We start from the raw sequence: 111,689 nt of genomic DNA on the forward strand, positions 1-111,689 counted from the left end.
GCTGGCAGTGCGTCGCGATCAGCTGGGGCTAGGTTCAGCCGCCGGCGCGCGTGGTGTGGCCCGAGGCCCCGCCCGGGGCACCGTGGCAGCGCTTGAACTTCTGACCGGATCCGCACGGGCACAGCGAGTTGCGACCGATGCCGGCGAACTCGTCGTCCTCGGCCGACGGAGCCGGGTGGACCTCGGCCTCACCGTCCTCCGAGGGCGCGCTGTAGGACAGGTTCTGCGGGCGGTTGGGCTTGTCGAGGCCCTTGGCGCGGATCGTGGGCGCGTGGGACTGGGCCTGAGCGAAGTCGATCTGAGGCGTGGCGGCGGACACCTGCGGCGCGGCCTGCGGTGCAGCCGCGAGGACCGCCTCGCCGGACGTGCCGTCGTCCTCGTCCTCGACCTCCACCTGGAGGTTGAAGAGGAAGCCGACCGACTCCTCCTTGATGCCGTCCATCATCGCGGCGAACATGTCGAAGCCCTCGCGCTGGTACTCCACGAGCGGGTCGCGCTGGGCGTAGGCACGCAGGGAGATGCCCTCGCGGAGGTAGTCCATCTCGTAGAGGTGCTCGCGCCACTTGCGGTCGAGCACGGAGAGGATGACGCGACGCTCCAGCTCGCGCTGGACCTCCTCGCCGATCTCGTCCTCGCGACGGTCGTAGGCCTCCTGCACGTCCTTCTGCAGGTCCTCGATCAGCTTCTCGCGGTTGAGCCCCTCGACACCGCCGGCCTCCTTGACCAGGCCCTCCTTGGTCAGGCCGACCGGGTAGAGCTGGTTGAGGGCGGTGAACAGGCCGTCGAGGTCCCAGTCCTCGGCGTAGCCCTCGGTCGCACCGCGGACGTAGCCCGCGACCACGTCGTCGAGGAAGCCGCGGATCTGCTCGCCGAGGTCGGCACCCTCGAGCACCCGGCGGCGCTCGGCGTAGATGACCTCGCGCTGGCGGCTCATCACGTCGTCGTACTTGAGCACGTTCTTGCGCGACTCGAAGTTCTGCGACTCGATGTTGGCCTGGGCGCCGGCGATCGCGTTGCTGACGCGCTTGGCGTCGATCGGCACGTCGTCGGGCACCTTGAGGACGGTGAGGATCCGGTCGACCCACTCCGACTTGAACAGCCGCATCATCTCGTCCTGGAGCGACAGGTAGAACCGGGACTCACCCGGGTCGCCCTGACGGCCGGAACGACCGCGGAGCTGGTTGTCGATGCGGCGCGACTCGTGGCGCTCGGTGCCGACGACGTAGAGGCCGCCGAGCTCGCGGACCTCGTCGTGCTCGGCGGAGACCTGCGCCTTGATCCGCTCGACCATCGCGGGCCAGGCCGCGTCGTAGTCCTCCGGCGACTCGACCGGGTCAAGGCCCTGCTTGCGCAGCTCCTGGTCGGCGAGGAAGTCGACGGACCCGCCGAGCATGATGTCGGTGCCTCGACCGGCCATGTTGGTGGCGACGGTGACGGCGCCCTTGTGACCGGCGAGCGCGACGACCTTGGCCTCGTCGGCGTGCTGCTTGGCGTTGAGGACGGTGTGCGGGATGCCGCGCTTCTTGAGCAGGTTGGAGAGATACTCCGACTTCTCGACCGACACGGTGCCGATGAGGATCGGCTGGCCCTTGTCGTGGCGCTCGGCGATGTCGTCGGCGACGGCCTCGTACTTCGCCTCCTCGGTGCGGTAGACGAGGTCGACGTTGTCCTTGCGCTGCATCGGGCGGTTGGTCGGGATCGGGACCACGCCGAGCTTGTAGATCTTGTCGAACTCGGACGCCTCGGTCATGGCCGTACCGGTCATCCCGGAGAGCTTGTCGTAGAGGCGGAAGTAGTTCTGCAGGGTGATCGTGGCGAGGGTCTGGTACTCCTCGCGGACGGTCACGCCCTCCTTGGCCTCGATGGCCTGGTGCAGGCCGTCGTTGTAGCGACGACCGGCCAGGATGCGGCCGGTGTGCTCGTCGACGATGAGGACCTCGCCGTCCATGACGACGTACTCCTTGTCGTTGCGGAACAGCTCCTTGGCCTTGATGGAGTTGTTCAGGAACGAGATGAGCGGGGTGTTGACCGAGTCGTAGAGGTTGTCGATGCCGAGGTGGTCCTCGACCTTGGTGATGCCCGGCTCGAGCACCGAGATGGTGCGCTTCTTCTCGTCGACCTCGTAGTCGACGTCCTTGACGAGGGTGCGCGTGATCTTGGAGAACTCGGCGTACCACTTCACCTCGTCCTGGGTCGGTCCGCTGATGATGAGCGGGGTGCGGGCCTCATCGATGAGGATCGAGTCGACCTCGTCCACGATGGCGAAGTTGTGGCCGCGCTGGACGCACTCCGCGACCGAGTCCGCCATGTTGTCGCGGAGGTAGTCGAAGCCGAGCTCGTTGTTGGTGCCGTAGGTGATGTCGCAGGCGTAGGCCTCGCGGCGCTCGGCCGGGCGCATCGACGGGAGGATCACGCCGGTGGTCAGGCCGAGGAAGTGGTGCACGCGGCCCATCTGCTCGGACTGGAACTTGGCGAGGTAGTCGTTGACCGTGACGACGTGGACGCCCTTGCCCTCGAGGGCGTTGAGGTAGGACGGCAGCACCGCGACGAGGGTCTTGCCCTCACCGGTCTTCATCTCGGCGATGTTGCCGAGGTGGAGGGCGGCCGCACCCATCACCTGCACGTCGAAGGGGCGCATGCCGAGCACGCGCTTGCTCGCCTCGCGGACGGTGGCGAACGCCTCCGGCATGACGTCGTCGAGGGTCTCGCCGTTGGCGAGCCGCTCGCGGAACTCGTCGGTCATCCCGCGGAGCTCGTCGTCGGTCATCTTGACGAAGTCGTCCTCGATGGCGTTGACGGCCTTGGACACGGCTTCGAGCTCACGGAGGATCTTGCCCTCGCCGATGCGGAGCAGCTTGTCGATGATGGCAGGCACGAGTGGTAACTGTACCTACCTCGCCAACGCTGCTCCCAATGCGTGCGCCAGGTCACCCCGGCCTCCGACCACCACGTCGTCGAGCCCGAGCCAGCCCGCGAGCCGCCACAGCTCGGCGGCCAGCTCGTCGGCGGTCCCCGCCGGGGCACCCGGCTCCGCGAAGGCGCCCGGGACGAGCAGGCGCCCGGTGGCCCGGTCGGCCTTGAGGTCCACCCGCGCGACCAGCCGGTCACCGAGGAGGAACGGCAGGACGTAGTAGCCGTGCACGCGCTTGTCGGCCGGGACGTAGATCTCGATGCGGTAGAAGAACCCGAAGAGCGCCTCGGCCCGGGCGCGTTGCCACACCACCGGGTCGAACGGGCTGAGCAGGGTGCGGGCGGCCACGCGCCTCGGCACCCGGGCGTCGCGGTGCAGGTAGGTCGGCCGTCCCCAGCCCTGCACGGCCACGGGCACGAGCTCACCGGCCTCGACGAGCTCGTCGATCGCCACCTTCACGCTCGCCCTGCCGGGCGCGGGCTGCAGGCGCAGCCGGTAGTAGTCGGCGAGGCAGGCCCCGCTGGCGACGCCGTACGAGCGGGCCGCCCGGCGGACGAGCTCGGTGACCGCCTCCTGCGGCGTGGGCGTCGGCGCGGCGAGGACGTCGGCGGGAAGGACCCGCTCGGGCACGTCGTAGAGCACCTCGAACTGGCTGTTGCGCCCGGCGATGGCGGCCTCGCCCACGAGGTAGAGGTAGTCGAGGACCTTGCGGGCCTCCGACCAGTTCCAGCCCCAGTGCTCCTTCGTGCGCGGACCGGTGCTGAGCTCGTCCTCGAGGTCGCGCGCCGTGACCGGCCCGCGGTCGCGCACGGCGTCGAGCACCCGCGGCTCGAGCGTGGCGTCGGCGGTGAAGCCCCACTTGCCGCGATCGGCGCGGTAGGACTCCATCCGGTGCCGCATCAGCGGCCACAGCTCGACCGGCATCAGCGCCTGGACGTGCGCCCAGTACTCCACGAGCCGACGGGGCCGGCGCGCGGTGCCCTGCTGCGCGCGACGCAGCAGCTCCACGTCGTAGGGGCCCATCCGCGAGTAGAGCGGCATGAAGTGGGCACGCTGGAGCACGTTGACCGAGTCGACCTGCAGCAGCCCGGTGCGCGCGAGCGTGCGGTCGAGCGTCGCCATGGTGGGCGTGGCGTGGGTGCGGTCCGTGAATCCCTGGGCCGCCAGCGCGACACGGCGCGCCTGGAGCTGGGTCAGCTGGTCCAAGGTCAGGGCAGGTCGAGCAGCTTCTCGCGCATGGCGTACATGACGGCCTCCATGCGGGAGTGGAGCTGCAGCTTCTCCAGGATGTTGCGGACGTGGTTCTTGACGGTGTTCTCGGAGATGAAGAGCTCCTTGGCGACCTCACGGTTGTTGAGGCCCTTGGCCACCAGGCGCAGCACCTCGAGCTCGCGCTCGGTGAGGCGCAGGGCGGGGCCCTGCTCGCGCTCGGGCTTCGACATCTGCTTGAACTCGTCGATGAGCTTGACGGCCATCGACGGGCTGATCAGCGACTGGCCCTCGTTGACCACGCGGACCGCCTGGGCGACCTCCTCGATCGAAGAGTCCTTGAGCAGGTAGCCGGCGGCGCCGTTCTTGACCGACTCGTAGAGGTCGGCCTCCTCGTCGGAGACGGTGAGCATGATGATCTTGGTGGCCGGCACGGCCTCCTTGATCGCGCGGCACGCCTCGACACCGGTGCGGCGCGGCATCCGGACGTCGAGCAGGATCACGTCGGGCGCGGTGGTGATCGCCAGCTCGGTCGCGGTGATGCCGTCGGCGGCCTCGCCGACGACCTCGATGTCGATGTCACCGCCCAGCAGCATGATGAGGCCACGGCGGAAGAGCTCTTGGTCGTCGACGACCAGGACACGAACGGGTTCGTTCCCAGCGGATGTTGCCTCGGTCACGCGCGCATCATGTCATGCGCGCGTGACCGGTGGCAGGGGTCGCCTCGGTGTCGGTTCAGTCGACCTCGAGGGAGATGACTCCGTAGTCGTAGCCGCGCCGGCGGTAGACCACCGCCGGCCGCTCGCTCTCCTTGTCGACGTAGAGGTAGAAGTCGTGGCCGACGAGCTCCATCTCGTAGAGGGCCTGGTCGAGCGTCATCGGGACCGCGGCGTGGGACTTCTCCCGCACCACGAGCGGGCCGTCGCCGGTCACGGTGATCGGTCCGACCTTGCGCTCGACGACGTCGTCGTCCTCGGTGGCGGTGTCCTCGGGCTCCGGCAGGGCGGCGAGGGCCTCGGCCACCGAGAGGTGGTCGTTGCGGCCCTTGTGCACGCGGCGCCGGTCGGCGGCGCGGCGCATCTGGGACTGCATCTTGTCGAGGGCGAGATCGAGGGCGCCCATCTTGTCCTCGGCAGCGGCCTCCGCCCGGATCACCGGCCCCTTGGAGAAGGCGGTGAGCTCGACCTTGGTGGACCGGTCGTGCTGGCGGGGGTTCTTCTCGAGCTCGACCTCCACCTGGACGCGCATGATGCGGTGATCGTGCTTCTCCAGACGGGTGAGCTTCTCGGACACGTGCTCGCGGAACCGGTCGGACACCTCGCAGTGCCGTCCCGTGACCACAACCTCCATGTGAACCTCCTCAACTAGCGAACGGTCCGCACCCCTCCATTTCGCCGCGGCGGCACACCCGCCGGGGCAGGGTGGGATGGAGCCCGCCCGGCCGACCTGGTCTTCGACCCCACAACCGCCTGCTGAAGCGTTCGCAACTTCTCCGTCACTACTGGCCTTCTCCCGGCATCCGGCACATCTGGTGCCGGAGACGGGGCAGGACTTACTTCTAAGCCGCACCGTGATCGTCCGACGGACAGCACGCTGCAGGACAGCGCAGCGCCCGGGGACTTACGTGGACCGTTTCGCCTGCGACTGGCATCGGCTTGCCTCGGGTCTGGTCTGGCGCCGCACCTCACGGTGCTGCGCGCAGCCCTCTCCGTGACGCAACCACGGACCCGGGCGGACTCCATGACAAGACGCTAGCCCCTCCGCGGCCCCGGGCCAACCGCGGGGTCACCTGTCGGTCGGGGGGACCGATCCGCGCCGCCGTGTGGCGGCCACGGCAGCGACCGCGACAGGCGGCAGACCGACCGCCTCGAGCGCCCGCTGCGCCTCCCGCGCGGTCGACCCGGTGGTCAGCACGTCGTCGCAGACCACGACGTGGGCCTCCCGGAACCGGCGCCCGACGCGGGCGAGGGAGGTGGACGGGCAGCGCATCGACCCGGCCATGTTGGCGGCCCGGCCGCCGGCGTCGAGACCGGCCTGGTCAGCGGCTCCGCGCGACACGAGCAGCGGCACGACCACCGCGGGACGGTCCCTGCGCAGGCGCGAGGCGGCGACGCGGGTCAGCGCCGCCGTGGCCTCGTAGCCCCGCCGCCGCCCCGCGCCCGGTCGCGACGGCACCGGGACCAGCAGCAGGGGCACGCCCCGGTCGAGGTCAGCGGCGGCCCCGTGGACGGCCCGGGCGAGCAGGTCGCCGAGCACCCGCCGGTGCCCCCACTGGCCACGGTCCTTGTGGCCCACCACCAGCGCCCGCACCGCGCCGTCGTACGCCTCGACGACCCACGGGGTCACCAGCCCGTCGGGGACGGGTGTCGGCCAGGCCACGCGCGGGGTGCGGGAGAGGCAGCCGCGGCAGGTCGGGCACAGCATCCGGCCGGGCAGGTCGCACCCCACGCACCGGCTGCCGAGGAACAGGTCGAGGGCCTCGTCGAGCACGCGCCCATGCCAGCAGGAGGCGTCGTACGACGGCAACCGCCGGCACGCGGCCTGTGGATCAGCCGACGTAGGTGAGCGAGGTCAGGCCCGGCGCCAGGTCGGGCACCGCGCGCTCGGGCCGGGTCAGGCTGAAGACCGAACGACCCGCCACGGCGTAGACCTCGACGAGGTCGACGGGGGTGGACACGAGCGCGCGGATCCGCCCGCGCAGGCTCGTCGCACCGCCGGTGGAGATCTCACCCGGTGCCCCGTCGACTGAGACCGTGCGCACCTGCGCGAGGTCGTCGGTGATGATGTCGCGCAGCACCGACACGGTCGTGGGCGAGCGCCAGGCGACGTCGCGGATGCGAGCGGTGTCCTCGGCAGGCAACGAGAGGGGCTGCGGCCGGGTGAAGCCGATGACCGCTCCCGCGGCGTCGTGCCGGATCCGGACGGCGACGACCTGGTCGGTCGAGCCCCGGCGCACGACGGCCACCAGGCGGCTGCCGTCGCGCGAGACGATCAGCTCGCTCAGGCGCCGGCCGGTGAGGCCCGGCACCTCCAGCTCGCCGGCCACCCCGTCGACGACCTGGATCACCCGGGCCCGCCCACCGTTGCGGTCGAGCACCCAGATCCGGTCGCGGTAGTCCCAGTGCGGAGCGGCGAGGTCCACGGCGCCGACGACGACGGTCGCGACCTCTCCCGTCGCCGCCTCGGTGGGGGCGACCACCAGCTCGGTGCCCGCTGCGGTGACGCCGGCCACCCGGGCACCGGCGAGGTTGACGCCGATCGAGCGCAGGTCGACCGCCGAGTCCTCCTGGCCGAGCGGGCCGAGGGTGGGGGCGAGCTCCCCCAGCTGGCCGGCGACGACGCGGCCCCGGTCGAGGGCGAAGAGGTCGGTGCTGGCCGGTACGCCGTTGGGGTCGTAGGCGCTGCCGAACTGGAGGCTGACCTGGGGGGAACCGCTGGGGCCGACGATGGTCCGGCCGCCGATGCTGAGCTGCACGGCACCGATCCGCGGCTCCTGCCGCAGGGTCCACACCAGCTGGGCCAGCATCCGCTCCGTCGTCAGCTCGTCCACCGCGTCGGGGTCGCCGGACAGGGAGACCTCGGCGACGCCGGAGACGATCGGTACCGACAGGCCGTGGGTGGTGCCGGGTGGGAAGTAGCTATGGGCGACGTCCTGCAGGTCGGCCGAGGTGGTGGTGAGCAGCCCGCGCACCAAGGAGGAGGCGAGCTGCTCGCCGCGCGGCACGAACACCGGCTCGGGGATGAGCACCTCGGTCGTGGGGTCGAAGTAGTAGAGCGAGGCCCGCTCGTACCAGTCGTCGAACCACGACTCCGGGACGATGAGGGCGTCGGGCACCTCGTCGATGCGCCACTCGCCGTCCTCCTTGACCAGGCCGATCGACAAGCTGGCGCCGGAGCGGGTGCGCTGCCAGGCGCCGCGGGCGTCGTAGAGGTTGACATCGGTCAGCGGCACCCGGACCGACGTGCCGGCCGTGGCGTCGCCGAGCTCGGAGTAGGTGATGATCTGCTGCTCCGGGACCCACGCCTCGGCGGCCTCGCGGGACAGGAACTGGCGAGCCACGCGGGCGCTGACCGGGGTGGCCGTCATCGCCTCGAAGAAGCCGTCGACGATCTCGGAGGTCGCCTGGCCCTTCTGCGGGGGGCGCGGGTCGAACGAGATGCCGGGCACGTCCTCGGTGACGCCGGTGCCCTCCGACTCCTCGACCGGGCCGGACGTCGGCATCTGCACGCAGCCGGCGAGCAGGGACGCCGCCAGGACCGCACCCGCGGTGCGCAGCGCCCGCGCTGCCGACCGGCGGTTCACGCCGTCTCCCGGGCGTCGACCGGCACCAGGGGCAGCGGCGAGTGGCGCAGCTGGGTGCCGAGCTGGCGGGGCAGGGTCAGCCGGAACTGGGCGCCCTCACCGGGACGACCCCACGCCTGGAGCCACCCGCCGTGCAGGTGGGTGTCCTCCAGCGAGATGGACAGGCCGAGGCCGGTGCCGCCACTGGTGCGGGCGCGCGCCGGATCCGCGCGCCAGAACCGGTTGAAGACCATCGCCGACTCCCCCGGCCCGAGTCCCACGCCGTGGTCGCGCACCGCGATCGCGGCCGACTGGAGGTCGGCACCGACGAAGATCTCGACGTCGCGGCTCTCGGCGTGGTCGATGGCGTTGGTGACGAGGTTGCGCACGATCCGCTCCACGCGGCGTACGTCGGCCTCCGCGACGCACGGCGTACCGGGGTCGTGCAGCACCACGCGGGTGTCGCGCTGGGCGGCCAGCGCGGAGGTCATGTCGACGACGCGGCGTGCCACGTCGACGAGGTCCACGTCCTCGGTCTCGAGCACCGCGGCGCCGGCGTCGAAGCGGCTGATCTCGAGCAGGTCGGCCAGCAGCGTCTCGAAGCGGTCGAGCTCCTTCTGCAGCAGCTCGGCGGCGCGACCGGTCACCGGGTCGAGGAACGGCTTGGCGTCGTGGATGACGTCGCTGGCCATCCGTACGGTGGTGATCGGGGTGCGCAGCTCGTGGGAGACGTCGGAGACGAAGCGCCGCTGCAGCCGGCTGAGCTCCTCGAGCTGGCGGATCTGCTTCTGGAGGTTGGAGGCCATCTGGTTGAACGACGTGGCCAGGCGCGCGAGGTCGTCCTCGCCGGTCACCCGGAGCCGCTCCTGCAGCTGCCCGGCGGCGAGGCGCTCGGCGACACGACGAGCCATCCGGATCGGGGTCACCACCTGCCTGGTCACCAGCCAGGTGAGGCCGGCCACGAGCAGCAGCAGCGGCACCCCGGCGATGAGCATCGCGCGCGAGACCAGGGCGAGCGTCTCCTGCTGCTCGGCCAGCGGGTAGAGGTAGTAGAGGGTGTAGGTGTTGTCGTCGGCAGGCAGCCGGACCTGGCTGCCGACCACGATGCCGGGCCCCTCGGGCAGTCCCTGGATCGGTCGGGTGGTCTGGATGTCGGTGTAGGTCCACGCCGTCGGTGAGAGCGAGTCGAAGCGCGCCTCCATCGACTCCGGCACGCTGGAGAGGTCGAGGCCCTCGGTGAACTTCGCACCACCGTCGGCCAGGCGCAGCCCCTCGCCGATCGGCGGGGACAGCACGACCGCGAAGCCGGCCGTCGCCCCGCGCGCCTGGAGAGGCTCGACGAGGGCCTGCTGCTGGGCCGACTCGTCGACATCGACGCCGAACGCGGCGGCCAGTGCCGCGCGGGCCGCCTCGGTCTCGCTCTCGGCCTCCTGCACGACGGCCTCGACCCGGTGGTCGAGCAACCCCTCGCGGGTCTGCTGGATGAGGAACCAGCCCACGATGCCGACGACGGCTGCGGAGAGCAGGACCGTGCTCACCACGACGCGTGCCTGCACCGAGCGCCGCCAGAAGGCGGGCCCGTGCCAGAGCACCGGTGGGAGCCGGTCGCGGATGCTCACCCGTGGGCCCCTAGGACTTGCCGGCCTTGTAGCCCACGCCGCGCACCGTCACCACGACCTCCGGGTTCTCCGGGTCGTGCTCCACCTTGGAGCGCAGGCGCTGGACATGGACGTTGACCAGCCGGGTGTCGGCGCTGTGCCGGTAGCCCCACACCTGCTCGAGCAGCACCTCGCGGGTGAAGACCTGCCACGGCTTGCGGGCCAGGCAGACGAGCAGGTCGAACTCGAGCGGGGTCAGGTTGATCGGCTGGTCGCCGCGCGTGACGGAGTGGCCGGCGACGTCGATCGACACGTCGCCGATGGTCAGGCCCTCGTCGGGCGTGACGTCATTGCGGCGTACGCGCGCGCGGACGCGGGCGATGAGCTCCTTGGGCTTGAACGGCTTGACGATGTAGTCGTCGGCACCGGACTCGAGGCCGACGACCACGTCGACGGTGTCGCCCTTGGCGGTGAGCATCACGATCGGCACGCCGGACTCGGCGCGGATCTCCTTGCAGACGTCGATGCCGTCCTTGCCGGGGAGCATCAGGTCGAGCAGGACCAGGTCGGGCCGGTAGTCACGGAACGCGTCGAGGGCGACGTCACCGCGGCCCACGATGCGGCTGTCGAACCCCTCCTGGCGAAGCACGATGGAGAGCATCTCCGCCAAGGAGGCGTCGTCGTCGACGACGAGCACGCTTCCGCGTGCGGGTTCGGCGAGGTCGGTCATGGCGCCAGTCTATTGGGGCGCCATGACGACCTCAGCCGAACGCCGGTGCCGCTCAGTAGCGGTAGTGGTCGGACTTGAACGGGCCCTCGACCGGGACGCCGAGGTAGGCGGCCTGCTCCTTGGTCAGCTCGGTCAGCTCGACACCGAGGGCGTCGAGGTGCAGCCGGGCGACCTCCTCGTCCAGGTGCTTGGGCAGCACGTGCACGCCGAGCTCGTAGTCGTCGGCCTTCGCGAAGAGCTCGATCTGCGCCAGCACCTGGTTGGTGAAGGAGTTGGACATCACGAACGACGGGTGGCCGGTGGCGTTGCCCAGGTTGAGCAGGCGGCCCTCGGACAGCACGATGACCTTCTTGCCGGGCTTGCCGTCCTCGGACGGGAAGATCCACTGGTGGACCTGCGGCTTGATCTCGTCCTTGACGATGCCGGGGATCCTGGCCAGGCCGGCCATGTTGATCTCGTTGTCGAAGTGGCCGATGTTGCCGACGATCGCCTGGTGCTTCATCTTGTGGAAGTGCTCGACCGTGATGATGTCGAAGTTGCCGGTCGTGGTGATGAAGATGTCGGCGGTCTCGACGACCGACTCGAGGCGCTTGACCTCGTAGCCGTCCATCGCGGCCTGGAGCGCGCAGATCGGGTCGATCTCGGTGACGATGACGCGGGCGCCCTGGCCGCGCAGGGACTCCGCGGAACCCTTGCCGACGTCGCCGTAGCCGCAGACGACCGCGACCTTGCCGCCGATCATCACGTCGGTGGCGCGGTTGATGCCGTCGACGAGCGAGTGGCGGCAGCCGTACTTGTTGTCGAACTTGGACTTGGTGACCGAGTCGTTGACGTTGATCGCCGGGAAGAGGAGCGTGCCCTCCTTGAAGCGCTCGTAGAGGCGCAGCACACCGGTGGTGGTCTCCTCGGAGACGCCCTTGACGAGCGGCGCGCGCCTGGTCCAGCGCTGCGGGTCGGACTCGAGCGAGCGGGCCAGGACGCGCAGCACCTCCTTGAACTCCTCGTTGTCGGTGGAGTCCTGAGAGGGGACGGCGCCGGCCTTCTCGTACTCGACGCCGAGGTGCAGCAGCATCGTGATGTCGCCGCCGTCGTCGAGCAGCATGTTGGGGCCGCCCACCTCGCCGTCCGTGGCCGGGAAGTCGAAGACCTTCTCGGCCTCGTCCCAGTACTCGGCGAGGCTCTCGCCCTTCCACGCGAAGACCGGGACGCCCTGCGGGTCCTCGGGCGTGCCGCCCTTCGACGGGGGGCCGACGACGACCGCGGCGGCGGCGTGGTCCTGGGTGGAGAAGATGTTGCAGGTGGCCCAGCGGATGTCAGCGCCGAGGGCCGCGAGCGTCTCGATCAGCACGGCGGTCTGGATCGTCATGTGCAGCGAGCCGGCGATGCGCGCGCCCTTGAGCGGCTGCTCCTTGCCGTAGCGCTCGCGCATGGCCATCAGGCCCGGCATCTCGTGCTCGGCGAGCTCGATCTCCTTGCGGCCGTAGGCAGCGAGGTTGAGGTCGGCGACGTTGAAGTCCATCGGTTGTCTCCTGGAGTGGTGGAGCCGTCTGCGCCGCACATCTGTGCGTCGTCGGGATCTCCCGCGCGGACCAGAAGAGGGTAGGACGGCCCTCAGCGATTCGGGGAATCCTCGGCAGGCGGGTCGACACGGCCAGTGGCGTGGTCGTCAGCGTGCTCGTCGGGCTGCTTGTCGGGGTGCTCGTCCTCCTGCTCGTCGCCCTGCTCGTCGCCGTGGCCTGAGCCTTGCCCGCCACCGATCCCGAAGGCGTGCAGGAGGACCAGGACGATCCCACCGACCACCAGGCCGACCAGGCCCGACAGGACCGTGTTGAGGAGCCAGCCGAGGAGGGAGCCGAGGGCCCCGCCCACGGCGTCGTTCACCTCTTCCTCCCAGTGGTGGATGAGGTCGTACGGCGCGTGCAGCACGTCACCGACCGTCGTACCCTCCAGCAGCCCGTCGGGGCCGCCGATCTCGTAGAGGCTGACCAGGAAGATGTGGCCGCCGACCCACAGCATGGCGAGCGTGCCGATCAACGAGATCGCGGTGAGCAGGCGCGGCATCGCCGAGACCAGCGCGAGTCCGACCCGCTGGGACGCCTTCGAGGGCTTCTCCGCCAGGTGGAGACCGACGTCGTCCATCTTCACGATCAGTGCGACGACGCCGTAGACGAGGACCGTGATCAGCACGGCGACCGCGGCCAGGACGATCGCACGCATCCAGATGCTGGCGTCGGGGTCGGACCCGACCACCTCCTTGAGCGCGATCACCATGATCTCGGCGCTGAGGATGAAGTCGGTGCGGATGGCCCCGGCAACCGTCTTCGCCTCGTGCTCGGGGCTCAGCTCACCGGAGCTGGTGAGCTGGTCCTCCGCCTCCTCGGACACCGGCTCGTGGCCGCGGACCTTCTCCCAGACCTTGTGTGCTCCTTCGTAGGCGAGGAAACCACCGCCGAAGATGAGGATCACCGGCAGCAGCTGCGGGAGGAACTGCCCCAGCAGCACGGCGGCGGGCAGGATGAAGAGGAGCTTGTTGCGGAGCGACCCGATCGCGATCTTCCTGATGATCGGCAGCTCGCGGGCGGCGGGCGACCCGTGCAGGTACTGCGGGGTCACGGCAGTGTCGTCGACCACCACGCCCGCGGCCTTCATGCTGGCCCGACCTGCGGCAGCGCCGACGTCGTCCACGCTGGCTGCTGCGATGCGCGCGAGCGCGGCGACGTCGTCGAGGAGGGCGAACAGTCCGCCGGCCATGGTGATCCTTCGGGGCAGTGGGTGTGGTGACGCGCGGTGCGTCGTGCGGTGGGTCGTGCCGTCCCGCAGCCTATCGGCGGACTGCGCGCAGCTCGTAGGTGAGGAGCTCGGCGTGGGGTGGCATCGGGCCGCGGCTCCGCTCGCCGGTGTCGGTCCACCCGAGCTTCTCCCAGAAGGCGCGACCGCGCGGGTTCGCCGCGTAGACCCGGAGGAACGGACGCGTGGCGCCGGCGCTCCGCATCACCTCGAGGAGCTCGTCGTGGGCGGACCTCGCCAGGCCGCTCCCCCACTCCCCCACCGACACCCCGAAGTGCTTCACCTCGTCGCCGGCCACCGCGGCGAACCCGGCGACCTCGTGTCCGCGCAGGATCACGAAGCACTCGATGCCGGGGTCTGCGATCTCCTCGCGCCACCGGTCCGCGAGCACCTCGCGGGGGAAGGGGTGGCGGTCCTGCGGGAACACCTCGGCGAGCCCGGCGATCGACGCGGGCTCCTGGACGGCCATCACGGCAGGGACGTCCGCGACGCGCATCTCGCGGAGCACGGGCGGTGGCATGCCTGGACAGTAGCCTCGGCCGATGGTCCCGCCCTCCTCGCGGTGCGCGAGGTCGACACACTGCTCGTGACGGGCACCCTTCACGTCGTCCACGGCTCCTACGGCGACGTACGCCCTACCGACGGGGTGCTCGCCCTGATGGCCGCTGGGAAGGGCTGACGCCTCCGGAGCCCTGCCGCCCCCGCTGGTCGAGGAGGGACGAAGTCCCGTCACGAGACCCCGGATCCTCCTGCCGGTCGCGTCGTCCACAGGCTCCTGTCGCGCAGGTGCGAGTGTCGGACCCCGCGTCTACAATCGAACACATGAGCGAAGCGCTGGCGGACCGGGTGGCAGGTGGGGTGGACGACCTCACCGCCTCCGGCCTGCTCGCTTCGATCCGCTCGGCGCGGTCGGCCGAGAACCAGGCCGCAGCCGACCAGCTGATCCTTGCCGCGCAGTGGGCGGAGCTGCATCCGCCGGAGTCGATCCACGACGCCGCCACCTTCTCCGTACCGTCTGCCGGTCAGGAGCACGAGGAGCCCATCGCCGGTGAGGGGTGCCCGTTGGTGGCGGAGTTCTGCATCGCGGAGCTCGGCGGCGTCCTCGGAGTCTCCACGACCGCGGCGAAGAAGCTGATCGGGCAGGCCCTCGAGCTGCGGCACCGGCTGCCGCGGTTGTGGGCACAGGTCCACGCCGGCCGGGTGCCGGCGTGGAAGGCCCGCGCGGTCGCGGAGACCACCATCCACTCCTCCCCGTCGCTGACGAAGGAGGCGGCCGGGTTCGTCGACGCGCAGGTCGCTGCGGTGGCCGGAAAGGTCGGCCCCGCGCAGCTCGACCGCCTCGTCGCGGAGGCGATCAAGCGGTTCGACCTCGCCACCCCCGACCCGGCCACCGACCCCGAGGACGGCTGGCTGCACGTCGACCCGCGCCACGTCACCATCGACACTCAAGAGGTCCACTTCGCCGGCACCATGCGCCTCGAGGCCGAGATCGACATGGCCGATGCGATCGACCTCGACCGGGTCCTGGCCCGTGGGCCGCGACCCAGGCCGCCCTCGGGTCGACCGAGTCGCTCAACGTGCGTCGCGCGAAGGCCCTCGGCGACCTCGCCCGCACCCAGACCGCCCTCGACCTCCACACCACAGGCACAGGCACTACCGCGAGGAGCGAGGACGCCGACGGGCTCCCCGTCGCACGCGAAGTCGTCCTCCACGCCCACCTCGACGCCAGCCTGGCCGGTGACACCACCGTCTTCGGGCCCACCGGCCGGCTCGAAGAACGCCAGCGGCTCGTGCTGCTCGACCAGGTAAGAGCCTGGTGCTCCGACTCCCGGACCAAGGTCACCATCAAGCCGGTCATCGACCTCAACACCCAGCTGGCCACCGACGCCTACGCAGTGCCCGACCGGATCCGCGAGCAGGTCGTCCTCCGAGACAAGACCTGCGTGTTCCCGTGGTGCACCCGACCCGCACGCAGGTGCGACGTCGACCACGTCATCCCCCACGACCCCGACGCCGAAGCCGAGGGCAGACCCCAGCCCGGGCCCACACAGACCGACAACCTCGCCGCCCTGTGCCGGTTCCACCACCGGCTCAAGACACATTCCGCCTGGCGTTACGAGATGGTCGCACCCGGCATCTACGAGTGGACGTCCCCGCACGGCTACCGCTACCGCCGCGACCGGGACGGCACCACCGCGATCGACGACGCCCGACCACCAGATCGACCGGACGTCGTGCGCATTCCGCGACCCCGCCGACGATGACCCCGCCCCGCACCCCGCCACCCACCAGGTGACGGGGCCACAGGCGCGTCCCGGTCGGCGCGCGTCCCGCTCTGGAAGGGTGACGGTCATGTCCACCGAGCCGAGCTACCAGGGCACCGACTTCTACTGCGACGTGGCGATCCCCCGAGCCGTCCCGCTGGACGTCGTGCACGAGGACGACCGGGTGCTCGCCTACCACCACACCCGGCCGTTCTGGCAGGTCCACGTCGTGGCCGTGCCGAAGCGGCACATCGCGTCGCTCACTGCCGTCGGCCCAGCCGACGAGGCCGACGTCCGAGCACTCCTCGTCGTCGTCCAGCGGCTCGCGCACGAGGTCGAGCAGGCGCACGGCGCGGCCGCGGTGCTGACCAACCTCGGCACCTACCAGGACTCCAAGCACCTCCACGTCCACGTGCACTCCGGTCCGCAGGTGCGCGCCTGAGGCGATGTCGCCCCCGACGGGCACACTCGAGGCATGGACGCAGCCGCACTCCTCACCCGCCTCGTCGACATCATCGACGCCCACGACTGGGGGGCGCTGCCCGGCGTGCTGCACCCCGACTTCACCTGTCGCCTCGTGCACACGGTCGAGGTGTTCGACCGCGACGGCTGGGTCCGGTTCAACGCCGACTACCCCGGCTTCGAGCGCATGAACGCCGAGGACCTGATGGCTGACGGAGAGCGCGGGGTGCTGCGGGCGCGGGTCACCGGCCCGGGGCGGCGCGGGAGAGGAGCTGGAGTTCGCCGTGGCCAGCTTCGCGACCGTCCGCGACGGCCTCCTCGCCGAGCTCGTCGAGGTCTGGGCCGACGTCGACACGCAGCCACCGGCCGGCACCCGGCCGGAGTAGAGCCGGCCGACCCAGCCGGGGGTGTTCCTGAGGACGACGGGACCCGCGTCACCTACTCCTCGACGAGCCCGACGCGAAGGTACTCGGTGGCATAGGTGCCGGTCAGCAGCAGCGACGCGTAGCGCGCGACCTCGGCGTCGGCGTCGGTCTCGAGGACCTCCACCCGTACGCCGTGGCGCGCGGCGGCGGCCTTCAGCGCGCCCGTCCGCTCGCGCACGACCGGGTCGTCGGAGTGGTCGTCGAGGATGAGCAGCAGCGGTCGGAGGTCACCGGGCTCGTCGGCGAACGGGTCGGCGAAGAGGTCGTGGGGCCGGGTGGCCTCGATGACCGGGAGCAGGTGCTCGGCGTCGCCCGCGATCGCCGAGCGGCCACTCGTACGTCGCAGTGACTCGGCCAGCCTGCGGGCCGCCCGGGCGGCCAGGACGGAGCCACCCCAGACGAGCGGGTTGGTGTCGGCCATCGCGATCGCCAGCATCTTGGCGGGGTTGACGGCGAGGTCGCGGTGGGGCGAGCAGTCCTCGGCGACCCGGTCGAGCGACGCGGCGACCGACTCGGCGTCGGCCTGCGGGCCGAGGTGGACGTGGGCGAGGTAGTCGAGCACGACGACGGCCGTCGCGAGCTGGTCACCCGTCACCGTCGGCAGCACCGTCACGTGCCGCCCCGCGGCGTGCTCGCCGACGAGCGAGCGCTCGGGACACGCGACCACCACCTGCGCTCCGCGGCGTACGGCCTCGGCGACGGCGGACGCCGACTCGTGGTCGTTGCCCTCGGGCGCCAGCATGACGACGAGGTCGAGCGACCCCGCCCAGCCGGGGAGCCCGGGGTTGGGCCACGCCACGAACGGCACCGGGCACCACGGCTCCAGGACGGCGCGGAGCAGGCGCGAGTCGGGTCCCGCGGCGATCACTGCTCGCGGACGGGCCTCGTCACGACCGCGCGCGATGGCCTCGGCGGTCGCGGCGGCCGCCTCGTTGGCCTCCCGGCGCACCCGGGCACCGCTCTCGGCGAGCGTGCGCAGCCGGAGGTCGATCGTCTCCAGCACCCCGGCGTCGTCCATCCGGGCCTCGTCGAACCAGGTGGCCACGGCCAGCTCCTCAGTCTCGTCGGGCGGGAGTCTCGTCAGGCGGGCTTGCGGGCCTCGTCGACCAGCAGCACCGGGATGTCGTCGCGGACCGGGTAGGCGTTGCCGCACCCCTGGCACACGAGCTCCTCGGCACCGCCGGACGCCGCGGGCGACAGCTCGCCGTGGCAGGCCGGGCAGACGATGATGCTCAGCAGCTGCTGGTCGATGTTCACGCCGATGATCCTAGGGGGTGCCGGGCACCGTCAGTCAGTGGGCGTGAGGACCCGCAGGTGGCCGCGCTTGGCCCCACGGGTCGCGTCGTCGGTGGAGTGCAGCGGCACCGGCGTCGGGGCAGGGCGGGCCGCCTCGCGGACCGCGTCGGCCAGCGCCAGCAGGTCGTCGCTGCTCGGGCCCTGCGCCTTCGGGTCCGGAGCCAGCCGGAGGACCTCCCAGCCGCGGGGGGCCGACAACCGCTCGCTGTGCACCTCGCAGAGGTCGTAGGCGTGCGGCTCGGCGTACGTCGCCAACGGACCCAGGACAGCGGTCTGGTCGGCGTAGACGTAGGTCAGCGTGTTGACCGCAGGACGGCCACACGCCGTCCGCGAACAACGACGGGCAAGGCTCACGGCGCCGACGCTACCCGGCGCACACACGCCGGGCGCTTAGGCTCGCGGCGTGGACATCGGGGCAGGCGACGAGTCGGGCACGCAAGCGGGCGACGCGCCCGGCCGGTCGAGGCACCGCACCCGCGACCGCCGGGGTCGCGGCATGCGCGGACCGGGAGTGCTGCCCGAGCGACCCGGCACCCCGGCGCTGCGGACCACGCGACAGCGCTTCGACCAGCTGGTGCTCGACGTGGTGACGCCGCTGGACGAGCGCTGGCAGCGCCACCTCGGGCTGGTGGAGTACGCCGTCGAGGACGCGCCGATGCTCCCCGACGACTGGCCCGACGAGACCGTGCCGCTGTCGTCGCTGGTGCGCGGCAAGGGACAGGAACCGACCCGGCTGGTGATCTTCCGCCGCCCGATCGAGCACCGCGCGACCTCGCGCGACGAGCTCGAGGCCATGGTGCACACCGTCGTCGTCGAGCAGCTGGCCGAGCTGCTCAACCTCACGCCGGGCCAGGTCGACGAGAGGTACGCCGACTAGTTCTGGCTAGCGCTGGGCGGGACGCACGTCCGCGACCTCGCTGGTTGTCCCCAGCTGCGCGAGCGGCAGGACCGACAGCCCGCGGTCGCTGACCTCGACCGACACGACCGCTCCGGTGCGCTCCACGCGCACGCGTGCGAGCGCCGCCTCGTCGGGCACCCGCAGGCGCGCCGCGGTGGCCGGGTCGACCTCCACCCGGCGCTCGCGGACCACCGCCTCGCCATCGGCGTCCCAGGCCTGCAACGTCACCACACCGGGTGTGGTCGCGCCCGTGACGACGACGCGCTTGGCCCCGGCGGGCAGGGCGACGGCGGCGTCACCCTCGATCATCGACCCGGCCGACGTCAGCGCGAGGTCGGTCGCGGTCCGGGTACGGAGCGTGGCGGTGACCGGGCCGGTCGCCTCGAGCCGGAGCGCCTGCACGCCCTGGAGGTTGCGCCCGCGCAGCACGCCACTGAGGTCGACCTCGGTGACCGACGCCGGGTCGATGCTCACCTCCTCGACGCCCGACGGCGCGAACTCGCTCTCCTCGCTGACCAACTCCAGCGCGACCCGCACCTCGCTGTCGCCGGGGTTGGCCACGGTGAGGACGCGGTCGGCTGCCGACGTGCCGATCCCGGAGACGTACGACGTCGAGGCGGGCGCGGCCTGCGCGGGGAGCCACTCGCGGACCGGGCGGTCGCGTCCGACCGGGTCGACCACGTCGACCACGCTGGAGGCGAGGCGCCCCCGCGAGACGCTGACCCGCAGGGCGAGGGCGTCGCGGCTGGGGACGACCTCGGAGAGGTCGAAGGAGGTGGAGCGGCCGCCGGGCACGCGCACGCCGCGGAGCGCGGGGACGTCGACGAGCCCGCTGCCGTCCCACACGGAGACGTCGGCGACCGCGGGTCCGCGGTCGGGGTTGATCAGGGTGAGCGTGGAGGTGTGCTCGGCGGACGCGCCGACGCCGGTGAACCACCGCTCGGGGGTGGGCTGGTCGCAGCCGGTCGCGGAGCCGCCGCCGGAGCGCGAGGCGACGAGCCCGGGCGCGAGCTCACCGCTGCCGTTGACCACGACGTACTGCCGCTCGGTGCGGGACGCGACACCACCGGACAGCTCCTGCGTGTCCTCCCGGCGGCCCACGCGCAGCGCCAGCTCGCCCGAGGCGAGCGAGGTGGTGCCCATCCGGACCTCGTCGGCGCCGGGCAGGCGGGCCGGGCAGACCGCGGTCACCCGGTCGAGGGGCGCCTCGGTGGGGGCGACGGACGACGGCGCCTGCTCGACCGGACGCACCAGGGCGAGGGCCGCGACGGTGAGCAGCGGGATGAGGACGGCGAGGACCGTCACCGGCGACGGGCGCGTGCGGGTGGTCTCGGCCGCACGGCGGCGGCCGCCGGCTGTGGGCTCAGACATCGCGGGCCCCTTCCCTGCGCTGCCGGACGGTCGGGGCCGCCAGGACGAGCGCGAGCACGATCGCGAGGCCCTGCACGACGAGGAGAGCGGTGCGCCACCACGGGCTGGGGCCGTCGAGGGACGCCGGGTCGAGCGGACGGTCGACGCGCCAGGCGCGGGTGGTGCGGTCCTCGGCGCTCGCCTGCTCGAGCCCCGCGGTCGCGTCGAGCAACGAGGAGATCCGGCCGTCGGCGGGCGAGGCGAGGACGACGTACTCGACACCCCGTGCGCCCAGGTCGGCCACCACGGTGGGCGTCGGCGCGGACACCAGGTCACGCACGTCGCTGGTGAGGCCGGCGTCCTCCTCGGCCAGGGTGAGGATCTCGTCCTCCCCCACGGTCGTGCCGTCGTCGCGGCGGATCCGGTAGGTGACGCCCTCGTCCACGGACCCGGACACCACCAGCACGCCGTGCTCCTGGCCGAGCAGCGAGCTCTGCTGCATGTAGACCGGGACGGACTGCTCGACGTCGCGGGCCACGACGTCGCCCTCCTCGGCGGTCAGCCACCAGGCGAGGCCGCCGAGGGGCACGGCCGCCGCTACCACGGCGAGCGTGACGGCGACACCGCGCTGCCACCACGGGTGGTGGTCGGCGAGTCGCCGGAGGTAGGCGTCGGCGCCGAGCACGACCGCCACCACCCAGGTGCCCTGCAGGATGACCACGAACAGCCCCAGGCTGGGCCGGGTGACCACCGACGGCAGGTCCAGGGTCACGTGCGACAGCACGCCGGAGACGACGGCGGCCGCCAGTGCGACCAGCCAGCAGATGAGCACCGGCACCCGCGTGCTCCGCGGGATGAGGGCCGCGACGGCCAGCAGGCCCAGCACCACGCCGAGCCACCACGGCGCGCCGAGGTCGTTGAGGCGGCCGGTCACCAGGCCACCGAAGGTCACCTGGTCGACCGTGAGGCGCCCCGCCTCGAGCAACAGGCCCGACGCGGAGCCGGTGGTGAGCAGCGGCAGCAGCCAGGGCGCGAGGAGCACGGGCGTCGCGGCCACGGCGACCACCGGCGGGCCCCAGCTGTCGCGCTCGCGCAGCAGGCGCGGCGCGATGACGGCCGCCGACCCGAGCACGACCGCGGTGGCCAGCAGCGCGAACAGCCACAGGCCGGGCACGAACGCGGCACCCAGGGCCAGGAGCAGGGCCGTGCGCCAGGCGGCACGCCAGCGCCGGTCGCGGTCGGGGTCGACGAAGCCGAGCGCGGCGTGCGCGATCCACGGCAGCAGGGCGGCGACCGCGACCGTCCCGAAGCGGCCCTCGGTCCAGGCACCGGAAGTCACCGGGACGAGGGCGTAGGTCAGCGCACCCCACACCACCAGCCAGCGCGGCAGTCCCAGGGGGTCGACGAGCCGCCCGACGACCTTGAGCAGCCGCCACGCTCCCCATGCCGCCACGGGGACCGCGAGCAGCATGAGTCCGGACACGACGGCACCGGGGTGGCCGAGCAGGAGGGAGGCGGCGAGCGCGAACGGCAGCACGTAGGCCGGGGCCGGCACGTCCGTGCCGGTGCCGAGCGGGTGCCAGCTCGACACGTGCAGCCGCCACCAGTCCGCGGCCGCGTCGGGCACGGGCGACAGGGCGCCGCCGGTGATCGTCCCGAAGGCCTCGCGCGCGGCGAGCAGCGACAGCACCCCGAAGAGCGCCAGCACCACGGCCACCGGGTTGGTGAAGAAGCGGGCGACGAAGCCGGTGTCGGTGAGGTAGGCGTCCTCGTCGTCGTCCGACGCGCCGGCACCGCGCCGCCCGTCACGAGCGGCCGCACCGCCCCCGGGACCGGACTCGGCCCGGGCGAGGCGGCGCCGTTCGGCGACGTCGGACGCCTGGTTGGTCGCGGCGGAGACGAGGTCGGTGACGAAGTCGAGCCCGTGGCGGTAGGGCAGCCACGTCGGCGCCAGCAGGCGGCGTACGTCGGCGGGGTCGCCCTCACGCAGCCGCGCCCGCTCGCGTCGCGCGGCCAGCAGCTGGCGCGGTCGCCCGTGCACGGACAGCGCGGCTGCGAGCTCGTCCAGTGCCTCCCCGACCGAGCGCACGGCGAGGAAGCCGACGACCCGCAGCAGGGAGCCGAGGAAGAGCCGGACGTACTGCCAGGCGAACCCGCGGGAGGAGACGTTGGCCAGTGACGTGAGGAGGGCCGCGCGTCGCTCCTGGTAGTGCGTGTGGCGACCGGTGAGCGGCGTACGCCGGACGCCACGGTGCGCGGCCTCGGCGTGGAAGACCACGGCCTGCGGCACGACGAGGGTGCGGTGACCGGCCAGCGCGGCGCGCCAGCCGAAGTCGATGTCGTTGCCGAAGATCGGCAGGTCCTCGTCGAGCCCGCCCAGCGACTCCAGCACCGACCGGCGCACGAGCATGCCGGCGGTGTTGACGGCGAGCACCTCGCGCACCGCGTCGTGCTGGCCCTGGTCGTACTCACCCCGCTCGAGACCGGTCTCGCGGTGGCCCGTGCCGGTGATGGTCAGGCCGACCTCGAGGAGGCGGCGCAGCGAGGGCCACTCGCGCAGCTTGGGTCCGAGGATCGCGACCGAGGGGTGCTCGCGGGCGGCGGCGACCAGCTCGGCGAGCGCGGTCGGCGCGGGGTTGCTGTCGTCGTGGAGCAGCCAGATCCACTCGTCGTCGCCGGCCTCGGCCGGAGCGGGCGGGGCGAGGTCCAGGCCGTGGCGCACGGCGGCGGGATAGCTGGTCGAGCCGGGCACCACGTCGACGACGACCCGCTCACCGAGGGCCTCACGGACGAGCGCGACGCTGTCGTCGCGGCTCGTGGTGTCGACGGCCACGACGCGGTCCACCGGGAGGGTCTGCCCGTCCAGACCGGTCAGGACTGCGGGGAGCCATCGCGCCCCGTCGTGACTGACGAGAAGCGCTGTGACGGTCACCGGAGCACCCTAGCGAGGGGCTCCACGGTCGATGAAACCGCCGAAGTGCCGGCGGAGCCGGGCCGGACACGCCGGCCCGGGGCTCAGCCCGCGGCGCTCTTCTTCAGCTTGCGGCGCTCGCGCTCGGACAGACCGCCCCAGATCCCGAAGCGCTCGTCGTTCATCAGCGCGGACTCCAGGCAGTCGTCGCGGACCTCGCACGTCAGGCAGACCTTCTTGGCCTCCCGGGTGGAGCCGCCCTTCTCGGGGAAGAACGCCTCCGGGTCCGTCTGCGCGCACAAGGCGCGGTCCTGCCAACCGAACTCCTCGCCCTCGGGCTCGAGAAGAAACAGTTCTGCTCTCATGGCTGACGCCCTTTCGACCCTGTTTTCAGAACTGGACGAGACACGTGCAAACAACATAACGACACTGTGGGAATTACATGCCTGTCGTACCCCGCAAGTCAAGCCCGGATCTGATATGGCCATTCCTCTTCCGGCAGGCTGTTCCTATGCCATCATCCGCATCCACGCTCCGCCGTATCACCGTCCTCTCCGGCGGCGTCGGCGGGGCCCGCTTCCTCCAGGGACTCCTCCACGGCCTGCGCTCCGGCGTCGTCGCGGGCGGGTCCGCCGACACCGAGGTCACCGTCGTGGCCAACACCGCCGACGACTGGTGGATCCACGGGCTCAAGGTGTGCCCCGACCTCGACACCGTCATGTACACCCTCGGTGACGGCATCGACGTCGAGCGCGGGTGGGGCCGGCGCGACGAGACGTGGAGCGCGCGCACCGAGCTCGAGGCGTACGGCGTCGAGCCGACGTGGTTCGGGCTCGGCGACCGCGACATCGCGACCCACCTGGTCCGCACCCAGATGCTCGAGGCCGGCTACACGTTGTCGCAGGTCACCGAGGCGCTCTGCCGCCGCTGGCTCACGCCCGTGCACGGCGAGACGGTGCGGCTCCTCCCGATGACGGACGACCGGGTCGAGACGCACGTCGCCGTGGCCGACGCCGACAGCCCCAGCGGGCGGCGGGTCGTCCACTTCCAGGAGTACTGGGTGCGGCTGCGGGCAGCAGTCGCTGCCGAGGCGGTGCTCGCGGTCGGCCAGGACGCGGCGACCCCGGCCCCCGGCGTGCTCGAGGCCATCGGCGATACCGACCTGGTGGTCCTGCCCCCGTCCAACCCGGTGGTCTCGGTGGGCACCATCCTCGGTGTGCCCGGCGTGCGCGAGGCGATCCGCGCGACGGCCGCACCGGTCGTGGGCCTCTCCCCCATCGTCGGCTCCTCCCACGTGCACGGCATGGCGGCCCAGATGCTCACCAGCATCGGGGTCGAGGTCAGCGCCGGCGCGGTGGGCGCCCACTACGGCGCCCGGAGCGGGGGCGGGGTCCTCGACGGCTGGCTGGTCGACGAGCGCGACGCCGCCCAGGTGCCCGCCCTGGAGGAGGCCGGGATCCGCGCGGCGGCCGTGCCGCTCATGATGTCGGACCACGACGCCACCGCGGCGATGGCCGCGGCCGCCGTCTCGCTCGTCACCTCCGCCCCCGCATGAGCCCCCGCCTCGAGGTGTGGGCCCCCGAGGGGATGCCCGAGGTCACGGCCGGGGACGACCTGGCCGGCCTCGTGCTGACCGCCCTCCGCGACGGGGCCGACCTGGTCGACGGCGACGTGGTCTGCGTGACCAGCAAGGTCGTCAGCAAGGCCGAGGGGCGCACCCGGGTGGGCGATCGCGAGGCCGCGGTCGAGGAGGAGACGGTACGCCTCGTGGCGCGTCGCGGGGTCGTCCGCATCGTGCGGAACCGGCTCGGGCTCACCATGGCCGCGGCCGGTGTCGACGCGTCCAACGTGCCCGTCGGCTCGGTCGTGCTGCTCCCCCTCGACCCCGACCGCTCCGCGCGGACGCTGCGCAACGAGGTCCACCGGCGCACCGGGACCAACGTAGGTGTCGTGGTCACCGACACGTCGGGTCGCGCGTGGCGCGAGGGACAGACCGACATCGCCATCGGTGCCGCCGGCCTGCTCGTCGCCGAGGACTTCGCCGGCCGCACCGATCCCCACGGCAACCCCCTCGCCGTCACCCTGCCGGCCGTGGCCGACGAGATCGCGGGCGCGGCCGAGCTCGCCCAGGGCAAGCTGGCCGGCCGTCCGGTCGCCGTCGTGCGCGGGCGCGGTGACCTGGTGCTGCCGCCAGGGGAGGCCGGCCCCGGCGCGGCGTCGCTCGTGCGCCCCGACGGCGGGGACCTCTTCGGCTGGGGCGCCCGCGAGGCCGTCGTACGCGCCCTGGCCGGGGACGAGGCCGACCGGGCCCCGTTCGGGGCGCCCGCTGCGCCCGACGAGCTGGAGGCGGCGATCAGCCGCGTCGTCGGCACCGGCGCGACGTCGACGTCGACGCTCCTGCTGACCTTCGACGACCACCCCGCCGACCACCCGGGCCGCGTCGTCCTGCACCTGCCCGGCGACGCCGACCGGGTCGCGGTCGCCGCGGTGTGCTTCGCCCACGGCTGGCGGATCACGGGCTGGACGCGCGCCGGAACAGACGTCGTGTGCGACGTGTCACCCGTGACTACGTAGACTCTGCCAGCGCGGACGCATCCGCCGCGCCCAGCAGCACCCCTCCCGCAGTCGACCGAGAGACACCGAGCACCGTGGCCAAGCAGGCAAAGACCGACCGTCAGGCGGTCATCGACTCCATCCGCTCCCAGCAGTCCAAGCGCGAGAACAAGCGCGGGCTGGCAATCGTGGGCGTGTGCGTCCTCGTCGCCGTGGTGATCGTGGGCGCCGCGGCGTACAAGCCGATCAAGGACTGGTGGGACCTGCGGGCCTACGCCTCCGACTCGCTCGGCGAGATCGGCGCGAAGGCCTCGGCCTGCCAGGACGTCACCACCAAGTCGGCCGAGGGCAACCAGGACCACGTCGACGTCGGCACGCCGATAAGCTACCCCGACGCCCCGCCGGCCTTCGGCCAGCACTGGAGCAAGTGGGACGGCATGGAGCGCAAGCTCTACACCGCCTCCGACCGGCCCGACAAGGGCGAGCTGGTGCACAACCTCGAGCACGGCTTCACGATCCTCTGGTACGACGAGACCATCGCCGACGACCCCGAGCAGATGGACGTCCTGCGCGGGATCGCCTCCAAGCTGCAGGGCACCGACAACCTGCGCGACAAGTTCAAGGCCGTGCCCTGGACGTCCGAGGACGGCAAGGACTTCCCGAAGGGCCAGCACGTCGCGATGACCCACTGGTCGGTCGGCGGCGCAGGCGAGACCGACCCGGCCAAGCAGGTCGGTGTGTGGCAGTACTGCTCCGAGGTGAGCGGTGACGCGCTGGACACCTTCATGCAGGACTACCCCTACATGGACTCCCCGGAGCCCAACGCCGTCTGAGGCCCGACCCGATGCCGACGACCTTCACCGAGGTGCTCGCGGCCCAGCTGCGACGCGACCCCGGACGCCCGCTGCTGACGTTCTACGACCACGCGAGCGACGAGCGCGTCGAGCTGTCGGTGACGACGTACGCCAACTGGGTGGCCAAGGCCTCCGGTCTGCTGAGCGAGGTCGCCGACCTCGAGCGCGGCATGACGCTGCGCATCGACCTCCCGCCCCACTGGCTCTCGCCGGTGTTCCTCGGCGCGGCGTGGACGCTCGGCCTGAGGGTCACCACCTCCGACCAGCCGGACGCCGTGGTGTGCGGCCCCGGGGGGCTCGACGCCTGGGCGCCCCGAGCCGGGGTCCTCCCGGTGCTGGCGTGCAGCCTGCGCCCGCTGGGCGTGCGGTTCGCCGAGGCGCTCCCGGCGGGCGTGCTCGACGTGGGCGTCGAGATCTGGTCGCAGCCCGACGGCTTCACGGCGTGGGACCCGCCGACCGGCGCCGACCTCGCCACCGACACCCTGACCCAGCAGCAGCTCTTCGGGCCGCCCTCCGCCCGCCCGCACGACCTGACGGCCGCCGTCGGGAGTGATCTCACCGACGGCGGCCGTCTTCTGTCGGTGGCCGACCCGGCTTCCCCACCAGGAATGGCCACCTTCACCGAGCCCCTCGGAAGAGGAGGCTCGCTGGTCCTTGTCCGCAACCCCGACCCGGCTCGTCTCGACGACGTCCACGACGCCGAACGGGCGACTGCCCGGGCCTGATCGCGCTGCTCTCTCCTCGCCGCCTCACCCGGCCAGGTCGAAGGCCCCCAGTCCCTCGCCCAGCACACGCGGGCGGGAGACGCCCGACTTGCGGCCGGGATAGACGTACGCCACGCCGCTCGTGCGGTCCCGGACGATGTAGTCGGCCGAGCCCTTGAGCGTCATCGCCTGCACGCCCAGCACCCAGTCGAAGCCGGAGAGGTCGGCCGGCAGGCCGGCAGGAGAGGGGACCACGCCGCCCTTGACCTGGACGGGTGTGCCGAACCCTGCGCCGTTGCCCGGCCAGACCATCAGCGCGCCTCCGGCGGGGGTGCCGATGACGTCGGGGAGCCCGTCGCCCGTCACGTCGCCGACGGCGCGCAAGCCCTGCACCGGGCCCCACCCCTGGCCGAGGACGGTGCCCGCCGCGAGGGCACCGGTGCCGGTGCCGGCGAAGAACCACATCTGGCCCGAGCCGTCGCGGGTGAGCACGTCGCCGAGGCCGTCGCGGTTGACGTCGCCGGCGTTGAGGATGGTGTCCATCCCGGCGAAGGAGACGCCGGTGTCGACCGGCGAGCCGAGCTCGAAGGTGTCGCGGTTGGCGACGACCACGAGCTGCTTGCCCGCGACGCCGATCAGGTCCGCCCCGGCACCGCCGACCAGGTTCGCGCCGGTGATCCAGCGCATCGTCTTGAGGTTGGTCGCCGGCCCCAGCGCGGCGCCGAAGGTGCCGTCACCGCGGCCGGGCATCAGCATCATCTTGCCCTTGGACGAGCGGGCCACCAGGTCGGAGCGCCCGTCGCCGTTGAAGTCGCCGGCGACGACCCGGTTGTAGCCGCTCCAGGCCCCGGCGACGCGCTTGGGCGACGCGAACCGGCCGGTGCCGTAGCCCGTCTGCAGGAAGAGGCGGTTCTTGGTGCGCAGCAGCAGGTCGACGCGACCGTCACCGTTGGTGTCACCGGCACCGATGAGCTGCCGGTAGTTGCCGTAGCCCTTGCGGGTGACCTTGCGGGAGAAGCCGCCCTTCTCGGTCCCCAGCAGCGTGACGAGACGACCCTTGAAGCGGGCCACGAGGTCGTTGCGGCCGTCGCCGTTGATGTCACCGGCTGCGGTGATCAGCGAGTAGCCGCGCAGGCGCAGCTTGCGGGTGGTCTTGCCGAACTTGCCGTTGCCCTTGCCGGCGCGCACCCGGACGCCGCCGGACTTGTCGGCCGTGACCAGGTCGGGCAGGCCGTCACCGGTCAGGTCGGGCGAGACGACGACGTCGGCGCGCTTGTTCCAGCCCTTCTTGCCCACCACGGTGCGCTTCTGGAAGGACGTGAGGCCACCGGTCGGCAGCACCAGGCCACGGCCGTCGGACGCCCGGCGCACGACGAGGTCCGGGTAGGGCGAGCCGTCGAGGTTGTTCTGCGGAGCGGGCTCGGAGATCGGGACCTCCTGCGGCTGCACCGGCGCCGGTGCCGGTGCCGTCTGCGCGGCGTACGTCCGGATCAGCGGCAGCTGGGCGTAGAGGTACTTGCCGGGGCAGGCCGTGGAGCCGGCGTCACGGTGCCCGTTGATCGCCTGGAACGTGCCGCGCCCGATCTTCTGCGACGTCGACGCGGGGTTGACCCCGTGCAGCGAGAGCTTCCACGCGAACAGCGCGCCGTAGGCACGCAGCATGGCGTCGGGCGGCTGGACGGTGTCGAAGTTGCCGATGGCCGACATCGCGAACGAGTAGTCGTTGTAGTTGAGCGTGTGGGCGCCCACGACGGGACGGTCGATGCCGCCGTAGCGGCCCTCCCAGATCCGGCCGAACCGGTCGACGAGGAAGTTGTAGCCGATGTCGCTCCAGCCGCGCGACTTCACGTGGTAGGCGTAGATGCTGCGCAGGAGCGCCGGCACCTGGGCCTCGGTGTAGTTGTTGGCGTTCACCGTGTGGTGGACGAAGCCGCCGCTGATCGAGCCGTAGCGCAGGGAGCTCTTGTTGCGGATGCTCTCGTCGGCGCCCCACTGGGCCCGGGAGAAGATGGTCGGCTGCGCGACGGCCTGCTTGCGCGCGGCCTGGAGCGTGATGCCCTCGGAGGCGGCGTCCGTGCCGTCCTGCTGCGCGAACTCGTCGTCGTACGACGTGCCGGGGTCTGCGCCGGCGGAGTCGGCGGGCGCCTCGGTCTCGGTCCTCGTGGCGGACCCCGGGTCCACCACGGCGAGGGAGAGGTCGTCGGGCAGGGCGACGCCGTCGGTGCGGGCCTCGACCTGGACGTCGTCCACGTCGCCCACGAAGGTCGGCTCGGTGCCGGGACGGGCCGACGCCCCCTCGGCGCTGCCCGGGTCGGGCCCGTGCTCGTCGTGGTACTCCAGGTCCTCCCAGGCGCTCCACTCGTCGCCGTCACGGGTGCGGACCCGGAGGGTGATCTGGTCCTCCTCGAGCTCCTCGCCGCCGGCCCAGGTGACCCCGACCGCGCCGAACGCGTCCACCGGCTGCGGCGTGCTGACCACGCGCGCGTCGGTGGCACCGCCGGCGACGGTGCGACCGCGCAGTCCGGCGAACCCGCCGGACGCCCCGGTCAGCGGCACCTCGGTGACGGTCGGCGTGACCGCCGCGGTGGGGACGGTCGCCGACATGAGCGCCGCGGGGGCGGTCGTGGCGGCGGGGGCGCCGGGTGCCTCCCCCACGATGTCGAGGGACACGACACCGGAGGCGGGGGTGAGCACGACGAGCACGACACCGAGCGCCAGCACCTGCTGGCAGAAGGTGACGAGACGGGCCTGAAGAGGACGCATGACAAGACTCCTGCTGTGTGGGGGAAGGTCACACAAGGCAGGAGTTTCACACCAGTCACATCAGTCACGGAAGGGTTTCTGAGTAACTACAACGCTGTAATTTCCACTCGACACGCCGTTACACCGGTGTCATTCTCACCGATCCGCCCCCGGAAATGCCGCAAGCGGTGCGTGGGACACGTTCCTCGTTCGAGAAACGTGTTCCACGCACCGCTCGGCAGGCGGGCTGCGGGCACCTCAGATGTCGGCGCCGAGGCCGTCGTCCTCGCCGGAGTCGTCGTCGCCCTCGTCGTAGTGCAGGTAGCGGATGCCCTCCTCGACGTCGCCGTCGAAGTTGAGACGCCCGTTCTCCATGACCAGGACGCGGTCGCAGAGGTTGCGGACCGAGCCGGGGGCGTGCGAGACGTAGAACATCGTCACGCCCGACTTCACGATCTGGTCCATGCGCCGCTTGCACTTGCGCTTGAACGGCCGGTCCCCCACGGCCAGGGCCTCGTCGGCGATGAAGATGTCGGCGTCGACGTTGACCGCGACCGAGAAGCCGAGGCGCGCCTTCATGCCGGAGCTGTAGTAGGCCACCTCGGTGTCGAGGAACTTCCCGAGGTCGGCGAAGTCGACGATCTCGTCGAACTTGCGGTCGGTCTCGGCCCGCGACATCCCGAGGATGGCCGCGTTGAGGTAGAGGTTCTCCCGACCGCTCAGGTTGTTGTCGAAGCCGGTGCCGGTGGCGATCAGCCCCGCGATGCGGCCCCGCGTGAGCACCGAGCCGGAGTCGGGGCGCATGACACCGCTGATGAGCTTGAGGAGCGTCGACTTGCCGGAGCCGTTGAGGCCCATCAGGCCCACCGACTCCCCCTCGCGCACGGTGAAGCTGACGTCGTCGACGGCGTTGAAGCTGTCGTGGGTCTTGCGACCGCGGGCCTTGGCCAGCACGGTCTGCTTGAGCGAGCGCTGGTAGGACAGCGTGAAGGACTTGGTGGCGTTCTCCACCTGGATCATGGTCGTCATCAGAGGCGCTCCGGGACCCGGGCCTCGAGACGGGCGAAGATCCGCTGCGCCAGCACCAGCAGCACGAACGCGATGGCCGTCATCACCAGGCCGCGGGTGAACAGGTGGTCGGGCAGGTGCACCGCGGCGGTCGCGTCGGGGTCGCTGGTGGTGCCCGTCCAGAAGCCGCGCTGGATCAGGAGCACGGCCTCGGCCATCGGGTTGAGCAGGTAGTAGCTCGCGATCGGCTCGCCGAAGCGCTCCTGCACCAGGGTGTAGGGATACATCATCGGCACGCTGAAGGTGACGAACTGGGTGAGGGTCTGCGCGACCTTGCCGATGTCGCGCATGAAGACGTTGCCGACGCTGAAGAGCAGCCCCAGGGCCAGCCCGAGCGCGGCTGTGAGCGTGAACCCCAGCAGCGCCGCCGCCATCCCGACCGGATCGGGGCGCCAGCCGAGGAAGAGGCACGGCACGACGAGGATCACCAGCATCGGAATGGTGTGCCAGCCGGCGACGAGCATCCGGGCCACCGGGAACATCTCGCGCGGCACCGGCAGCTTGGTGATCAGCGACCGGTTCTGCACCAGCGACTGGGTGCCGCCGTTGAAGGTCTCGGTGAAGAAGTGCACGATCACCATGCCGGCGAACAGGTGGATGGCGAAGTTCTCCATCCCGGCGCCGCGACCGATCATCACCTGGAACAGGAAGTAGAACATGCAGAACCGGATCGCCGGCTGCAGGTAGCTCCACACCCAGCCCAGCACCGTGCCCTGGTAGCGCGACTTGATCGTGTTGCGCACGAGCATGCTGAGCAGGTAGCGACGGCGTACGACCTCGCTGAGGCCCGTGGCCGCGGGCGGTGCCAGCGGCAGGGCCTCCAGCTCGGCCGTCGTGCGCCTGGCCGGGCCGGGGGCTGTCGTGCTCACGGGCGGCTCACTCGGGCGTGCCCGCAGGACGGTCGGTGTCGTCGGCCCACGGGGCGAAGGTCTTCTCCCATGCCTCGGGCGAGGTGATCTCACCGAGGGCGTCGCGGTACTGCTGGGCCAGGGCCGGCCACTCGCGGTGGAATCGCGCGTGGATCTCGACCGTGCGCTTCATCAGGTCGCGGAACTTGTCCGGGTCGCGCTCGTAGAGCGCCGCGGACGTGCCGTCGGGCATGGAGACCACGGCCGAGTCGTAGCGGGCGATGCGGTACCACTTCGCGTCCATGGCCGGGATCTCCGCCTCGGGGTGGCTCCGCGAGGTGGGACGCACCGGCTTGAGCTGGCGCAGCGGCATCGTGGCGGCCCGCACCAGCAGCGAGACCCGGCCCGGCACGCCCGAGTCGTCCTTGCCCTTGCGCGGCGGCTTGTGCCGCCGCACGGCGGGGAAGGTGTCGGGGTCGACCTGCAGCTGCGCGTCGGTGAACTGCTTGCGGAACGCATTGACCTCCGCGAGCTTGCCCGGGAGCATCTCGTGCAGCTCGCGCGGACCCGCGAGCACGTCCTCCATCGCCTTCAGCCGCAGCTCGACCGTGGAGTACTGCATCGAGACCAGGTGGGCGATCTGGTGGTTGAGGCTCTCGCGCACCATCCGGCCCCCGCGCTCGTAGGCCGAGTGCAGCAGCGCGGCGACGAAGCGGTTGCGCTGGTGGAAGTAGGCCTGCCAGTCGAGCGCGTCGTTCTTGTCGGTCCACGGGATGTGCCACACCGCGGCGCCGGGCAACGAGACCGTCGGGTAGCCGGCCTCCTTGGCCCGCAACCCGAACTCCGAGTCGTCCCACTTGAGGAACAGGGGCAGGCTGAGCCCGATCGTCTCGAGCACCTCGCGCGGGATCAGGCACATGAACCAGCCGTTGAAGTCCACGTCGACGCGCTTGTGCAGCCACCGGGTGGAGCGCAGGTTGCGCGCGCCGAAGTCCCAGTCCTGGAAGACGCCCGGCGCCGAGAGCCACCAGAAGCGCCACGGGGTGATGATCTCGCCGAAGCTGTGCAGCCGGGTGCGCGCGTAGATCGAGAACATGTGGCCGCCGACGATCGTCGGGCGGCGGGCCAGGTCGCCGAAGGTGACGGAGCGGATGATGCCCTCGGGCTCGCAGATGACGTCGTCGTCCATCATCATCGCGTAGGTCGCGGTGCCCTTGCGCACGGACTCGAGCTGGCCGCGGGCGTAGCCGCCGGACCCGCCGAGGTTCCCCTGCTCGATCACCCGCAGCTTGTCGCCGAGGGCCTCGGCGGCGGCCGGGAAGAACTCGGAGTCCCGCATCTTCTGCGTTCCCTGCTCCATCACCATGACCTCGTCGAGGTAGGCGTGCAGCTCCGGTGCGTCGCCGAGCTGGCCGAGCAGCTTGGCGACGAAGTCGGGGCGGTTCATCGTGGTGATGCAGAGGTCGACCGTGCCGTGCTGCGAGCGGTCCTCCGGCACCTCCGCCGTCCACTGGGCCGAGCGGACCACGACGTCGTGGTCGCCCGCGACGACGTCGTACCAGTACCAGCCGCCGTCGACGAACGGCTTCAGCGGCAGCTCGAAGGTGAAGGTCGACGTCGACTCCTCCCCCGTGGCGACGGTCTCGACGCGCTGCGAGCGACCGTTGGCCATCGAGCGGTAGACGGTCAGGGTCGCACCCGCGCCCTCGACGGTCACGGTGAGCGTGACGTCGGTGACGACGGTGTGACGCCGCCAGTAGGACGCCGGGAAGGCGTTGAAGTAGGAGCCGAAGGAGATGCGCTGCTCCGCCTGCAGCGCGAGCGCCTCGCGGTCGAGGATCTGGTCGGGGTGGATGGTGGCGCCCGAGGACACCGACTGGCGCATCTGCGCGCTGTTGAGGTTCTGCGCCGCCCGGCTGGAACCGACCTCGTACTTGTCGGCGTCGAGCACGGCCGGCTCGGGGTCGACGTAGAGCCGGAACACGTCGGTGTCACGGTCCAGCGGCAGGATCTGTCGCTGCAGCAGTCGCGTGACCGTGCCCGTGGACGTGGGTGCGTCGGTGGTGGGTGCGTCGGTGGTGGTGCTCATGCGTCGATGCCTCCGCTCGTGAGCTCGGCGCCCTCGGTGAAGTGCGGCTTGAGCTTGTTGTCGTACATCGACAGGGCGGCCCCGATGGCCATGTGCATGTCGAGGTACTTGTAGGTGCCCAGGCGGCCGCCGAACAGCACCATCGGCTCGGCCTTGGCCAGCTCGCGGTACTTCAGCAGCTTGGCGCGGTCGTCGGCGGTGTTCACCGGGTAGTAGGGCTCGTCGCCCTCCTCGGCGAAACGGCTGTACTCGTGGACGATCACGCTCTTGCCGGGCAGGTGGGTCTTCTCCCGCTCGGGGTGGAAGTGCTTGAACTCGATGATGCGCGTGTAGGGCACGTCCTGGTCGTTGTAGTTGACCACGCCGGTGCCCTGGAAGTCGTCGGTGTCGACGACGCTCTCCTCGAGGTCGACGGTGCGCCACGAGAGGCGCCCCTCGGAGTTGCCGAAGTACTCGTCGACCGGGCCGGTGTAGACGATCGGGACCTTGCCCTTGAACTCGTCCGCAACGGCGAAGAAGTCGGTCTCGAGGCGTACCTCGATGTTGGGGTGGTCGGCCATCCGGGTCAGCCACGCGGTGTAGCCGTCGACGGGCAGGCCCTCGTAGGTGTCGCTGAACCACCCGTTCTGGAAGGTGTAGCGCACCGGGAGGCGCGTGATGATGTCGGCGCTCAGCTCGGTGGGGTCGGTCTGCCACTGCTTGGCGGTGTAGCCCTTGATGAACGCCTCGTAGAGCGGGCGGCCGATCAGGCTGATCGCCTTCTCCTCGAGGTTCGAGGCGTCCTCGGTGGCGACCTCGCTCGACTGCTCCGCGATCAGCGCGCGGGCCTCGTCGGGGGTGTGCGACTTGCCGAAGAACTGGTTGATCAGCGCCAGGTTCAGCGGCAGGGAGTAGACCTGCCCCTGGTACTTGCCGAAGACGCGGTGACGGTAGTCGGTGAACGACGTGAACCGGTTGGCGTACTCCCACACCCGCTCGTTGGAGGTGTGGAACAGGTGCGCGCCGTACTTGTGCACCTCCACGTTGGTCTCGGGGTCACGCTCGGAGTAGGCGTTGCCGCCGAGGTGGTGGCGGCGCTCGAGGATGAGCACACGGAGACCGAGCTCCTCGGCGCACCGCTCGGCGATCGTGAGACCGAACAGTCCGGCGCCGACGATGACGAGGTCGGGCAGCTGGTCGCTGTCGGTGGTGAGGCCCTGGGACAAGGGATGAACTCCTTGGGTGAGAAACGCTGGGTGAGTCTACCGAGGGGGGCGGGCGGAAGCCGTCAGGCGGCGCATGCCCCGCGCGGACGCCATGGCACGGATCACGTTGCGGGCCTCGGCCCGGCCGCCGCGCACCGGGCTGAGCAGCACCACGACGACGGTGATCAGCCACGGCTTCAGGCGCACCAGCACGTTCTCCCCGTGGCGCAGGTGCACCACGAAGAGGTTGCGGTACATGTAGAAGCCCTTCCAGCCCGACAGGTCGTGCTGCTGGTTGAAGTCGAGCTGGCGGACCAGGACGGCGTCGCGCACGGCCCAGATCCGGCGACCGGCCCGGCGGGCGCGTACGGCGTACTCCGCATCGTCGTAGAAGATGAAGAAGGACGGGTCGGGGAAGCCGATCTCCTCGATCACGCCGCGACGGACCATGAAGCCCTCGAAGGCGACGTTGTGGACCTCGGCCAGCTCAGGCATGGAGGCGCGGTCGGCGTAGGTGCTGTCGATCGAGGCGCGCTTGGGCTTGATGGCGAGCGGGTTGCGGAGGTCGAAGTCGACGGCCGCCTTCTCGACCAGCGCGCCGGAGAGGTCCTCGCGCACGGCGATGAGGCAGTCCTGGTCGACCGCCATGAGCGCCTCGAGGCACCCGGGCGCGGGGACCACGTCGTCGTCCATCAGCCACACGCGGTCCCACCCGGCGTCGTACGCCGCTCGTACGCCGAGGTGGAAGCCGCCCGCGCCGCCCAGGTTGTCCGGGCTGTGGGTGACGTGGAGCGGCAGGTCGGTCCGCGCCTCGAGCACCGCACGGGTGTGGTCGGTGCTGGCGTTGTCGACGACGATGACCGCGTCGGGCCGGCGCGTCTGGGCGGCGAGCCCGTCGAGCATCCCGGCGAGCAGGTCGGCGCGGTTGAAGGTGACCACGACGACCGCCACCGTCTCCGTCCCAGGCGCGGCCGGGGCGGTCACGACAGGAACCTCCGGTGACCGTCGAAGTCACCGGCGATGCCGGCACGCATGGCGCCGGCGCTGAGCCGCAGCCGCGAGAGGCTGGGGCGGGTGAAGGCGTAGAACCACGCGGTCTTCACGACGAAGGCCAGCGCGTGCAGCGGGCCGCGGTAGTCGCGCAGGTTGACCAGGTTGTTGCGGGCCATGCAGTAGTGCTTGAGGTCGCTCGGGGAGTCGTTGTACGTCGTGCGGCCGAACATCATCGGCGTGCCGAGGTTGCCGACGCTGGGGTGGCGCACCGCGGCGGTGACCACTGTGGCGACGCGGGCGCCGGCCTCCTCCGCGCGGAGCCGGTACTCGTGGTCGTCGCCCCAGATGAAGAACTCCTCGCGCGGCAGCCCGATCCGGTCGACGAGCTCCTTGGTGACCAGGACGCCGTTGAAGGGGATGACGATCCCGTCGATGCGGTCCTGCTTCGCCGCCCGGCGTACGTCGTCGACGGCGTGCACGACGCGGGTGCGCCCGGGCAGGCGGATGGGGAACACCAGCCGGTCGGGGTCGGCCTCGTCGATCACCAGCGGACCCCAGAAGTCGAGGTTGTCGGTCTCCAGCAGCAGCCGGTCGAGGCAGTCGAGGTCCGGCAGCCCGTCGTCGTCCATCAGCCAGACCAGGTCGGCACCGCGGTCGATCGCCCAGGCGAGGCCGTCGTGGAAGCCGCCGGCACCGCCGCGGTTGGTCCTGAGCGTGCGTCCGCTCAGCGGGACCTCGCCGGTGGTCGGGTTGGCGGCGAGCCACTTCCCCGTGCCGTCCGACGAGGCGTTGTCGACGACCAGGACCTCGGCCACGCCGCCGACCTGCCCGAGTCGCGCCACCAGCTTCTGGAGCAGCGGGAGGCGGTTGAAGGTGACCACGACCGCGACGATGCGGGGCTGGGGTCCGGTGGTCACGGCGTACACACTAGGGGCGCGGCAGGCACGCTCAGCAAACCGCGCCCAGGTCCTCCGACTGGTTGGCGGCGTAGCCCGTGGACAGCGAGCCGAGCGATCCGCCCGTGACGGCCGGAGGCGTGCTCGGCGTCGCCGGGGCGGCCGGCGTCGAGGCCGTGCCCTGCTCCGGTGCCGGGGACTCGGCCGCCGGGGCGGGGGTCTCGGCTGTCTCGTCGTCGGTCTCGGCCGGTGCGGCCTCGGCGGTCTCGGCCGGCTGCTCGGGCGCGCGGCCCTCCGCCTTGGCGATGGCCGCCGCGACCTTGGCGTGGACCAGGTCGATGTCGGGGTTCGCCGTGTTGACCATCGGCGGCACGAGGGACAGCGTGGCGATCTTCTGGCTCTTGGCCTTGAGCGCGAGGTCGACGAAGCGGTCCACCTCGCCGCGCGGGACGTTGGTGGAGACCATCGCCGAGCTGGCGCTGGCGATCTTGTCGAAGTTGCGCAGGGCGACCTGCGGGCTGACCTGCTGCAGCATCGCGCCCATCACGCACTTCTGGCGCGCCATGCGCGAGTAGTCGTCGGAGTCGTGCCGCGCCCGCGCGAACCAGAGGGTGTCCATGCCGTCGAGGGTGCGCGTGCCGGGCTCGATGTAGCGGAAGAAGGAGTCGCTCGGCAGGCCGACGGGGATGCGCTGGCGGACGTTGAGCTCCACGCCGCCGACGGCGTCCACGAGGTCCTTGAAGCCCTCGAGGTTCACCATCGCCCAGTAGTTCATCTTCAGGCCGGTGATGCCCTCGACGCCCTCGATGGTCGCGTCGACGCCGGGGTTCTTCGAGCCCTTGAACAGCGCCGCGTGGTCGAGCGCCCAGGTGGCCAGGCCGTTGAGGTACATCCCCTCCTCGTTGAAGCCGTCGGGGAACTGCTCACCCATCACCGAGCCCTCGGGGAAGGGGAAGTTCTGCATGTTGCGCGGCAGCGAGATGAGCAGCGCCTTGCCCGTCTCGGCGTCGATGCTCGCCACGGTCATCGAGTCGGGGCGCAGGCCCCAGCGGCCGGCACCGGCGTCGCCACCCATGAGCAGCACGTTGTAGCGCCCCTGGTGGGCGCCGACGGCCTTGCCGTCGCCGAACATCGAGAGCATGAAGTCGCGCTGCACGCCGACGACGTGGGCGCCGAAGAGCAGCGCGCCCGCGACGCTGAAGCACAGGAAGCCGTTGACCCCGACGACCGCGAGCCGGTGCTGGCGCTGCAGGGTCAGGGGCTGGCCGAGCCGCCAGGCGTCGACGAAGAGGTAGGCCCAGCCGACGGCGAGGCCCATCATGCCGAGGCGGAGCACCTGGAGCAGCACCGTGCTGGTGCCGGCCCAGAAGGCGAGCCCGGGCCAGAAGTACGACGTCACGACCGCCAGGAGGCCGACGACGAGCAGCGTGAGCCAGGTCCACAGCGCGATGCGGCCCACCCGGCGGTTGCCGGACACCAGCTGCGCCGATCCCGGGAGGAACAGGGTCATCAGCATCAGGGTCACGGCACGGCGGAATCGGACGCGCTGGGCGCGGTCCATCGTGGTGAACCGCTGCTGGTGCGACCCGGAGGGCGGGACGGACGGCATCGGAGGGCCTCTCTCTGCTGGGGGAAGTCAGCCCGCCCAGTATCACCAGTCACACCCGTCCCACCGGGGCGCGACGCGCCGGAGCACGCCGGTCAGCCGGGGAGCCCGCTCACCCCTCGCGACCCCGGTCGATCTCGGTCTTGCGCGCCAGCCGGTGCGCCCGGCGGATCTCCGCCTCGCGCTGTCGTCGTACGTCGCCGGGGGTCTCGGTCTCCAGCGGCGGGACGGGCCGCGGGTGCCCGTCCTCGTCGATGGCGACGAAGACGAAGTAGGCGCTGGCGACGTGCACCGGCTCGTCGCCGGCGTTGCCCCAGGGCTGGGCCTCGACGCGCACGCCGATCTCCATCGAGGAGGTGCCCGCCCAGTTGACCTGGGCGTAGGTCTTGATGATGTCGCCGACGTGGACCGGTGCGAGGAAGGTCATCTCGTCCATCGCCGCGGTGACCGCCGGCCCGCCGCTGTGCCGGTGCGCGACGGCGCCAGCCGTGGAGTCGGCGAGCTTCATGATCTCGCCGCCGTGCACGTTGCCCAGCAGGTTGGCCTCGCTCGAGTGCGCCATGATCCCGAGGCTCACCCGGCTGTACGACGTGGGGCGCGGACTGCTCACGCATCGCACGGTAGCGTCTTTGCCCATGGCTGATCGTCCGCAGGGCTCCGGGGTGCCCGAGAAGGGAACACCCGAGTACGACTGGCTCTACGGGAGCCAGTCGAAGAACCCGCCGAGCGACGCCACGCAGCGCGTCGAGGCCCAGCAGGCGGGCGGCTCCCGAGCCGACGCGACCCGGGTCATGCCGGTGGCGCGCCGCGAGTCGCGCGGGTCGGGCGGGCAGCCGCCGGGCCCCACGCGTACGCCGGCCCCGACGCCGCCGCCGCGGCCGAAGAAGAAGCGCCGGCGACTGGGCCTCGGCCTGATCCCCCTCGTGCTGGCCCTGCTGCTGGTCTACCTCCTGGGCGTCCCGCTCTACCACTGGACGACGATCGACAAGGTCGACGCCGCGCCCTCGGGCGACCGGCCCGGCGACCAGCCCGGCACCAACTACCTCATCGTCGGGTCCGACAAGGCCGACGACCTGACCGACGAGCAGCGCGAGGTGCTCGACACCCCCGAGCGCGGCGGCACCAACACCGACACGATCATCGTCCTCCACACCGGCTCCGGCGGGCGCACGATGATGTCGATCCCCCGCGACACCCTCGTCGAGGTCCCCGACGGCGGCACGCAGATGATCAACGCCGCCTTCGCGAGCGGCGGGGCGCCCCTGCTGGTCCAGCGGGTGGAGGCGCTGACCGGCATCCGCATCGACCACTACGTCGAGCTCGGCTTCGGCAGCGTCATCAACACCGTCGACGCCTTCGGCGGCGTGGAGATCTGCCCCAAGCAGGACATGAAGGACCCCCGTGCCCGGCTCGACATCGAGAAGGGCTGCCAGCAGGTCGACGGGCTCACCGCCCTCGGCTACTCGCGCTCGCGCTACGTCACCGCGCTCAGCGACCTCGACCGGGTGGCGCGGCAGCGCGAGGTGATCAGCGCCCTCGGCGACGAGGCGATGACGCCGTGGACCTTCCTCAACCCCGTGCGCTACTGGCGGATCAACGACGCCGCCTCCGGCGCCATCCGGGTCGACGAGGAGATGAACCCCGTCGACATGGGCCGCTTCGCCCTCGCGATGACCGGTGACAGCAAGACGTGCACGATGCCCAACCTGCCGGCTCCGAGCGACCCCAACCGGCTCGTCGCCGATCCCGACCGGGCCCCCGCGCTGTTCAACGCGATCATCGACGACTCCCCGGTCCCCGGGAAGGCGTGCACGCCGACGGGGCGCGCGCGCCAGTAGCCCCACTCGTTCCCCGACCGCCAGCGGTGGTCCAGCCACAGTCCGTACGCCAGGAGTGTGGGTGGACCACCGCTCGGGCGTTCCCCCACCTGCCCCTTGAACGTCCGTGAGCCGGGTCGTACGCTGGCGATATATCGCGATACGTCACCGATAGATCACGACGTACCGCTCACCCGACGATGAGGAGCGCGACATGGGACACCAATGGCCCGGGGCCGACTGGCCCGAGAGCAACGACAACAACAGCCACGACAACAACAGCCACGACGCCGGCAGCGACGCCCCCGGCGAGCGTGACTACCGCCGACCGCGCGGGACGTCCGACTGGAGCGGCTGGGGCCAGGCGTTCTCCGGCGGTGGCCGCGGCCACCGCGCCGGCGGTCCCCCGCCGTGGCTCGGCGAGATCTTCGGCTTCGCCAACGCTTCGCAGCGCCCCCAGCAGCGCGGCCCGCGGGTGCGCCGCGGCGACGTCCGCACCGCGATCATCGATGTGCTGCACCGGGCGAGGAAGGCCGACGAGCCGATCAACGGCTACCAGGTCATCCAGGAGATCGCCGAGCTGAGCAACGGCGAGTGGCGCCCCTCCCCCGGCTCGGTCTACCCGACCATCCAGCAGCTCCAGGACGAGGGCCTCGTGGAGTCCGACGACGAGCGTGGTCGCCGCACCATCCGGCTCACCGACTCGGGTGTCGCCTGGGCCGAGGACAACGGTGCCGACCTCGCCGCCGTGTGGGCGCCCTTCACCCGCACCGAGGAGACCTCCTCGGACCAGCCGTCCGGCCACGCCGACATCAAGAGCGAGATCGGGCAGGTCGTCAGCGCGGTCTGGCAGCTGGCCACGCAGGGCTCGGAGCAGCAGAAGAAGGCCGCCCTCGACGTGCTCGTCGACACCCGTCGTCGGCTCTACGGCGTCCTCGCGGACGGACGGGACGGCGAGCGATGACCGTGCCGGACCCGCGCCTGCGCATCGCCGACAGCGACCGCGAGCGGGCGATGGCCGACCTCGCGATGCACTACGCCGACGGGCGCCTCGACCACGAGGAGTACGACGAGCGGCTCGACGCCATCTGGACGGCGCGCACCCGCGCCGACCTGGCGGCCCTGTTCAGCGATCTGCCGCGCCCCCAGGCGCAGCCGGTCCGCACGCCGGCACGAGCCCCCGAGCGCCCCGGTTCACGGCGCCGGTTCCCGCTGCTGCCGGTGCTGGCCGTGCTCATCGTCCTCAGCGTGATCGCCGAGGCGCCGCTGTTCCTGCTCGTCTTCCCGCTGATGTGGTTCATGCACCGGCGTCGTGGTCCGTTCGCGCCGCCCCCGCCCGGGCGCGCCGACTACCGGCGCCACGGGCACCCGCACGGCTGGTAGACCGCGCCGCAGCCTGAGCATCCCGTCTGCGCAGATGAGCCCCTGACGCGGGGCCGGGGGGGTGCGGGCGCACCCTGCGAGGCTAGCCCGGGCGCACCACGGCGACCGGGCACTCCGCGCGCTGCAGCACGGCCTGGCTCACCGACCCGAGCAGCAGGCCTCCGAAGAAGCCGAGACCGTGCGAGCCGACGACGAGGAGGGAAGCGTTGTGGGACGCGTCGACCAGGCACCGCACCGGTGCCACCGGGACGGTCTCCTGCTCGAGGACGACGTCCGGGTGGTCGGCCACGAGTCCGGCGACGCTCTCGGCCAGCAGGACCTGGCGGTGGGCCAGTCCCTCGAGCGCCCGGGGCTCGCTGTTCCACACGTCGGTCGACGGTGCGCGGGTGCGCCAGGCGTGGAGCGCGACCACCGTCTCGCCGGTCCGCTCGGCACGTCGGCACGCATAGTCCAGCGCCGCCGAGCTGGTCGCCGAGCCGTCGACGCCGACCACGATGCGGCGGGCGGCGCCCTCCCGGGTGGGACGTACGACGACCACGGGGCAGGGCGCGTGCCGGGCCAGGTGCTGGCTCACGGAGCCGACGAGCAGGTCCTCGGTGCGACCGTGCCCACGGCTCCCGACGACCACCATCTCGGCGGACGCCGCCGCACCCAGCAGCTCGCCGGTCACGTGGCCGACGCGGGTCTCGGCAACGACGTCGAGGTCGCCCAGCGTCTCCTCGATGCCGGCCAGCGCCTCCTCGCCGCGGTGGACCGCCTCCGCGCCCCACGGCGAGGTGACGACGTCGTCCACGGCGACGACGTGGAGGCCACGACCGGTGCCGCGCGCCTCCTCCGACGCCCAGCGCAGGGCGAGCTCGGCCTCCGGGGAGCCGTCGTAGGCGACCAGGATCCGTCGGGTGGGCGTGTGCGTGGTGTCCATGCTCCCAGCGTGTGCCGTGCGCGCGTGGCGCGACAGGTGAGGACGGCCCATCCCGGTGGGGTCCAAGGACCCTGCCGACGCCGCGCGAGTCGCCGTACCGTCAGTGCATGGACGAGCCGATCACCCGCCTGGGCACCGAGGAGTGCTGGGACTTCCTGCGCCACCACGAGTTCGGCAGGCTGGCCCACCACCTCGCCGACGAGGTGCACATCGCACCCGTCAACTACGCCGTGGACCACGACCCGGCGACCGGTCGCCGGTCGCTGCTGTTCCGGACCGCCGAGGGGTCGAAGCTGCTCGGGGTCGTGATGAACCCCGACGTCGCCTTCGAGGTCGACGAGATCGTCGGCGAGCACGCCACCAGCATCGTGCTGCGCGGCCGAGCCCGCCGCCTCGAGGAGGACGAGGAGCACCGCGCCGACAACCTCCCACTCCGTCCGTGGGTCTCCACGTCGAAGTACAACGTCGTCGAGGTCGACGTCACCGAGATCAGCGGGCGCCACTTCGAGCTGTCGCGTCCCTGGCGACACATGACGCCCGACTGACTGCCTCGCCCGGCGTCAGCCCAGCACCGCGACGGCTGCGGCGTACGCCCCGGCGCACACGCCGAGCCCGACCGCGAGACTCGCGACGGAGTTGACCAACGCGATCGACCACGACCCCTCCTCGATGAGCCGGATCGTCTCGAAGCCGAAGGTCGAGAAGGTCGTGAACGCACCGCAGAGTCCCGTGCCGACCAGCGCCAGGACCCACGACGGGGGCGACAGCGCCACCACGCTGCCGGCGGCGACGCCCAGCACGAGCGACCCGAGGACGTTGACCGTGAACGTGCCCCACGGGAACACGCTGTCGTGGCGGGCCTGCACGAGGAGGTCGGTCAGGTAGCGCAGCGGAGCGCCCACCGCTCCCCCGACGAGGACCATCAGGACCGTCACGGACGACCGCCCGGATCCCGGCGCTCGTCGCGACCGGCGTAGCGGACGACCTCCACCGGCTCGATCATCACGAGTCCCTCGATGGCCAGGTCCTCGAGGCCGGGGAGGAAGGCCCGTACCTTGTCCTCGGCGTCGACCACGACGACGAGCACGGGAAGGTCCTCGCTCAGCGACAGCAAGCGGGTGGTGTGGACGTGGTGGGACCTGCCGAAGCCCTCGATGCCCCGGAAGACGCTGGCACCGGCGAGCCCGGCGCGATGGGCGCGGTGCACGACCTCGGTGTAGACGGGACGACCGTGGAACTGGTCGGACTCGCCGACCATGATCGTGAGCCGGACGGCAGGGGCGTCGATCTCCATCACTGGTCCTCCTGGTCGGTCGACAGGGTGTCGGCATGCTCGGCGGTGGCAGAGCGACGACGTCGTCGCACGCCCGCCACCGTCGCGCGGGCAGAGACGATGCCGGTCCAGACGGCGGCGAGCCCGACGAGCAGGGTGGCGGCGAGATAGGTGAAGGCAGTGCCCTCGTGACCGGCGGCGAGCAGGTCGCGCGCGTCGAGCATGTAGGTCGAGAACGTGGTGTAGCCCCCGAGGACACCCACGCCGAGGAACGGGCGGAGGTAGCGGCGCGGGGGCCAGACGTCGAGGACGAACACCATCAGCGCACCCAGGGCGAACGCACCCGTGCAGTTCTCGACGAAGGTCGACCACGGGAACCCGTTCGGGCCGGCCGGGAGCGCCTCCCCCACGGCCCACCGCCCCAGGCTGCCCAACGCGCCGCCGGCAGCGATCACCACCAGCACGTCGGCGTGGGAGCGGACCAGACCGGGCCCACCCCCGGTCCGGGAGGGCGGGGCGACGTCCTCCGGGCCGACGTCGGGGTCGACCGGAAGACCGGCGATCGTGGAGTCTTCGACGGACTCGTGCTCGGGCATGGATCTCCTACCTCGTCAGGTAGGGACTGTTGGTGGCGGTCGCCACGGTTGTCGGCGAGCCCCACCGCCTTCGTGTCGGCACCATGCTACCCAGTCGGGTCCGTGGCGGTCCCGCAGGACCGCGGGTCAGAGCTCCGACTGCACCCCGGCGAGCAGCTGACGGGCCATCACGATCCGCTGGACCTGGTTGGTGCCCTCGTAGATCTGGGTGATCTTGGCGTCGCGCATCATCCGCTCGACCGGGTAGTCGCGGGTGAAGCCGTAGCCGCCGAGGACCTGGACGGCGTTGACCGTGACCTCCATCGCGACGTCGGAGGCGAAGCACTTCGCCGCCGCGCCGAAGAAGGTGAGGTCGTCGTCGCCGCGCTCGGAGCGGCCGGCGGCGGCGTACGTCATCTGGCGGGCCGCCTCGACCTTCATGCCCATGTCGGCGAGCATGAACTGCATGCCCTGGAAGTCGGCGATCGACTTCCCGAACTGCTGGCGCTCCTTCGCGTAGTCGAGCGCGTAGTCGAGCGCCCCCTGCGCGACGCCCACCGCCTGCGCGGCAATCGTCACGCGGGTGTGGTCGAGGGTCTTCATCGCGGTCGTGAAGCCGGTCCCCTCCTCCCCGATCATCCGCGAGGCCGGGATGCGCACCTTGTCGAGGTAGACCTCGCGCGTCGGGCTGCCCTTGATGCCCAGCTTCTTCTCCGGGGCACCGAAGGAGACGCCCGCATCGGACTTCTCCACGACGAAGGCGGAGATGCCGCCACGGGTCTTCTTCTCGGGGTCGGTGACGGCCATGACGGTGTAGAACTCCGACTCGCCGGCGTTGGTGATCCAGCGCTTCACGCCGTCGAGCACCCACTCGTCGCCGTCGCGGACCGCGCGGGTCTTCATCCCGCCCGCGTCCGAGCCGGCGTCAGGCTCGGACAGGCAGTAGGAGAACCCGCCCTCACCCCGGGCCAGCGCCCCGAGGTACTTCTGCTTGAGCTCCTCCGAGCCGGCGATCTGCACCGGGAGCGAGCCGAGCTTGTTGACCGCCGGGATCAGCGACGACGACACGCACGCACGCGCGACCTCCTCGATGACCAGCACGGTGGCCAGCGCGTCCGCGCCGGCACCGCCGTACGCCTCCGGCACGTGCGGGGCGTGGAAGTCCGAGGCCAGCAGCGCCTCAGCAGCCTCGTGGGGATAGCGGGCCTCCTCGTCGACGGCTGCGGCGTGGGGCGCGATCTTGGCGTCGGCGACCGCACGGACTGCCTCGCGGATGGCCTGGTGCTCCTCGGAGAGGGCGTAGAGGGGGAACTCGCTCATGGGTCCTGATCCTAGGACGTCCATGCTTTCCGCAGGAGGTGTCTCGGGTGTGGCGATGGCCACCTCGCGCGCGGACGGCCCGCCGAACGCCGAACGCCCGGCCGGTGCCGAAGCACCGACCGGGCGTGGACGTCGTGCGGACCGGGTCAGCGGACCTTGATCACGACCTTCTTGTCCTTGGACTTCTCGGTGTAGTCGTCCCCGAGGTACGTGACCTTGACCTTGGTCTTGCCCGCGGGCAGCGCCTTCTTGAGGGTGACCTTGACCTTGCCCTTGGCGTTGAGGGTGCCCTTGCCGAGGACCTTCTTGCCCTTCATCACCTTGACCTTGCCGGTGGGGACCTCGTTGCTGGCCTCCACGACGACCTTGAGCTTGGTCTTCTGGCCGAGCGGCGTGACCTTCTTGGCCGGCGTCGCCTTGGTGGTCGACTCGTTCGCAGCCAGGATGATCGTGCCCAGGCTCGAAGGCGCCCCGGCCTTGATGGCGCACGGCACGTCGGCCAGCATCGTCACGTCGCCCTGCTTGGTGGCGGTGAACTTGAAGGCCGACGGGACGGCGATGTTGTAGGTGCCGGCGCCCGGCAGGTTGACCGGCACCGTGGACGCCGGCGTCACGCCCGGGGTGGCGAGCGGGTTGGGCGTGTTGAGCGTCAGCGGCGTGTTGGCGGTCGTCGGCACCGCGGTCTGCGGGAAGCGGGCGTTCTGCAACGGCAGGTCAGCGGCGTCCGACGAGGACAGCTCGTCCAACGTCGCGACCATGTCGTTGGAGAAGCCCCCGATCGTGGTTGCCTGGAACAGGCCCTTCGCGGCGTCGACCACGTCACCCGGAAGCGTCACGCTCAGCAGCACCGGGATGGCCGGGGCGTCGAGGCCGGCGTTGGCCGCAGCGGGAAGGGTGGCGGTGATGGACACCGGGATGTCTCTCGCGCCGAGGCTCGGGAAGGTGCAGGTGTAGGTGGTCGCCGCGGTGGCGGCGGTGGCGGCGGGCGCCGCGATGGTGACCAGCGCGCCGGCGCTCAGCGCGCTGGCGACCGCGACGGCGCCGAGGCGCCGGGCTGCAGTGTGGAGCATGTGGGACTTCCCCTCGTGATGGTGGTGTGACGGCGCTCATCCCACCACATCACCACCGCGGGGGAGGCCAGACACGACGGGCTCCTACCAACCGGTAATCGAGGGCCTCCCGGCGAATGCGTCAGGCGCCGGGGCGCTCCGCCAGCTCGGCGGCCTCGGCCTCGCGCATCGCGGCCTGAACGTCGAGGCCACGGAGCGCAGTGACGAGCTCCCCGAACGCTGCGGCCGGGAGGGCGCCGGGCTGGGAGAAGACCAGCACGCCGTCCTTGAAGGCCATCAGCGTGGGGATCGAGGTGATCTGGGCCGCGGCGGCGAGCGCCTGCTCGGCCTCGGTGTCGACCTTGCCGAAGACGATGTCGGGGTGCTGCTCCGAGGCAGCCTCGAAGACGGGGGCGAACTGGCGGCACGGGCCGCACCAGGAGGCCCAGAAGTCGACGATGACCATCTCGTTGTCGGCGATGGTGGACTGGAAGTCGGTGGCAGTGAGCGCGGTAGTAGTCATGACCGGTTCAACCGTCATACCCCCAGGGGTATTCCCCGACCGGCCGCTGGGGCCGCTGTCTACGGTGGACGCATGACCACCTCGCAGGCCGGATCCGTGAGCAGCGACTGGCAGGACCCCACGACGATCGACCGGATGCTCGACGACGCGCAGACCTGGGCCGTCGTCGGACTGTCGGGCGACCCCGGCCGTACGGCGTACTCCATCGCCGCGCTGCTCCAGGAGCGCGGCAAGCGCATCATCCCGGTGCACCCGGTCTTCGCCGACCCGGGCGCCCCCGCGGTGCTGGGTGAGCAGGGCTACGCCACGCTCGCCGACGTGCCCGGACCGATCGACGTCGTCGACGTCTTCCGCCGCTCGGACGCCGCCGGCGAGTTCGCCGACCAGGCCGTCGCGGTCGGCGCGGGCGGCGTGTGGTTCCAGCTCGGGGTCATCGACCAGGACGCCTTCGACCGGACGACCGCCGCCGGCGTGCCGATGGTGATGGACACCTGCCCCGCGATCGAGTGGCGCAGGCGCGGTCGCTGACCCCGGCGGACCCGGCTACAGCTCGACGGGCGCCTCGGCCATCGTGATGCCGAGCTGGCCGAGGGCCTCCTCGAGCACCCACATCACGTCGAGGGTGTCCTGCAGCGGCATCAGCGGGCTCTCGGTGAGCCCGGCGGACAGGCAGCGCTGCACCTCCTCGGCCTGGTGGACGTAGCCGCGCCCGGTGGGCAGCCGCTCGACCTCCTCGACCTCCGCGCCGTTGCGACGTACGACGAGCGCGCTCGGGTGGTAGAACGGCGGGACCAGCTCGATGGAGCCCTTCGTCCCCACGACGATCGCCCGGCCCGGCGTCTGGCTGGCCAGCGTGCAGGTCAGCGCCGCGGCCCGCCCGTCGTCGTACGACAGCTGGATGGCGGCCGACCGGTCGGCGCCGTTGGAGTAGGTGGTGCCGGTGGTGGTCACGCGGTCGGGGCGGCCGAGGAGGTGCTGGGCCAGCGACACCGGGTAGACGCCGAGGTCGAGGATCGAGCCGCCGCCGAGCGCGAGGTCGAAGAGCCGGCTGGCCGGGTCGAAGTCGCGCTGCGCCCCGAAGTCGGCCTGCACCAGCAGCACCTCACCGATCTCACCGGCGGCGACGAGGTCACGCACGTGGGCGACGGCCGGCTGGAAGCGGGTCCACATCGCCTCCATGCAGAACACCTCGGCGGCGCGGGCCGCGGCGACCACCTCCTCGGCCCCGGCCAGCGTGGCGGTGAACGCCTTCTCGACCAGCAGCGGCGTGCGCGCCTCGATCGCGGCGAGGGCCAGGTCGTGGTGCTGCGGGTGCGGGGTCGCGAGGTAGAGCACGTCGACGTCACCGCGCCGGCCCGCCTCGACGAGGTCGCGGTAGGTGCCCGACCCGGGCGCTCCGAAGCGCTCGGCGAAGGCGGCGGCCGAGGACGGCGCGCGGCTGCCGACGAAGGCGATCTCGGCGTCGTCGGTGAGGGCGATGTCGGAGGCGAAGGCGGCGGCCATGCCGCCCGTCGCGGCGATTCCCCAGCGTGTCGTCATGGGAGGACCCTAGACACCACGTGGGCAGCGATCGCCAGGCTGGAGGTCGCTCCCGGCGAGGGCGCGTTGCGTACGCAGGTGACGCCATCGGCGCGGGTGATGCGGAAGTCGTCGACCAGGCTGCCGTCGCGGTCGACCGCCTGCGCACGTACGCCGCTGCCGGCGCGGGTCACGTCGGCGACGCCGATGTCGGGGACGTAGCGCGAGGCCGACCGCATGAAGGCCCGCTTGGACGCCGAGCCGATCACCTCGTCGACCCCGGTGCGCCAGTGCTCGCGCGCCAGGCGCCAGAAGCCGGGCCACGCCAGCACGTCGCGCAGGTCGGTGGCCGAGACGTCCCGGCGCCGGTAGCCCTCGCGCCGCGTCGCCAGCACCGCGTTGGGCCCGACCTCCAGGGACCCGTCGACCCGCCTCGTGAAGTGGACGCCGAGGAAGGGGTAGCGCGGGTCGGGCACGGGGTAGACCATGCCGCGCACGAGGTCCTGCTTGGCGGCGGCGACGCCGAGGTACTCCCCGCGGAAGGGCAGGATCGCCGGGCTGCGCTCGCCGTCGACGAGTGCGGAGACGCGGTCGGCCTGCAGGCCCGCCGCGACCACCACGTGGTCGAAGCGCAGCGGCGCCGGGTCCCCCTCCACCCGCACCAGCACCCCGTCACCCTGCCGACGTATCCCGACGACCCGGGCCCTCAGGCGCACGCCGCCGCCCGCTGCGAAGACCTCGTCGGCGAGCGCCGCGGTGATCGCCGGGTAGTCGGTGATCGCGGTCTCCGGGGAGTGGAGCGCGGCCAGGCCGCGCGCGTGGGGCTCGACGTCGGTGATCTCCCCGGCCGCCAGCCTGCGCAGCCCCGGTACGCCGTTGGCGCGAGCCGTCTGCTCGAGGGCGTCGAAGCGCCCCATCTCGTCGGGGTCCACCGCGACGACGAGCTTGCCGCAGGCGTCGTACGCGATCGCGTGCTCCGCGCAGAAGTCACGGAGCAGGTCGCGCCCCCGGGCGCAGAGCTCGGCCTTGAGGCTGCCCGGCTTGTAGTAGATGCCGGCGTGCACGACGCCGGAGTTGTGGCCGGTCTGGTGCGCGGCGAGCCGGTCCTCCTTCTCCAGCACCACGACCTCGGTGCCGGGACGCCGGCGGACGACCTCGCGCGCGATCGCCACGCCGAGGATGCCTCCACCCACGACACCGACCCTCTGCTCCCCCACGGGCCAGACGCTGGTGCCTCGACCGGTCGCCGTCAAGCACCTTCCGCCTTCATCCCACAATGGGGGGATGCGCGACCTCCACGTCCCTCCCGGTCCGGGCCTGCCCGAGGGCCTGGTCGTGCCTGCAGCCGAGCTGGTCGAACGCTTCTCGAAGTCGCCCGGTCCCGGCGGCCAGTCGGTCAACACGACCGACTCCCGGGTGGAGCTCGAGCTCGACGTCGCGTCCTCGACGGTCCTCACCGACGCCCAGCGGGCCCGGGCCCTGCGGCGGTGGCCGTCCGGGCGGGTCACCGTCGCGGCGTCCGAGCACCGCTCGCAGCACCGCAACCGGGTCGCGGCGCGCGAGCGCCTCGCCGACCTGCTTCGCCGGGCGCTGGCCCCGCCGCCGCCGGCCCGCCGGGCCACGCGACCGAGCCGCGGCGCGAAGGAGCGGCGCCTCAAGGCGAAGAAGGAGCGGGGCTCGACCAAGGCCCTCCGCGGGCGGGTGCGCGACCGGGACTGACCCCCGCCTCAGAAGCCGACGCGGCGGGTGCTGCCGGCCGCCGCCTGGCGGACGACCTCGCCCTTCGCGTGGGCGGTCTCGGCGAGCTCCGCCTGGTAGTCGACGAGGCGCTGCTGGAGCTCGGCGTCGCTGGTCGCGAGGATGCGGGCGGCGAGGATGCCGGCGTTCTTGGCGTTGCCGATCGCGACGGTGGCGACCGGGATGCCGCCGGGCATCTGCACGATCGAGAGCAGCGAGTCCATGCCGTCGAGGTACTTGAGCGGCACCGGCACCCCGATGACCGGGAGCGGGGTGACCGAGGCGAGCATCCCCGGCAGGTGGGCCGCTCCCCCGGCGCCGGCGATGACCACCGACAGCCCGCGGGTGTGGGCCTGCCGGCCCCACTCGATCATCTCGGTGGGCATCCGGTGGGCCGAGACGACGTCGGCCTCCCACGCCACGCCGAGCTCGGTGAGGATCTCGCCGGCGGCCTGCATGACCGGCCAGTCGGAGTCCGAGCCCATCACGATGCCGACCCTGACCTGCTGCGTCTCGCCCATGCTGCTGCCTTCCTTCCCCATCCGATGTCGCTAGTCGCTCTCGTTGCCCAGGTCGCCGCGGAACCACGCGGCGGCGTGCCGCGCGCGCTCGAGGCAGTCGTCGAGGTCGTCGCCGTAGGCGTTGACGTGCCCGACCTTGCGGCCCGGACGCAGGTCCTTGCCGTAGAAGTGCACCCGCAGGTGCGGGTCGCGGGCCATGGCGTGCGGCAGGCCGTCGTAGAGGTGGCCGCTGTCGGTGGGCCCGCCGAGGATGTTGACCATCACGGTCCAGCGCTCACGTGGGGCCGGCGAACCCAGCGGGAGGTCCATGACGGCGCGGAGGTGATTCTCGAACTGGGACGTCACGGCGCCGTCTTGGGTCCAGTGGCCGGTGTTGTGCGGACGCATCGCCAGCTCGTTGACCAGGATCCGGCCGTCGGTCGTCTCGAAGAGCTCGACGGCGAGGATGCCCGTGACGTCGAGCGCACCGGCGACCCGCAGGGCGATCTCCTGCGCCTGACCGGCGAGAGCGGGCGCGAGGTCAGGTGCGGGGGCGATGACCTCGTGGCAGATGCCGTCGAGCTGGGTGGAGGTGACGACGGGGTACGCCGCGGCCTGGCCGTTGGGGGCGCGGGCGACGAGGGCGGAGAGCTCGCGCCGGAAGTCGACCAGCTCCTCGGCCAGCACCTCGACACCGGCGGCCGCAGCGGTGTCGAAGGCGACCTGCGCCTCGGCCGGCGCCCGCACGACCCACACGCCCTTGCCGTCGTAGCCACCGCGGGTGGTCTTCAGCACGCACGGCAGGCCGAAGGCCTCCACGTCGGCGAGGGAGGTGACGACGGCGTTGCGCGGGCACGGGACGTCGAGCTCGGCGAGGCGGCGACGCATCACCGCCTTGTCCTGGGCGTGCACGAGCGCCTCCGGGCCGGGGCGCACGGCGAGACCGTCGCCAGCCAGCGCGTGCAGGTGGGCCGTCGGGACGTGCTCGTGGTCGAAGGTGACCACGGCGGCGCCGTCGGTGACCTTCCGCAGCGTGGGCAGGTCGGTGTAGTCACCGACCAGGTGGTCGGGGATGACCTGGGCGGCCGAGACTCCCTCGGCCTCGGCGAGCAGGCGCAGCGGGAGGCCGAGCGCGATGGCGGGCTGGGCCATCATCCGGGCGAGCTGGCCGCCCCCGATGACGGCGAGCGTGGGAGCGCGGTGCGAGCCGGTCGAGGACACGACCGGAGCCTATGCGACCCGGTGCGCGGCCCCCGCCGCGGTCTCGCGGGACCTCAGCCGACGACCCTGTCCGCGGTCGGTTCGAACCGCAGGCCGCGACCGCGGTGGGTGGTGATCAGCGTGGGCCGGCGGGGGTCGTCGCCGAGCTTGCGGCGCAGCCAGCCCAGGTGCACGTCGATGGTCTTGGAGTTGGTGTAGAACGACGTCTGCCACACCTCGGCCATCAGCTCGCTGCGGGTGACGATGTCGCCCGGGCGCGCCATCAGGGCGTGCAGGAGCTGGAACTCCTTGCGGGAGAGCCTGATCTCGCGGTCGCCACGCCACACCTGTCGCGAGGTGGGGTCGAGTCGTACGTCCTGCACAGCCAACACGCGCTGAAACGTAGGGACCGCTCGACGCCGGGGTGGTCCTTATGGGTGAATTGTGGACGACTGGTCTGGTCCACCTGACCGGCCCGCGCAGGGCAGGCTCAGCGGCGGCGTACGGCCACCGGCTCCACGAGCCCGAAGCCGCGCACCGGGCGGGCCGGCAGCCGGCGGTCCTCCCACTCCTCGTCCGGGAGCAGGTCGGCGGTGTTCTGGTCGACGATGAGCCGGTTGCGTCGCGCGACCTGGGTCAGGCGGGCAGCCATGTTGACCGGCGGTCCGAAGATGTCGCCGAGACGCTGGACCACGGGGCCGCTGGCCAGGCCGAGCCGGACGTCGGGCATCTTCGGGTCGCGGCCGATGACGTTGATGATGCCCTCGGCCACCCCGACCGCCTCCTCGGCGGTGTTGGTGACGAAGAGGACGGAGTCGCCGAGGCTCTTGATGATGCGGCCGCCGTAGCGGGCGACGACGTCCTGGCACCGGCTCTCGAAGACCTCGACGAGGTCGCCGATCTCGTCGCGGTCGAGGGTGTTGGAGAGCGCGGTGAAGGAGACCAGGTCGGCGAACCCGACGGTCACCTCGATGGTGTGGAGGTCCTCGTCCTTGGCCCCCATCGCCTCGATCCGACCGACGGCGGCGGCGAGGTGGCGCCGCCAGGCGTAGACCAGGAGCCGCTCGAAGGGCGGGTTGACCTCGTCGATGAGCCGCAGCGCCGACCCGATGCGCGAGCCGGTGGCCTCGTCCCCGGCCTCCATCTCCTCCACCCGGCTGACCAGCGTGGAGACCTCCCAGTCGGCGAGGCGGGCCATCGTCTGGCCGACGCCGCGGGTGAGGTTGACGGCCGTGTCGAAGTCGACGGCCCCGGAGTCGACGAAGCCCATGAGGGTGCCGACGGCCTCGATGTCGGCGGCCGTGTAGGCCTTCTCGCCGCTGAACTCGGGGAAGCCGAGCGCACGCCACAGGCGCCGGGTCTGCTCGATCGTCACACCGGTCTCGGCAGCCACCTCGAGGGCGTTGAAGGCCGGCTCGCTGCGCAGGATGGCGTGGTCGAGCTGCTCCCCCGGCGGGTCCTGGGGGCCCTTGTCCCGAGGGCCGCCGCGCCGCTTGCGGTCAGGCGCCATCGTCGCGGCGGTCGCCACTCGAGAGCCGGTGGAGCTGCTCGGCGACCTGCAGCTGCACCTGCTCGACGTCGGGGATGTCGCGGAGCATCACGCTCCCGGCGGTGCTCGCGTCGGAGACGACCAGGGTGCCGCAGCCGAAGATGCGGTCGACCAGGCCGATCTCGAAGTCCACGCCGCTGATCCGGTTGAGCGGGATCGTGCGGCCCTCCTTGGCGATGAAGCCGGAGCGCTTGATGAAGCGGCGGTTGGTGAAGGTGTAGGTGGTCGTGAGCCAGCGCAGGAGGGGACCGAGCACGAACGCCACGAGTCCCACCGCGAAGATCACCCAGACGGCCACCGTGCCGGTGGTCCCCTCGATCAGCCCGTTCGCGACGAACGCCAGGACCAGCGCCACGACCAGCGCGAGGCCCGGCAGGACCAGTGCCTTGGGGTGCGTCCGGGTGGAGACGACGACGTGCTCACCGGGGTTGAGGAGCTTGCTGGGGAACGCCACCCGCCGATCATGTCACCCGGGGTGCGTGCCTGCTAGGCGGGACGCACGTGCACGACGTCGCCCGCGGCGACCGTGAACGCCCCGTCGTCGGTGCCGACCACGAGCGCCCCGCTCGCGTCGATGTCGAGCGCCTCGCCGCGGCGTACGTCGCCCCCCGGCAGGTGGACGTCGACGGTCCGGCCCAGCGTCACGCACACGTCGGCGTAGGCCCGGCGCAGCGACTCCACGTCGTCGAGCAGGCCCTGCAGGCCGTGCAGCGACCCGAGCACCTGGTTGAGGAGGCCCGTGCGCTCCACCGGCTCCCCGGTCTCGAGCGAGATCGACGTGGCGAGCGCGACCGGGAGCTCGTCGAGCGTCTGGTCGACGTTGATGCCGACGCCCACGACCGCCACCGGACCGGCAGCGGTCTCGACCCGCTCGACGAGGATCCCGCACACCTTGCGACCGGTGCCGGAACCGTCGTCGACGAGGACGTCGTTGGGCCACTTGAGCGCGGCGTCGGGCAGCCGGTCGGCCAGCGCGGCCTGGACGGCGTACCCGGTCAGCAGCGGCAGCCACGACCACGACGCCGGCGGCACCTCGGGGCGCAGCAGCACCGAGAAGGTCAACGAGGAGCGGGCCGGGGTCTCCCACGACCGGTCGAGCCGACCGCGCCCCGCAGTCTGGTGCTCGGTGACCAGCACCAGGCCCGGCTCCTCGCCGGCGCGGGCCCGTTCCGAGACCACCGCGTTGGTCGACGGAGCGGCCTCGACCACCTCCACGCGCCAGCCGATGGGCGCCGTGAGCCGGTCGAGGTCGAGGGGTGGGCGAGGTGCCGGGCTGGGCGTCATGGGGTCTAGATTGCCCCACATGAGCGCACAGCCGGGTGAAGCCACCGACGTCCCCTCAGAGTCGGAGATCGACCTCCACACGACCGCGGGCAAGCTCGCGGACCTCGAGCGGCGCCTCGACGAGGCGGTGCACGCCGGGTCGGCCAAGGCGATCGAGAAGCAGCACGCCAAGGGCCGCCGCACCGCCCGCGAGCGCATCGAGATGCTCTTCGACGAGGGCACCTTCGTGGAGCTCGACGAGCTGGCGCGGCACCGCTCGACGGCGTTCGGGCTGGAGAAGAACCGCCCCTACGGCGACGGCGTGGTGACCGGTTACGGCGAGGTCAACGGTCGCATGGTGTGCGTCTTCAGCCAGGACTTCACCGTCTTCGGCGGCTCGCTGGGCGAGGTCTACGGCGAGAAGATCACCAAGGTCATGGACCTGGCGATGAAGACCGGCTGCCCGATCATCGGCATCAACGAGGGCGCCGGTGCCCGCATCCAGGAGGGCGTGGTCTCCCTCGGCCTCTACGGCGAGATCTTCCGCCGCAACGTGCACGCCTCCGGCGTGATCCCGCAGATCAGCATGATCATGGGCAACTGCGCCGGCGGCCACGTCTACTCCCCCGCGGTCACCGACTTCACGGTCATGGTCGACCAGACCTCCGCGATGTTCATCACCGGTCCCGACGTGATCAAGACCGTCACCGGCGAGGACGTCACGATGGAGGACCTCGGCGGTGCGCGCACGCACAACACCAAGTCGGGCAACGCCCACTACATGGCCTCCGACGAGGAGGACGCCATCGAGTACGTCAAGGCGATGCTGTCCTACCTCCCGCAGAACAACCTCGACCCGGCCCCGGTCTTCGACGAGGCGCCCGACATGGAGGTCACCGACCTCGACCGGTCGCTGGACACGATCATCCCCGACGGCGCGAACCAGCCCTACGACATGCACGACGTGATCACCGCCGTCGTGGACGACGAGGACTTCCTCGAGGTCCAGGAGCTGTTCGCCCCCAACATCCTCATCGGGTTCGGCCGTGTCGAGGGCCAGTCGGTCGGCGTCGTGGCCAACCAGCCGATGCAGTTCGCCGGCACCCTCGACATCGACGCCTCCGAGAAGGCCGCGCGCTTCGTGCGCTTCTGCGACGCGTTCAACATCCCGGTCCTGACGTTCGTCGACGTGCCCGGCTTCCTGCCCGGCACCGACCAGGAGTGGGACGGCATCATCCGCCGCGGCGCCAAGCTCATCTACGCCTACGCCGAGGCCACCGTCCCGCTGATCACGGTCATCACCCGAAAGGCCTACGGCGGCGCCTACGACGTGATGGGATCCAAGCACCTCGGCGCCGACATCAACGTCGCCTGGCCCACCGCCCAGATCGCCGTGATGGGCGCCCAGGGTGCCGCCAACATCCTGCACCGCAAGACGCTGAAGAAGGTCGCCGACGAGGGCGGTGACGTCGAGGCCCGGCGCGCCCAGCTCATCGACGAGTACGAGACCACGCTCGCCAACCCCTACATCGCCGCCGAGCGGGGCTACATCGACGCCGTGATCGCGCCTCACGAGACTCGCATCGAGGTCGTCCGCGCCCTCCGACTGCTGCGCACCAAGCGCGAGAGCCTGCCGCCCAAGAAGCACGGGAACATCCCGCTGTGACCGACGAGCAGGAGACCCCGATCCTCCGGGTCGTCAACGCCGACGCCACGGCCGAGGAGATCGCCGCGCTGGTCGCCGTGTTCTCCGCGCTGGGCTCGGCCGGGGGCGAGGCGCCCGAACGACCCCGCTCGACGTGGAGCCACCCCGCGCGGGGCGTACGACGTACGCACCGCCACGGCCCCGGCGCCTGGCGCGCCAGCGGCCTGCCCGGCTGAACGTCGCCGCGCTCCACTGTCGGGCGGAGGCTAGGGTCACCGGCGTGACCGAACCCCTTCTGGACGAGCGCAGGGTCGACGCCCTCTGCGACGCCTACGTCGAGGACTACTGCGCCCTCGACCCGCTGGCCGACTTCTCGCCGGCCGGCGACAACGCCCGCGCGGCGCTCGACCTGGGCTCGCTCGGGCTCGACCCGCTGCGCGCGGCGCTGGGGCGCCTGTGACGGCCGCGCGCGTCCCGCTGGTCCTGGCGTCCGCCTCCCCCGCCCGGCTGGCCACCCTGCGGTCCGCGGGCATCGAGCCGGTCGTGATCATCAGCGGGGTCGACGAGGACCAGGTGAGCGGCCTGCCGCCGGCCGAGCTGGCGCTCCAGCTCGCCGAGCTCAAGTGCGCCGCCGTCGCGGTGCGGGACGACGTACCTCCCGACGCCCTCGTCCTCGGCTGTGACTCGGTGCTGGAACTGCAACCGGCACCCGGCGCGGGCGGGCACGGCGAGGCGCTCGGCAAGCCGCACGACGCCGACGAGGCACGGGAGCGGTGGCGGTCGATGCGTGGGCGCACCGCGGTCCTGCACAGCGGCCACAGCCTGCGTGAGGTCGCCACCGGCCGGGTGGCCGCGGCGACCGGCTCGACCCTCGTGCACTTCGCCGACGTGGGTGACGACGAGATCGAGGCGTACGTCGCCACCGGCGAGCCGCTGCACGTCGCCGGGGCCTTCACGATCGACGGCTTCGGCGGCGCCTTCGTGCGTGGCATCGAGGGCGACCACCACAACGTGGTGGGCGTGAGCCTGCCGCTGCTGCGCGAGCTGGTCCTCGAGCTCGGCCACGCGTGGACCGACCTGTGGACCTGACCCGATAGCATCCCGGGCGTGGGGAGCGGGGTGGAGGGAGAGGTGCCGGCACGTCCGGTGGCCGACCCGGAGGACCGTTACGGCGTCCGCGAGGAGCGCCTGCTGACCGGCGCCACCGTGATCACCGCGGTCCGCACGGTCGCGTCGGTCGTGCTCGCGGCGATGGCAGCGCACCAGCAGAGCCTGACGCTGCTCGTCGTCGCCCTCGGCGTCTACTGGGTCGGCGACATGCTCGACGGCTTCTACGCCCGGGTGCGCGACTGCGAGACCCGCATCGGGGCCGTGCTCGACGTCATCTGCGACCGGTTCAACGCCGCCGCGTTCTACATCGGTCTCGCCTGGCTGCAGCCCGACCTGTCGCCGGCGATCTTCGTCTACCTCGCCGAGTTCATGGTCGTCGACTTCTTCCTGTCGATCGCGTTCCTCGCCTGGCCGATCCGCAGCCCCAACTACTTCTTCGTCGTCGACCGGCCGATCTGGCTGTGGAACTGGTCCAAGCCCGCCAAGGCCGTCAACAGCGCGCTCTTCGCCGTGCTGCTCCTCGTCACCGGCTGGATGTGGGTCGGGCTGGCGATCGCCTCGGCGCTCCTGGTCCTCAAGTGCGTGTCGCTGCGCCGTCTCGTGCAGATCGGCCTGCCGGTCCCGGGAGCCGCGGGCTGATGCTGTTCTGGAGCGTCATGGGCGCCTCGATCGCCTCCGCCCTCGTGCCGCTCATCAACATCGAGGCCATCCTGGTGGTCTCGGTCAGCCAGGCTCCCGGCCAGCTGTGGGGCCTGCTGGTGGCCGCCACGATCGGGCAGATGCTCGGCAAGATCCTCTGGTACTGGGGCGGCATGCACGTCGACCGCGCCCCTTGGGTCCACCGCCAGCTCGAGAAGCCCAAGGCGCGGGCCTCGTTGGACAGGTGGCACGAGCGCGCGGAGGGCCGGCCGTGGTTCACGGCCGGCCTGCTCTTCGTCTCCGCGAGCACCGGCATCCCGCCGTACGCCGTCACCGCGGTGCTCGCCGGGACGCTGCGGGTGCCGTTCTGGATCTTCATGGTGACCGGTCTGCTCGGGCGCGGTCTGCGGTTCTGGGCGGTGGTGACGGGGACCTCGTCGCTGGTGCACCTCTTCTGAGGTCCCCGCCGTCCGATCAGGTCGGTGCCGTCACTCGGCCGCGGCCCACGCCTGCCGGAGGCTGACCCGCCCGCCGGTCTGCAGCAGCGCCCGACGGTAGAGGCGCTCCCCGATCCAGACCGTGACCGCGGCGAACGCGGCCAGCAGGCCCAGCGCCAGCAGCGGCTCCCACCACTCGACGCCACCGGCCAGGATGCGCTTGGGCATCACCACCGCCGAGACGGGCGGCACGAACGACGCGATCACCTGTCCCCTGCCGTCGAGCGAGAGCCCGCCGAAGAACATCACGAGCATCAGCATCGTCAGCGGCGTCGAGGTCGCCTGGAGGTCCTCGGTGCGCGAGGCGAGCGACCCGGCGACCGCCCAGAGGCAGGCCAGGGCCACGAAGCCGGCGAAGAAGAACCCGATGAACCACGCTGTCGGACCGGACAGCGCCGGGACGTAGGACGAGAAGGACGTGAACGACAGCCCCACCAGGCCGACCGCGAGGTAGACCAGCAGCTGGATCATCGCCAGGGCGGTGTTGCCGAGCACCTTGCCGGCGAGCAGGTGTCGCAGCGGGATGGCGGCCGCGATGATCTCCACGATCCGGCTCTGCTTCTCCTCGATCACCGACGAGGCCAGCTGCATGCCGAAGACGAGGGCGGCGAAGTAGAAGAGGAAGACGAACACGAAGCCGACCGCCTCGGCCACGCCGGCCCTCTCGGCGTCCCCGCGCAGGAAGTCGGTGCTGACCGCGCTCCCGGCCTGCAGGGCCTCCACCGTGGTGCCGACCTCGGCGGCGTTGTCGGCGAGCACCTGCTGGCGTACGACCGCCTCCACGACGCTGGTCAACGAGCCCTGCTCGCTCGACTCCGAGGTCAGCTGCCACCCGTCGTCGGCCGGGTGCAGCCAGGCGTCTGCCTCGTCGTCGAGGAGGGCCGCCTCGGCCGCGCCACGGTCGTCGACCTCGACAACGGTGACCTCGACGTCGTCGTCGACCTGCGGCGCGCCGTCGGCGACCGTCGTGGCCATCGCGACCGAGTCGGGGGTGGCGGCCAGCGTGACCTGGTCGGTCCGCTCCTCCTGCCAGGCGTTGAAGCCGATGAAGCCCGCGATGAGCACGACCATGAACGCCGTTCCGAAGAGGAAGGACTTGTCGGTGATCCGCGAGACGACCTCCCGACGGGTGACGAGCAGCCAGGCGGGCTCGGTGCTCCGGTCGTCGTCCTCGTTGCCCATCTCGTTGGACGTGGCGGTGTTCATGCGGTGGCCTCCCGGTAGATCTCGCTGAGGGCCGGGCGGACCCGGACGAACTCGTGGACGTCGCCGCGGCCGGTGGCCTCGGCGACGAGGTGCTGCTCGGCGCCGTCCTGGCGGACCTCCACCAGCGCGGTCGACCCGTCGAGGTCGAGGACCTCCAGCCCGCGCAGGTCACGGACCCAACCGGCGTCGCCGCCGAGGACGAGGCGGAAGCGCGGCACCCCCGCGTCGCGCAGCTCCGCAACCGTCCCGGCGGCGACCCGGCGTCCTTGGGACAGCACGACCAGCCGGTCGCACAGTCGCTCGACGAGGTCGAGCTGGTGGCTGGAGAAGAGGACCGGCACGCCGTCGCGGGTGTACTCACGCAGCAGGTCGACCATCGAGTCGACGGCCTTCGGGTCGAGACCCGAGAAGGGCTCGTCGAGGACGAGCGCGGCCGGCCGGGGCAGCACCGAGGCGATGATCTGCACCCGCTGCTGGTTGCCCAGCGACAGCTTCTCCAGGTGGTCCTTGGTCCGCTCCCCCAGCCCGAACCGCTCCAGCAGCTCGGTCACCTGGGTGCGGGCGGCGACCCGCTCCATGCCCTTGAGCTGGGCGATGTAGACGAGCTGGTCGAGGATCGGCTGCTTGGGATAGAGACCGCGCTCCTCGGGCATGTAACCGATCCGACGGCGGTCCAGCCGGGTGATGGGTCGGCCCTGCCACAGCACCTCACCCTCGTCGATGCCGAGCACGCCCATCACCATCCGCATGGTCGTGGTCTTGCCCGCACCGTTGCCGCCGACGAAACCCGTCATCAGCCCGGCTGGCACCTCGAACGACACGTGGTCCACGGCGGTGTTGTCACCGAACCGCCTGGTCAGCTCCCTGATCTCCAACATGACCACGACGCTAGTGACCGCTGGGGTCCGTGTGATCCACCGTGCGACGGAACCTCCCGGCGGACTCCGTGCCTGCTCCGCTCACTCCTCCGTCGGGAGGATGAGGCCGGCCTCGTAGGCGTAGATGACCGCCTGCACCCGGCCGCGCAGGTGCAGCTTGGCCAGCACGTTGGACACGTGGGTCTTCACCGTCGCCTCGCCCAGCACGAGCGTGCCGGCGATCTCACCGTTGGACAGGCCACGCCCGAGCAGCACCAGCACCTCCCGCTCGCGGGCGGTGAGCAGCGCCAGCTCCCGCGGCTCGGCCCGGTCGGGGGCCTCGGGGACCGCGTCGGGCGCCGCCGCCCCTCCGGCCATCTTGCCGATGACGCGGCGGGTCACCTCCGGCGCAAGCAGTGCGTGCCCACGGCCTGCGGCGCGTACGGCGTCGAGGAGCTGCTCCGGTCCGGCGTTCTTCAGCAGGAAGCCACTCGCCCCTGCCTGCAGGGCGTCGAAGAGGTAGTCGTCGCGGTCGAAGGTCGTCACGATGACGACGTGCCCGAGGTCGTCGGCGACGAGGTGGCGGGTGGCCTCGATCCCGTCCATCCGCGGCATCTGGACGTCCATCAGCACCACGTCGGGGCGGGTAGCCCGGGCGCGCTCGATCGCCTCCAACCCGTCGGCGGCCTCACCGACGACCTCGATGTCGTCCTCGACGGACAGGACCATCGCGAAGCCGGACCGGACCATCGCGTGGTCGTCGACCAGCAGGACCGTCAGCGGGCGCTCCGTCACGACGCCACCAGCGGGTAGCGCACGCGGACCCGGTAGCCGCCCGTCACGCGCGGTCCGATGTCGACCTGGCCGTCGTGGGTGGCGGCGCGCTCACGGATGCCGAGCTGGCCGAGACCGCTGCCGGACGTGCCGTGGCGCGGTCGGCCGTTGTCGACCACCTCGACCTCCGCGTAGGCGGCGGCCTCGTGCACCCGGACCACGACCGAGACGGTGTCGGCGGTGCTGTGGCGACGGACGTTGGTCAGCGCCTCCTGGACCGTGCGGTAGACCGCGAGCCCGATGCCGCGCGGGAGCCGGCTCGTCGCGCACGGCTGGTCCTCGACGACGTCGAGGCGGACGGCGAGCCCCTCCCGGTTCGCCTGCGCGACGAGGTCGGGCAGGGCGTCGACGCCGGCCTCCGACGTACGCATCCCGCTCGCGGTGTCCGCGCCGTCGGTGCCGTCGTCCCAGCTGTCCGCCGGTCCCTCGCGCAGGGTCCCGAGCAGGCGGCGCATCTGCGTCAACGCGTCGCGGGAGGCCTCCTCGACGTGCGAGAGGGCCGTACGCGCTGCGTCGGGGTCGCGGTCGAGGACCCGTCGTGCCGCTCCCGCCTGGATGCCCATCGCGGAGACGCCGTGGGCGACGACGTCGTGCAGCTCGCGGGCGATGCGCAGACGCTCGTCGACGACGGCCTGCTCGCGCAGCCGGCCGGCCTGCGCGGAGATGGTGGCGGCCTGCTCCTGCAGGCGGATGCGCTGCCGGGCGGCCCGCCAGGACACGCCGCCACCGACGATGGCGCCGCCGAAGTAGATGACGTTGACCAGCAGCGTGATCGCCACCGCGGCGGGGATCGCGCCGAACAGCCCGATCCGCTCGCCGTCCCGGGCCTCGTCGATCATGTCCTGGGCAGCCGAGCCAACGGCGAACTGCCAGGTGATCCACGCGAACATGAACAGCACGATCGTGCCGATGACGACGACCATCGCGCGACGGTCCCGGGCGTAGGCGACGCCCGAGAGCAGGGCGACGAAGTAGACGATCTGCAACGACACCTGCCCCATCACCTGCGGCATCGTCACGCCGGCGACGAACATGTGCAGTGCGGCGAGGCTCGCGACCACCAGCGGCCACCGCCGCCGGCCCAGGAGGAGCGCGGCCCCGGTCGACACGGCGAGCCACTGCGTCCACACCGGGACGTCGGTGTGGTCGAGCCCGCCTGCGCTGCGCACGAGCTCGAGCGCCAGCAGGCTGACGGCCTCCACGCTGGCCGCGAGTACGACGTCCTGACGCCCGACCGGCGGCCTCGGCCGCTCCCACTCGTCGTCCACGCCGAACCACGTGAGGGCGCGCTGGCTCGTGCTGGGCATGGGGCGAGGGTAGATCGGGCCCCGCGCCACCGGATCCGTCGGGAGGAGGAGATCAGATCTACGAGCGGTTGCGCACACTCGGCCCGGCGGACGGGTTCACTGGTCCCGGCGTCGTGCAACCTGTGAGGCGTCCGGGGCGTGTTGGGTGTCTGAGGGCGTCCGACGAGCGTCGGGACAGGTCGCTGAGGGGGACGCGGGTAGCGCCAGCCATCAGTGACTGTGAGGGACCACCACCCGGCCCTCGCTGGCCTGGACGACGACGAACCCTTGACCGCTGAACCCGAGCTGGAAGGCCTCGCCTGAGCCACGCCCGATGAGTGCACCGGCGCCGGCGGTGCGTCGTACGGTTGTGGTGAGCGACGACGACCAGGCGATCGCCGCCTGGATGTCGGCGTACGTCGGCGCGTCGACGTCGAGGACGACCGGCGTGCCGTGCGAGGTGATGGCGACGGTGCCTGTGCCGGTGAACGTGGTGTTGAAGACGCCGCCGGCCATCATCGAAGCCCCCTCGACCTTCTTGATGTCCCACGAGAGGGTCGAGTCGAAGGCCAGCACGTTGCTGCCGTTGACGGTCAGGGAGTCGTTCTCGAGGTTGACGAGGTGGATCTCCATCGCGTCGTCGGCGAAGAAGACGTCACCGCGTCCCGAGACCTTCATCAGCGGCATGCCCTCGCCGGTGAAGGTCTTCTTCAGGAACTTCCCCATGCCGCCCGCGCTCTGGTAGGCGAAGTCGACCTGGCCCTGGTAGGCGACCATCGCGCCTTGTCGTCCCATCACGTCCCCGTCGAGCGCGACCCGGAGCATCTTCGGGTTCTGCAACGCGAACCGATCGGTGCCGGAGGACTCGAGGTTCGTGCCGAAAAGTTCGCTGCGCATGGGTCTCTCCTCTGAGTTGGCGCTGGGTCTGACGGTCGGCGACTCTACGCCGGCGTCGTCGTCGGCTCGGGCTGGGCAACTGCTCCGCCTCGCACCCGCGCCACGTCGGCGCGGGACGCGACGACGTCGGCGGTGCTCGCTCCGTTGGCATCGGCCAGGTCGGTGCACAGGTCGAGGGCTGCCGCGAGGACGTGCTTGCGGCGGCGCCGCTCGCGTCGGTCGGCGGATGCCTTGAGGTAGGCGCGTCGTTGCTTGTGCCCGGCGAAGGCCTCGACCTCCTCGGCGGTGAGGACTCCGTCAGCGACCTCGGGAGCGAGGATGTCGCGGGCGAGCTCGCGTTCGCGACCGTCGGTGAGGCGGAAGGCGTACCAGAGGACGCCGAGGCTGACGGCGATCTCGACGATGAAGATGAACAAGCTGGAGATCCCGGTGTCGGCACCGAGGGCGAGCACCGAGTCGAGGACGAGGTGGAAGCCAACTCCTGCTGCGACCAGGAGCAAGCCCCGGCCGGCTCGCCGCGGTTGGGCTGGGGTGCCGATGAGGTAGACGAGGCCTGCGCACACGAGCGCGGAGAACATGGGGTGCGAGACGACGTCGGAGAGGATGCGGGTCCCGATGCCGTTGGTCACGAGTCCGACCTGGTCGGAGCCGAAGCTGCCGGTCGCGCCGCCGATAGCGTAGAGGAAGTCCTCGAACGTCTGGAACCCCAGTCCGATGAAAGCCCCGAGGAACAGGCCGTCGGCAGGGGTGCGGACCAGGCGCCGCGCCATCCCGAGCAGGAGGATGAACCCGGCTGCCTTGGCGCTTTCCTCGACGAAGGGGGCGCTGAGTCCGGCCTGCCAGTCGGCACTCCACGCGGCGCCGAAGAGCTTGGCGTACAGGGAGCCCAGGGCACCGTTCGCCGAGGTGGCGATCCCGAAGGTCGCGCCGAGTCCACCCCACAGGAAGCACGCCAGCACCACGTTGAAGGGCTGTCGCTCGAACCGGTCGAGGTGGTGGAACCACCAGCCCCAGCCCAGGGTGCTGATGACGGCGATGGCGGCCCCGGCGGTGAAGGCGGGAGCGTAGTAGCCCGCCAGCGGGGTGAACATGTGGACCATGTTGAACAGCCCGGTCACCACCAGCGCCACGAACACCCATGTACAGGCGTTGCGCGGCTGCCAGAAGCGGAACGGCTCGCCCCAGCCGGACACCTCGATCGCGTCCTGGCGTCGGCGCACGAGCTCAGTCCTCGAGTCGGTCGTGGACCCGGTCGTCGAGCCGTCCTCCGGCTCATAGGCGGGGCTAGGGTCGGCGTGTGTGGGGGTGCTCATGACGCCTCCTGCTGGTCGGCGTCGGAGGTGTCCCACGGGCCGATGCTGTGGATCAGGTGGGCGATGTGGCGGGCGGCGGCAGTCTCCTGGTCGGGCTGACCCGACGCGCTGACCTCGATGCCGGTGCCGTCGCTCACGAAGGCGGCGACGGTGCCCTCGACGCCCCGTCCGGTGAAGGTCTCGGCGACTCCGGTGAGGCCGGAGTCGGTGGTGACGGTCGACCGGCCGTCGGTGACGGTGAACCCGTCGACGGCTCCGGTGGCCGAGGTGACCTTGTCGATCTGTTCGAGCAGCTCGCTCGCGGTGCCGTCGTAGGTGTCGGTGGTGACGATGATGGTCACGGTGCCGTTGGTGAACGCTGCTCGGGCGCCCGCGCCGCCTGCCGGGATGTCCGTGGTGCGGAATCCGTCGATGACGTCCCATCCAGGGGGCGGTGTGACGGCGAGGTCGTCGCTGATGGCGAACCGTTCTCCGGCGACGACGGGGTCGTCGTGGTCGACGGCTGCGTCGAGGTGCGGCACAGCCACGACCCACAGGAACCAGATGCCGACGACGACCAGTGCCGGCACGATCGAGCGTCGCTCCAACCCGGCCAGCCGCTCCTCGACCGGGACCCTTCGACGGCGACGCTCACCGGCTGTGGGTGCGGTCGCTTCGTGCGCCATGTGCGTGGTCACGTCGTCTGGGTTCGTAGTCGGGCGATCTCGGCGCGGGAGTGCTCCACGGCCGGGGTGTCATGGCCGCGGCTGTCGACGAGGTCGTGGGCGAGGTCGATGGCTCCGGCGAGGACGTGCTTCTCGCGGCGCTTGCTCATGCCTTCGTCGCGGCCCGTGACGGCGGCTTTGCGGTCCTTGCGTCGGTTGCGGCGGTCCCCGGTCAGCGCGGTCAGCTCGAGCTCGGTGATGGTGCCGTTGGCGACCTCGGGGGCGAGGACGTCGCGCATCCAGCCGCGCTCACGGTAGGACCCCCAGCGCAGGGCGACGAACAGCGCGTAGATGAGGAGGGCGGTGATGCCGAGGAGGAACCCGAGGGAGAGGAAGGGGTTGCTGTCGGCGAGAGCGACCTGTGCGTCCCACACGCCGTGCAGGATCATCGAGGCGGCCATGAGCGCCAGGCCGCGCCCGACGCGGCGGGGCTGTGCCGCAGTGCCGAGCAGGTAGATGATGCCGGCGCAGAACACGGCCGTGTACATGGCGTGAGACGCCACCCCGCTCCCCGCGCGGATCAGGAACGTCTGCATGACCGCGCCGATCTGGTCGACGCCGAAGTGGCTGTAGGCGGCGTTCTGCCCGTAGAGCATGTCCTCGAGGACCTGGAACCCGAGCCCGACGTAGGCGCCGACGATGAGGCCGTCGTAGACGGTGCGGATGACGAACGGTGCCAGCCCCAGGAGAAGCACGAAGATGATGGCCTTGGCGCTCTCCTCGACGAACGGCGCGGTCAGCCCGGCCTCCCAGTCCGTGGCCCAGGCTTGGCCGAAGTTCTTGGCGTACAGGTCCATCATCGCGGCGTTGCCGGGCAGCGCCATCGCCCACGGCGCTGCCAGGCCACCGCCTATGAAGGCGGCGATGGCCAGGCGTGCGGGGGTGCGCTCGTAGCGGTCGGCGTGGTGCAGGAACCACAGGAACGCCAGGCAGAACAGGCCGGCGGACGCCACGGCGGCGAGGTTGGCCTCCTCGAACACGCCGACCGTGGGGGCGGCCAGGTGGTAGAGCTGGCGGGTCCCGAGGATCACCGCCAGCAGGTAGACCCACAGGCAGGCGTTGCGCGGCTGGAAGAACCGGAACTCCGAGCCCCACCCGGACTCCTCGATGGCCGCGCGGCGGCGCTCCTCGAGCATCTGCTCCTGCCCGGCCGGGTCCCGAGGGGCCTGGGTGTCGGCAACCGTGCTCACGGGGTCTCCTCAGTGTCGGTCGCGATGGAGTCGATCATGTCCGCGACCTCTGGGGCCGTGGCGGTCATCTGGGTCTGTGGCCCGACGACCTGGATCTCGATGCCGGTGTCGTCGATCACGAAGGCGGTCAGGGCGCCGACGCTGTGGGCCGTGTTGAAGTTCTGCGTCACGCCGCGGAGACCGGACGCGGTCGCCTCGGGAGTGACCTCGCCCTTGATGTCGTAGCCATCGTCGCTGTTGGCAGCGTTGATGACCTCGGCCTGCTCGAGCAGCTCGGCCGGTGTGCCGGTGAAGGGCCCCTGGAGGATGGAGAACACCACGCCGTTCTTCACGAGGATGCTCTGCTGCAACGCCGAGTCGGGGCTGCGGACCTCGTCGGTGGTCCGCAGTCCGGACACCACTCCCCACCCCGGACCCGCAGTCATGCTCACCCCCTCGGCCACCTCGATGGCCTCACCGGGCTTGATGGGGTCGTCCCAGGCCACCTGGTCGTTGACCCACGGCAGGACCCACGCCCACAGTGCGAGCACCACGAGCGGCACCACGGCGTACGGAATGGAACGCCGCTCCAGGCCCAACCAGCGCTGGTCCACCGGGACCCTGTGTGCACTGACATCCGACAACGACACGTCGCCCCGCTCTCAGCGCCGCGTTTCCCGAGCGCAGTCGTGGTGCCCCCCGAAGATGGGACGAACCTTGTCCAGAACGTAGACATCGCCGCCTGCGCCGGTCCAGGCGCTCGCGGGCCAGCCCTGTGACGATCACGTGAATTCGCCGGGGCGTCCACCCGACCACACCCCTTTGGTGGGTGCTTGCGTTCCCGGCTCCAAGTTCGAGGTCCGGGCGCCGTCGGTCGGGATACACATTGGCCTCTCGACGGTGTTGCTCGTGTCAGCGATGACCCATCGGTCGATCTCAGATCGCTTGGCATGTCCCGCAATGCACCGCCTTCGACGTCAGGGGCTACCAGCTGGCCAGCGACGGTCTCGTCCAGCTGGGAAACGCACTCATCTGCCGCGACGAGTGCGGCGTGCACCCGAAGTGGACGTGTTCTCGAACGCCTTCGCCAACCGGGACAGCGCTCAGGCGGCCGTGGGCGACCTCGACGCGCCAGGCATACCGAAGGGGCGGAGCACTGGCTGCTTGCGTCCCACCGGCACGACGGACTCGACGTCGTACTTCCCAGGTCCCGGCCAACATGGACACATCCAGCAAGACCACGGCCGGGACGGTTTGGCTGACTCTCTGGCCAGCTTTCGTCCACAGGACGGCCCCTTCGCCGCCTGTCCACAGGCGCCCGCACGGGTGTCGGTGGGCGCCGGTTGAGTGGCTCCATGCCCACCTCCCAGCCCCCACTCACCGCAGCCGCGATCGCGGCGACGCGGCGCGAGATGCAGGCCGCGCTCGATGGCCCGAGCGGGCTGGACGACGCCGGTCGGGTCGATGCGATCCGGGCGTTGGAGGAGCTGGCCTGCACGGTGAGCGCGGCGCAGGCCGCCCTGGCAGCCGATCTGGCCGACTCGGTCGAGGCCGACCACGAGGCGATGGGCGTCCCGTCCGCCAGGCGCGGCCAGGGCGTCGCGTCGCAGGTCGCCTTCGCTCGGCGGGAGTCGCCCCACCGCGGCCAGCGCCATGTCGGGCTGGCGCGGATCGTCCGTAGCGAGCTGCCGCACACATGGGCCGCCTGGCGCGCCGGCCGGATCACCGAGTGGCGCGCCACGCTGATCGCACGCGAGACCGCATGCCTCTCCCTCGAACACCGCCTCGCCGTCGACGAGGCGTTGGCCGCCGACCGCGACGCGCTCGAGGCGATGAGCGACCGTCAGGTCATCGCCTCTGCCCAGGCCCAGGGCACGCGTCTCGACGCCGCCGCGCAGGTGGCCCGGCGCCGCAAGGCCGAGTCCGAACGACGCGTCTCGATCCGACCCGCTCCCGACAGCATGGTCTGGCTGACGGCCCTGCTGCCGGTCAAGGACGGCGTCGTCACCTTCGCGACGCTTGCTGCCGGTCAAGGACGGCGTCGTCACCTTCGCGACGCTCAGCAGGGAAGCGGACCGCGCGCGAGCCCAAGGTGACCCCCGGACCCGCGGCCAGGCGATGGCCGACTCCCTCGTTCAGTCAGTTCTCGTCGGCACCATCGAGCGGACCGACGATGGTGGAGCCGATGGCGGCACCCGCGACGATCCGCACACGCCCGGCGCCGCGGATGGGGCCACGCGTGGGAGCGTCCCTGTGGCGCTCGGCATCGTGATGACCGACGCCGGGCTCTTCGGTGGCGCCGACGACGCGGCGCACCTCGAGGGCTTCGGCCCGATCCCCGCCGAGCTGGCGCGGGAGATCATCTGCGGCGCTGTCAGCGCGGAGGAGCAGGTGAGCATCCGCCGGCTGTACACCTCGCCCGAGACGGGCGAGCTCCTCGCGATGGACGCCCGCACCCGCACCTTCCGCGGCAACCTCGCGCGATTCATCCGGCTGCGCGACCGCACCTGCCGTACTCCGTGGTGCGACGCCCCGATCCGCCACATCGACCACGTTCAGCCACACGACGCCGCCGGGCCCACCTCGGTCAGCAACGGGCAAGGTCTCTGCGAGGCCTGCAACTACGCCAAGCGAGCGCCCCGATGGCGGGCCAGACCCGAGCCGGACGGCAGCGTGACGACCACCCTCCCGACCGGCCACACCCACTCCACCCGCCCGCCACCGCTGGCGACTGTCAGACGGCGGGACCTGCGCCCGCTCACGATCGACTACGTGCTCGCCGGCTGACGCGCCCGTCGGGAGGAGGAGACAAGCCGTGCTGACAGACTCCCGCCATGACCGTCGTCGCGTCGCTCGCCCTCTTCGCCCTGGCCGCGATCGCGGAGATCGGTGGCGCGTGGCTGGTCTGGCAGGGCATCCGTGAGGACCGGGGCTGGGTCTGGGTGGGCGCCGGCTTCATCGCCCTCGGCCTCTACGGCCTGGTCGCCACCCTGCAGCCGGACGCCCACTTCGGGCGGATCCTGGCGGCGTACGGCGGCGTGTTCGTCGCCGGCTCGCTGGCGTGGGGGATGGTCGCGGACGGCTTCCGTCCCGACCGCTACGACATCGGTGGCGCGCTGATCTGCCTGGTCGGCGTCGCAGTGATCATGTACGCCCCGCGGTCCGCCTGAGCGGAGCGGCGGGGCGCGGCGCTCACTCGACCGGCAGACCGAGACCGCGGGCGATCAGCATCCGCTGGACCTCCGAGGTGCCCTCGCCGATCTCGAGGACCTTGGCGTCGCGGTAGAACCGGACGACCGGGTACTCCTCCATGAAGCCGTAGCCGCCGAATACCTGGGTCGCGATGCGGGTCGCGGTGACCGCCGACTCGGTGGCGTAGAGCTTCGCCACGGCGGCCGCCTGCTTGAACGACGCCGTGGTGACCGACGAGGATCCGGCGTCCATCGCGTCCTTCATCGCCGCCGCCTTGTAGGTCAGCAGCCGCGAGGCGTCCAGCATCACCTGCAGGTCGGAGACCTGGAAGGCGAGACCCTGCTTGCGCCCGATCGGGCCGCCGAAGGTCTGCCGCTCACCGGCGTACTGCACCGACATGTCGAGGCACGCCTGGATGCACCCGACCGCCAGCGCGGCGATCGCGACCCGGCCGTCGTCGAGCGTGGCGAGGAACTGCGCGTAGCCGCGACCGCGCTCCCCGAGGAGGTTGGCCTCGGGAACCCGGGCGTCGGAGAAGGACAGCGGGTGGGTGTCGGAGGCGTGCCAGCCGAGCTTGTCGTACGCCTTCTCCGCGGTGAAGCCGGGAGTGTCGGACGGGACCATGATCGTCGAGATCTCCGGCCGCCCGTCGGCCCGCTCCCCCGTGCGCGCCGTCACGGTCACCAGCGAGGTGATCGACGACCCGGAGTTGGTGATGAACTGCTTGGCGCCGTTGACGACCCACTCGCCGCCGTCGAGCACGGCCTTGGTCTTCGTCGCCCCGGCGTCGGAGCCCGCGCCGGGCTCGGTCAGCCCGAAGCCCGCGATCTTCTCGCCGGAGACGAGGTCGGGCAGCCAGGTCTTCTTCTGGTCGTCCGTGCCGTAGGTCAGGATCGGGTTGATCCCCAGCCCGACCGCCGCCTCGAGCGTGATGCCCATCGACTGGTCGACGCGACCGATCTCCTCGATCGCCAGGCACAGCGAGGTGAACCCGCCGTCCTCGCCGGCCATCCCCGCGCCGCCGAACTCCTCCGGGGCGGTGAGCCCCATCAGGCCCAGCGCGCCCATCTTCTGGACCACGTCGGTCGGGAAGTGGTGGCCGCGGTCCCACTGCGCGGCGTGCGGCGCGATCTCGGCCTCGGCGAAGTCGCGGACGCTGCGGCGGAACTGCTCGTGCTCGGGGGACAGCTCGAAGGTCATGCCTCGCAGACTAGCGCCGCAGGTTAGCGATCGCTAACCCCCGGGCGAGCGCCAGGCGGTGTGACGGACGCAATTCCTCGGGACACGTCGTCCGGGTCTAGAGTTAGGCGAGCCTAAGCAAAGTAAGGACGCCCCCGTGACGACTTCCCCGCACCGCGCGACCACGCGCGCCACTGTGGCCCTGGCCGCCACCCTCCTGACCGCCTCCACCCTGTCGGGGTGCGGCGTCTTCAGGTCCCCCGACCTCGTCATCTACAACGCCCAGCACGAGCAGCTGCTCGACGAGCTCGTCCCGCTCTTCGAGGAGGAGTCCGGCCTCGACGTCGAGCTGCGCAGCGGCAAGGACCTCGAGATGGCCAACCAGATCGTCGAGGAGGGTGACGACTCCCCGGCCGACGTGTTCCTCACCGAGAACTCCCCCGCGATGAGCATCGTCGACAACGCCGGCCTGTTCGCCGAGCTGCCCGAGTCGGCCACCGCGACGATCCCGGAGCAGTACGTCCCGGCCGACCGCACGTGGACCGGCTTCCTCGCCCGCTCCACCGTCGCGATGTACAACACCGACACGATGACCGAGGCCGACATGCCCGCCTCGATCCTCGACTTCGCCGACCCGGAGTGGCAGGGCCGCGTCGCCTTCTCCCCCACCGGCGCCGACTTCCAGGCGATCGTGTCCGCCGTCCTCGAGCTCGAGGGCGAGGAGGCCACGGCCGAGTGGCTCGCCGGCCTCAAGGCCAACGGCGTGATCGTGCAGAACAACCTCGTGGTGATGCAGTCCGTGGACTCCGGCGAGGTCGACGCCGGCATCGCCTACCACTACTACTGGTACCGCGACCGCCAGGAGAACGGCGAGGACTCCGACTCCTCGGCGCTGCACTTCTTCGGCGACCAGGACCCCGGCGCGTTCCTCAGCATCTCCGGCGCCGGCATCCTCGCCAGCAGCGAGAACCAGGACGCCGCGGAGGAGTTCATCACCTGGCTGACCGGCACCGAGGCGCAGCAGGCGATGGCGGAGTCCTACGCCCTGGAGTACCCGCTCAACCCCGACGCGAGCCTCGCCCCCGAGGTCAAGCCCTTCGACGAGCTCGAGCCGCCCGCGGTCGACGTGGCCGCCCTCAACGGCCCGCAGGTGACCGAGCTGATGACCGCGGCAGGCCTCCTCTGACCACGTCCCCTGCCCGGTCCGGGCGTCGTACGCCGCTCCCGCTGCTCGTCGCGGGCGCGGCGGTGGCGCTCCTGGCGCTGGTGCCGTTGTTCTACGTGGCCACCTACGTGGTCATCATCGGACCGGTCGACCTCTGGCACCTCCTGGCCCGCCCGCGCATCGCCGAGCTGCTGCGCAACACCGTCACCCTCGCGACCGCCTGCATGGCCGCCACCGCCGTGCTCGGCGTCGCGCTGGCCGTCCTCGTGGAGCGCACGGACCTGCCGGGGCGCCGCCTGTGGCACGGCCTCCTCGTCGCCCCTCTCGCCGTCCCGGCCTTCGTCAACGGCTACGCGTGGGTCTCGCTCGACCGCAGCGTCCACGGGTTCTCCGGTGCCTTCACCGTCGTCACGCTGTCCTACTACCCGCTCGTCTACCTCCCGGTCGTCGCGATGCTCCGCCGCCTCGACCCCGCGCTCGAGGAGTCGTCGTGGTCGCTCGGCCACTCGCGCGCCCGCACCTTCCGCACCGTCGTGCTGCCGCAGCTGCGCCCGGCCGTGCTCGGCGGTGCGCTGCTCGTCGGCCTGCACCTGCTCGCCGAGTTCGGCGCGCTGTCGCTGCTGCGCTTCCCGACGTTCACGACCGCCATCTACGACCAGTACGGCTCGACCTTCAACGGTGCCGCCGCCACCGCGATGGCCGGCGTGCTCGTCCTGCTCTGCCTCGTCCTGCTGCTCGCCGAGCTGCGCCTGCGCGGCAACCGCAGGTACGCCCGGCTGGGCCGCGGCGCCGCCCGGCACGCCGTACCCCTCACGCTCGGCCCCTGGCGCTGGCCGGCCCTCGCCGCCGCCGGCACCGTCGTGGCCCTCGCCATCGGCGTCCCCGCCTACTCCCTCGTGCGCTGGCTCCTCGTCGGCACGTCGACCGAGTTCCCGCTGGCCGAGCTGGCCGAGGCGCTCGGCGCGACGGTCGTGCTCGCCCTCGCCGGCGCGGTCGTCACGACGCTCGCGGCGATCCCGGTCGTCTGGCTGGCCGTCCGCCACCGCGGGTGGGCAAGCACTGTGATCGAGCGCAGCACCTACATCGCCAACGCCCTGCCCGGCATCGTCGTCGGGCTCGCGCTGGTCGTCGCCTCGCTGCGCCTGGTGCCCGGCGTCTACCAGACCGCCGCGCTGCTCGTGGCGGCGTACGTCATCCTCTTCCTGCCGCGAGCCGTGGTCACCGTCCGCGCCGGGCTCGAGCAGGCACCGACCGTGCTCGACGACGTCGCGCACAGCCTCGGCACCGGCCCGCTCGCCACCGCCCGCAGGGTCACCCTGCCGCTGATCGCGCCCAGCCTCGGGGCCGGAGCGGCGCTGGTCTTCCTCGCGATCTCCACCGAGCTCACCGCGACCCTGATGCTCTCCCCCATCGGCACCAGCACGCTCGCCACCGAGTTCTGGTCGGCGTCCTCCGAGCTCCGCTACGGCGCCGCCGCTCCCTACGCGCTGCTGCTGGTGCTCGTCTCCATCCCCGCCACCGTGCTGCTGATGCGCACCGACTCACCGGCCAACCAGACGGAAAGGATCCCGGCATGACCTCCGTCTCCATCACCGGGGTGACCAAGTCGTTCGGCGCGACCCGCGCCGTCGACGACGTCACCCTCCACGTGCCCCACGGCTCCTTCACGACGGTCCTCGGGCCGTCGGGCTGCGGCAAGACGACGTTGCTGCGGCTCATCGCCGGCTTCCTCCTCCCCGAGTCGGGCAACATCGCCTTCGGCGACACGACGGTCGCCGGCGACGGCGTACGCCCGGTGGCCCCGCAGGCGCGGCGGGTCGGCTACGTGCCCCAGGAGGGCGCACTCTTCCCCCACCTCGACGTGGCTGCCAACATCGCGTTCGGCCTGCCACGCGAGGCACGCGGCGGTGGCAGGGGGCGCGACCGCGTGGCCGAGATGCTCGACCTCGTCGAGCTGCCCGCCGACTTCCGCGACCGCCGCCCCGACGAGCTGTCCGGCGGCCAGCAGCAGCGCGTCGCGCTGGCCCGGTCGCTGGCGCCGCAGCCCGCCGTCGTGCTCCTCGACGAGCCGTTCTCCTCCCTCGACGCCAGCCTGCGCGGCAGCACCGCGCGGGCCGTGCGGCGCGCGCTCGAGGCGACCAACACCACCGCCCTGCTCGTCACCCACGACCAGAACGAGGCGCTCTCGCTCGCCGACCAGGTCGCCGTGATGCGGGCCGGCCGGCTGGTGCAGTCGGCCCCGCCGAGCGAGGTCTACCTCTCCCCGACCGACCCGCAGGTCGCCGAGTTCGTCGGCCGCGCCGTGGTGCTGCCGGGCACCGCCACCGACGCCCGCGCCACGTGCGCGCTGGGCGAGGTCGTGCTGACCGAGCCGACCACCGGGCCGGTCGCGCTGATGATCCGCCCGGAGCAGGTCTTCGTCGACCTCGCCCACGACGAGGGCGTCCGCGGCACGGTCGAGGAGGTCAGCTACTACGGCCACGACTGCGCCGTGCAGGTCCGCCTCGACGAGGGCACCTCGGTGCTCGCGCGGATGGCGGGCGTGCGGCACCCGGGCCCCGGCGACGTCGTCCATCTGCGCGTGACCGGGCTGGTCCGTGCCTACCACCCGGCAGGCGCGGAGTGACCCTCACGTCGCCCCAGCCCGCGCTCGACCGGTCCACGAGGGTCGGACCGGTCCTCGACCACGCGCGCTTCGGCACCGCTCCCGCGGTGGTCGCCGGCGACGAGGTCCTCACCCACGCCGACATCGCCCGACGCGTGGCGGACCGCGCGGCCACGTGGGGTCCGGCCCGCCGGCTGGTGCTGGTCGAGGGCACCAACGACCTCGACTCGCTCGTCGCCTACCTCGCGGCGCTCCAGCACGGTCACGTCGCCCTCGTCGTCCCCGACGGCCGCCCCGCCGAGCGCGACGCGACAGTCGCTGCCTACGACCCCGACATCATCTGCACGAGCGGCGCGCGCGACGACGTACGACGCACCGCCGGCGCGCACGACCTGCACCCCGACCTCGCGCTCCTGCTGAGCACCTCGGGCACCACCGGATCGCCCAAGCTCGTGCGGCTCTCGCGCGACAACGTCGCGAGCAACGCCGCCGCGATCGCCGACTACCTCGGCCTCACCTCCACCGACCGCGCCGCCACGACGCTGCCGCTGCACTACTGCTACGGCCTGTCGGTCCTGCACTCCCACCTCGTCGTGGGCGCGAGCGTCGTGCTGACCGACCTGAGCGTCGTCGACGAGTGCTTCTGGGACCTCGCCGCGCGCACAGGTGTGACCGGCCTCGCCGGCGTGCCGCACACCTTCGACCTGCTGGGAGCCAGCGGCTTCGAGGACCGCGACCTCCCCACCCTGCGCCGGGTGACCCAGGCCGGCGGCCGGCTCGCGCCGGACGACGTACGCCGCTGGAGCCGGTTCGGCCGCAGCCGCGGGTGGGACCTCGTGGTGATGTACGGCGCCACCGAGGCCACCGCGCGGATGGCGTGGCTGCCCCCCGACCTCGCCGAGGAGCACCCGGGCAGCATCGGCGTCGCGATCCCCGGCGGGCACCTCCGTCTCGACGAGTCGGTCGACGACCGCCCGGGCGTCGGCGAGCTCGTCTACTCCGGCCCCAACGTGATGCTCGGCTACGCCGAGGAGCCTGCCGACCTGGCCCTCCCGCGCGTCACGACGGAGCTGCGCACCGGCGACCTCGCCCGCGAGCGGGACGGCCTCTTCGAGGTGGTGGGGCGACGCAACCGCTGGGGCAAGGTCTTCGGGCTGCGCATCGACCTCGACGCCGTCGAGCGCACCCTCCGGGCCGACGTCGACCGGCACGCCCGGGTCGTCGCCACCGGGCGGGCCGTCCACGCCTTCGTGACCAACGGTCGCCGCCGTGCCGCCGCCCGGTCGCTCGTCGCCGACCGGTGCGGCGTCCCCCCGCACGCCGTGCAGGTCTCCGTCGTGCCGCAGGTGCCGCACACGAGCAGCGGCAAGCCCGACTACGCCGCCCTGCTCGACCTGGCCACGCACGTCGAGCAGGAGGACGGCGCCCCGGACGCGTCCGCCGGGGCTGGCCGCACCGTGCGCGCCGACGTCGTCCGGGTGCTCGGCCGCCCCGACGCCACCGACGCCGACTCCTTCGTCTCCCTCGGTGGCGACTCGCTCTCCTACGTCGAGCTCGCGACCCGTCTCGCCCACCACTTCCCCGGCGGACCGCCTGCCGGGTGGCACGCGCGGACCATCGGCGAGCTCGAGCAGCTGGCGGGCGACGATCGCCGGCGCCCGCGCACCCACATCGACACCTCCGTCGCGCTGCGGGCGCTCGCGATCGTGATGATCGTGGCCAGCCACGTCGACCTCGTCGGCCTCGAGGGCGGCGCCCACCTGCTCCTCGCGCTCGCCGGGTTCAACTTCGCGCGCTTCCAGCTCTCCGCACCCGGCGGCGCCCGCGACCGGTTGCGCCACGGCCTCTCCGGCCTGGCCCAGCTCGTCGTCCCGGCGGTGCTGTGGGTGGGCGGCGTCGCGCTCGTGCTCGGCAGCTACGACCTCACCACCGTCCTGTTCGTCCGCGAGGTGGTCAACGGCTCGGAGTGGGACGACCAGTGGCAGCTGTGGTTCCTCGAGTCGCTCGTGTGGCTCACCGCCGCCGCCCTGGCCGCGACCACGCTGCCCGTGCTGCACCGGCTTGAGCGTCGTACGCCGTTCCGGTTCGCGCTCGCGGTCCTCGCCGTCGCGACCGCGGCGCGGATCGCCGAGGTCGGCCTGCGGGCCGGCCCCACCGAGCGCTACACCACGCTCGTCGTCGCGTTCTTCTTCGCGCTCGGGTGGGCGGGCGCGCGGGCGGAGACGACCCGCCAGCGTGCGCTCGTCTCCGCGCTGGCGCTCGTCCTGGTCACCGGCTTCTTCGGCGAGGTGCACCGCGAGGTCATCGTGCTCGGCGGCTTCCTCCTCGTGCTGTGGCGTCCGCAGCTGCCGGTCACGCCCCTGGTCGCCCGGGCCGCAGGCGTGCTCGCCGGCGCCAGCCTCTTCATCTACCTCACCCACTGGCAGGTCTACCCAGCGCTCGAGGACGCCGGTCACCAGTGGCTCGCGCTTGTGGCGTCGCTCACAGTCGGGATCGCCTACGCGCGCGTCGTACGGCCCGTGCACCAAGCAGTCGGTCGCGCGGTGCTCGGAGCGCGGTAGCCTGCCGAGCGGTACGCCCCTCCGGCCACCGCGGCCGCCGACCCAGTGTCCCCGTCAGGAGTCCTCGCGTGAGCTTGAAGAAGGTCCTCATCGCCAACCGCGGCGAGATCGCCGTCCGCGTCATCCGCGCCTGCAAGGACGCCGGCATCGGCTCCGTCGCCGTGTACGCCGACCCGGACCGCGACGCCCTCTTCGTGCGGCTCGCCGACGAGGCGCACTCCCTCGGCGGGGCGACGCCGGCCGAGTCGTACCTCGACATCGCCAAGATCATCGCGATCGCCGAGAAGTCCGGCGCGGACAGCATCCACCCCGGCTACGGCTTCCTCGCCGAGAACGCCGAGTTCGCCCAGGCCGTCATCGACGCCGGGCTGATCTGGATCGGTCCCCCGCCGGCCGCGATCGAGGCGCTGGGCGACAAGGCCCGGGCCAAGCACATCGCCGACAAGGCGAGGGCCCCGCTCGCGCCGGGCACCAAGGACCCGGTCAAGGATGCCGACGAGGTCGTCGAGTTCGCCAAGGCCAACGGCCTGCCGGTCGCGATCAAGGCCGTCTTCGGCGGTGGCGGACGTGGCCTCAAGGTCGCCCGCACGCTCGAGGAGATCCCCGACGCCTACGAGTCCGCGGTCCGCGAGGCCGTCACCGCCTTCGGTCGCGGCGAGTGCCTGGTCGAGAAGTTCCTCGACAAGCCCCGCCACGTCGAGACCCAGTGCCTGGCCGACCAGCACGGCAACGTCGTCGTGGTCTCGACCCGCGACTGCTCGCTGCAGCGACGCAACCAGAAGCTCGTCGAGGAGGCCCCCGCGCCGTTCCTCACCGACGAGCAGATGACCGAGCTCTACGCCTCGTCCAAGCGCATCCTCACCGAGGCCGGCTACCACGGCGCCGGCACGTGCGAGTTCCTCGTCGCCCAGGACGGCACCATCTCCTTCCTCGAGGTCAACACCCGCCTCCAGGTCGAGCACTGCGTCTCCGAGGAGGTCACCGGCATCGACCTCGTGCGCGAGATGTTCCGCATCGCCGCCGGCGAGGAGCTCGGCTACGACGACCCCGAGATCCGCGGCCACTCCATCGAGTTCCGCATCAACGCCGAGGACGGCGGCCGCAACTTCATGCCCGCCCCCGGCACGCTGACCCGCTGGCACGCACCGGCCGGACCCGGCGTACGTCTCGACGGCGGCTACGACCAGGGCGAGACCATCCCCGGCTCGTTCGACTCCCTGATCGCCAAGCTCATCGTCACCGGCCGCGACCGCACCCAGGCCCTCGAGCGTTCGCGCCGCGCGCTGGACGAGTTCGTCGTCGACGGCATGCCCACCGTCATCCCGTTCCACCGCGCAGTCGTCCGCGACCCGGCCTACGTCGGCGCCTCCACGCCCACCGGCGAGGGCGAGTTCACCGTCTACACGCAGTGGATCGAGTCCGAGTTCGACAACCAGATCGAGCCGTACGCCGGTGACGCGGGCGAGGCCGACGAGCAGGGCGAGCGGCAGAAGGTCACCGTCGAGGTCGGCGGCCGTCGGCTCGAGGTCGTCCTGCCCGCCGGGCTCGGCGGGCTCTCCCTCTCCGGGGGAGCCGGCGCGGCGAACGGTGCGAAGAAGGCCGGCAAGCGGTCGACCAAGAAGGCCGGCGCCGCTGCCTCCGGCGACTCCGTCACCTCGCCCATGCAGGGCACCATCGTCAAGGTCGCCGTGGAGGAGGGCCAGGAGGTCGCCGAGGGCGACGTGGTCGTCGTCATGGAGGCGATGAAGATGGAGCAGCCGCTCAAGGCCCACAAGGCCGGCACCGTCGCCGGGCTCCAGGCCGAGGTCGGCGCCACCGTCACCAACGGCGCCGTCATCTGCGAGATCAAGGACTGATCCACCCGGGACGTCATGGGAATCGGTGGCTCGGACCTCGCTGTCCCATGACGTCCTGTCTCGCTTCCGAAGATAGATAGCAAGCGCTCACTTTCTATGTGAGACTGACGCCGTGACCACGACCCGCGAACGGCGTACGCAGGCCCAGCGCCGCGAGGGCACCATCGGCGCGCTGCTCGAGGCGACCGTGACGTGCCTGACCGAGCGGGGGTACGCCGCCACCTCGACCGCCGCGGTCTGCGCGGAGGCCGGCGTCAGCCAGGGGGCGCTCTTCCGTCACTTCCCGACCCGGCAGGCGCTGCTGGTCGCGACCGCGGAGCACGTGGCGATCCGCAACGTCGAGGCGTTCCGCGCCACGACCGAGGGCGCGACGGTCGACACCGTCGACGACGTGGCGGACGTGCTGGCCCACCTGCGGGCCGCCGTGCTCTCCCCCACCAACCAGACCTGGCGCGAGCTGCTCGTCGCCGCGCGCGCCGACGCCGACCTGCGCGACGCGCTGCTGCCCGCGCGCGAGCTGCTACAGGCGCAGATCCTCGCCGTCGCCGCCGACCTGTGGGGCGACCGGCTCTCCGCCGACGACCTCCCCGCCGTCCTCAGCATCGTCATCAACATGCTCGACGGCCTGGCGTTCTCGGCCCTCGACCCCGACCCCGCCGCCGCACCCGGCCGCACCGTCGAGCGGGCGCTGCGCCTGCTCGCCGAGATGATCGTCAGCCACTACCCCGAGGAACCGTCATGACCCCCGACTTCACCCCCGACGTCATCGTCGTCGGCGCCGGCCTCGCCGGGCTGGTCGCCACCCACGAGCTCGCCCTCGCCGGCAAGCGCGTGCTGGTGCTCGACCAGGAGAACCGCGACAACCTCGGCGGCCAGGCCTGGTGGTCGCTCGGCGGGCTCCTCTTCGTCGACAGCCCCGAGCAGCGCCGGATGGGGATCTCCGACTCGCCCGAGCTGGCCTGGCAGGACTGGCAGGGCTCGGCGCAGTTCGACCGCCTCGGCGACGGCACCGACGGCCCGGGCCGCGGCGAGGACTTCTGGCCGCAGCAGTGGGCGAGGGCGTACGTCGACTTCGCCCACCGCGAGAAGCGCGACTACCTCCGCGCCCTGGGCCTCCGCTCGCTGCCCTTCGTCGGCTGGGCCGAGCGCGGCGACGGGCGCGCGACCGGCCACGGCAACTCGGTCCCCCGCTTCCACCTCACCTGGGGCACCGGGCCCGAGGTCGTCCGCATCTTCGCCGAGCCGGTCCAGCAGGCCGAGACGACCGGGCTCGTACGCCTCGCCTTCCGCCACCAGGTCGGCGAGCTCGTCGTCGAGGACGGCGCGGTCGTCGGCGTGCGCGGGACCGTGCTCGCCGACGACGACGCCCCCCGCGGCGTGAGGTCCGACCGCGACGCCGTGGGCGAGTTCGAGCACCGCGCACCGGCCGTCGTCGTCACCTCCGGCGGCATCGGCCACAACCACGAGCTCATGCGGCGCAGCTGGCCCACCCAGCGGGTCGGCGCCGCACCCACCCACCTGATCTCCGGCGTCCCCGCGCACGTCGACGGCCGCATGCAGGGCATCGCCGAGACCGCGGGCGCGACGATGGTCAACCGGGACCGGATGTGGGCCTACGTCGAGGGCATCCACAACTGGGACCCGGTCTGGCCCGACCACGCGATCCGGATCCTGCCCGGCCCGTCGTCGATGTGGTTCGACGCGAACGGCAAGCGGCTCGAGGGCATGTCCGGCGTCCCCGGGGCGGACTCGATCGGCGCGATGAAGCAGATCCTGACCACCGGGCACGACTACTCGTGGTTCGTGCTCACGCAGTCGATCATCGAGAAGGAGTTCGCGCTCTCCGGCTCCGAGCAGAACCCCGACATCACCGGCAAGGACCTGAAGTTCCTGGCGCAGAGCCGGCTGGCGAAGGGCGCCCCCGGCCCGGTCGAGGCGTTCAAGGAGCACGGCGTCGACTTCGTCGTCGCCGACACCCTGGCCGAGCTGGTGACCGGGATGAACGAGATCGCCCGGGGCCCCGAGCTGGACCTCGACGACCTCGAGCGGCACGTCGTCGCGCGCGACCGACAGGTCGACAACGCCTTCACCAAGGACGTCCAGGTCATGGCGATCCACAACGCCCGCCGCAGCCGTACGGACAAGCTGATCCGGGTCGCCAGGCCCCACCGGATCCTCGACCCGGCGCACGGCCCGCTGATCGCCGTCCGCCTCAACATCCTCTCGCGCAAGACGCTCGGCGGGCTCGAGACCGACCTCGACGGCCAGTGCGTGGCGGCCGACGGCAGCCGGGTCCCGGGCCTGTACGCCGCCGGCGAGGTCGCCGGTTTCGGCGGTGGCGGCGTCCACGGCTACAACGCGCTCGAGGGCACCTTCCTCGGTGGGTGCATCTTCTCCGGCCGAGCCGTCGGCCGGGCACTCGCGCGCTGATCGAGGGTTCGCCGCGCGGGTGACACGGATCGCGGCTGACGTGTGCGATTGCCGGTGAAACTACGTCTGATCTGGGGTTCCCGTGGGGGGCGCCGGCCGGGGATCCCGCTCACAGTGGGTGGGTGAGCAACCACCCCTCCACCAACCGCGGCACGGCTGTCGACGCGACCGCCACGCTCGGCGTCCTGGTGGTCGGGGCCTGGGTGCTGGCGATGATCGCACCGCTGGTCTCCGCGGTCGCGGTGCTGCTGACCGTCGGGCTCTACGTCCCGGTGCGTCTTCGCGCGTCTCACAGGCCGGGCAGCTCTCGCGTGCGGACGATGTCCTCGGCGATCACGTAGACCTTCTGGTTGCGCTGGCTCGACATCCGCTTGAGGTAGTCGAATGCTTGGCCGGCGTCGATCCCGAGTCGCTCCATCAGCACGCCCTGCGCCTGGCCGATGACCAGGCGGCGACCGAGTGCGACCCGTAGGTGGTCGATCTCCACCCCCGCCGCTTCGAGCGCACGAACGAGCCGATCGTTGTCCTCGATCTCGTCTGCGGTCACGCTCGGCCTCACCGCCGCGGACCGATCGGTGCCAGCGACCTCAACGCCTCGTTGATCAGCGTCGTGACCGGCTCGGCGGAGTCGAGCTCCTCCTCGATCCGCCTGTGGTCGAGCCCGTCGAACCAGGCCAGCTGCACGGCGTGGGACTGAGCATGGGTGAGGCCGGCGGCCAGCAGGACCGAGTCGTCGATGTAGGCAGCCGGCGCAGGCTGCCCCACCGGGCGCGGCGAGAGGCGACGGGCTCGTACGGCCATCCGGTGGGCGATGACGAGCATCCAGGCCGCGGCGCTCGAGTGGGACGGGTCGTAGGTCGGCGCGCGGCGCCACGCCTCGATGAACGCTTCGCGGGTGATGTTCTCCGAGGCGTCCTCATCCCGGAGCAGGCACGTGACCATGCCGAAAACGCGTGGAGCGAGGCGGTCGTAGAGCTCGGCGAACGCCTCCGCGTCACCGCTGCCGGACCTCGCGAGGAGCAGTTCCAGCGGTCCTGCGCGACCGGCCCCTGCTTCCGGCATCGCTCGTGTAGCCACAGGTGCCCTCCCAGACCCCGACTGCGGCATGGTGCCTCGTGCACGAACCACTTGTGCACAAGATACATGCGTAGGGCAGAATGGCGCGACATGGGGACGATCAAGGCACCGCCGCTGGACGAGCAGCTGTGTTTCGACCTGTACGCCGCGTCACGGGCCGTGACCGCGGCCTACCGCCCGGTCCTCACCCGGCTCGGCATCACCTACCCGCAGTACCTCGTGCTGATCGTCCTGTGGGAGCACGAGAGCTGCACCGTCCGCGACCTCGCCGCCCAGCTCCGCCTGGACCACGGGACGCTGACCCCGCTGCTCAAGCGGATGGAGGCGGGAGGCCTCGTCGAACGCCGTCGCGACAACGCGGACGAGCGCTTCGTCGTCGTGTCGCTGGCCGGCAAGGGCGAGTCCCTGCGGCGGCACGCGGAGGCGATCCACTGCGACATGGTGGATCAGCTCGGCCTCGGGAAACAGGAGTTCGCGGAGCTGCAGGAGACCCTGCGGGTCCTCACCGCGAGGGTCTCGCCCCCCGCGTGACGAGCCGGCGCGTTGCGCGGGCGACCGCCTGACGCGGATCGTGCGGTTGCCTGCTCGAGCTACGCCAGACCCACGGCCTCGACGAGCGCCGCCACGTGGTGCTCGAAGAGGTCGCCGGGCTCACTGAAGGTGTCGGCGCCGTACTGCCCGAACACCTCGAACGACACGCACCCGAAGAGCGCCGCCCAGGCGAAGAGTCCGCGGGCGACGAGCCGGTCGGGGGCGGTCAGACCCATCTGCTTGCGGATGCGCGCCAGGTCGCGGGACAGGCGTCGCGGGGTGAGCGGCGCGTCGTCGAGCGAGATCGCCCCCGCCTGCCACGCGTCCTCCCAGACCTCGACGAGCCGACCGACGACGCGCGTGCCGGGGCCGGTGGTCTGCTCGGCGGGTGCCTCGTAGCCGGGCACCGGGCTGCCGAAGAGGAGGGCGTACGTCGCCGGCTCGACCAGCGCCCAGGCGCGGGTCGCGCGGGCGATCGCGACGATCCGGCCCGCGTGGTCGTCGCTCTCGACCGCCTCGAGGGCGGCGTCCACGGCGTCGCCGAGCTCGTCGTAGCCGTCGACCACGAGCAGGGTCAGCAGCTCGTCGCGGCTGGCGACGTAGCGGTAGATCGCTGATGACACCAGGCCCAGGTCGCGCGCCACGGCCCGCAGCGACAGCGCCGCGGCCCCCTCGGTCGCCAGGTGCTCACGGCCGATGCGGACGATGTCGCGCATCGTCTGCTCGCGAGCCCTGCTGCGAGGCGTCGATGTCGTGTCGTCCATGGGTCGATGGTGCCACATCCGTGAGCGCCTGTGACACACGCGAGCACTGCTCTTGCTTTCCCGATGCTCCAGGTGCATGCTGGCCGAAACGAGAGCACTGCTCTCTCTTTCCGAGGAGAACCCATGAGCACGATCCACGTCGTCACCGGAGCCGGCCCCGTCGGCTCGACCGTCGCCCGGCAGCTCGCCGACGCCGGCGAGCAGGTCCGTCTGCTGACCCGGTCGGGCAGCGGACCGGACCACCCCTCCATCGAGCGGCGGAAGATCGACGTCTCCCGACCCGACGCCCTGGCCGGGGCCTTCGAGGGAGCGGTCGCGGTGCACCACTGCATCCACGGGTCGGCGTACGACGCCCGCGTCTGGCGCGCCGAGCTGCCGCAGGCCGAGCGGGCCGTCCTCGAGGCGGCCGGACGCGTCGGCGCGGTCGTGGTGTTCCCGGAGAGCCTCTACTCGTACGGCCCGGTCGACGGCACCCTCACCGAGGCGACGCCCCGCACCGCGACGACCGGCAAGCTGGGCGTGCGCACCGAGCTGCTGGCCCAGCGCGAGGCCTCGCCGACCCCGACGGTCAGCGTCGCCGCGTCCGACTTCTACGGCCCCCTGGTCCGCAACGCCCACGCCGGGGAGCGCCTGGTGCCGACGGTCCTGGCCGGTCGCACGATGCGCGTGCTCGGCAGCCCCGACCAGCCGCACTCCTTCACCTACGTGCCCGACCTGGCGGCCGCGATGATCACCGCGGCCGCGCGATCGGAGCTCTGGGACTCGTTCCTCCACGCGCCGACGGCGGGGCCGGTCACCCAGCGCCGCCTCGTCGAGCTGGTCGCCGAGGCGGGCGGCGTACGCGCCCCGAAGGTCGCCTCGATCCCGGTGTCCCTCCTCGGCGCCGCGGGCGTCGTGTCACGCAGCGTGCGCGAGATGGCCGAGACCGGCTACATGTTCGACCGGCCGTTCGTCATGGACTCCACCGCCAGCGAGACCCGCCTCGGGCTCTCCCCCACCCCGCTGGCCGACGGGCTCGCGCAGACGGTGGCGTGGTGGCGGACGCAGCAGCGAGCGGCCGCCTGAGCCCGACCGGGGTACGGACGGGTAACCCGCGTCACACCCGTCACTCGATAGCGTGCGGCCCATGTTCTCCAAGGTGCTCGTCGCCAACCGTGGCGAGATCGCAGTCCGGGCCTTCCGTGCAGCGCGCGAGATCGGTGCGCGCACGGTGGCCGTCTTCCCCCACGAGGACCGCGGGTCCGAGCACCGGATGAAGGCCGAGGAGGCCTACCAGATCGGCGAGGAGGGCCACCCGGTCCGCGCCTACCTCGACCCGCAGGCGATCGTGGACGTCGCGGTGCAGTGCGGCGCCGACGCCGTCTACCCCGGCTACGGCTTCCTGTCGGAGAACCCTGCCCTCGCCGAGGCGTGCGCCGCCGCGGGCATCACCTTCATCGGACCCAGTGCCGAGGTGCTGACCCTCACCGGCAACAAGGCGCGCGCGATCGCGGCGGCCAAGGCCGCCGGCGTACCCGTGCTCGAGTCGGTCCCGCCGTCGACCGACGTCGAGGAGCTTCTCGCCGCCGCGGAGTCCCTCGAGGCGCCCCTCTTCGTCAAGGCCGTCGCCGGCGGCGGCGGGCGCGGCATGCGGCGCGTCGACACTCCGCTGAGTGAAGACGGGGGCGCCGCCCTGCGCGACGCCATCGAGGCCTGCATGCGCGAGGCCGAGGGCGCGTTCGGTGACCCCACCGTCTTCATCGAGCAGGCCGTCGTCGACCCGCGCCACATCGAGGTGCAGATCCTGTCGGACGGGACGGGTTCCGAGGGTGGCGTGATCCACCTCTACGAGCGCGACTGCTCGGTGCAGCGACGCCACCAGAAGGTCGTGGAGATCGCCCCCGCGCCCAACCTCGACCCCGAGCTGCGCGATCGCATCTGCGCCGACGCGGTCCGCTTCGCCCGCGAGATCGGCTACAAGAACGCCGGCACGGTCGAGTTCCTGCTCGACCCCTCCGGCAAGTACGTCTTCATCGAGATGAACCCCCGCATCCAGGTCGAGCACACCGTGACCGAGGAGGTCACCGCCGTCGACCTCGTGCAGTCGCAGATGCTCATCGCCGCGGGCGCCACGCTCGCCGACCTCGACCTCACCCAGGATTCGGTCCAGCCGCGCGGCTTCGCCCTCCAGTGCCGCATCACCACCGAGGACCCCGCCAACGGCTTCCGCCCCGACACCGGCAAGATCACCACCTACCGCTCCCCCGGTGGTCCCGGCGTGCGCCTCGACGGCGGAACGACCTACAGCGGCGCCGAGATCAGCCCGCACTTCGACTCGATGCTGGCCAAGCTGACCTGTCGCGGCCGGACCTTCGAGGCCGCGGTGCAGAAGGCGCGACGCGCGCTCCTGGAGTTCCGCATCCGCGGCGTCTCCACCAACGTCGGGTTCCTCCAGGCCGTGCTGGCCGACCCCGACTTCGCCGCCGGCGGCGTCACCACCTCCTTCATCGAGGACCACCCGAGTCTGCTCAAGGCCAACCTCGGCGGCGACCGCGCCACCAAGCTGCTGGCCTACCTCGCCGACGTCACGGTCAACCAGCCGCACGGTGCCGCGCCCGTCACCGTCACCCCAGCCAGCAAGCTGCCGCGGCTCGACCGCTCCCAGCCGGTGCCCGACGGCACCCGCCAGCTGCTGCGCGAGGTCGGGCCCGAGGAGTTCGCCCGACGCCTCCGGGCGCAGAAGGAGGTCGCCGTCACCGACACGACCTTCCGCGACGCGCACCAGTCGCTGCTCGCCACGCGGGTGCGCACCCGCGACCTGCTCGCCGTCGCCGACCACGTCGCCCGCACCACCCCGCAGCTGTGGTCGGTGGAGTGCTGGGGCGGGGCGACGTACGACGTCGCGCTGCGCTTCCTCGCCGAGGACCCGTGGGAGCGGCTGGCCGCCCTGCGCGAGGCGATCCCCAACGTCGGCCTCCAGATGCTGCTGCGCGGGCGCAACACCGTCGGCTACACGCCCTACCCGACCGCCGTCACCGAGGCCTTCGTGCAGGAGGCGGCCGAGACCGGCATCGACGTGTTCCGCATCTTCGACGCCCTCAACGACGTCTCGCAGATGCGCCCGGCCATCGACGCCGTGCGCGCCACCGGCACGTCGGTGGCCGAGGTGGCGCTCTGCTACACCGGCGACCTGTCCTCGCCCGACGAGCGCCTCTACACCCTCGACTACTACCTCCGCCTCGCCGAGCAGATCGTCGACGCAGGCGCCCACGTGCTGGCGATCAAGGACATGGCGGGCCTCCTGCGCGCTCCGGCCGCCCGCACCCTCGTGACGGCGCTGCGCGAGCGCTTCGACCTGCCGGTCCACCTCCACACCCACGACACCCCCGGCGGCCAGCTCGCCACGCTGCTCGCGGCGATCGACTCCGGCGTCGACGCGGTCGACGCCGCCTGCGCCTCGATGGCCGGCACCACGTCGCAGCCCGCCCTGTCGGCGCTGGTCTCGGCGACCGACCACTCCGAGCGCGAGACGGGTCTCTCCCTCGCCGCCGTCAACGCGATGGAGCCCTACTGGGAGGCCACCCGCCGGGTCTACGCGCCCTTCGAGTCGGGCCTGCCCGCCCCCACCGGACGCGTCTACCGCCACGAGATCCCCGGCGGCCAGCTCTCCAACCTGCGCCAGCAGGCGATCGCGCTGGGCCTGGGCGAGAAGTTCGAGCAGGTCGAGGACATGTACGCCGCGGCCAACGACATCCTCGGCAACGTCGTCAAGGTGACGCCATCGTCCAAGGTCGTCGGCGACCTCGCCCTCGCGCTCGTCGCGGCCGGCGCCGACCCTCACGCGTTCGAGGCCGACCCGGCGTCGTACGACGTCCCGGACTCCGTCATCGGCTTCCTCAACGGCGAGCTGGGAGACCCGCCCGGCGGCTGGCCCGAGCCGTTCCGGACCAAGGCTCTGGCCGGACGCACCTGGAAGCAGCCGATCGAGAGCCTCACCGACGACCAGCAGGCGAGCCTGGCCAGCGACCGCCGCGCGACGCTCAACGAGCTGCTCTTCCCGGGCCCGACGGCCGCCTTCCGCGAGTCCCGGGAGGCCTACGGCGACCTGTCCGCGGTGTCGACCATCGACTACCTCTACGGCCTGCGCCGCGGCGAGGAGCACCGCGTGCAGGTGCGCGAGGGCCGCGAGATGCTGTTCGGGCTCGAGGCGATCAGCGAGCCCGACGAGCGCGGCTACCGCAACGTGATGGCGACCGCCGACGGCCAGATGCGGCCGGTCCAGGTGCGCGACCGCAGCATCTCCGCCGACGTGGTCTCGGCCGAGAAGGCCGACGCAACCAGCACGGGGCACGTCGCCGCGCCCTACGACGGGGCGGTGACGGTCACCGTCGCGGAGGGCGACAGCGTCGAGGCAGGCCAGACGGTGGCGACGATCGAGGCGATGAAGATGGAGGCCTCCATCACCGCGCCGGTCGCCGGCACGGTCAGCCGGCTCGCGGTCCGCGCCACGCAGGCCGTCGAGGGCGGCGACCTGGTGCTGGTGATCAGCCCTCGTTGAGGACGATCACGTCGGGGTCGGGCTCGGCGTACTCCGTGATCTCGGCGGGGTCCTCCCCCGTCACCTCCCGGTAGACCTCGGTGGCCACCGCGCGCATGCCGTTGATCTTGGGGTGGAACGGCGCGGCGATGCCCGCGCGGAACCGCGGGCCGTTGACCCACGCCCGGCCCTTGGCGCACACGTCGTGCCCGTCGGAGACCGCCGCCATGTCGACGTACGACGCCCCTGCCGCCCGCGCGCCGCGGCGGAGCGAGCGGTTGAGCAGCTCGGCGACCTCGGCCACCGGCGCCAGCACCTCGGCGGGCACGCCGACGGCGCCGCAGGTGCCCTCGGTGGGGAGGATGTCGGGGTAGCCGACGACGAGGACCTCGGCGTCGGGCGCGGCCTTCTCGATGCGGCGCACGGCCTGCTGCACCCGCCCGGCGACCTTGCCGGTGTCGGTGCGCAGCGTCTCGACGGGGCAGGCCACGGCCGGCCCCCGCTGGCACTGGATGAGCGAGTCGTAGATGCCGAAGTCGTTGCCGCCGATGCCGAGCGTGACCAGGTCGGTCTCGTCGGAGAGCGCGTCGACCTGGGGCGGGGCGGTGTTGCCGTCGAACATCACCATCGGCTCGTAGAGGTCGCGGGTCGTCGCGGCCGAGCAGGTCACGTCGGTGTAGCTGGCGACGTCGAGCCAGTCGGCCACGAAGGCCGGGTAGTTGTCCTTCGAGCGCGCGCAGCCCTGCGGGTCGGTGCGCATCGTGCCGATGAACGGCCCGGCCGAGAACGAGTCGCCCATCGCGACGTAGTCGACGCGGGTGGTGACCTCGGTGTCGACGACGGGGTCGGGCAGGTCGACGTCACCGCCGCCGGCCGCCTGGCCGGACTCGCAGGCGGACGCAGCGAGGGCGAGGGCGGCCACTGCCGCCGCCGTGCGGAACCGTCGGGTCACAGTCGGGCAGGCCCCTTCTGGCGCGGCAGCACGCTGAACGTGAACCAGTCCGAGCGCAGGCCGAGGTAGGAGCGGGTCTCGTCGCCGCTCACGCTCACCCGGCCGCCGGTGAAGACGAACGCCATCTCGGCGACCCGCCCGCCCCAGTCGCCGTTGCCGTCGCGCGAGACGACCTCGATGCCGGTCAGGTCGCCCATGCCGGGCCAGTGCTTCTCGACCTGGGTGTCGTCGACCGTGGTCGTCCAGGTGGAGTACGCCGGGTTGGCGAGGCCGTCGTAGGGGTCGGCCTGCGCCACGAGGTAGGGCATGGAGCCCGCCGAGGAGAAGCCGCCGTTGCTGGCGGAGAACTGCGTGAACGCCGGACGTCCGTCGAAGAAGAGGCCCTGTCCGGCCGTCGCCTGGATGGCCGCGGTCGCCGCCTCGTGCTCGACGTCGACCCCGCCGTAGACCTGGCACTGGGTGGTGTCGCAGAGGTCGTAGTGGGCCGCAGCGGGCTGGGAGCGCTCGAACGCCGCATAGGTGCGCGCCGCGACGGACTGGGCGCTGACCGCCGCTGCCGTCCAGAGCGCAGGAACCTCCTGCGGCACGACGCCGCGCAGGTAGGCCTCCATGCCGACGCGGTTGACGGTCTCGCGCTTGCCGCCCGGGCGTGCGGCGACCGACTGCAGGGTGCCGCGGTAGTCGCGCCGGGCGCCCCGCAGCACGAGGGTCAGGCGACGGTCGGCCGCGGAGAACTCGGCCTCGCCGGGCACCTTCTTCCAGCGACGCCACGAACCGCCCTTGGTCCACTGGACGGCGGTGTCGCGACCGGCCGCGACCAGGCGCCACTTCCGCGCCCCGTTGGAGGGCAGGCGCCAGGTGCGCGCGCGGGCGAGCGAGCGGACCTTGAGCCCCCGCTCCGCCGCGACCTGCACGTCACGCCCGGTGTCGGCGGTGATGAGCACCCGGACCTTGCCCCGCACCGCGCCCCACGTGGTGCCGGGGTAGTAGAACTCGTTGATCTGCTGCCACGTCAGGCCCTGCTGGGCTGCGCCGAGGGCGCCGTACTGCGACATGCCGTGACCGTGGCCGAAGCCGCGGCCGGTGATCGTGATCGCGCTGCTGCCCGGGGTGGACCAGGTCTCGACCGCCCGGCGCGGGTCGGCCGCCGACGTGCCGGCGGCGGACGCCGGCAGGGCGGGCAGCAGCAGCGCGCTCACGGCGAGCGCGAGCGGCAGCAGGCGGATACGGGTCGTCATGTGGTCTCTCCCCCGAGAACGATCGGCGAACCTCCGAGGTTACAGGGGGTCGGTCAGTCCGGGGCCGGGACTGCGGGGATTGTGGAACGATGGGGTCGTGCTGAGCAGGCGGAGGCGCGAGCGACGCAAGGAGCAGCTCGCCGAGCTCGACGCGTTCCGGCACGTGCGGCGCGCGGCGGAGGAGGACGTCACCCGCTTCGGCGAGGAGCTGGCGACACTCCATCTCGACACGTTGGGCACGCCGCTCGACGAGGAGATGCGCGGCGACTACCAACGCGCGCTCGACGCCTACGAGCAGGCCAAGGCTGCCCTGCACAGGGCCAGCACCGCGGCCGACGTGACCGGCGTGACCCGGACATTGGCCGACGGCCGCTTCGCCCATGCGTGCGTGCTCGCGAGCCAGGCCGGCTCACCGAGGCCGGAGCGCCGGCCGCCGTGCTTCTTCGACCCGGCCCACGGCCCGGCCACCAGCGACGTCACGTGGGCACCGCCGGGCGGCGTGGCCCGCGACGTACCGGTGTGCTTCCGCGACGCCGAGCGGTTGGCGGGCGGCGAGCAGCCCGACGTACGGCTGGTGCGGCTGGGTGATCGCCGCGTCGCATGGTTCGCCTCCGGGCCGGTCTACGCGGCGTGGGCCGGCGGCTGGTATGCCGAGCTCGTGCAGGAGGGCCGTTTCGTGGCCGAGCGGCTCACCATGGCGTACGCCGGGCCGCTGCACGGGAGCGCTCACACGCAGCTGCCGATCGCCGTCGCCTGGAGCGACCCCGATGCGTGGGAGGGCGGCGGGATGATCGGCGGGCACGACTACTCCGGCTACGGCGGCAGCGACGGTGGCTGGGGCGGCGACGGCGGTGGTGGCGACGGCGGCGGCGGCGACGGCGGTGGCGGTGGCGGCGACGGGGGCTGACACCTCGTGCGGCTGCTGAGCATCCAGCTGTCGGTCGTGCCTGTGACACTGGACGGGTGCCCGAGGGAGACAGCGTCTGGAAGCTCGCCCGCCGGCTGGACCGCCAGCTGAGCGGCCACACCGTCGTGCGCTCCGACTTCCGCACGCCCGCCCTGGCCACCCGCGACCTCTCCGGTCGCGAGGTGGTCGGCCACGACACCCACGGCAAGCACCTGCTGACCCGGTTCTCGGGCGCGGCGGGGCCTCCGCCGGCGACGCTGCACAGCCACCTTCGCATGGACGGCTCGTGGTCCACCCTCGCCCCCGGCAAGCAGCTGCCCGCCAAGCTCCAGCCCCACGTGCGGCTCGTCTGGACCCTCGACGACGGCCGCACGGTCCACGGCATCCGGCTGCACGACCTCGCCCTGGTGCCGACCGACCGCGAGGGCGACCTGGTCGGCCACCTCGGGCCCGACCCGCTGCGTGACGACTGGGACGCCGAGGAGGCCGTGCGCCGGCTGCTCGCGCGGCCCGACGTGCCGCTCGTGACGGCGCTGCTCGACCAGCGGTCCCTCGCCGGCCTGGGCAACCTCTGGGCCAACGAGCTGGCCTTCCTCAGCGGCGTGAGCCCGTGGACCCCGCTCGGGGAGGTCGACGTGCCCCACCTCGTCGAGCGTGCCGCCACCATGCTGCGCCACTCGGCGACCGTCCCCGGCGCCTACCAGGTGACGACCGGCTCACCGGTCAAGGGCGACGACCACTGGATCACCGGCCGCCAGCGGCAGGGGTGCCGGCGGTGCGGCGGCCCGGTGAGCGTGCAGGCCGAGGTGCCCGGCGACGCCGCCAACCGCCGCACGTGGTGGTGCCGGTCGTGCCAGCCCGGTCCGGGGCCCGAGGCGCGGGTGGGCGACGGCCCCGGGATCAGACGTGGTGCAGGCGCCGCGCGGCCTCGGCGACCGAGCCGCTCATCGACGGGTAGACGGTGAACGCGTGCGCGAGCTGGTCGGCGGTCAACGACTCCGCGACCGCGACCGACACCGGGTGGATGAGCTCGGAGGCGCGCGGCCCGACGACCACGCCCCCGACCACGATGCCTGTGCCGGGACGGCAGAAGAGCTTCACGAAGCCGTCGCGCACGCCCTGCATCTTGGCCCGCGCGTTGCCGGCCAGCGGCAGGGTGACGACCTCGGCGACGATCTCGCCTGCGTCGACGGCCTGCTGCGACCAGCCGACCGTGGCGATCTCGGGTGAGGTGAAGACGTTGGAGGAGACCTTCTTGAGGTCGAGCGGTGCCACCGCGTCGCCGAGGAAGTGCCACATCGCGATCCGCCCCTGCATCGCGGCGACCGAGGCGAGCATCAGCACGCCCGTGCAGTCGCCCGCGGCGTAGACCCCGCGCGCCGAGGTGCGCGAGACCCGGTCCACGGTGATGAACCCACCCTCGTCGACGGCGACACCGGCCTCCTCGAGGCCGAGGTCGGCCGTGTTCGGGATCGAGCCGAGCGCGAGGATGCAGTGGCTGCCCGAGACCGTACGGCCATCGGTCAGGGTCACCGTGACCTCGTCGCCGTCACGGGTCACCGACTGCATGCGCGAGCGGCTGAGCACCTTCATCCCGCGGCGGGTCGCCACGTCCTCGAGCACCGCGGACGCGTCGGCGTCCTCGCCGGGCAGCACGCGGTCGCGGCTGCTGACCAGCGTCACGTCGATGCCGAGGGAGAGGTAGGCGCTGGCGAACTCGGCGCCGGTGACGCCCGAGCCGACGACGATGAGCTTCTCCGGCATCTCAGTCAGGTCGTAGACCTGCTCCCAGGTGAGGATCCGCTCGCCGTCGGGCTGGGCACTCGGCAGCGTGCGCGGAGCCGCGCCCGTCGCGACGATGATCGCGTCGGCCTGCAGGGTCTCCTCGCCGTCCGCGGTCGTCGCGACGACGGTCAGGTCGGGCCCGAGCCGGCCGCGGCCGGTGAGCACGCGTACGCCGTCGCGGTCGAGGCGGGCGGCGATGTCGGCCGACTGGTCGGCCGCGAGCTGCTTGACCCGGGCGTTGACCCGGGCCAGGTCGACGGAGATGGCCGTGGCCGCGTCGCCCTGGTGGTCCTCGAAGTTGACCCCCAGCTCGCGTGCCGTCGACATGTCGCTCATCAGCTCGGCGGTGGCGATGAGCGTCTTGCTCGGCACGCAGTCGGTCAGCACCGCCGAGCCGCCGACGCCGTCGGTGTCGACGACGGTGACCTCCGCGCCCAGCTGCGCGGCGACGTGCGCGGCCTCGTAGCCGCCCGGGCCGCCGCCGATGATGACGATGTGGTCGGTCATCAGAGGTTGATCATGTGACCGGCGATGCCGTGCACGGCCTCCTTGACGGCCTCGCCGAGCGTCGGGTGGGCGAAGACGTTGCGGGCCACCTCGTCGGCGGTCAGGTCCCACTTCTGGGCCAGGGTCATCACCGGCAGCAGCTCGGTGACGTCGGGGCCGATCATGTGGGTGCCGATGATCTCGTTGTGCTCGGCGTCGGCGACGACCTTGACGAAACCGATCGCCTCGCCGAGGCCCATCGCCTTGCCGTTCGCGGTGAAGGGGAACGTCGCGGTCTTGACGTCGTAGCCCTTCTCCTTGGCCTGGGCCTCGCTGTAGCCGAATGACGCGATCTGCGGCATGCAGTAGGTCGCGCGGGGCACGAAGTCGTACTCGACCGGCATGGTCTCGGCGCCGTTGATGGTCTCGGCGGCGACGATGCCCATCGCCTCCGCGACGTGGGCCAGCATCAGCTTGCCGGTGCAGTCGCCGATCGCGTAGACGTTGTCCACGTTGGTGCGGCCGTAGTCGTCGATCTCGATCGCGCCGCGCTCGGACACGTTGACGCCGATGTTCTCGAGGCCGAAGCCCTTTACCCGCGGGGCGAAGCCGAAGGCGGCGAGGAACTTGTCGGCCTCGAGCACCTGCTCGTCGCCGCCACCGCCGGCGGGCGCGACGGTGACCTTGACGCCCGAGCCGGTGTCCTCGACCTTCTTCACCGCGGCCGAGGTGAGGACCTTCACGCCGAGCTTCTTGTAGTGCTTGAGGAGCTCCTTCGAGATGTCGGCGTCCTCGGTGGGGACCATCCGGTCGAGGAACTCCACGATCGTCACGTCGACGCCGAAGTTGGCCATCACGTAGGCGAACTCGACGCCGATCGCGCCGGAGCCGCCGATGACGATCGAGCCGGGCAGCTCGTCGGTGAGGATCTGCTCCTCGTAGGTCACGACGTTGTCGCTGAGCTCGACGCCGGGCACGAGACGCACCGTCGCGCCGGTGGCGAGGATCAGGTTGTCGAAGGTGTAGCCGGTGGTCTCGCCGTCCTTGCCCTTGACGTCGATCCCGGTCGCGCTGGTGAGCGTGCCCCAGCCGTCGATCTCGGTGATCTTGTTCTTCTTCATCAGGAAGTGGACGCCCTTGACGATGCCGGCGCTGACGTCGCGGCTGCGCTTGTGGGTCGGGCCGAACGCCATGGTCGCGTCGCCCTCGATGCCGAACTTCGCCTTCTCGTGCTGGAGCGTGTGCGCCAGCTCGGCGTTCTTCAGCAGCGCCTTGGACGGGATGCAGCCGACGTTGAGGCACACCCCTCCCCAGTACTTGTCCTCCACCACGGCCACCTTCTGGCCGAGCTGGGAGGCGCGGATCGCGGCGACGTAGCCACCGGGGCCGGCGCCGAGGACGAGGGTGTCGAAGTGCGTGTCGGTCACGCCCCCAGCCTAGTTGTCCGCTGCGCGGGGGGAACACCCGCCCGAGGCTTGTCCTGAGGAGCGCGCCCCGGCGCGCGTCACGAAGGGTCGCGGCTCGATACTGTGTCGCCCGTGACCCTGTACGCCGCCTACGGGACGAACCTCGATCCCGCCCGCATGGGCGAGCGATGCCCCCACTCGATCCTGCACTCCACCGGGTGGCTCACCGGCTGGCGGCTGACCTTCGGCGGGGAGGAGCACGGCTGGGACGGCGCCCTCTCCACGATCGTCCAGGACCCCTTCGAGCAGGTCTTCGTCGCGGTCTACGACGTCACGCCCGAGGACGAGCGTGAGCTCGACGGCTGGGAGGCCGCCGACACCGGGCTCTACCGCAAGACGAAGGTGCGGGTGCAGACGCTGACCGGCGAGCTCGTCGTGTGGTCCTACGTCCTCGACGCCTACGAGGGCGGCCTGCCCTCGGCGTCCTACCTCGGGGTCCTCGCCGACTCGGCCGAGGCCGCCGGTGCACCCGAGGACTACGTCGCGGCCCTGCGCCGCCGTGCCTGCCGGTCCACCGGACTCTGAAGCGGGGCGGCGGATCGGTCTAGAGTTCCCGGCGTGACCCATGCAGCAGCCGTCCCCACGCCCTACGAGAACGCCGCCGAGGCCGCCGCCCGGCTCGCCGAGCTGACCGGCGTCGAGCGCCACGACGTCGCCCTCGTCCTGGGCTCGGGCTGGCTGCCGGCCGTCGACGCGCTCGGCGAGGCCACCGCGGAGATCGACACCGTCGACCTGCCCGGCTTCAGCGCCGCCGCGGTCGCCGGCCACAGCGGCAAGATCCGCTCCATCCGCTGCACCGACTCCGACGGCGCCGAGCGCAACCTGCTCGTCTTCCTGTCGCGCACCCACTTCTACGAGGGCAAGGGCGTCGCGGCGGTCGTCCACCCGATCCGTACGGCCGCTGCCGCCGGCTGCTCGGCGATCGTCCTCACCAACGGGTGCGGCGGCCTCAAGCAGGGATGGCAGCCCGGACAGCCGGTGCTGATCTCCGACCACATCAACCTGACGGGCACCAGCCCCATCGTCGGCGCGAACTTCGTCGACCTGACCGACCTCTACAGCCCGCGCCTGCGCGCGATGTGCAAGGAGGTCGACGGCTCCCTCGACGAGGGCGTCTACGTGCAGTTCCCCGGCCCCCACTACGAGACGCCCGCCGAGGTCCGGATGGCCGGCATCCTCGGCGGCCACCTCGTCGGCATGAGCACCACGCTCGAGGCCATCGCCGCCCGCGAGGCCGGCATGGAGGTCCTCGGCATCAGCCTGGTCACCAACCTGGCCGCCGGCCTGAGCGGCGAGCCGCTCAACCACGAGGAGGTCCTCGAGGCGGGTCGCTCCGCCGCCAGCCGGATGGGCGGTCTGCTGAGCCAGGTCGTCACGAGGATCTGAGGCCCGCGATGCGCGTGCTGGTCACCGGCGCCGCCGGCAGCATCGGTCGGGTGGTCACCACCGGGCTGGCGAGCGCCGGCCACGACGTCGTGGGGCTCGACCTCGTCCCGCCGCCCGACGGCACCCCCTTCGGTTGGCACGAGGCGGACTGTGCCGACGCGGACGCCGTCGAGGCGGTCCTCGCCGCTCTGTCGACCGGGGGCAGGCTCGACGCCGTCGTCCACCTCGCCGGCATCCCCGACGAGGCGTCGCTGCCCGACGAGCTCACCTCCCACGTCGTGACGACCGCGGCCCTGCTCGACGCGATGGTGGCCCACGACGTGCCCCGCATCGTCTACGCCTCCTCCAACCACGCGGTGGGCCGCACCCCGCGCGCCGACGGGACGTTGACCGAGCACGCCCTCCCCCGCCCCGACACCTACTACGGCGTCGCCAAGGTCGCGGCCGAGGCGCTCCTGCACCTGTTCGCCGACCGGCACGGCATCGACGCGGTGGCGTGCCGGATCGGGTCGTTCCTCGAGGAGCCGGCCAGCGTGCGCGGCCTCTCGACGTGGCTCTCCCACGACGACTGCGTCCGCATGGTCGAGGCGGCCCTGACCACCCCTGCCCCCGGCTACGCGGTCCTCTACGGCATCAGCGCCAACACCCGCGCCTGGTGGGACCTCGAGCCGGGCCGTCGCCTCGGCTACGAGCCGCAGGACGACGCCGAGGCCTACGCCGACCGGGTCGAGCCCGGGCCGCACGACGAGGCGGAGGCCGAGCACGTCGGCGGTCCGTTCGCGACGGCGCAGTTCCACCGCCCGGCCCTCGGCAGCTGACTCGGCGCTCTACTTGGCGCTTGACTTGGAGCGCACTCCAAGTCGGACACTGGTGGGATGACCAGCCTGAGCATCGCCGAGGCGGCCGAGCGGACCGGGCTCACCGCCCACACGCTGCGCTACTACGAGCGTGACGGGCTGCTGCTGCACTCGGTCGACCGGGCGCCGTCCGGCCATCGCCGCTACACCGACGAGGACCTCCGGTGGATCCAGATGGTGACCCGGCTCCGCGCCACCGGCATGCCCATCCGCGACGTACGCCGCTATGCCGCCCTCGTGCGTGAGGGCGACGGCAACGAGGCCGAACGCCTGGCGCTGCTCCTCGCGCACCGGGAGGTCGTGGAGCGCCAGCTCGCCGAGGTGACCGGCCACCTGCGCGCGATCGACCACAAGATCGCGCTCTACGAGAACAAGGTCGCCCCAGCCCCTTGACCTTGAGCGCGCTCGAAGGCGAAGGGTGGCAGGCATGAGCATCCAGACACGACAGATCGGCTCCCTGACCGTCTCCGCCCTCGGCCTCGGCTGCATGGGGATGTCGGAGTTCTACGGCACGCCCGACGAGCATGCGGGCATCGACACGATCCACCGGGCCCTCGACCTCGGCGTGACCTTCCTCGACACCGCCGACATGTACGGCCCGTTCACCAACGAGCGCCTGGTGGGCCGGGCGATCGCGGACCGCCGCGACGAGGTCCAGCTCGCCACGAAGTTCGGCAACGAGCGCAACCCCGACGGCTCCTGGGTCGGCATCAACGGCTCCCCCGACTACGTCCGCCGCGCCTGCGACGCCTCCCTCGAGCGGCTCGGCGTCGACCACCTCGACCTCTACTACCAGCACCGTGTCGACAAGACGGTGCCGATCGAGGAGACCGTCGGCGCGATGGCCGAGCTCGTCGAGGCCGGAAAGGTGCGCCACCTCGGGCTGTCGGAGGCCGGCGCGGAGACCATCCGCCGGGCGCACGCCACGCACCCGATCACCGCGCTGCAGTCCGAGTACTCCCTCTTCACCCACGACGTCGAGGACGAGATCGTCCCGGTGCTGCGTGAGCTGGGGATCGGCCTGGTGCCCTACTCCCCCCTCGGTCGCGGCATCCTCACCGGCGCCGTGACGCGCGAGTCCCTGGAGTCCGACGACTCCCGCGCCACCGGCCGGTTCCCCCGCTTCAGCGGCGACGCCCTCGACGCCAACCTCGCGCTGGTCGACAAGGTGAAGGAGCTGGCCGCGGACAAGGGCTGCACCCCCGGCCAGCTCGCGCTCGCCTGGGTGCTCGCCCAGGGCGACGCGCAGCTGGGTGTCGCGCCGATCCCCGGCACCAAGCGGGTGCGCTACCTCGAGGAGAACGTCGGTGCGCTCGACGTCGAGCTCACCGGCGACGACTTGGCCGCCCTGGACCAGGCCGTGCCGCGCGACGCCGTGGCCGGCGAGCGCTACGGCGACATGTCGACCATCGACGCCTGACCACGCGGTCCGCGAGGGTCGGCCCGGGATCAGGTCGCCGCTATCCCGACCCGGCCCTCGCGGAAGGCGTCGACGAACAGGGCGTGGTCCTCGCGCACGCGGACGGCGTACGCGATCCCCCAGTCGCACAACCACGCGACGAACTCGTTGCGGCGTCCCTCCAGCGACGCGGCGATCGCCTGCTCGACCTGGAAGTCGACGAGGTCCTGCTCGCTGTCCTCGTCGGAGGCGCAGTGGATCTTGGCGGTCGCGCGACCGAGCAGGTCCACGACGGCGCGCATGTCCTCGGGCTCGTTGATCTCGCTCCAGTCGAGGTCGACCTCGTAGGGCGAGATCTCCGAGACGACGAACCCCACGCCGTCGATGCTCGTGTGGCCGAGGAGCGGGTCGGTGTGCACCTGCAGGGCCCGCTGGCTGACCACGGTGCGGTGGCCCTCGTGCTCGAAGTAGGCGTCGACACCGCTGGTGTCGACGAAGCGGCTCACGGCCGGGATGTTGGCCTGCTTCATGCTGAGCACGACGTCGTTGTCGAGCGCCTGGCTGTAGCCCTCGACCAGCACGTTGTACGCCGGCAGCCCGGCGCTGCCGATGCCGAAGCCCGACTTGCCCACGACGTCGCGCAGCTCGTAGAACAGCGCCCGGTCGAACCGCTTGGACTCCGGGATGGTGTCGAGGTAGGAGCGGAAGGCGGCGACCACGGCGGCGCGCTCCTCCCGCGGGAGACGCCAGGCGGTCGCGTCCTCGGCGAAGCGCCGGGTGCCGCGCTGCAGGACGGTGACGTCGTCGAGGAGGTCGGCGCGGCGCATCTCCCGGGCCACCGTCAGGGCGGTGAGGATGGGGCCGTCGGCGTTGTCGATGCGGATGGCGAAGTCGTGGTCGTCGTCGGAGGCGACGTAGTGGTTGACCTGCGCGAGATAGCTGCGCACGTAGCGCGCGACCAGCTTGCGGATGGCGTCGTCCGGGAGCGCCTTCTGCCAGCCGACCAGAGCCAGGCTCGCGGCGAAGCGCTGGAGGTCCCAGGTGAACCGGCCGAGGTAGGCCTCGTCGAAGTCGTTGATGTCGAATATCAGCCGGCCGTCGGAGTTGAGGTAGGTACCGAAGTTCTCGACGTGGAGGTCGCCGTGGATCCAGATGCGCTCCGCGCCGTGCCCGGCCCAGTCGTCGTCCTCCGCCGTCACGTCGTTGTAGAACAGGCAGGCGCTGCCGCGGTAGAACGCGTGCGGGTCGCTGGCCATCTTGCGGTACTTGGCGCGGAACGCCGCGGGATCCGCCCGCATCAGGGGCGCGAACGCGTCCTGCAGCACCCCGATGATCACCTGGGTACGAGCGTCGGTGCGGGCGTCGGTTCGCGCAGTGGCCATGCCGGCACTCTAGGACCGGGGGGCCGATAGGTTGGGGCCATGGCAACCACACAACTCGGCCCCAACACCATCAGCACCGTGGGCGAGCTCCCCGCGGTCGGCACGAAGGCTCCCGGCTTCGAGCTCGTCGACTCGAAGTTCCAGGCCCTCACCGACGCCGACGTCTCCGGCAAGCGCGTCGTGCTCAACATCTTCCCGAGCATCGACACCGGCGTGTGCCAGGCGAGCGTCAAGAAGTTCAACGAGCTCGCCGCCGGCCTCGACGACACCGCGGTGGTCTGCGTCTCCCGTGACCTGCCCTTCGCGCAGGCCCGCTTCTGCGGTGCCGAGGGGATCGACGACGTGCTGGTCGGCTCCGCCTTCCGCTCGTCGTTCGGGCATGACTACGGCGTGGCCATCGACGGCGGCGGCTGGGACCAGCTCTTCGCCCGCGCCGTGGTCGTCGTCGACGCCGACGGCACCGTGCTCCACACCCAGCTCACCGACGCGATCGGCGACGAGCCCGACTACGACGCAGCGGTGGCCGCGCTCGGCTGATCGACCGGCCCCTTTCCGCGCGACCGTGGCCGCGGACCCTCCTCGGGGTCCGCGGCCACCGTCGTCTGCGGCCACGGTCGAGCGGTCGCTACTGGCGCGCGGCGAGCCAGTCGTGCTCGACCTGCGGCAGCAGCCCCGAGGCCAGGAAGGTCGCGGCAAGGTCCTTGTCGCCCATCAGGGCGCGGAAGTACGCCGGCAGCCTCAGGCCGTGCCCAGGCCGGTGGACGACCTCGATCGCGTCGCCCGCCCGGATGGCGCCGGGCTCGACGACGGAGAGGTAGGCGCCGGTCAGGCCGCGCTCGGCGAAACGGCGTACCCACGCCCGCTCGGCCATGTGCTTGGCGAAGGTCGCGCACGGGATGCGCGGCCCGCACACCTCGAGGAGCGTGCCGCCGACCTGCCACCGCTCCCCCACCTCGGCGGTGTCCACCTCGACGCCGGCGGTGGTGAGGTTCTCGCCGAACATGCCGTCGGACAGGCCGCGGCCGAGGTGCTCGCCCCACCAGTCGAGCTCTTCGCGGGCGACGGCATAGACGGCCTGCGTGGTCCCGCCGTGGTGCTTGCGGCTGATGACGGCGTCGCCGACGACGCCGCTGCCCAGCCCGCCCCGCTTCGGCCCTGGGTCGCGCACCTCGATGCTGTCGACCGGGCGCTTGTGGATGCCGCTGGGCCGCTTGAGCCCGGGGACCGGCCCGGCCGTGCCGGCGTTGACGGAGCGGACGACGGCTGGCACCCGCACACGCTAGCCGTCAGGAGTCGCCGGAGTGGCAGACGGCCTCGATGTTGTTGCCCTCGGTGTCGCGCACGAAGGCGCCGTAGTACGCCGGGTGGTACTCCGGCCACAGCCGGGGCTCGTGGAGCGACTCCGCCCCCGCAGCCACCGCCTCGGCGTGCCAGGCCCGCACCGTGGCGGCGTCCGCGGCACGGAACGCCACGTGGACCTCGCGGTTGGGCCCGACCCCCTCGAACGTGCTGATCCAGAAGTCAGGGGCCTCGGTGCCGTAGCCGATGGCCTCGTCGAAGTCCATGACCCGGCGGTGGCCGAGCACGCCCAGGACGCGGTCGTAGAACGCCGCTGCGCGCGGCAGGTCGGTGCAGTTGATGCCCAGGTGATCGATCATCCGTCGATGGTGGCACCGCCCACCGACATCCGCCTCCGGGTGGGGATAGCGTGCGTCCATGACCGACCGGACCGTCCCCACCGACCTGCTCGAGACCGCCCGCGCCTGGGCCGCCGAGGACCCCGACGAGCAGACCCGCGCCGAGCTGGAGACGCTCGTCGCCGCGGCCGAGCGGGGCGAGGAGACCGACCTCGACGACCGGTTCGCCGGCACCCTCGAGTTCGGCACCGCCGGCCTGCGTGGCGCGCTGGGCGCCGGTCCCAACCGGATGAACCGGGTCGTGGTCACCCGCGCGGCGGCCGGCCTGGCGGCCTACCTCCGCGACACCGGCCACGCCGGCGGGTCCGTGGTGATCGGCTTCGACGCCCGCCACAACTCCGACGTCTTCGCGCGCGACACCGCGGAGGTCATGACCGGCGCCGGGTTCAAGGCCCTGGTGATGCCGCGGACGCTGCCCACGCCCCTGCTGGCGTTCGCGATCCGCGAGCTCGGCTGCGCGGCCGGGGTGATGGTCACCGCCAGCCACAACCCGCCGCAGGACAACGGCTACAAGGTCTACCTCGGCGACGGCAGCCAGATCGTCCCGCCCGCCGACAGCGAGATCGCGTCCCGGATCGCCGCCGTCGGCCCCCTCGCCGAGCTGCCGCGCGGCGACGCCGGGCGCATGGTGGGCGAGGAGATCATCGACCGCTACCTCGACACCGTCGCCGGCCTGGCCGAGGACGGGCCGCGCGACCTGCGCGTCGTCTACACCCCGCTCCACGGCGTCGGAGGTACGACGGTCGCGCAGGTGCTCGAGACCGCCGGCTTCGACGCCCCGCACGTCGTCGAGCAGCAGGAGCACCCCGACCCCGACTTCCCGACCGTCTCGTTCCCCAACCCCGAGGAGCCGGGCGCGATGGACCTCGCGATGGCGCTCGCGGCCGAGCACAGGGCCGACCTCGTCGTCGCCAACGACCCCGACGCCGACCGCTGCGCGGTCGCCGTCCCGGACGTCCACGGCTGGCGGATGCTGCGCGGCGACGAGGTGGGTGCCCTGCTGGCGCACCACCTGATCGCGCGTGGGCGGACGGGCACCTTCGCCAACTCGATCGTGTCCTCCAGCCTGCTCGGCAAGATGGCCGCCGCGGCCGGGCAGCCGCACGAGGAGACGCTGACCGGCTTCAAGTGGATCGGCCGGGTCGAGGGGCTCGCGTTCGGCTACGAGGAGGCGCTGGGCTACTGCTGCGACCCCGAGCACGTGCGGGACAAGGACGGCGTCTCGGCGCTGCTGCTCGTCTGCGAGCTCGCCGCGCAGGCCAAGGCCGAGGGCCGGGGGCTCACCGACATCCTCGACGACATCGCCCACCAGCACGGCCTGCACGCCACCGACCAGCTCTCGGTGCGCTTCGAGGACCTCGCCGACATCCCCGCGACCATGGACCGGCTGCGCAGCACGCCGCCCACCTCCCTCGGCGGCCTCGCCGTCGAGCAGGTCGAGGACCTCTCGGAGGGGTCGGCCGCCCTGCCGCCCACCGACGGGCTGCGCTACACGCTGGCCGAGGGGGCCCGGGTGATCGTGCGTCCCAGCGGCACCGAGCCCAAGGTCAAGTGCTACCTCGAGGTCGTCATCCCCGTCGAGGACGGCCCCGACGGCAGCGGTCCCGACGCGGCCCGCATCTCCGCCGCCGGCCGGCTCGACGCCATCAAGGCGGACCTGCGGGGCGCGGCCTTCGGGGGGTGAGCCCGGGGTCGAGCCGCTACCCTCGGACCATGGTCCGGACCGCCGCCGACGCAGCAGCACGCGCGCGCCTCGCGCTCGTGCTCGCGCTGGTCGGCATCGCGTCCGCCCTCACCGCCGCCTCGCTCGACCCGACGGCGACCGCCCAGACGGTCGTGGTGATGACCGCACTCTCCGCGGCCACCGCCCTCGCCGGCGTGCACTGCCTGCTGGCCGTGCCCGACGCCGGGCTCCACTCGCTCCGGCCGCGCCGACGCGCCGCCGACATCCCGCTCGTGCTCGCCGGACGGACCACCGACGTGGTCCACCCGGTGCGGCCGCGCGCTCCTGGACGCGTCTGACCCGTCGCCCCGCGCGACGTCGTACAGACCCTTCCACCTCGTCCAGGAGACACCCATGTCACCACTCGCCCCGATCAAGCACGCCCTCGCCTCGGTCCTCGCGACCACCCACGACGCCCTCACCGCGCTCGGCGCCCCCGCCGACTCCGCCGTGACCTGGGTCGTCGGCATCGCCTCGCTCGTCGTCCTCGTCCGGCTCGCGCTCCTCCCCTTCGTCATCCACGGCGTCCGCCAGGCGCACGCTTCGGCTCGCGCCCGGCCCCACCTGATGGGCATCACGGAGCGCTATCGCGGCCGCACCGACGCCGAGAGCCTGCGCGCCCACATGGACGAGCGACGAGCCGTGTCCGCCGAGCACGGGGTGAGCCGGCTCGGCTGCCTGCCGGTGCTCGTGCAGCTGCCGGTGTGGCTCGGTCTCTACCACCTCGTGTCCGAGGTGGCCTCCGGTGTCGCCGTCGGCGCGATGGGGCCGGGCCTCGTCTCGTCGTTCGGCGCCGCCTCGGTCGTCGGCGTCTCGCTCGCGGGCCACGGCTACCTCGGCTCCGGCGGCCTCCACCTCGCGGTCGTGGCCGGACTGGCGGTGACCGCGGCCGCGCTGTCGTACGTCACCCAGCGCTTCGTGGTCGCGTCCAACACCTCGGTCGAGGGCATGCCGGAGGCGATGGTCGCCGCGCAGCGCATGATGCCGGTGATGTCGGCGGGCGGGCTGCTCCTCGCCGGCGGCGTGGTGCCGGTGGCGCTGCTCTTCTACTGGGTGTGCAGCTCGACGTGGACGCTCGGCCAGTCCGCGGCCGTCGCGCGGTGGTGGCCCACACCGGGTACGGCCGCTGCCGCTCGTCGCGTCACGGTGTGACGACCAGGTTGCCGACCTTGCGGCCGGAGTCGACGATGCGGTGCGCCTCGACGATCTCGGCCAGCGGCAGCGTCCGCCCGACCACCGGCTGCAGCTCCCCCGCCGCGAGGCGCGCGAGCAGCCACGCGAAGTCGGCCGGGTCCTCCGGCCAGGGGCCGGCGCGCACCTGGCCGCGCGCCAGGACGGTGTCGACCAGGCCAGCGACGGCGAGCACCAGCACGCCGGAGGGTGCGAGCAGGCGGCGCCCGGAGCGGCGGTCGAGGTTGCCCACGGCGTCGAGCACCACGTCGTACGCCGCGGGCAGGTCGTGCACGGACGTCCGGCCGTGGTCGACCACCTCGTCGGCGCCGAGCGAGCGCACCAGGTCCGCGTTGCGCTCGCTGCAGACGGCGGTGACGTGGGCTCCGGCGAGGTGCGCGACCTGCACCGCAGCCGTCCCGACAGCCCCCGAGGCGCCGTTGACGAGCACGCGGCGACCGGGCCCGACGACGTCGCGCAGGACGTGGTGAGCCGTGCTGCCGCCGAAGAGCACCGCGGCGGCGTCCGTGAGGGCGACGCCGGCGGGCACCCGGGTGAGCCGGTCCGCGCGGACGGCGGCGAGCTCGGCGTGCGCACCCATGGCGGCGCCCGTCATCCCGGCGACCTCGTCGCCCACCGAGACCCCGGTGACGCCGGGTCCGACGGACTCGACCACGCCGGCGTGGACCACGCCGAGGACGGACCGGCGCGGCCCGCTCCACCCGAGGGCCAGCCGCCCCGGCAACGCGAAGCCGCGCGGGAAGCGGCACCCGCGGATCCGGGCGTCCCCGGAGTTCACGGTCGTCGCCCGCACACGCACGACGACCTGGCCCTTGCCCGCGACCGGGTCGGGCACGTCCCGCACCGAGACGACCTCCGGCGGTCCGTACCGCTCCGCGACTGCTGCCTTCACGACCACTCCCACCTTACGGCTGTAAGTCCGACGGGACGAGAGTAGCCTTACGCCCGTAAGTCACGCACCCGAGGAGACCCGCTTGTCCAGACCACCGCTCTCCCCCGAGCGCGTCGTCGACGCCGCCAGCCGGGTCGCCGACGTCGCCGGCCTGGCCGGGGTGAGCATGCGCAGCGTCGGTCGCGAGCTCGGCGTCGAGGCGATGTCGCTCTACCACCACGTGGCCAGCAAGGACGCGCTGCTCGACGGCCTCGCGGACTGGGTCTTCGCCCGGGTCGCGACACCGGTGCAGGACGGCCCGTGGCGTGCGGAGATGGAGGCGCGCGCCCGGTCGGCGCGGAGCGTCCTGGCAGCGCACCCGTGGGGGCTCGGGCTGATCGAGTCGCGGCGCTCCCCCGGTCCGGCCACCCTCGGTCACCACGACGCCGTGATCGGCTGCCTGCGGACGGCGGGCTTCTCCGTCGCGCTGGCCGCGCACGCCTACTCGGTGCTCGACGCCTACGTCTACGGGTTCGTGCTGACCGAGGTGAACCTGCCCTTCCAGCCCGGCGAGTCGGCCGACGACTTCGTCGACGGGCTCGGTGACGCGCTCGCCGACCACCCGCACCTCGCCGAGATGGTCGCCACCCAGGTGGCCGGTCGCGACTACGCCTACGGGAACGAGTTCGACTACGGGCTGGCCCTGATCCTCGACGGCCTCGAGGCGCGCTTCGGCGAGCTCACAGGAACAAGCTGACCACCAGCAGCACGGCCGCCGCCCCGATGAGCGCGAGAGGGACGATCGCGGGCTCACGGCGTACGGCGTCGGGCAGCGCGCGCTGCTCCTCGGAACCGGCGGTCACCCCCGCACGCTCCCGCGCTGCGTCGACGAGCTCGCGGAGCCGGTGCTCGGCCCAGTCGGCGTACTTCATCCCCTCGCGCGGACCTTCCACGGCGGCGGGATCCCGACGCGAGGTGGCCGTCTTGCGCCACGTGCGACCCAGCACGGTGCTCACCAGCCGCCGGTCGCCGGCGCGGACGGCCAGGACCTGCCGCAGGACCATCTCCTCGACCGCGGCCAGCCGGATGTGGACCGTCTCGCCGAGGTTGCGCATGACGAGGTGCTCGTCGGTGACCCACAGCGCCGGACGCAGCATCGACGCCCACGCGAGCACGCCGCCCAGCAGCGCGGCGGCCGCCACCCACAGCGGGAAGCCCTGGTCGCGGTAGACCACCGCGGCGAGGACGAGCGTGGCACTGAGTGCCACCGCGGCCCACCCGGAGAGCCGTCCGCTCGTGGGCTGGAACCGCTCCACCACGGCCTCACCGTCGTCCTGCAGGCGTGCCATGGTCTCCTCGTCGTTTTGGGCAGACATTGGCCCCCTGCGGATTGCCGGGGGCGTCCGCGCCAACTCTATGCTGGGTCGGTGACGCCCACTCCCAGCTCAACGGCGAGCTCCCCCTCCGCGACCGGGGTCTTCGACGACGTCGTGCGCTCGGAGTCCTCGCTCCGCCGCTTCCTCCACGGACTCCCCGGGGTCGACCAGGTCGGGTGCGAGGCCCGCGCCGCCGGCCTGGCGACCCGATCGATCAAGACCACGTCGAAGGCCTACGCCATCGACCTGGCCATCCGGATGGTCGACCTGACCACGCTCGAGGGCCAGGACACCCACGGCAAGGTCCGCGCGCTCGCGTCCAAGGCGATGCGTCCCGACCCCGCCGACCCGACCTGCCCCGCCACCGCGGCCGTCTGCGTCTACCCCGACATGGTCGCCACCGCCAAGCAGACGCTCGGCGAAAGCGGCGTCCACGTCGCGGCGGTCGCCACGGCGTTCCCGAGCGGCCGCGCGGCGATGGACATCAAGCTCGCCGACACCCGTGACGCCGTCGAGGCCGGCGCCGACGAGATCGACATGGTCATCGACCGCGGCGCGTTCCTGTCCGGGCGCTACCTCGACGTCTACGAGGAGATCGCTCAGGTCAAGGAAGCCTGCGGGGACGCGCACCTCAAGGTGATCTTCGAGACCGGCGAGCTGCAGACCTACGACAACGTCCGTCGCGCCAGCTGGCTCGCGATGATGGCCGGCGGCCACTTCATCAAGACCTCCACCGGCAAGGTCCAGCCCGCCGCGACGCTCCCGGTCACGCTGATCATGCTCGAGGCGGTCCGCGACTTCCGCGAGCAGACGGGCCAGATGGTCGGCGTCAAGCCCGCCGGCGGCATCAAGACCACCAAGGACGCCATCAAGTACCTCGTGATGGTCAACGAGATCTGCGGCGACGACTGGCTCGACCCCGACTGGTTCCGCTTCGGCGCCTCCACGCTGCTCAACGACCTGCTCATGCAGCGCACCAAGATGACGACCGGCCGCTACTCCGGTCCCGACTACTTCACGCTGGACTGAGGTCGATAACCATGGCATTCGAGTACGCCCCCGCACCCGAGTCGCGCGCGATCGTCGACATCAAGCCGTCCTACGGCCTGTTCATCAACGGCGAGTTCGTCGACGGCACCGGCACGTCGTTCAAGACGGTCAACCCCGCGAACGAGGAGGTGCTGGCCGAGGTCGCCGAGGCCAGCGACGCCGACGTCGACGAAGCCGTCAAGGCCGCCCGCCGCGCCTACACCCGCGTCTGGTCGCGGATGTCCGGCGCCGAGCGCGCCAAGTACCTCTACCGGATCGCCCGGATCATCCAGGAGCGCGGCCGCGAGCTCGCCGTCCTGGAGTCGATCGACAACGGCAAGCCGATCAAGGAGTCGCGCGACGTCGACGTCCCGATCGTCGCCGCCCACTTCTTCTACTACGCCGGCTGGGCCGACAAGCTGCAGTACTCCGGCTACGGCTCGACCCCGCTCGGCGTCGCCGGCCAGGTCATCCCGTGGAACTTCCCGCTGCTGATGCTGGCGTGGAAGATCGCCCCGGCCCTGGCCTGCGGCAACACCGTCGTGCTCAAGCCCGCCGAGACCACCCCGCTGACCGCGCTGCTCTTCGCCGAGATCTGCCAGCAGGCCGACCTGCCGCCCGGCGTCGTCAACATCGTCACCGGCGCCGGCGACACCGGTCGCGCCATCGTGTCGCACCCCGACGTCGACAAGGTGGCCTTCACCGGCTCCACCGAGGTCGGCAAGGCGATCGCCCGCACCGTCGCCGGCACCGACAAGAAGGTCACCCTCGAGCTCGGCGGCAAGGCCGCCAACATCGTCTTCGACGACGCTCCGATCGACCAGGCCGTCGAGGGCATCGTCGACGGCATCTTCTTCAACCAGGGCCACGTCTGCTGCGCGGGCTCGCGCCTGCTGGTGCAGGAGTCGGTGGCCGACGAGGTGCTCGAGCGGCTCAAGCGCCGCATGTCGACGCTGCGCATGGGCGACCCGCTCGACAAGAACACCGACGTGGGCGCCATCAACTCCGGCGAGCAGCTCATGCGCATCCGCGAGCTCTCCCAGGTCGGTGACGCCGAGGGCGCCGAGCGCTGGGAGGTCGCGTGCGACCTGCCCACCAAGGGCTTCTGGTTCCCGCCGACGATCTTCACCGGCGTCTCGCAGGCCCACCGCATCGCCCGCGAGGAGATCTTCGGCCCGGTGCTGTCGGTGCTGACCTTCCGCACGCCGTCCGAGGCGATCGAGAAGGCCAACAACACCCCGTTCGGCCTGTCGGCCGGCGTGTGGACCGACAAGGGCTCGCGCATCCTGTCCATGGCCAACCGCCTCCGGGCGGGAGTGGTCTGGGCCAACACGTTCAACAAGTTCGACCCCACCTCGCCGTTCGGCGGCTACAAGGAGTCCGGGTACGGCCGCGAGGGCGGTCGCCACGGTCTCGAGGGCTACCTCAAGGGAGCTGACAGCTGATGTCCCGCATCGACGTGCGCAAGACGTACAAGCTCTACATCGGGGGTGCGTTCCCCCGCTCGGAGTCGGGTCGCTCCTACGTCGTCAACGACGCCAAGGGCCGTCTGCTGGCCAACGCCGCCCAGGCCTCCCGCAAGGACGCCCGCGACGCCGTCGTCGCCGCACGCGCAGCCTTCGGTGGCTGGTCCGGCAGGACGGCCTACAACCGCGCCCAGGTCGTCTACCGCATCGCCGAGGTGCTCGAGGGCCGTCGCGAGCAGTTCGAGGCCGAGATCCGCGCTGCAGAGGGCGTCACCCCGGCCAGGGCACGCGCCTCCGTCGACGCCGCGATCGACCGCCTCGTCTGGTACGCCGGCTGGGCCGACAAGATCACCCAGGTCGTCGGCAACGCCAACCCGGTCGCCGGCCCGTTCTTCAACCTGTCGACCCCGGAGCCCAGCGGCGTCATCGCCGTCGTCGCCCCGCGCGGCTCCCTGCTCGGCCTGGTCAGCGTCGTCGCGCCGCTGATCGTCACCGGCAACACCGTCGTCGTCATCGCCAGAGAGGACAACCCGCTCACCGCCATCACGCTCGGCGAGGTGATGGCCACCAGCGACCTGCCCGGCGGCGTCGTCAACGTGCTGACCGGCTCGCAGGCCGAGATCGCCCCGTGGCTCGCCTCCCACATGGACGTCAACGGCATCGACCTCACCGGCGTCGAGGACGACGAGCTCGCCACCGAGCTCGAGGTGGCCGCGGCCGACAACCTCAAGCGCGTACGCCGTCCCGCCCCGGACACCGACTGGCTCGTCGAGCCGGGCCTGGACCGGATGACGCAGTTCCTCGAGACCAAGACGGTCTGGCACCCGATCGGCGTCTGAGCCGCGCACCGCACGCACGACGAGGCCCCCGGAGCGAGCGCTCCGGGGGCCTTCGTGCTGGATCGAGGTCGCACCTGGTGGGGTAGTCCGACACCTGTTGGCCGTTGCAACGGCCAACAGGTGGCGGACTCCCCGCTCATGCGGGGACTCCCCGATCAGGGAGGAGAGACTCTCCGATCAGCGGTTGAGCAGCGCCGAGGCGAGCACCCCGAGGATCTCGTTGGGGTTGTTCACGAGGTAGTTCTGACCGCCGGTGGCGGCCGCGATCTGCTCGAGCTCACCGGTGTCGGCGTCCTGCGAGATGCCGATGATGATCA

The 111,689-nt window shown here is 72.0% G+C and carries 114 protein-coding genes (2 of these 114 cut by a window edge); 50 read left to right on the plus strand and 64 right to left on the minus strand.

The annotated features are described in order from the left end of the window. Window positions 1-32: the 3' portion of an Rv3235 family protein gene (locus Q1B24_RS00490; protein WP_299922041.1), read on the plus strand. 487 nt of this gene lie to the left of the window's left edge; only the last 32 of its 519 coding nucleotides appear in the window; its start codon lies beyond the left edge, outside the window; the stop codon is at window positions 30-32. A gap of 2 nt (window positions 33-34) precedes the next feature. Here the strand turns inward: Q1B24_RS00490 and secA are convergent, their stop codons facing one another. The 11 genes from secA to Q1B24_RS00545 form a co-directional block, all read right to left on the minus strand. Further along, complete coding sequence (gene secA, locus Q1B24_RS00495) at window positions 35-2,875, minus strand: preprotein translocase subunit SecA (RefSeq protein WP_299922043.1); 2,841 nt, start codon at window positions 2,873-2,875, stop codon at window positions 35-37. A 15-nt stretch (window positions 2,876-2,890) separates the two neighbouring features. Further along, complete coding sequence (locus tag Q1B24_RS00500; protein WP_299922045.1) at window positions 2,891-4,117, minus strand: crosslink repair DNA glycosylase YcaQ family protein; 1,227 nt, start codon at window positions 4,115-4,117, stop codon at window positions 2,891-2,893. A 2-nt stretch (window positions 4,118-4,119) separates the two neighbouring features. Beyond that, window positions 4,120-4,800 carry a response regulator transcription factor gene (locus Q1B24_RS00505; RefSeq protein WP_299922047.1) on the minus strand — a complete coding sequence of 227 codons (681 nt, stop codon included), beginning with the start codon at window positions 4,798-4,800 and terminating at the stop codon, window positions 4,120-4,122. Between the two features lie 55 nt (window positions 4,801-4,855). Continuing rightward, on the minus strand, window positions 4,856-5,470 hold the full coding sequence (raiA, locus tag Q1B24_RS00510; RefSeq protein ID WP_299922049.1) for a ribosome-associated translation inhibitor RaiA: 615 nt from the start codon (window positions 5,468-5,470) through the stop codon (window positions 4,856-4,858). A 435-nt stretch (window positions 5,471-5,905) separates the two neighbouring features. Next, window positions 5,906-6,610: a phosphoribosyltransferase family protein gene (locus Q1B24_RS00515; RefSeq protein ID WP_299922051.1), complete on the minus strand. Its 705-nt coding sequence runs from the start codon at window positions 6,608-6,610 to the stop codon at window positions 5,906-5,908. Window positions 6,611-6,668: 58 nt separating this feature from the next. After that, entirely contained in the window at window positions 6,669-8,423 is a 1,755-nt protein-coding gene (locus Q1B24_RS00520) for a GerMN domain-containing protein (protein WP_299922053.1), read from the minus strand. Then, window positions 8,420-10,021: an MtrAB system histidine kinase MtrB gene (gene mtrB / locus Q1B24_RS00525; protein ID WP_299922055.1), complete on the minus strand. Its 1,602-nt coding sequence runs from the start codon at window positions 10,019-10,021 to the stop codon at window positions 8,420-8,422. Before mtrB ends, Q1B24_RS00520 begins: the two co-directional genes overlap by 4 nt. 10 nt (window positions 10,022-10,031) lie before the next feature. Continuing rightward, window positions 10,032-10,730: an MtrAB system response regulator MtrA gene (gene mtrA / locus Q1B24_RS00530; RefSeq protein ID WP_299922057.1), complete on the minus strand. Its 699-nt coding sequence runs from the start codon at window positions 10,728-10,730 to the stop codon at window positions 10,032-10,034. Window positions 10,731-10,782: 52 nt separating this feature from the next. Continuing rightward, window positions 10,783-12,249 (minus strand): adenosylhomocysteinase, encoded by a 1,467-nt coding sequence (ahcY, locus tag Q1B24_RS00535; protein ID WP_299922059.1) that lies wholly within the window; start codon window positions 12,247-12,249, stop codon window positions 10,783-10,785. A 92-nt stretch (window positions 12,250-12,341) separates the two neighbouring features. Continuing rightward, a complete protein-coding gene (locus Q1B24_RS00540) occupies window positions 12,342-13,481 on the minus strand; it encodes a DUF808 domain-containing protein (RefSeq protein WP_299922061.1) in 1,140 nt (379 codons plus the stop codon). Between the two features lie 70 nt (window positions 13,482-13,551). Then, entirely contained in the window at window positions 13,552-14,037 is a 486-nt protein-coding gene (locus Q1B24_RS00545; protein ID WP_299922062.1) for a GNAT family N-acetyltransferase, read from the minus strand. A gap of 302 nt (window positions 14,038-14,339) precedes the next feature. Between Q1B24_RS00545 and Q1B24_RS00550 the strand changes: the two genes are divergently transcribed. The 3 genes from Q1B24_RS00550 (at window position 14,340) to Q1B24_RS00560 (ending at window position 16,223) form a co-directional block, all read left to right on the plus strand. Next, on the plus strand, window positions 14,340-15,326 hold the full coding sequence (locus tag Q1B24_RS00550; protein WP_299922063.1) for a DUF222 domain-containing protein: 987 nt from the start codon (window positions 14,340-14,342) through the stop codon (window positions 15,324-15,326). Then, entirely contained in the window at window positions 15,308-15,781 is a 474-nt protein-coding gene (locus Q1B24_RS00555; protein WP_299922064.1) for an HNH endonuclease signature motif containing protein, read from the plus strand. Before Q1B24_RS00550 ends, Q1B24_RS00555 begins: the two co-directional genes overlap by 19 nt. 88 nt (window positions 15,782-15,869) lie before the next feature. Further along, window positions 15,870-16,223 carry an HIT domain-containing protein gene (locus tag Q1B24_RS00560; RefSeq protein ID WP_299922066.1) on the plus strand — a complete coding sequence of 118 codons (354 nt, stop codon included), beginning with the start codon at window positions 15,870-15,872 and terminating at the stop codon, window positions 16,221-16,223. A gap of 458 nt (window positions 16,224-16,681) precedes the next feature. Here the strand turns inward: Q1B24_RS00560 and Q1B24_RS00565 are convergent, their stop codons facing one another. Genes Q1B24_RS00565 through Q1B24_RS00575 form a run of 3 tightly spaced genes read right to left on the minus strand, consistent with a single transcriptional unit; the run spans window position 16,682 to window position 18,318 of the window. Further along, complete coding sequence (locus Q1B24_RS00565; RefSeq protein WP_299922068.1) at window positions 16,682-17,713, minus strand: SIS domain-containing protein; 1,032 nt, start codon at window positions 17,711-17,713, stop codon at window positions 16,682-16,684. A gap of 35 nt (window positions 17,714-17,748) precedes the next feature. Next, a complete protein-coding gene (locus Q1B24_RS00570) occupies window positions 17,749-17,919 on the minus strand; it encodes a Trm112 family protein (protein ID WP_366916412.1) in 171 nt (56 codons plus the stop codon). A gap of 36 nt (window positions 17,920-17,955) precedes the next feature. Further along, window positions 17,956-18,318, minus strand: coding sequence for a DUF3499 domain-containing protein (locus Q1B24_RS00575; protein ID WP_299922072.1), 363 nt, complete (start codon window positions 18,316-18,318; stop codon window positions 17,956-17,958). Window positions 18,319-18,367: 49 nt separating this feature from the next. On the opposite strand from Q1B24_RS00575, the gene Q1B24_RS00580 reads away from it, so the two are divergent. After that, the gene (locus Q1B24_RS00580) at window positions 18,368-18,841 is read left to right on the plus strand and encodes a metallopeptidase family protein (protein ID WP_299922074.1); all 474 of its coding nucleotides are present in this window, start codon (window positions 18,368-18,370) and stop codon (window positions 18,839-18,841) included. Between the two features lie 6 nt (window positions 18,842-18,847). Here the strand turns inward: Q1B24_RS00580 and Q1B24_RS00585 are convergent, their stop codons facing one another. The 3 genes from Q1B24_RS00585 to Q1B24_RS00595 all read right to left on the minus strand — a co-directional run bounded on the left by Q1B24_RS00585 (window position 18,848) and on the right by Q1B24_RS00595 (window position 23,488). After that, window positions 18,848-20,233 carry a DUF5719 family protein gene (locus tag Q1B24_RS00585; protein ID WP_299922081.1) on the minus strand — a complete coding sequence of 462 codons (1,386 nt, stop codon included), beginning with the start codon at window positions 20,231-20,233 and terminating at the stop codon, window positions 18,848-18,850. Beyond that, entirely contained in the window at window positions 20,226-23,144 is a 2,919-nt protein-coding gene (locus Q1B24_RS00590) for a glycosyltransferase family 2 protein (protein WP_299922083.1), read from the minus strand. Before Q1B24_RS00590 ends, Q1B24_RS00585 begins: the two co-directional genes overlap by 8 nt. Before the next feature lie 83 nt (window positions 23,145-23,227). Continuing rightward, window positions 23,228-23,488, minus strand: coding sequence for a WhiB family transcriptional regulator (locus Q1B24_RS00595; RefSeq protein WP_191194914.1), 261 nt, complete (start codon window positions 23,486-23,488; stop codon window positions 23,228-23,230). A 146-nt stretch (window positions 23,489-23,634) separates the two neighbouring features. Between Q1B24_RS00595 and cofD the strand changes: the two genes are divergently transcribed. The 4 genes from cofD to Q1B24_RS00615 all read left to right on the plus strand — a co-directional run bounded on the left by cofD (window position 23,635) and on the right by Q1B24_RS00615 (window position 27,255). Then, window positions 23,635-24,678: a 2-phospho-L-lactate transferase gene (gene cofD / locus Q1B24_RS00600; protein WP_299922089.1), complete on the plus strand. Its 1,044-nt coding sequence runs from the start codon at window positions 23,635-23,637 to the stop codon at window positions 24,676-24,678. Continuing rightward, entirely contained in the window at window positions 24,675-25,697 is a 1,023-nt protein-coding gene (locus Q1B24_RS00605; protein WP_299922091.1) for a coenzyme F420-0:L-glutamate ligase, read from the plus strand. The genes cofD and Q1B24_RS00605 overlap by 4 nt, the downstream gene beginning before the upstream one ends. Window positions 25,698-25,771: 74 nt before the next feature. Beyond that, window positions 25,772-26,509: a DUF3105 domain-containing protein gene (locus Q1B24_RS00610; protein ID WP_299922093.1), complete on the plus strand. Its 738-nt coding sequence runs from the start codon at window positions 25,772-25,774 to the stop codon at window positions 26,507-26,509. An 11-nt stretch (window positions 26,510-26,520) separates the two neighbouring features. Further along, a complete protein-coding gene (locus tag Q1B24_RS00615; RefSeq protein WP_299922095.1) occupies window positions 26,521-27,255 on the plus strand; it encodes a TIGR03089 family protein in 735 nt (244 codons plus the stop codon). A gap of 24 nt (window positions 27,256-27,279) precedes the next feature. Here Q1B24_RS00615 and Q1B24_RS00620 read toward each other — a convergent pair whose 3' ends face one another. From Q1B24_RS00620 to Q1B24_RS00660, 9 genes are all read right to left on the minus strand, one after another. Beyond that, entirely contained in the window at window positions 27,280-29,997 is a 2,718-nt protein-coding gene (locus Q1B24_RS00620) for an FG-GAP-like repeat-containing protein (protein ID WP_299922097.1), read from the minus strand. 237 nt (window positions 29,998-30,234) lie between these two features. Further along, complete coding sequence (locus Q1B24_RS00625) at window positions 30,235-31,005, minus strand: ABC transporter ATP-binding protein (protein WP_299922099.1); 771 nt, start codon at window positions 31,003-31,005, stop codon at window positions 30,235-30,237. Beyond that, window positions 31,005-31,913 (minus strand): ABC transporter permease, encoded by a 909-nt coding sequence (locus Q1B24_RS00630; RefSeq protein WP_299922101.1) that lies wholly within the window; start codon window positions 31,911-31,913, stop codon window positions 31,005-31,007. The genes Q1B24_RS00625 and Q1B24_RS00630 overlap by 1 nt, the downstream gene beginning before the upstream one ends. 7 nt (window positions 31,914-31,920) lie before the next feature. After that, window positions 31,921-33,981 carry a glycosyltransferase gene (locus Q1B24_RS00635; protein WP_299922103.1) on the minus strand — a complete coding sequence of 687 codons (2,061 nt, stop codon included), beginning with the start codon at window positions 33,979-33,981 and terminating at the stop codon, window positions 31,921-31,923. Beyond that, window positions 33,978-35,186: a UDP-galactopyranose mutase gene (gene glf, locus Q1B24_RS00640; protein ID WP_299922105.1), complete on the minus strand. Its 1,209-nt coding sequence runs from the start codon at window positions 35,184-35,186 to the stop codon at window positions 33,978-33,980. The genes Q1B24_RS00635 and glf overlap by 4 nt, the downstream gene beginning before the upstream one ends. Window positions 35,187-35,222: 36 nt before the next feature. After that, entirely contained in the window at window positions 35,223-36,149 is a 927-nt protein-coding gene (locus Q1B24_RS00645; protein ID WP_299922107.1) for a glycosyltransferase family 2 protein, read from the minus strand. Beyond that, window positions 36,146-37,075, minus strand: a complete 930-nt coding sequence (locus tag Q1B24_RS00650) for a glycosyltransferase (protein WP_299922109.1) — start codon at window positions 37,073-37,075, stop codon at window positions 36,146-36,148. The genes Q1B24_RS00645 and Q1B24_RS00650 overlap by 4 nt, the downstream gene beginning before the upstream one ends. Window positions 37,076-37,106: 31 nt before the next feature. After that, window positions 37,107-38,663: an LCP family protein gene (locus Q1B24_RS00655; RefSeq protein ID WP_299922111.1), complete on the minus strand. Its 1,557-nt coding sequence runs from the start codon at window positions 38,661-38,663 to the stop codon at window positions 37,107-37,109. 109 nt (window positions 38,664-38,772) lie between these two features. After that, window positions 38,773-39,270 carry an acyl-CoA thioesterase gene (locus Q1B24_RS00660; RefSeq protein WP_299922113.1) on the minus strand — a complete coding sequence of 166 codons (498 nt, stop codon included), beginning with the start codon at window positions 39,268-39,270 and terminating at the stop codon, window positions 38,773-38,775. Between the two features lie 25 nt (window positions 39,271-39,295). On the opposite strand from Q1B24_RS00660, the gene Q1B24_RS00665 reads away from it, so the two are divergent. The 3 genes from Q1B24_RS00665 to Q1B24_RS00675 all read left to right on the plus strand — a co-directional run bounded on the left by Q1B24_RS00665 (window position 39,296) and on the right by Q1B24_RS00675 (window position 41,860). Further along, the gene (locus tag Q1B24_RS00665; protein WP_299922115.1) at window positions 39,296-40,498 is read left to right on the plus strand and encodes an LCP family protein; all 1,203 of its coding nucleotides are present in this window, start codon (window positions 39,296-39,298) and stop codon (window positions 40,496-40,498) included. A 193-nt stretch (window positions 40,499-40,691) separates the two neighbouring features. Beyond that, window positions 40,692-41,441, plus strand: coding sequence for a PadR family transcriptional regulator (locus tag Q1B24_RS00670; RefSeq protein ID WP_299922117.1), 750 nt, complete (start codon window positions 40,692-40,694; stop codon window positions 41,439-41,441). Next, a complete protein-coding gene (locus Q1B24_RS00675; protein WP_299922120.1) occupies window positions 41,438-41,860 on the plus strand; it encodes a DUF1707 domain-containing protein in 423 nt (140 codons plus the stop codon). Before Q1B24_RS00670 ends, Q1B24_RS00675 begins: the two co-directional genes overlap by 4 nt. Before the next feature lie 82 nt (window positions 41,861-41,942). Here Q1B24_RS00675 and Q1B24_RS00680 read toward each other — a convergent pair whose 3' ends face one another. Next, window positions 41,943-42,782: a universal stress protein gene (locus tag Q1B24_RS00680; RefSeq protein ID WP_299922122.1), complete on the minus strand. Its 840-nt coding sequence runs from the start codon at window positions 42,780-42,782 to the stop codon at window positions 41,943-41,945. A 107-nt stretch (window positions 42,783-42,889) separates the two neighbouring features. Between Q1B24_RS00680 and Q1B24_RS00685 the strand changes: the two genes are divergently transcribed. Then, a complete protein-coding gene (locus Q1B24_RS00685) occupies window positions 42,890-43,327 on the plus strand; it encodes a pyridoxamine 5'-phosphate oxidase family protein (RefSeq protein ID WP_299922124.1) in 438 nt (145 codons plus the stop codon). A gap of 15 nt (window positions 43,328-43,342) precedes the next feature. Here Q1B24_RS00685 and crcB read toward each other — a convergent pair whose 3' ends face one another. The 6 genes from crcB to trxA all read right to left on the minus strand — a co-directional run bounded on the left by crcB (window position 43,343) and on the right by trxA (window position 47,522). After that, a complete protein-coding gene (crcB, locus tag Q1B24_RS00690) occupies window positions 43,343-43,717 on the minus strand; it encodes a fluoride efflux transporter CrcB (protein ID WP_299922126.1) in 375 nt (124 codons plus the stop codon). Beyond that, window positions 43,714-44,076, minus strand: coding sequence for a DUF190 domain-containing protein (locus Q1B24_RS00695; RefSeq protein WP_299922128.1), 363 nt, complete (start codon window positions 44,074-44,076; stop codon window positions 43,714-43,716). Before Q1B24_RS00695 ends, crcB begins: the two co-directional genes overlap by 4 nt. After that, window positions 44,076-44,651 (minus strand): CrcB family protein, encoded by a 576-nt coding sequence (locus tag Q1B24_RS00700; RefSeq protein ID WP_299922130.1) that lies wholly within the window; start codon window positions 44,649-44,651, stop codon window positions 44,076-44,078. Before Q1B24_RS00700 ends, Q1B24_RS00695 begins: the two co-directional genes overlap by 1 nt. A gap of 126 nt (window positions 44,652-44,777) precedes the next feature. Next, window positions 44,778-45,950, minus strand: coding sequence for an acyl-CoA dehydrogenase family protein (locus Q1B24_RS00705; protein WP_299922132.1), 1,173 nt, complete (start codon window positions 45,948-45,950; stop codon window positions 44,778-44,780). A 146-nt stretch (window positions 45,951-46,096) separates the two neighbouring features. Beyond that, window positions 46,097-47,020: a DUF6801 domain-containing protein gene (locus Q1B24_RS00710; protein ID WP_299922134.1), complete on the minus strand. Its 924-nt coding sequence runs from the start codon at window positions 47,018-47,020 to the stop codon at window positions 46,097-46,099. Between the two features lie 121 nt (window positions 47,021-47,141). Further along, window positions 47,142-47,522: a thioredoxin gene (gene trxA / locus Q1B24_RS00715; RefSeq protein ID WP_299923190.1), complete on the minus strand. Its 381-nt coding sequence runs from the start codon at window positions 47,520-47,522 to the stop codon at window positions 47,142-47,144. Between the two features lie 72 nt (window positions 47,523-47,594). Here trxA and Q1B24_RS00720 point away from each other — a divergent pair, with 72 nt between their 5' ends. Continuing rightward, on the plus strand, window positions 47,595-48,050 hold the full coding sequence (locus Q1B24_RS00720; RefSeq protein ID WP_299922136.1) for a CoA-binding protein: 456 nt from the start codon (window positions 47,595-47,597) through the stop codon (window positions 48,048-48,050). 15 nt (window positions 48,051-48,065) lie between these two features. Here the strand turns inward: Q1B24_RS00720 and Q1B24_RS00725 are convergent, their stop codons facing one another. Both Q1B24_RS00725 and lhgO read right to left on the minus strand, forming a co-directional pair. Then, entirely contained in the window at window positions 48,066-49,061 is a 996-nt protein-coding gene (locus tag Q1B24_RS00725; RefSeq protein WP_299922138.1) for a Gfo/Idh/MocA family oxidoreductase, read from the minus strand. Continuing rightward, entirely contained in the window at window positions 49,058-50,257 is a 1,200-nt protein-coding gene (gene lhgO, locus Q1B24_RS00730) for an L-2-hydroxyglutarate oxidase (protein WP_299922140.1), read from the minus strand. The genes Q1B24_RS00725 and lhgO overlap by 4 nt, the downstream gene beginning before the upstream one ends. 67 nt (window positions 50,258-50,324) lie before the next feature. Between lhgO and arfB the strand changes: the two genes are divergently transcribed. Further along, on the plus strand, window positions 50,325-50,759 hold the full coding sequence (arfB, locus tag Q1B24_RS00735) for an alternative ribosome rescue aminoacyl-tRNA hydrolase ArfB (protein ID WP_299922143.1): 435 nt from the start codon (window positions 50,325-50,327) through the stop codon (window positions 50,757-50,759). Between the two features lie 8 nt (window positions 50,760-50,767). Here the strand turns inward: arfB and purE are convergent, their stop codons facing one another. The 6 genes from purE to Q1B24_RS00765 form a co-directional block, all read right to left on the minus strand. Beyond that, entirely contained in the window at window positions 50,768-51,319 is a 552-nt protein-coding gene (gene purE / locus Q1B24_RS00740) for a 5-(carboxyamino)imidazole ribonucleotide mutase (protein WP_299922145.1), read from the minus strand. A 9-nt stretch (window positions 51,320-51,328) separates the two neighbouring features. Further along, entirely contained in the window at window positions 51,329-52,498 is a 1,170-nt protein-coding gene (locus tag Q1B24_RS00745; RefSeq protein ID WP_299922147.1) for a 5-(carboxyamino)imidazole ribonucleotide synthase, read from the minus strand. 53 nt (window positions 52,499-52,551) lie between these two features. Then, window positions 52,552-52,869: a winged helix-turn-helix domain-containing protein gene (locus Q1B24_RS00750; protein ID WP_299922149.1), complete on the minus strand. Its 318-nt coding sequence runs from the start codon at window positions 52,867-52,869 to the stop codon at window positions 52,552-52,554. A gap of 98 nt (window positions 52,870-52,967) precedes the next feature. Further along, entirely contained in the window at window positions 52,968-53,987 is a 1,020-nt protein-coding gene (locus Q1B24_RS00755) for an adenylate/guanylate cyclase domain-containing protein (RefSeq protein WP_299922151.1), read from the minus strand. Then, window positions 53,977-54,480 carry a PH domain-containing protein gene (locus tag Q1B24_RS00760; RefSeq protein ID WP_299922153.1) on the minus strand — a complete coding sequence of 168 codons (504 nt, stop codon included), beginning with the start codon at window positions 54,478-54,480 and terminating at the stop codon, window positions 53,977-53,979. Before Q1B24_RS00760 ends, Q1B24_RS00755 begins: the two co-directional genes overlap by 11 nt. A gap of 32 nt (window positions 54,481-54,512) precedes the next feature. Continuing rightward, window positions 54,513-55,310, minus strand: a complete 798-nt coding sequence (locus Q1B24_RS00765) for a biotin--[acetyl-CoA-carboxylase] ligase (RefSeq protein WP_299922155.1) — start codon at window positions 55,308-55,310, stop codon at window positions 54,513-54,515. 19 nt (window positions 55,311-55,329) lie between these two features. Between Q1B24_RS00765 and Q1B24_RS00770 the strand changes: the two genes are divergently transcribed. Genes Q1B24_RS00770 through Q1B24_RS00795 form a run of 6 tightly spaced genes read left to right on the plus strand, consistent with a single transcriptional unit; the run spans window position 55,330 to window position 59,141 of the window. Beyond that, the gene (locus tag Q1B24_RS00770; protein ID WP_299922157.1) at window positions 55,330-56,955 is read left to right on the plus strand and encodes an acyl-CoA carboxylase subunit beta; all 1,626 of its coding nucleotides are present in this window, start codon (window positions 55,330-55,332) and stop codon (window positions 56,953-56,955) included. Beyond that, complete coding sequence (locus Q1B24_RS00775; protein ID WP_299922159.1) at window positions 56,952-57,170, plus strand: acyl-CoA carboxylase subunit epsilon; 219 nt, start codon at window positions 56,952-56,954, stop codon at window positions 57,168-57,170. The genes Q1B24_RS00770 and Q1B24_RS00775 overlap by 4 nt, the downstream gene beginning before the upstream one ends. 44 nt (window positions 57,171-57,214) lie before the next feature. Continuing rightward, window positions 57,215-57,394 carry a hypothetical protein gene (locus Q1B24_RS00780; protein ID WP_299922162.1) on the plus strand — a complete coding sequence of 60 codons (180 nt, stop codon included), beginning with the start codon at window positions 57,215-57,217 and terminating at the stop codon, window positions 57,392-57,394. Next, entirely contained in the window at window positions 57,391-58,023 is a 633-nt protein-coding gene (locus Q1B24_RS00785) for a nucleoside triphosphate pyrophosphatase (RefSeq protein ID WP_299922164.1), read from the plus strand. The genes Q1B24_RS00780 and Q1B24_RS00785 overlap by 4 nt, the downstream gene beginning before the upstream one ends. A gap of 18 nt (window positions 58,024-58,041) precedes the next feature. Continuing rightward, on the plus strand, window positions 58,042-58,683 hold the full coding sequence (locus Q1B24_RS00790) for a CDP-alcohol phosphatidyltransferase family protein (RefSeq protein WP_299922166.1): 642 nt from the start codon (window positions 58,042-58,044) through the stop codon (window positions 58,681-58,683). Further along, complete coding sequence (locus tag Q1B24_RS00795) at window positions 58,683-59,141, plus strand: VTT domain-containing protein (protein WP_299922168.1); 459 nt, start codon at window positions 58,683-58,685, stop codon at window positions 59,139-59,141. The genes Q1B24_RS00790 and Q1B24_RS00795 overlap by 1 nt, the downstream gene beginning before the upstream one ends. A gap of 30 nt (window positions 59,142-59,171) precedes the next feature. On the opposite strand, the gene Q1B24_RS00800 is transcribed toward Q1B24_RS00795, so the two are convergent. The 9 genes from Q1B24_RS00800 to Q1B24_RS00840 all read right to left on the minus strand — a co-directional run bounded on the left by Q1B24_RS00800 (window position 59,172) and on the right by Q1B24_RS00840 (window position 68,060). Further along, window positions 59,172-60,386 (minus strand): ABC transporter permease, encoded by a 1,215-nt coding sequence (locus Q1B24_RS00800; RefSeq protein WP_299922170.1) that lies wholly within the window; start codon window positions 60,384-60,386, stop codon window positions 59,172-59,174. Continuing rightward, window positions 60,383-61,264 carry an ATP-binding cassette domain-containing protein gene (locus tag Q1B24_RS00805; protein WP_299922172.1) on the minus strand — a complete coding sequence of 294 codons (882 nt, stop codon included), beginning with the start codon at window positions 61,262-61,264 and terminating at the stop codon, window positions 60,383-60,385. The genes Q1B24_RS00800 and Q1B24_RS00805 overlap by 4 nt, the downstream gene beginning before the upstream one ends. 81 nt (window positions 61,265-61,345) lie before the next feature. Then, a complete protein-coding gene (locus tag Q1B24_RS00810; RefSeq protein WP_299922174.1) occupies window positions 61,346-62,038 on the minus strand; it encodes a response regulator transcription factor in 693 nt (230 codons plus the stop codon). Continuing rightward, complete coding sequence (locus Q1B24_RS00815; RefSeq protein ID WP_299922177.1) at window positions 62,035-63,384, minus strand: sensor histidine kinase; 1,350 nt, start codon at window positions 63,382-63,384, stop codon at window positions 62,035-62,037. The genes Q1B24_RS00810 and Q1B24_RS00815 overlap by 4 nt, the downstream gene beginning before the upstream one ends. A gap of 210 nt (window positions 63,385-63,594) precedes the next feature. Next, on the minus strand, window positions 63,595-64,260 hold the full coding sequence (locus Q1B24_RS00820) for an AIM24 family protein (protein ID WP_299922178.1): 666 nt from the start codon (window positions 64,258-64,260) through the stop codon (window positions 63,595-63,597). A 44-nt stretch (window positions 64,261-64,304) separates the two neighbouring features. Beyond that, a complete protein-coding gene (locus tag Q1B24_RS00825) occupies window positions 64,305-65,573 on the minus strand; it encodes a PrsW family intramembrane metalloprotease (RefSeq protein ID WP_299922179.1) in 1,269 nt (422 codons plus the stop codon). Then, window positions 65,570-66,250: a hypothetical protein gene (locus tag Q1B24_RS00830; RefSeq protein ID WP_299922181.1), complete on the minus strand. Its 681-nt coding sequence runs from the start codon at window positions 66,248-66,250 to the stop codon at window positions 65,570-65,572. The genes Q1B24_RS00825 and Q1B24_RS00830 overlap by 4 nt, the downstream gene beginning before the upstream one ends. Further along, window positions 66,247-67,467: a PrsW family intramembrane metalloprotease gene (locus tag Q1B24_RS00835; protein WP_299922183.1), complete on the minus strand. Its 1,221-nt coding sequence runs from the start codon at window positions 67,465-67,467 to the stop codon at window positions 66,247-66,249. The genes Q1B24_RS00830 and Q1B24_RS00835 overlap by 4 nt, the downstream gene beginning before the upstream one ends. Continuing rightward, window positions 67,464-68,060 carry a hypothetical protein gene (locus tag Q1B24_RS00840; RefSeq protein WP_299922185.1) on the minus strand — a complete coding sequence of 199 codons (597 nt, stop codon included), beginning with the start codon at window positions 68,058-68,060 and terminating at the stop codon, window positions 67,464-67,466. The genes Q1B24_RS00835 and Q1B24_RS00840 overlap by 4 nt, the downstream gene beginning before the upstream one ends. 741 nt (window positions 68,061-68,801) lie before the next feature. On the opposite strand from Q1B24_RS00840, the gene Q1B24_RS00845 reads away from it, so the two are divergent. From Q1B24_RS00845 to Q1B24_RS00855, 3 genes are all read left to right on the plus strand, one after another. Next, a complete protein-coding gene (locus tag Q1B24_RS00845) occupies window positions 68,802-69,542 on the plus strand; it encodes a DUF222 domain-containing protein (RefSeq protein WP_299922187.1) in 741 nt (246 codons plus the stop codon). Between the two features lie 157 nt (window positions 69,543-69,699). Next, the gene (locus Q1B24_RS00850; RefSeq protein WP_299922189.1) at window positions 69,700-70,233 is read left to right on the plus strand and encodes an HNH endonuclease; all 534 of its coding nucleotides are present in this window, start codon (window positions 69,700-69,702) and stop codon (window positions 70,231-70,233) included. Between the two features lie 47 nt (window positions 70,234-70,280). Next, on the plus strand, window positions 70,281-70,616 hold the full coding sequence (locus tag Q1B24_RS00855; RefSeq protein WP_299922191.1) for a YnfA family protein: 336 nt from the start codon (window positions 70,281-70,283) through the stop codon (window positions 70,614-70,616). 22 nt (window positions 70,617-70,638) lie between these two features. Here Q1B24_RS00855 and Q1B24_RS00860 read toward each other — a convergent pair whose 3' ends face one another. Next, on the minus strand, window positions 70,639-71,838 hold the full coding sequence (locus tag Q1B24_RS00860; protein ID WP_299922193.1) for an acyl-CoA dehydrogenase family protein: 1,200 nt from the start codon (window positions 71,836-71,838) through the stop codon (window positions 70,639-70,641). A gap of 136 nt (window positions 71,839-71,974) precedes the next feature. Here Q1B24_RS00860 and Q1B24_RS00865 point away from each other — a divergent pair, with 136 nt between their 5' ends. From Q1B24_RS00865 to Q1B24_RS00900, 8 genes are all read left to right on the plus strand, one after another. Then, a complete protein-coding gene (locus tag Q1B24_RS00865; RefSeq protein ID WP_299922195.1) occupies window positions 71,975-73,003 on the plus strand; it encodes an iron ABC transporter substrate-binding protein in 1,029 nt (342 codons plus the stop codon). 62 nt (window positions 73,004-73,065) lie between these two features. Then, on the plus strand, window positions 73,066-74,559 hold the full coding sequence (locus Q1B24_RS00870; RefSeq protein ID WP_299922197.1) for an iron ABC transporter permease: 1,494 nt from the start codon (window positions 73,066-73,068) through the stop codon (window positions 74,557-74,559). Beyond that, window positions 74,556-75,608, plus strand: a complete 1,053-nt coding sequence (locus Q1B24_RS00875; RefSeq protein ID WP_299922205.1) for an ABC transporter ATP-binding protein — start codon at window positions 74,556-74,558, stop codon at window positions 75,606-75,608. Before Q1B24_RS00870 ends, Q1B24_RS00875 begins: the two co-directional genes overlap by 4 nt. Further along, complete coding sequence (locus Q1B24_RS00880; RefSeq protein ID WP_299922207.1) at window positions 75,605-78,148, plus strand: AMP-binding protein; 2,544 nt, start codon at window positions 75,605-75,607, stop codon at window positions 78,146-78,148. The genes Q1B24_RS00875 and Q1B24_RS00880 overlap by 4 nt, the downstream gene beginning before the upstream one ends. Before the next feature lie 68 nt (window positions 78,149-78,216). Then, window positions 78,217-80,004, plus strand: a complete 1,788-nt coding sequence (locus tag Q1B24_RS00885) for a biotin carboxylase N-terminal domain-containing protein (protein WP_299922209.1) — start codon at window positions 78,217-78,219, stop codon at window positions 80,002-80,004. 112 nt (window positions 80,005-80,116) lie between these two features. Beyond that, entirely contained in the window at window positions 80,117-80,746 is a 630-nt protein-coding gene (locus Q1B24_RS00890; protein WP_299922211.1) for a TetR/AcrR family transcriptional regulator, read from the plus strand. Then, on the plus strand, window positions 80,743-82,434 hold the full coding sequence (locus tag Q1B24_RS00895) for an FAD-binding dehydrogenase (RefSeq protein ID WP_299922213.1): 1,692 nt from the start codon (window positions 80,743-80,745) through the stop codon (window positions 82,432-82,434). The genes Q1B24_RS00890 and Q1B24_RS00895 overlap by 4 nt, the downstream gene beginning before the upstream one ends. Before the next feature lie 122 nt (window positions 82,435-82,556). Continuing rightward, entirely contained in the window at window positions 82,557-82,775 is a 219-nt protein-coding gene (locus Q1B24_RS00900) for a hypothetical protein (RefSeq protein WP_299922216.1), read from the plus strand. Here the strand turns inward: Q1B24_RS00900 and Q1B24_RS00905 are convergent. Beyond that, a complete protein-coding gene (locus Q1B24_RS00905; protein WP_299922218.1) occupies window positions 82,724-82,981 on the minus strand; it encodes an ANTAR domain-containing protein in 258 nt (85 codons plus the stop codon). The genes Q1B24_RS00900 and Q1B24_RS00905 overlap by 52 nt on opposite strands. A gap of 8 nt (window positions 82,982-82,989) precedes the next feature. Continuing rightward, window positions 82,990-83,511, minus strand: coding sequence for a sigma factor (locus Q1B24_RS00910; protein WP_299922221.1), 522 nt, complete (start codon window positions 83,509-83,511; stop codon window positions 82,990-82,992). Between the two features lie 90 nt (window positions 83,512-83,601). Here Q1B24_RS00910 and Q1B24_RS00915 point away from each other — a divergent pair, with 90 nt between their 5' ends. Then, the gene (locus tag Q1B24_RS00915; RefSeq protein ID WP_299922223.1) at window positions 83,602-84,042 is read left to right on the plus strand and encodes a MarR family transcriptional regulator; all 441 of its coding nucleotides are present in this window, start codon (window positions 83,602-83,604) and stop codon (window positions 84,040-84,042) included. 59 nt (window positions 84,043-84,101) lie between these two features. Here Q1B24_RS00915 and Q1B24_RS00920 read toward each other — a convergent pair whose 3' ends face one another. Beyond that, window positions 84,102-84,806: a TetR/AcrR family transcriptional regulator gene (locus Q1B24_RS00920; RefSeq protein WP_299922225.1), complete on the minus strand. Its 705-nt coding sequence runs from the start codon at window positions 84,804-84,806 to the stop codon at window positions 84,102-84,104. 123 nt (window positions 84,807-84,929) lie between these two features. Here Q1B24_RS00920 and Q1B24_RS00925 point away from each other — a divergent pair, with 123 nt between their 5' ends. Beyond that, a complete protein-coding gene (locus Q1B24_RS00925) occupies window positions 84,930-85,871 on the plus strand; it encodes an NAD-dependent epimerase/dehydratase family protein (RefSeq protein ID WP_299922227.1) in 942 nt (313 codons plus the stop codon). 61 nt (window positions 85,872-85,932) lie between these two features. Next, the gene (locus tag Q1B24_RS00930; protein WP_299922229.1) at window positions 85,933-89,343 is read left to right on the plus strand and encodes a pyruvate carboxylase; all 3,411 of its coding nucleotides are present in this window, start codon (window positions 85,933-85,935) and stop codon (window positions 89,341-89,343) included. Here the strand turns inward: Q1B24_RS00930 and Q1B24_RS00935 are convergent. Both Q1B24_RS00935 and Q1B24_RS00940 read right to left on the minus strand, forming a co-directional pair. Next, window positions 89,330-90,274 carry an SGNH/GDSL hydrolase family protein gene (locus Q1B24_RS00935; RefSeq protein ID WP_299922231.1) on the minus strand — a complete coding sequence of 315 codons (945 nt, stop codon included), beginning with the start codon at window positions 90,272-90,274 and terminating at the stop codon, window positions 89,330-89,332. The genes Q1B24_RS00930 and Q1B24_RS00935 overlap by 14 nt on opposite strands. Further along, window positions 90,271-91,512: a SpoIID/LytB domain-containing protein gene (locus Q1B24_RS00940; RefSeq protein WP_299922233.1), complete on the minus strand. Its 1,242-nt coding sequence runs from the start codon at window positions 91,510-91,512 to the stop codon at window positions 90,271-90,273. The genes Q1B24_RS00935 and Q1B24_RS00940 overlap by 4 nt, the downstream gene beginning before the upstream one ends. Before the next feature lie 97 nt (window positions 91,513-91,609). Here Q1B24_RS00940 and Q1B24_RS00945 point away from each other — a divergent pair, with 97 nt between their 5' ends. Both Q1B24_RS00945 and Q1B24_RS00950 read left to right on the plus strand, forming a co-directional pair. Next, window positions 91,610-92,419 carry a hypothetical protein gene (locus tag Q1B24_RS00945; protein ID WP_299922235.1) on the plus strand — a complete coding sequence of 270 codons (810 nt, stop codon included), beginning with the start codon at window positions 91,610-91,612 and terminating at the stop codon, window positions 92,417-92,419. Window positions 92,420-92,475: 56 nt separating this feature from the next. Then, window positions 92,476-93,384: a DNA-formamidopyrimidine glycosylase family protein gene (locus Q1B24_RS00950; protein ID WP_299922237.1), complete on the plus strand. Its 909-nt coding sequence runs from the start codon at window positions 92,476-92,478 to the stop codon at window positions 93,382-93,384. On the opposite strand, the gene Q1B24_RS00955 is transcribed toward Q1B24_RS00950, so the two are convergent. Then, on the minus strand, window positions 93,320-94,711 hold the full coding sequence (locus tag Q1B24_RS00955; RefSeq protein WP_299922239.1) for an NAD(P)H-quinone dehydrogenase: 1,392 nt from the start codon (window positions 94,709-94,711) through the stop codon (window positions 93,320-93,322). The genes Q1B24_RS00950 and Q1B24_RS00955 overlap by 65 nt on opposite strands. Beyond that, window positions 94,711-96,117 carry a dihydrolipoyl dehydrogenase gene (gene lpdA / locus Q1B24_RS00960; protein WP_299922241.1) on the minus strand — a complete coding sequence of 469 codons (1,407 nt, stop codon included), beginning with the start codon at window positions 96,115-96,117 and terminating at the stop codon, window positions 94,711-94,713. The genes Q1B24_RS00955 and lpdA overlap by 1 nt, the downstream gene beginning before the upstream one ends. A 111-nt stretch (window positions 96,118-96,228) precedes the next feature. On the opposite strand from lpdA, the gene Q1B24_RS00965 reads away from it, so the two are divergent. From Q1B24_RS00965 to Q1B24_RS00985, 5 genes are read left to right on the plus strand one after another with little or no spacing between them, the layout of a single operon-like run. Then, window positions 96,229-96,681 carry a gamma-glutamylcyclotransferase gene (locus tag Q1B24_RS00965; RefSeq protein WP_299922243.1) on the plus strand — a complete coding sequence of 151 codons (453 nt, stop codon included), beginning with the start codon at window positions 96,229-96,231 and terminating at the stop codon, window positions 96,679-96,681. A 33-nt stretch (window positions 96,682-96,714) separates the two neighbouring features. Beyond that, window positions 96,715-97,542 carry a purine-nucleoside phosphorylase gene (locus Q1B24_RS00970; RefSeq protein WP_299922245.1) on the plus strand — a complete coding sequence of 276 codons (828 nt, stop codon included), beginning with the start codon at window positions 96,715-96,717 and terminating at the stop codon, window positions 97,540-97,542. Window positions 97,543-97,550: 8 nt separating this feature from the next. After that, entirely contained in the window at window positions 97,551-98,360 is an 810-nt protein-coding gene (locus Q1B24_RS00975) for an NAD(P)-dependent oxidoreductase (protein ID WP_299922247.1), read from the plus strand. 57 nt (window positions 98,361-98,417) lie between these two features. Further along, entirely contained in the window at window positions 98,418-98,792 is a 375-nt protein-coding gene (locus Q1B24_RS00980) for a MerR family transcriptional regulator (protein ID WP_299922249.1), read from the plus strand. Window positions 98,793-98,826: 34 nt separating this feature from the next. Continuing rightward, entirely contained in the window at window positions 98,827-99,819 is a 993-nt protein-coding gene (locus tag Q1B24_RS00985; RefSeq protein WP_299922251.1) for an aldo/keto reductase, read from the plus strand. Window positions 99,820-99,848: 29 nt separating this feature from the next. Here the strand turns inward: Q1B24_RS00985 and Q1B24_RS00990 are convergent, their stop codons facing one another. Further along, the gene (locus Q1B24_RS00990; protein WP_299922253.1) at window positions 99,849-101,180 is read right to left on the minus strand and encodes a DUF2252 domain-containing protein; all 1,332 of its coding nucleotides are present in this window, start codon (window positions 101,178-101,180) and stop codon (window positions 99,849-99,851) included. A gap of 39 nt (window positions 101,181-101,219) precedes the next feature. Here Q1B24_RS00990 and tpx point away from each other — a divergent pair, with 39 nt between their 5' ends. Continuing rightward, on the plus strand, window positions 101,220-101,717 hold the full coding sequence (gene tpx, locus Q1B24_RS00995) for a thiol peroxidase (protein ID WP_299922255.1): 498 nt from the start codon (window positions 101,220-101,222) through the stop codon (window positions 101,715-101,717). Window positions 101,718-101,805: 88 nt separating this feature from the next. On the opposite strand, the gene Q1B24_RS01000 is transcribed toward tpx, so the two are convergent. Then, on the minus strand, window positions 101,806-102,450 hold the full coding sequence (locus Q1B24_RS01000) for an MOSC domain-containing protein (protein ID WP_299922258.1): 645 nt from the start codon (window positions 102,448-102,450) through the stop codon (window positions 101,806-101,808). A gap of 16 nt (window positions 102,451-102,466) precedes the next feature. Further along, window positions 102,467-102,838 carry a VOC family protein gene (locus tag Q1B24_RS01005; RefSeq protein WP_299922260.1) on the minus strand — a complete coding sequence of 124 codons (372 nt, stop codon included), beginning with the start codon at window positions 102,836-102,838 and terminating at the stop codon, window positions 102,467-102,469. Between the two features lie 58 nt (window positions 102,839-102,896). On the opposite strand from Q1B24_RS01005, the gene Q1B24_RS01010 reads away from it, so the two are divergent. The 3 genes from Q1B24_RS01010 to yidC are packed head-to-tail and all read left to right on the plus strand — an operon-like array spanning window position 102,897 to window position 105,752. Next, the gene (locus Q1B24_RS01010; protein WP_299922262.1) at window positions 102,897-104,561 is read left to right on the plus strand and encodes a phospho-sugar mutase; all 1,665 of its coding nucleotides are present in this window, start codon (window positions 102,897-102,899) and stop codon (window positions 104,559-104,561) included. 29 nt (window positions 104,562-104,590) lie between these two features. Next, window positions 104,591-104,899, plus strand: coding sequence for a hypothetical protein (locus tag Q1B24_RS01015; RefSeq protein WP_299922264.1), 309 nt, complete (start codon window positions 104,591-104,593; stop codon window positions 104,897-104,899). A 55-nt stretch (window positions 104,900-104,954) separates the two neighbouring features. Next, on the plus strand, window positions 104,955-105,752 hold the full coding sequence (gene yidC / locus Q1B24_RS01020) for a membrane protein insertase YidC (protein ID WP_299922266.1): 798 nt from the start codon (window positions 104,955-104,957) through the stop codon (window positions 105,750-105,752). Here yidC and Q1B24_RS01025 read toward each other — a convergent pair. Then, window positions 105,742-106,683 (minus strand): NAD(P)-dependent alcohol dehydrogenase, encoded by a 942-nt coding sequence (locus Q1B24_RS01025; protein WP_299922268.1) that lies wholly within the window; start codon window positions 106,681-106,683, stop codon window positions 105,742-105,744. The two genes, yidC and Q1B24_RS01025, sit on opposite strands and share 11 nt — an antisense overlap. An 82-nt stretch (window positions 106,684-106,765) precedes the next feature. Between Q1B24_RS01025 and Q1B24_RS01030 the strand changes: the two genes are divergently transcribed. After that, window positions 106,766-107,419 carry a TetR/AcrR family transcriptional regulator gene (locus tag Q1B24_RS01030; RefSeq protein WP_299922270.1) on the plus strand — a complete coding sequence of 218 codons (654 nt, stop codon included), beginning with the start codon at window positions 106,766-106,768 and terminating at the stop codon, window positions 107,417-107,419. Here the strand turns inward: Q1B24_RS01030 and Q1B24_RS01035 are convergent. Continuing rightward, entirely contained in the window at window positions 107,403-108,011 is a 609-nt protein-coding gene (locus Q1B24_RS01035) for a hypothetical protein (protein WP_299922272.1), read from the minus strand. The genes Q1B24_RS01030 and Q1B24_RS01035 overlap by 17 nt on opposite strands. Window positions 108,012-108,089: 78 nt before the next feature. Here Q1B24_RS01035 and deoC point away from each other — a divergent pair, with 78 nt between their 5' ends. The 3 genes from deoC to Q1B24_RS01050 are packed head-to-tail and all read left to right on the plus strand — an operon-like array spanning window position 108,090 to window position 111,372. Beyond that, window positions 108,090-109,067, plus strand: coding sequence for a deoxyribose-phosphate aldolase (deoC, locus tag Q1B24_RS01040; protein WP_299922274.1), 978 nt, complete (start codon window positions 108,090-108,092; stop codon window positions 109,065-109,067). An 11-nt stretch (window positions 109,068-109,078) separates the two neighbouring features. Further along, the gene (locus Q1B24_RS01045) at window positions 109,079-110,512 is read left to right on the plus strand and encodes an aldehyde dehydrogenase family protein (protein WP_299922276.1); all 1,434 of its coding nucleotides are present in this window, start codon (window positions 109,079-109,081) and stop codon (window positions 110,510-110,512) included. After that, a complete protein-coding gene (locus Q1B24_RS01050) occupies window positions 110,512-111,372 on the plus strand; it encodes an aldehyde dehydrogenase family protein (protein ID WP_299922278.1) in 861 nt (286 codons plus the stop codon). Before Q1B24_RS01045 ends, Q1B24_RS01050 begins: the two co-directional genes overlap by 1 nt. A 177-nt stretch (window positions 111,373-111,549) precedes the next feature. Here Q1B24_RS01050 and Q1B24_RS01055 read toward each other — a convergent pair whose 3' ends face one another. Next, a protein-coding gene (locus Q1B24_RS01055; protein ID WP_299922280.1) for a substrate-binding domain-containing protein crosses the window boundary here: on the minus strand, window positions 111,550-111,689 show its 3' end. 1,528 nt of this gene lie beyond the right edge of the window; the window shows 140 of its 1,668 coding nt (coding positions 1,529-1,668); its start codon lies beyond the right edge, outside the window — the gene reads right to left on this strand; its stop codon occupies window positions 111,550-111,552.

This window comes from uncultured Nocardioides sp. (assembly GCF_947488025.1).
Taxonomy (GTDB): Bacteria; Actinomycetota; Actinomycetes; order Propionibacteriales; family Nocardioidaceae; genus Nocardioides.

What these genes read in the sequence shown, in the direction of transcription:
- Q1B24_RS01010 (WP_299922262.1), top strand. Translation starts at nt 102,897, where the DNA reads ATGACCGACCGGACCGTCCCCACCGACCTGCTCGAGACCGCCCGCGCC.
- Q1B24_RS00685 (WP_299922124.1), top strand. Translation starts at nt 42,890, where the DNA reads ATGGACGAGCCGATCACCCGCCTGGGCACCGAGGAGTGCTGGGACTTC.
- Q1B24_RS00815 (WP_299922177.1), bottom strand. Translation starts at nt 63,384, where the DNA reads ATGCCCAGCACGAGCCAGCGCGCCCTCACGTGGTTCGGCGTGGACGAC.
- Q1B24_RS00795 (WP_299922168.1), top strand. Translation starts at nt 58,683, where the DNA reads ATGCTGTTCTGGAGCGTCATGGGCGCCTCGATCGCCTCCGCCCTCGTG.
- Q1B24_RS00940 (WP_299922233.1), bottom strand. Translation starts at nt 91,512, where the DNA reads ATGACGACCCGTATCCGCCTGCTGCCGCTCGCGCTCGCCGTGAGCGCG.
- Q1B24_RS00895 (WP_299922213.1), top strand. Translation starts at nt 80,743, where the DNA reads ATGACCCCCGACTTCACCCCCGACGTCATCGTCGTCGGCGCCGGCCTC.
- Q1B24_RS00635 (WP_299922103.1), bottom strand. Translation starts at nt 33,981, where the DNA reads ATGAGCACCACCACCGACGCACCCACCACCGACGCACCCACGTCCACG.
- Q1B24_RS00855 (WP_299922191.1), top strand. Translation starts at nt 70,281, where the DNA reads ATGACCGTCGTCGCGTCGCTCGCCCTCTTCGCCCTGGCCGCGATCGCG.
- Q1B24_RS01045 (WP_299922276.1), top strand. Translation starts at nt 109,079, where the DNA reads ATGGCATTCGAGTACGCCCCCGCACCCGAGTCGCGCGCGATCGTCGAC.
- Q1B24_RS00805 (WP_299922172.1), bottom strand. Translation starts at nt 61,264, where the DNA reads ATGTTGGAGATCAGGGAGCTGACCAGGCGGTTCGGTGACAACACCGCC.
- arfB (WP_299922143.1), top strand. Translation starts at nt 50,325, where the DNA reads ATGCGCGACCTCCACGTCCCTCCCGGTCCGGGCCTGCCCGAGGGCCTG.
- Q1B24_RS00990 (WP_299922253.1), bottom strand. Translation starts at nt 101,180, where the DNA reads ATGGCCACTGCGCGAACCGACGCCCGCACCGACGCTCGTACCCAGGTG.
- Q1B24_RS00670 (WP_299922117.1), top strand. Translation starts at nt 40,692, where the DNA reads ATGGGACACCAATGGCCCGGGGCCGACTGGCCCGAGAGCAACGACAAC.
- Q1B24_RS00550 (WP_299922063.1), top strand. Translation starts at nt 14,340, where the DNA reads ATGAGCGAAGCGCTGGCGGACCGGGTGGCAGGTGGGGTGGACGACCTC.
- Q1B24_RS01005 (WP_299922260.1), bottom strand. Translation starts at nt 102,838, where the DNA reads ATGATCGATCACCTGGGCATCAACTGCACCGACCTGCCGCGCGCAGCG.
- tpx (WP_299922255.1), top strand. Translation starts at nt 101,220, where the DNA reads ATGGCAACCACACAACTCGGCCCCAACACCATCAGCACCGTGGGCGAG.
- Q1B24_RS00720 (WP_299922136.1), top strand. Translation starts at nt 47,595, where the DNA reads ATGACCACCTCGCAGGCCGGATCCGTGAGCAGCGACTGGCAGGACCCC.
- Q1B24_RS01050 (WP_299922278.1), top strand. Translation starts at nt 110,512, where the DNA reads ATGTCCCGCATCGACGTGCGCAAGACGTACAAGCTCTACATCGGGGGT.
- Q1B24_RS00925 (WP_299922227.1), top strand. Translation starts at nt 84,930, where the DNA reads ATGAGCACGATCCACGTCGTCACCGGAGCCGGCCCCGTCGGCTCGACC.
- Q1B24_RS00725 (WP_299922138.1), bottom strand. Translation starts at nt 49,061, where the DNA reads ATGACGACACGCTGGGGAATCGCCGCGACGGGCGGCATGGCCGCCGCC.
- Q1B24_RS00540 (WP_299922061.1), bottom strand. Translation starts at nt 13,481, where the DNA reads ATGGCCGGCGGACTGTTCGCCCTCCTCGACGACGTCGCCGCGCTCGCG.
- Q1B24_RS00980 (WP_299922249.1), top strand. Translation starts at nt 98,418, where the DNA reads ATGACCAGCCTGAGCATCGCCGAGGCGGCCGAGCGGACCGGGCTCACC.
- Q1B24_RS00920 (WP_299922225.1), bottom strand. Translation starts at nt 84,806, where the DNA reads ATGGACGACACGACATCGACGCCTCGCAGCAGGGCTCGCGAGCAGACG.
- Q1B24_RS00930 (WP_299922229.1), top strand. Translation starts at nt 85,933, where the DNA reads ATGTTCTCCAAGGTGCTCGTCGCCAACCGTGGCGAGATCGCAGTCCGG.
- Q1B24_RS00710 (WP_299922134.1), bottom strand. Translation starts at nt 47,020, where the DNA reads ATGCTCCACACTGCAGCCCGGCGCCTCGGCGCCGTCGCGGTCGCCAGC.
- Q1B24_RS00605 (WP_299922091.1), top strand. Translation starts at nt 24,675, where the DNA reads ATGAGCCCCCGCCTCGAGGTGTGGGCCCCCGAGGGGATGCCCGAGGTC.
- Q1B24_RS00625 (WP_299922099.1), bottom strand. Translation starts at nt 31,005, where the DNA reads ATGACGACCATGATCCAGGTGGAGAACGCCACCAAGTCCTTCACGCTG.
- Q1B24_RS00680 (WP_299922122.1), bottom strand. Translation starts at nt 42,782, where the DNA reads ATGGACACCACGCACACGCCCACCCGACGGATCCTGGTCGCCTACGAC.
- Q1B24_RS00675 (WP_299922120.1), top strand. Translation starts at nt 41,438, where the DNA reads ATGACCGTGCCGGACCCGCGCCTGCGCATCGCCGACAGCGACCGCGAG.
- Q1B24_RS00665 (WP_299922115.1), top strand. Translation starts at nt 39,296, where the DNA reads ATGGCTGATCGTCCGCAGGGCTCCGGGGTGCCCGAGAAGGGAACACCC.
- Q1B24_RS00560 (WP_299922066.1), top strand. Translation starts at nt 15,870, where the DNA reads ATGTCCACCGAGCCGAGCTACCAGGGCACCGACTTCTACTGCGACGTG.
- mtrA (WP_299922057.1), bottom strand. Translation starts at nt 10,730, where the DNA reads ATGACCGACCTCGCCGAACCCGCACGCGGAAGCGTGCTCGTCGTCGAC.
- Q1B24_RS00545 (WP_299922062.1), bottom strand. Translation starts at nt 14,037, where the DNA reads ATGCCACCGCCCGTGCTCCGCGAGATGCGCGTCGCGGACGTCCCTGCC.
- Q1B24_RS00845 (WP_299922187.1), top strand. Translation starts at nt 68,802, where the DNA reads ATGCCCACCTCCCAGCCCCCACTCACCGCAGCCGCGATCGCGGCGACG.
- purE (WP_299922145.1), bottom strand. Translation starts at nt 51,319, where the DNA reads ATGGGGAAGGAAGGCAGCAGCATGGGCGAGACGCAGCAGGTCAGGGTC.
- Q1B24_RS00825 (WP_299922179.1), bottom strand. Translation starts at nt 65,573, where the DNA reads ATGAGCACCCCCACACACGCCGACCCTAGCCCCGCCTATGAGCCGGAG.
- Q1B24_RS00915 (WP_299922223.1), top strand. Translation starts at nt 83,602, where the DNA reads ATGGGGACGATCAAGGCACCGCCGCTGGACGAGCAGCTGTGTTTCGAC.
- Q1B24_RS00705 (WP_299922132.1), bottom strand. Translation starts at nt 45,950, where the DNA reads ATGAGCGAGTTCCCCCTCTACGCCCTCTCCGAGGAGCACCAGGCCATC.
- Q1B24_RS00585 (WP_299922081.1), bottom strand. Translation starts at nt 20,233, where the DNA reads ATGTCTGAGCCCACAGCCGGCGGCCGCCGCCGTGCGGCCGAGACCACC.
- Q1B24_RS00975 (WP_299922247.1), top strand. Translation starts at nt 97,551, where the DNA reads ATGCGCGTGCTGGTCACCGGCGCCGCCGGCAGCATCGGTCGGGTGGTC.
- Q1B24_RS00655 (WP_299922111.1), bottom strand. Translation starts at nt 38,663, where the DNA reads ATGCCGTCCGTCCCGCCCTCCGGGTCGCACCAGCAGCGGTTCACCACG.
- raiA (WP_299922049.1), bottom strand. Translation starts at nt 5,470, where the DNA reads ATGGAGGTTGTGGTCACGGGACGGCACTGCGAGGTGTCCGACCGGTTC.
- Q1B24_RS00820 (WP_299922178.1), bottom strand. Translation starts at nt 64,260, where the DNA reads ATGCGCAGCGAACTTTTCGGCACGAACCTCGAGTCCTCCGGCACCGAT.
- Q1B24_RS00615 (WP_299922095.1), top strand. Translation starts at nt 26,521, where the DNA reads ATGCCGACGACCTTCACCGAGGTGCTCGCGGCCCAGCTGCGACGCGAC.
- yidC (WP_299922266.1), top strand. Translation starts at nt 104,955, where the DNA reads ATGTCACCACTCGCCCCGATCAAGCACGCCCTCGCCTCGGTCCTCGCG.
- Q1B24_RS00700 (WP_299922130.1), bottom strand. Translation starts at nt 44,651, where the DNA reads ATGCCCGAGCACGAGTCCGTCGAAGACTCCACGATCGCCGGTCTTCCG.
- Q1B24_RS00875 (WP_299922205.1), top strand. Translation starts at nt 74,556, where the DNA reads ATGACCTCCGTCTCCATCACCGGGGTGACCAAGTCGTTCGGCGCGACC.
- Q1B24_RS00860 (WP_299922193.1), bottom strand. Translation starts at nt 71,838, where the DNA reads ATGACCTTCGAGCTGTCCCCCGAGCACGAGCAGTTCCGCCGCAGCGTC.
- Q1B24_RS01015 (WP_299922264.1), top strand. Translation starts at nt 104,591, where the DNA reads ATGGTCCGGACCGCCGCCGACGCAGCAGCACGCGCGCGCCTCGCGCTC.
- cofD (WP_299922089.1), top strand. Translation starts at nt 23,635, where the DNA reads ATGCCATCATCCGCATCCACGCTCCGCCGTATCACCGTCCTCTCCGGC.
- Q1B24_RS00770 (WP_299922157.1), top strand. Translation starts at nt 55,330, where the DNA reads ATGAGCGCACAGCCGGGTGAAGCCACCGACGTCCCCTCAGAGTCGGAG.
- Q1B24_RS01035 (WP_299922272.1), bottom strand. Translation starts at nt 108,011, where the DNA reads ATGGCACGCCTGCAGGACGACGGTGAGGCCGTGGTGGAGCGGTTCCAG.
- ahcY (WP_299922059.1), bottom strand. Translation starts at nt 12,249, where the DNA reads ATGGACTTCAACGTCGCCGACCTCAACCTCGCTGCCTACGGCCGCAAG.
- Q1B24_RS00755 (WP_299922151.1), bottom strand. Translation starts at nt 53,987, where the DNA reads ATGGCGCCTGACCGCAAGCGGCGCGGCGGCCCTCGGGACAAGGGCCCC.
- Q1B24_RS00595 (WP_191194914.1), bottom strand. Translation starts at nt 23,488, where the DNA reads ATGAGAGCAGAACTGTTTCTTCTCGAGCCCGAGGGCGAGGAGTTCGGT.
- Q1B24_RS00620 (WP_299922097.1), bottom strand. Translation starts at nt 29,997, where the DNA reads ATGCGTCCTCTTCAGGCCCGTCTCGTCACCTTCTGCCAGCAGGTGCTG.
- Q1B24_RS00985 (WP_299922251.1), top strand. Translation starts at nt 98,827, where the DNA reads ATGAGCATCCAGACACGACAGATCGGCTCCCTGACCGTCTCCGCCCTC.
- Q1B24_RS00765 (WP_299922155.1), bottom strand. Translation starts at nt 55,310, where the DNA reads ATGACGCCCAGCCCGGCACCTCGCCCACCCCTCGACCTCGACCGGCTC.
- Q1B24_RS00955 (WP_299922239.1), bottom strand. Translation starts at nt 94,711, where the DNA reads ATGACCGACCACATCGTCATCATCGGCGGCGGCCCGGGCGGCTACGAG.
- Q1B24_RS00800 (WP_299922170.1), bottom strand. Translation starts at nt 60,386, where the DNA reads ATGAACACCGCCACGTCCAACGAGATGGGCAACGAGGACGACGACCGG.
- Q1B24_RS00695 (WP_299922128.1), bottom strand. Translation starts at nt 44,076, where the DNA reads ATGGAGATCGACGCCCCTGCCGTCCGGCTCACGATCATGGTCGGCGAG.
- trxA (WP_299923190.1), bottom strand. Translation starts at nt 47,522, where the DNA reads ATGACTACTACCGCGCTCACTGCCACCGACTTCCAGTCCACCATCGCC.